This is a genomic window from Hydrogenophaga sp. PAMC20947 (assembly GCF_004795855.1).
Taxonomy (GTDB): Bacteria; Pseudomonadota; Gammaproteobacteria; order Burkholderiales; family Burkholderiaceae_C; genus Hydrogenophaga.
In genome coordinates, this window is the sequence record NZ_CP039252.1 from 4,633,821 (window position 1) to 4,744,731 (window position 110,911).

Here is a 110,911-nt window from a genome sequence, read left to right on the forward strand (position 1 = left end):
CTCGTTCAAGCTCGACAAGCCCGAGGGTGCACTGGTCTCCAGCGTGCAGCCCGGCGGCCCGGCGGAAAAAGCCGGCCTCAAGGTGGGTGATGTGATCCGCAGCGTGGAGGGCAAAGCCATTGTGAGCTCTGGGGACTTGCCTGCGCTGATCGGCCGCGCCACGCCTGGCGACACGGTGGCGATGTCGGTGTGGCGCCATGGGGAAAGCATGGACATCCGCGCGCGTCTGGGCGATGCCGCCGAAAAGGCGGTCAAAGCCGAGGAGAAAGCCAGCGCCGGTGAACAAGGCCGGCTGGGTCTGGCTCTGCGCCCGCTGCAACCCGATGAGAAGAGCCAGGCTGGCGTGGCTTCGGGTTTGCTGGTGCAAGGTGTTGAAGGCCCAGCGGCGCTGGCGGGCGTGCAACCGGGGGATGTGTTGCTGGCCGTCAATGGCTCACCGGTCAACGATGTGGAGCAGGTGCGCGCGGCGGTGAAAAAGGCCACCAAGTCGCTGGCCCTGTTGATCCAGCGAGGGGGTGATCAGATCTTTGTGCCGGTGCGCGTGGGCTGATCGGTGAGGTGCGTTGAACCATGAAAAACGGCTCCCAAGGGAGCCGTTTTTCGTTGGAGGCGGGTGGCGATCAGTCCACCTTGGCGCCGCTGATCTTGACCATGCGCTGGTATTTGTTGCGTTCGTTGGCCATGAAGGCGCCAAAGTTCTCAGGCGAGCTGGGTGCGGGCTCGGCCATCATCGTGGCGAAGCGGCTTTGCACCGCGGGCGACTTCAATGCGGCGGTGAAGGCGGCGTTGAGCTTGTTCACCGTCTCGGCCGGCGTGCCTGCAGGCACCACCAAGCCCCACCAGGTATCGATTTCGAAACCGGGCAGGGTGGCTGCCATGGTAGGCACGTCGGGCAACATGGCGCTGCGCTCGGCGGTGGTCACGGCCAGGGCCTTGAGCTTGCCGGAGCGGATGTTGGCCGATGCGGTGGCCAGGTTGTCAAAGTTGAAATCGACCTGGCCAGACAACAGGCCGAGCTGGGCCGGATTGCCCCCGTTGTAGGGGATGTGCACAGCGTGTATGCCCGCCTGGTGCTTGAAGAGCTCGCCCGCCAGGTGGCCGGCGCTGCCGTTGCCGCCGGAGCCGTAGTTGAGTTTGGCGGGGTTGGCCTTGGCGAACTTGATCAGATCAGCCAGGTTGGTGATGTTGTTGCGTTGGGCGGATTCGGCGTTGATCACCAGCACATTGGGCACGCGCAGCATCTGCGTCACGGGCAAGAAATCCTTGGTCGGCGAGTAGGGCAGTTTGCTGAAAAGCCAGGGGTTGATGCTGTGTGAGGCGGTGGTGGCGATACCCAGGGTGAGGCCGTCGGGGGCGGCCTTGGCCACAGCGCTCAAGCCGATGTTGCCGCCGGCGCCTGGTTTGTTGTCAACGATCACGGTGCCCAGACTGTCTTTCACCGCGTCGGCCAGAATGCGCGCCGTCACATCCACCGGGCCACCGGGCGCAAAGGGCACGATGATGCGGGTGGTGGTGCCCTGAGCCAGGGCTGTGCCTGCAAAAGCCAGGGCGGCAACGGTGAGCGCGTGTGCAAGCAGGTGGCGGCGATGGGTCATGTTGTGTCTCCAGAAAAAATCAAGTTGTAGGACCGCTTTGTAGCAGAACGCTGCGTGTCACTGCCTTTGGGTTGCGCGTGAAGGGGGGCAAGAGTGGGTGCGCCGGTCCCTTCGGATGCGGGCATCCCTTTCTCGCGCACCCTTCACAGCTTGTCCGCAGCGCTCGTGAACGAATCGGCAAAAAATGCTTCTGTGGGCAGCTGGGCCTGGGCCACGAAATCGCGCTTGGCCGATTCGACCACGATCGGAGCGCCGCAGGCATAGACCTCGTGGCCGGAGAGATCGGGGAAATCTTGCAGAACGGCCTGGTGCACGAAGCCCGTGCGCCCGCTCCAGTGGTCTTCTGGCAGGGCATTGGAGACCACCGGTACATAGGTCAGCTGGGGCATGGCCGCTGCCTGCGCCAGGATCCATTCCTGCTGGTACAGATCGTCGGGCCGGCGGCCACCCCAATAGAGGGTGACCGGGCGGGCAATGCCCTTGAACCGCATGTGCTCCAGAATGGCCTTGACGGGTGCGAAGCCGGTGCCCGATGCCAGCATGACGATGGGCTTGTCGCTGTCTTCTCGCAGGAAGAAGCTGCCGTAGGGGCCCTCGATGCGCAAGATGTCCTTTTCCTTCATGGAGCCAAAGACATGGTCGGTGAATTTTCCGCCGGGCATGTGGCGCAGGTGCAATTCAATTTGCGGTGCGGTGCTCTGTGTGTGGGGCGCATTGGCCATGGAGTAGCTGCGGCGGTCGCCGTCGCGCAACAGGAATTCCACGTATTGCCCGGCGTGGTACTGGAAGGTGTCAGCGGCCGGCAATTGCAGGCGCAAGACCATCACGTCGTGCGAGGCGCGCGCCAGGCTGCTCACGCGCACCGGCATTTTTTTGATCGGGAGTGCGCCGGCTTCGGTCACCTGACGCGATTCGATCACCACGTCGCTCTGGGCCACACCACAGCAGGTGAGCACATAGCCCGCAGCTTCTTCATCGGCACTCAGGGCCTTGCTCTGGTGGGGGCCGTGCACCACGGTGCCGCTCACCAGCCTGCATTTGCACGAGCCACAAGCGCCGTCCTTGCAGCCGTAGGGCAAACCGATGCCCTGGCGAATGCCCGCGACCAGCATGGCTTCGGAAGGGTCTGCGGTGAAGCTGCGCCCGCTGGGCTCGACGGTGATGTTGAATGTCATACTGGCGATCGTTGTTGGGGTGGGGCGCATCAAGCTTCTGGGCGCCTCCCACCGAATGTCAAACCAAGATTGTCGCAAATCCGGAATTCTCATGAGCCTACATGGCGCTTTGCCCGCACGGTTTCGCCGTGAACGGGTGCTTATCATCGGTTGTGGCGACGTTGGCCAGCGGGCCGCGCGCGCCCTGGGGCAGGGTCGGCGCGTGCGCCTGCTGGCCCTCACGTCCAGCGTTGAACGGGTCGCTGAATTGCGTGCCCAGGGCATCACGCCGCTGATCGGCAACCTCGACGAGCCGCGCAGCCTGCAGCGCCTGGCGGGGCTGGCCACGCGGGTCTTGCACCTGGCACCGCCGCCTTCAGCCGATGCGGGCGTTGCGCAGCGCGATCCCCGCACGCGTGCGCTTGTGAAAGCCTTGATGCAAAGGGCTGCACCACAGGCCCTGGTGTACGGCTCGACCAGCGGTGTTTACGGTAACCGCCAGGGGGCCTGGGTGAGCGAGACCGATGCCGTTTTGCCGAGCACGGCGCGAGCGCTGCGGCGGGTCGATGCCGAGGCCACCGTGTTCGGGTGGGGTCGAACGGTGGGGGTGTGCACCACGGTGCTGCGCATTCCCGGTATTTATGCCATTGACCGCGAGGGCGGTACGCCGCGGGGGCGGTTGCAGCGCGGAACGCCGGTGTTGAACGCCGAAGACGACGTGTACACCAACCACATCCATGCGGACGACCTGGCGCGAGCCTGTGTACTGGCCTTGTGGCGCGGCCGACCGCAGCGGTGTCTGAACGTGTCAGATGACACCCAGCTCAAAATGGGCGACTACGTTGACCATGCGGCCGATCTGTTCGGTTTGCCGCGCCCACCCCGTATTGGCCTCGATGTGGCCAAAGCCACGTTGCCCGCGGTGCTGCTGAGCTTCATGAACGAATCGCGGCGGTTGAGCAACCACCGCATGAAATCGGAGCTCGGCCTCTCGCTGCGCTACCCCACCATTGCGGAGGGTCTGCGCGGCGAACCGGTATGAGTCCCGCGTCGCAAGGATGGCCCTATACGGTTTTGCATTCAAGCGCAGAACAAGGCGAACCAGCGCAGTTGTGCGCTTGGAGGCGAAACCGTATTGAAGGTCAGGTGGCGCTGGCGGTCGACACCAGCAACCAGCCTGTGTAGACCACATACACCGTCAGCAGCACGCCCGCTTCCAGCCGGTTGACCCGACCTTGGCGGCCCCGAAAGCCCCAGCCCATGAGGAACAGCAGCAGGGTGAGGCCTGCCATCACTGGCCAGTCGCGGGTGATCACCTCAGGCGCCAGGCGCATGGGCGAAATCGCACCGGCGATGCCGACCACCGCCAGCGTGTTGAACAGGTTGGAGCCGAGCACATTGCCGAGCGCGATGTCGTGCTCCCCTTTGCGGGCGGCGGCCACACAGGAGGCCAGCTCGGGCAGCGACGTGCCCACGGCCAGCACGGTCAGGCCAATCACCAGATCGCTCACCCCCATCGCTTGCGCGATGGAGACTGCTCCCCACACCAGCAATTGCGAACTGCCCACCAGAGCGAGCAACCCGACCACCAACCAGATCACAGCCGATCGCAAGGGCATGGCGTTGGCGGTCATCTCGGCCTGGGTTTCGTCGCCCAGCGCATCGTGCTGGCCACGCATGCCCTCCATGATCGTCCAGCCCACGATCAGCGCAAACACGGCCAGGAGAATCCAGGCGTCCCAACGGCTGATCTCCTGGTCCCACACCAGGAAGCCAGCCAGCGCCATCACCGCGATCAGCAAAGGCAGCTCTTTGCGCAGGATCACGGAGCGCACCAGGATCGGACTGATCAGGGCGGTCACACCCAGAATGAAGGCGATGTTGACGATGTTCGATCCCCAGGCGTTGCCCAGTGCCAAAGCGGGGTTGCCCTGCGATGCTGCCAGGGTGGACACCACCATTTCAGGGGCCGAAGTGCCAAACCCCACGATCACCATGCCCACCAGCAAGGGCGGCATGGCGAAGTGGGTGGCTGTGGCGGATGCGCCATCGACAAATTTGTCCGCGCTCCAGACGAGCAAGCCCAGTCCGACCAGAAGCGCTAGCGCAGGCAACAGCAATGTCATGGGTTCGGATTCCCGTTGTAGGATGAAAGAATGGAACCGGTATTCTCTCAGGCCTGTCGGTTCTGCCCCAGGGCCATTTGTCACGGTACCAGGCATGGTGCCCTTAGCGGGTCCAATGGGGTGGTCTTCAACCTGCTGTGTTGTGTATGAGCTTGCTGCCCGATTCTGAGCCCGTTGCTACAGCGCCGTCGCGCTGGGAGCGCTTGCGCGAGCGTGCCTTGTCCAGCCGGGTTGGTCTGCCCTTGCTGGTCGCAGCCCTGATGATGCTGTTGTTGTGGTGGTGGCGGCCCTTGCTTTTGATACCGGGCACCCAGAACCTGGTGATGCAGGGGGGCGACCCCTATTTGCGCGCGCTCATGCGGACCATTTCCGCGAGCGAATCCAATGTTTTGCGCCCGTACCATGTGTTGCATGGCAGCAGTTTTGTCTGGTCGCTCGACAGCCATCCCAACCGCTGTGAATCCATCTCCCGTGGGCCTAACCGGGGCAATTGCTCCACGGCGGCCGGCCGTTACCAGTTGCTCAACTCCACCTGGACGGCGCTGTCGCTGCGCTACCACCCCGATCGCGTACCCGGGGAGACCGAAGACAGCAGCCTGAGCTTCCAGCCGGTGTACCAGGACATGGTGGTGTACGCCTGGCTGGCCGATCCACGCGAGTGGCGCACCGACTTCTCCAGCCAGCTGCGCCAGGGCAAGGTCCAGACGGTGCTGCGCCGGTTGTCTTCCACCTGGACCAGCCTCGGTTACGGGATTGAGTCCAACAGCATGAGTCGCGAGCTGCCCGGCATCTACAAGCGCGTGTTGCGCGAAGAGCTGGTGCTGGCCGGGGAGCCGCTCGAGGACTGAACGGCTCAGGCAGGATTCGGGCACAAAAAAAGCCGCACAACGGTTGGGTTGTGCGGCCTGATCTGTGGTGCCCGGGGCCGGAATCGAACCGGCACGCCATCTCTGGCGGGGGATTTTGAGTCCCCTGCGTCTACCAATTTCACCACCCGGGCAGAATTCGGGGAGATCGAAATTATGGCACAGTTGACGCATGATTTATCCGACCATCGAACAAGCTATTGGTAATACCCCCATCGTCGCCTTGCAACGCATGGATGCTGCGGCCAATGCCACGCGTGGCAATGTGATCCTGGGCAAGCTGGAGGGCAACAACCCGGCGGGGTCGGTCAAGGACCGGCCGGCGGTGTCCATGATCCGCCGAGCCGAAGAACGCGGTGAGATCCGGCCGGGCGACACCCTGATCGAGGCCACCTCGGGCAACACCGGTATTGCGCTGGCCATGGCCGCTGCGGTCAAGGGCTACCGCATGGTGCTGATCATGCCGGAAGACCTGTCCATCGAGCGGGCGCAAACCATGAAGGCGTTTGGCGCTGAACTCATCCTGACCCCCAAGAGCGGCGGCATGGAATACGCCCGCGACCTCGCAGAAAAAATGCAGGCCGAGGGCAAGGGGCGCGTGCTGGACCAGTTCGCCAACGCGGACAACCCCCGTATTCACTTTGAGACCACCGGGCCCGAAATCTGGGCGCAGACCGGTGGCCGCATCACCCATTTCGTCAGCGCCATGGGCACCACCGGCACCATCACCGGTGTATCCAAGTTCCTGAAATCGAAGAATCCCGCGGTGCGCATCATCGGCGCCCAACCCAGCGAGGGCTCCCGCATCCCGGGCATCCGCAAATGGCCTGAAGCGTACTTGCCCAAGATTTACGACCCCACCCACATCGATGAGATGGTTTATGTGAGCCAGGCAGATGCCGAAGAGACTTGCCGCCGCATGGCGCGGGAAGAGGGCATTTTTGGGGGCATTTCAGCCGCAGGCGCCTGCTGGGTCGCCATGCAGATCGCCCAACAGGTGGAAAACGCCACGGTGCTGTTCATCGTCTGTGACCGGGGTGACCGCTACCTGTCCACGGGCGTGTTCCCGGCATGACCTCGGCCCGCCTGAAGCGGCCAGCTGGGATGGCTTTCAAGGGCAGGCGCTTCGTTCCTCAGCAAGGGTTTTCGCATGAGCAGTGATTTTCGATTTTGTCCCCGATGCGCATCGCCGCTCGCTTTGCGCGAAGAAACCGAAGATGGTGGCCCGACCGAGCGGCTGCGTTGCACGGCCTGTGACTTCACCCACTGGAACAACCCCACGCCGGTGCTGGCGGCGATCGTGCAGGTGGGCGGGCAGATCTTGCTGGCCCGCAATGCGGCCTGGCAAAACCGCATGTTTGGCCTGATCACGGGTTTCATGGAAGCGGGCGAGACGCCCGAAGAAGGCATTCGACGCGAGATTCGGGAGGAAACGTCCCTCGAAGCCACCGAGCTGACGCTGGTGGGCGTGCACGATTTCCAGCGGATGAACCAGATCATCATCACTTACCATGCGGTCGCCACAGGTGAGGTCGTCCTTTCCCCCGAGTTGGCCGAGTACAAGCTCCTGGCCCCGGAGCGGGTGAAGTGCTGGCAAGCGGGCACCGGGCTGGCCCTGGCCGACTGGTTGCGCAGCTGCGGCATAGAGCCCGAGTTCATGCCGCTGCCCCCGCCGCAAACATTTCAGGTACAGCCAGCCGATGCGGTCTGAATCGAAGGGGGCCATGGCCCCTCAGCCGGGCTCCGCCGTGTGGTTGGGGGTTGGGTCTTGCAGGGCACCGGGCTGTCTTGCGGGGACGTGTCAGAACGCGAGCGGGGTCTTGTCTTAGAATGCGCTCTTCTGAGGAACACATTCATGCATGCCAATAAAGAACTCGATGCTCGCGGACTCAACTGTCCCTTGCCCATCCTGAAGGCCAAAAAGGCCTTGGCAGACATGACCAGCGGCGAAGTGCTGCGCGTGGTGTCGACCGACGCCGGTTCTGTGCGCGACTTCCAGGCTTTTGCGAAACAGACGGGCAACGAGCTGGTTGGGCAGGAGGCTGTGGGCACGGAGTTTTTCACCTTGCTCAAGCGCCGCTGAGCGGCCCAGGCCTTCGGTGACAGTGGCTCCAAGGTTCGGATAGCACGCGGTTGACATGGAGGTTTTGCTTGTTGACCCTTTGGTACCTGAAGCGCTGAACTGGCTGCAAGACCGCCACGAAGTGGTGTTTCAGCCCGATCTGGGCGATGATCCGGTCGCCTTGCGCAAGGCGGTCTACAAGACGCGTGCGATCGTGTTGCCGCCCCACGTGGTGGTGTCCCAGTCTTTTCTTGATTTTGCGCCCAAGCTGCAGGTCATAGCGCGCATGCAGATTTCCAGCGACAACACCGATCTCGACGCCTGCGCCAAGCGCGGTGTGCGGGTGGTTCAAGCCCGCAGCGCAACCGTGCGCTCCAATGCGGAATACATGCTTTACGGCCTGCTGATGCTGTACCGGCGCGGCATGGTCAGCGCGCTGCTGGGGCGCCCGATCACCCATGTGCGCATGGGGCGGGAATTGGCCGGCAGCACGGTGGGGCTCTTGGGGCTGGCCCCGGTGGCCCATGCCCTGGCACCCATGCTCAAGGTGATGGGCGCGCGCCTGGTGGGCTACGACCCCGCTGTGCACCATGCGGCGCCGATCTGGGCCAAGCTCGGGGTGGAGCCGGTGCCCGTGGACGAATTGCTCTCCCGGGCCGACGCTGTGGCCTTGCAGGTGGTCTATGCCTCGCGGTTCAAGGGCTGGATCAACGAGCGTTTGCTCAACCATTGCAAACCGGGGCAGCTGTGGGTGGGCGTGAGCCGAAGCTCGCTGTTTGACCCGGAAGCCCTGGCCCTGGCCCTCACCGATGGGCGCATCGACGCCTGTTTGCTCGACGGAGCTGGCGTGGGTTTTGCTGCAGAGGGCACGCCTTTGCATGGCGTTCCCAACCTGCACCTCACACCCCGTCTGGGCGCCCACACCCGCGAGGCGAAACTGCGGGCCAGCTGGTATGTGGTGCACCGCATTCACGAAACACTGTCACCGGCCGCCGCCCGTGCCGCTGCGGCTGCGGCCGCCAGTGATTTTTCACCGCTCGACAGCCTGCACGATCCGATGTCACCTTTTGCGGAGCCTTGACGTACTTGAGTGGGGCTTCCCCGGCCACCGCCAGGTTGCGGTCTGAGCTGACCCGCCTTTTGGGTTGGCCGGGCCGGCCGAGGCACTGAGGAGTGCCCCAGCCGCTTGTTCAGAGCCGCGCGAGTTGCTCGCGCATCTTCTCGACCGTGGCACCAAAATCGGCCATGCGCTTGCGCTCCTGATCGATCACCGCCGGCGGCGCCTTGGCCACAAAGGCCTCGTTGCCGAGCTTGGCGTTGGCTTTCACGAGCTCGCCCTCCAGGCGTGTGATTTCTTTGGTCAGGCGGGCTTTTTCGGCGGCCACGTCGATTTCCATGAACAGGCACAGGCGTGCTTCGCCCACCACGGCCACCGGTGCGGCCTCGGCCGCGGCGGCCCAACTGGCTTCGTCGGCAAACACCTTGACCTCACTGAGTTTGGCCAGTGCTTGCACCACGGGTGCAACGCTGGTCATGAAATCGGTGTCGCCCAAGACAAAGAGCGGCAGGCGTTTGTCGTTGGGGACCTTCAGTTCTGCCTTGAGCGTGCGGCAAGCATCGATCAGGCCTTTGAGCTTGACCACATGGGCCTCGGCGGCATCGTCGATGCGGTCGGGCTGGCTCACAGGGTAGGCGGCGATGGCGATCGACGGGCCTTCGCGACCGGCCACGGGTGCGACCTTTTGCCACAGTTCTTCGGTGATGAACGGGATGATGGGGTGGGCCAGGCGCAGGATGGTCTCCAGCGTGCGGATCAGGGTTCGGCGGGTGGCGCGCTGCTGCGCTTCATTGCCGGTGTTGATTTGCACCTTGGCGATTTCCAGATACCAGTCGCAGAACTCGTTCCACACGAAGTCGTAAATCGTGTTGGCCACGTTGTCCAGGCGGTACTCGGCGAAGCCCTTGGCCACCTCGGCTTCCACGCGCTGCAGGCTGGAGCTGATCCAGCGGTCGGCCTGGCTGAAGCTCATGTAGCCATCGGCCTTGCCACCCGTTGCGCAATCCGCCTTGGTGTGCTCCATCAAACCGCAGTCCTGGCCTTCGCAGTTCATCAGCGTGAAGCGCGTGGCGTTCCAGAGCTTGTTGCAGAAGTTGCGGTAGCCCTCGCAGCGCTTGCTGTCGAAGTTGATGCTGCGGCCCAGCGAGGCCAGGGCAGCAAAGGTGAAGCGCAGGGCGTCGGCGCCGTAGGCCGGAATGCCTTCGGGGAATTCCTTTTCGGTCTGCTTGCGCACCTTGGGCGCGGTCTCGGGCTTGCGCAGGCCGGTGGTGCGTTTGTCGAGCAAGGGCTCGAGGGAGATGCCGTCGATCAGGTCCACCGGGTCGAGCACGTTGCCTTCGCTCTTGCTCATCTTCTGGCCCTGGGCATCGCGCACCAGGCCGTGGATGTAGACGTGTTTGAAGGGCACGCGGCCGGTGAAGTGCGTGGTCATCATGATCATCCGGGCGACCCAGAAGAAGATGATGTCGTAGCCCGTGACCAGCACGCTGCTGGGCAGGTAGAGGTTGTAGTCGTCGGTGGCGGTGTCGCCTTGTTCGGGCCAGCCCATGGTGCTGAAGGGCACGAGCGCGCTGGAGTACCAGGTGTCGAGCACGTCGTCATCGCGTTTGAGCGTTTTGCCGGGGGCCTGGGCTTGCGCTTCGGCCTCGTTGCGCGCGACATAGACCATGCCTTGTTCGTCGTACCAGGCGGGAATCTGGTGGCCCCACCAGAGCTGGCGAGAAATGCACCAGTCCTGGATGTTGTTCATCCACTGGTCGTAGGTGTTGACCCAGTTTTCGGGCACGAACTTCACTTCACCCGATTTCACTGCATCGATCGCTTTTTGGGCGATCGAGCGCGTGTCGTTGCCTTGGACGGACCCGGCGCCGGGCCGCCCCAAGCCGGGGTCAGCCCCCTCGGGGAGCAGCGAACCTCGCGCAGCGGGGCGCGTGGGGGCCTTGTTCATGGCCACGAACCACTGGTCGGTGAGCATGGGCTCGATGACCTGGCCGGTGCGGGCGCAGCGCGGCACCATGAGCTTGTGTTTCTTGGTTTCCACCAGCAGGCCGGCCGCTTCCAGGTCGGCGACGACCGCCTTGCGGGCCACGAAGCGGTCCATGCCGCGGTACTTCTCGGGCGCGTGGTCGTTGATGGTGGCGTCGAGGGCCAGCACACCGATGATGGGCAGCTGGTGGCGCTGGCCCACGGCGTAGTCGTTGGCGTCGTGCGCGGGGGTGACCTTGACCACGCCGGTGCCGAAGGCGCGGTCCACGTAGTCGTCTGCGATCACGGGGATTTCACGGTCGCACAGCGGCAGCTTCACATACTGACCGATCAGCGCTGTGTAACGCTCGTCTTCGGGGTGGACCATCACGGCCACGTCGCCCAGCAGGGTTTCGGGGCGGGTGGTGGCCACCGTCAGCGAACCGCTGCCGTTGGCCAGCGGGTAGGCGATGTGCCACATGAAGCCGTCTTCTTCTTCGCTCTCGACCTCCAGGTCGGAGACCGCGCTCATCAGGATCGGGTCCCAGTTGACCAGGCGCTTGCCGCGGTAGATCAGACCTTGTTGATACAGTTGCACGAAGGTCTCGGTCACCACCGTGGACAGCTTGGGGTCCATGGTGAAGTACTCGCGGCTCCAGTCGACCGTGTCGCCCATGCGGCGCATCTGGTTGGTGATGGTGTTGCCGCTTTGCTCTTTCCATTCCCACACTTTGGACACGAAGTTTTTGCGTGCTTCGGCGGGTGTGGGTCCCATGTCGTGGCGGCTGATGCCCTGGGCCTGCAGTTGGCGCTCCACCACGATCTGGGTGGCGATGCCGGCGTGGTCGGTGCCGGGCACCCAGGCGGTGTTGAAGCCGCTCATGCGGTGGTAGCGCGTCAGCGAGTCCATGATGGTCTGGTTGAACGCGTGGCCCATGTGCAGCGTACCGGTCACATTGGGTGGCGGCAACTGGATCGCGAAGTTCTTGTCTTGTGCCGCAGCCTCTGCATCGGGTGCGCCCGTGCCGCGAAAGCCCGCCACGCCGTAGCCGCGCTGTTCCCACTCAGGACCCCATTGGGCTTCGAGTGCGGCGGGCTCAAAGGATTTCGAGAGGCTGTTGAGACCGGGTTGTTCGGGTTGGGTAGACATGCTGTGATCGGGTTGGAAAATCGGGCGCCTCGAGAAGCCTGCCGGACGCGGGTCCGGAGCGGGCGAATCCCTGATTTTACGGGGCCACACGCCCGACAGACAGGGCGTGTGCCCAGCAGGGACAATGTGCCAAACGAAAAGGGATTCCATCATGAGACGCTGGTTGTTCACGCTGTTGCCCATCGTGGGTGTGGTTGCTGCCTATTTGCTGGTCTGGCCGGTGCCCATTGAGGCGCGCGCCTGGACCGCGCAGCCGGACGCGGGTTACACCGGTGTGCACGCCACCAACACGGCCCTGGCCGGCTTGAAGACCCTGAATCTGGGGGGCGAAGAGGGGCCGGAGCATGTGCAGATCGGGCCCGATGGCTTGCTGTATGCGGCGGTGGCCAGTGGCCGCGTGCTGCGCATGGCGCCGGATGGTGAGGCGCGGGAGGTGTTTGCCGATACCCAGGGCCGGGTGCTGGGGTTCGATTTTGATGCCGCCGGCAACATGATCGCGGCCGATGCCCTGCGGGGTTTGTTGCGCATCGACCCCGAAGGTCAGGTCACGGTGATCGCCGATCACGTGGGCGGGGTGCCCATTCTGTATGCGGACGCGGTGGTGGTGAGCCGGGCGGCCAGCGCCCCCGAGCGCATTTTTGTGTCCGATGCCTCGATGCGGTTTGGCGCCAAGGCCTGGGGCGGCACCTTTGAGGCCAGTGTGCTGGACATCCTGGAGCAATCGGCCACCGGGCGCATCCTGGTGCACGACGCCGCCAGCGGCCAGACGGAAGAGGTGGTGCGTGGCCTGTCGTTTGCCAACGGCGTCACTTTATCGGCCGATGAGCAGACGTTGTTTGTGGCCGAGACCGGGCGTTACCGCATTTGGGCGATCCCCGCTTCGGCCCGCAACCTGGACCTGTCAAAAGGGCCGGCGGGCGGGGCGAGCATTCTGTTGGACAACCTGCCGGGTTATCCCGACAACCTCATGCGGGGCCTCAACGGTCGCATCTGGGTGGGCTTGACCAAACCGCGCAGCCCGGTGGTGGACCGGATGGCCGCACAACCCTTGTTGCGCGAAATGACGCTGCGCCTGCCGCGCGCGCTGTGGCCCATTCCCAAGGCCTACGGCCACGTTTTCGCCTTCACTGAAGACGGGCAGGTGGTGGCCGACTGGCAGGACCCGAGTGGGACTTACCCGGAAACCACCGCGATCACGGAAACACCTGATCGCCTGTATGTGCAGAGTTTGCACGCGCCGGCGCTGGGTTGGCTGCCACGGCCTGACGGGTTGCGCTGATCGGGTGCAGTGCTCAGCGCTGCGGCTGAACGACTGTTGCGGCAGCAATGCATTCCGACAACACGCGGGCATCACCGACCTGGTTGGCCAGTATCAGGATGAGGCGTGCATTGAACGCCTCAGAGGCTTCGCGGCTGAGCCCCTGGTGGGCATCAAGCAGCTGTTCGTAGAACGCATCGGCATCCTGGAAGTGGGGCGTTTGTTTCATGGCGTGTCTTCCTAGGATTTCAGCGCAGGCCGAGCGAGCGCTCAATGGCCTTGACCAGGTGGGCGTCAACCGATTCGCCGGTGGCGGCGAGGTAGCCGTCTGGGCGCACCAGGGCCCAGGCATGGCCAAACACATGGCAGGCGCCTTGCAGATGGCCTTTGGGATCGAGGACCTGCTCTACGGCTTGTGGGGTGGTGTCGGGTCCGAGCACCTGCACGCTGCGCAGCGGCGCGTCAAAACACAGCTGTCGCAGGCGCTTGAGGGCGGCCGCAGACAGGTCACCAAACACCAGCAGCAGCAAATCGCCGTGTGCCCAGTTGAGCAAGTCGTTGACCGTGCCGCGCTGGCCATCAGCCCAGTCGAAATGCACGTTTTGCACCGATTGGCCTGCCGCGCTGCCCGGGGGGTAGGTGCAGGCGCTGGACCGGGTGTAGGGGTTGGCCACGGCCATGCGGCCGGTGTTGACCAGCGTGCGCGCAAAAGGCTGCTGGCGCGCGAGCTGGATCACCGCATCCCGGAACAGGCGCTCGGCGCCATCGGCCGGCCGCAGAAAGCGGGCGGTGCGGTTGGTCACGCACACATTTTGCTGTGCAGCTTCCAGGCGCTCATCGCCGTAGCTGGTCAGCAGGGCCGCGTCTGCTTTGCCCTGCAGCACCGCAGCCAGTTTCCAGGCCAGGTTGTCGGCGTCGGCCACGCCGGTGTTGCCGCCGCGCGCACCAAAGGGGCTGACCACTTTGGCGGAGTCGCCCATGAGGTAGACGCGGCCATGGCGCAGGGCGTGTACACATTCGCTGCGGTAGGCGTAGGGCCCGACCCAGACGATTTCAACCTCTACATCGGGGCCAAACTGGCGCTTCAGCCGCGCGCGCACCACGTCTTCGCGGCTCACTTCGGCCGGGTCGGCGTTGGGCGCCATCTGGTAGTCCAGGCGCCACACGCCGTCGGCCATCAGGTGTTGCCACACCGCGCGGTTGTCGTTGAACGGGGCTTCGATCCAGGTGTGGCGCTCGGTGGGCGGCCGGGAAGTGAAGCGCACGTCGGCGATGCACCAGCGGTCGTCGCCGCGCTTGGAGTCAAACGGCACCTGCAGCCAGGTGCGCAACGGACTGCTGGCACCGGTGGCGTCGATCACATGTTCGGCCTCGATGGTGTAGCTGCCTTCAGGCGTTTCTACGTCGAGCGTGGCGAATTCGTCGGTTTGTGAAAAACCGACGAGCCGGTTTTGCCAGCGCAGCTCAACATGGCCCAGCGCCTGTATGCGGTCCACCAGAAAAGCTTCGATGTAGAACTGCTGGATGTTGATGAACGGCGGCTGCTCGGAGAGGTGGAAGCTGCCTTGCTGGCGCAGATCAAAGCTGTAGATCTCGTCTTCGCCGGCAAATGTACGGCCCACGCTCCACTGCACGCCTTTGGCGGCAATGGCACCGTAAATGCCCAGACGGTCAAAAATTTCCAGTGATTTTTGGGTGTAACAAATGCCCCGGGAAGACGCGCCCTTGACGCCCACCGTGTTGTCCTCGTCCAGCAGGATGGCTTGCACACCCAGGCGGGCCAGTGAGCAGGCCAGGGTGAGCCCGGTGATCCCGCCGCCCACGATCACCACCGGGTGGCGCACTGTGGCACCCCCCTGCAGTTCGGCAGGGGCCACAAAAGGGTATTCGGGCAACACATAGCCCGACCCTTGGGTGAACTCGTAAGCGTTGCTGTGTGCGGTGGCTTCGTAGGGGGCGTTCATGGGCGGGCCTTGTTGCGGTGGTTCAGTCGAGGGAACGGGCAACGACCTCGGGGCGGTCGTTTTGCTGGGGTTTCAGCGGATCCACTGCCTTGCCTTCGGCCCGCTCACGGCGCCACTGCTGCTTGCGCTCGGTCCATGCAGCCAGGCGGGCGTGGGCGGTTTTGCTCTCTTCCATCATGTGCACTTCATCCGCCAGCTGGGCGGTGAGCTCGAGCCGGATGCCGTTGGGATCGAAGAAATAAATGCTTTTGAAAATGTGGTGGTCGGTGACACCGAGCACCTCGATGCCGCCAGCCTGCAAGCGGGTTTTGGTGTCTTCGAGCTCCTGCACGGTGTTGACGCGGAAGCTGATGTGGTTGACCCACTTGGGTGTGTTGGGGCTGGGGAGCGCGGCCTCGTCGTCGCCCAGATCAAAGAAGGCAATGAACGAGCCGTCTTGCAAGCGAAAGAAGAAATGGGTGTAGGGGCAGTACTCGCCAGTGCTGGGCACGTGGTCGCTCTGGATGATGTGGAACAGCGGCAGGCCCAGCAGGTCTTCGTAGAAGTGGCGGGTTTCCTCAGCGTCCTTGGCCTTGTAGGCGAAATGGTGGAGCTGCTGAATGGGCGCTGGCGGCGGCAGGGTGGGGGTAGCGGTCATGTGTGTCTCCTGTGATTCACCATTGTGAAACTTATTTACCTATCCGACATTTTAAGCGCGCTTTCAGCCAAACTGAAAGGTGGGGCTTTGGCCGGTGTTCGCTGCCTTCTCCAGCCTGTTTCAAGTGGCAGTTTGAAGGTTTCCAGCGGGCTTGTCGATCAGGCTGAGAATGGTGATCAATTGAGTTTCCCCGATAGCCACAGGCAATGGACCACATAGCCCAGAACAATTAGACCGTCGCTTGTCGCCGGGTGTAAGGTGTTTCGGTCTTGAGAGCGGTTCGCTTGTTGAGTCGCGGCTTGAGCGTTTCTTCCATCCACGATCAGGAGAACCCCATGGCAGCTTTGAAAGGCTCGAAAACCGAGCAATGTCTGAAAGACGCCTTCGCTGGTGAGTCGCAGGCCAATCGCCGTTACCTCTATTTCGCGAACAAGGCCGACATCGAAGGCCAGAACGACGTGGCGGCGCTGTTCCGCTCCACGGCCGAAGGCGAAACCGGCCACGCGCACGGCCATCTGGAGTTTCTGGAGCAGTCGGGCGATCCGGCCACAGGCATGCCGATCGGCCCCACCCGGGACAACCTGGCCTCTGCCGTGGCGGGCGAAACACACGAGTACACCGACATGTACCCCGGCATGGCCAAGACCGCTCGTGAAGAGGGTTTTGACGAGGTCGCCGACTGGTTTGAGACGCTGGCCAAGGCTGAGCGCTCGCACGCCAACCGTTACCAGAAGGCACTCGCCGAATACGTTGAGTGATTGACCCACCCCCGCGCCGCGCCCGCGGCGCGTCACCCCCTCAAGGGGGCAATGCCTGCGGGCCGGGAGACCCGGACCCGCGGCATTCTCGACTGAGCCGCCTCAATGGCGGTGCTTTTGCAAGGGCTTGCTGAGTCTTTGCAAAAGATCAAGACAACAAATCTGAGACAGAGGAGCTCCCATGGCTACCGAAGGCAATCTCACAGCGCCGACCCGGCATGCGCTGGATTGGAAAAATCCCGATTTCTACGATGAGGCGAAGTGTTTCGATGAGCTGGAGCGCATCTTTGATATCTGCCATGGTTGCCGCCGTTGTGTGAGCCTGTGCGGCTCGTTCCCCACCCTGTTTGATCTGGTGGACGAGAGTTCCACGCTGGAGGTCGATGGTGTGGCCAAGGCCGACTACTGGAAGGTGGTGGACCAGTGCTACATGTGCGATCTCTGCTACATGACCAAGTGCCCTTACACGCCGCCGCACGCCTGGAATCTGGACTTCCCCCACACCATGCTGCGCGCCAAGGCGATCAAGTTCCAAAAGGGTGAAGTCGGGGTGGCGGAGCGGTTTCTTGCTTCGACCGATGTGCACGGGCAGTTCGCCGGCATTCCCATCGTGGTGCAGGTCGCCAATGCGGTGAACAAAACCGCCTTCGCCCGCGGGCTGATGGAGAAAGTGGCCGGGGTGGACAAAGACGCCTGGCTGCCCGAACTGGCCATCAAAAAATTCCGATCGGCTGCGCCCGAAGCCAAGGCCGCCAAGGTGGTGGATGGCGTCAAGACGCCAGGCAAAGTGGCGATCTTTTCCACCTGCTACATCAACTACAACGAGCCCGGCATCGGCATGGATCTGCTCAAGATCCTGGACCACAATGACATCCCCTACACCCTCGTGGAGAAAGAGAAATGCTGCGGCATGCCCAAGCTGGAGCTGGGCGACCTGGCGTCGGTGCAAACCAGCAAGGAGGCCAATATTCCGGTGCTGGCGAAATACGCACGCGATGGCTTTGCGATTCTGGCGGCGGTGCCCAGCTGTGCGCTGATGTTCAAGCAGGAAATCCCGCTGATGTTCCCCGATGACGCCGACACTCAGCTGGTGAAAGAACACATGTGGGACCCGTTTGAATACCTCATGGCGCGCAAGCGCGACGGCCTGCTGAAAACCGAGTTCCCCCAGAAGCTGGGCAATGTGAGCTACCAGATTCCGTGCCACGGGCGGGTGCAGAACATCGGCAAGAAGACCGAAGAGATGCTCAAGATGATCCCCGACACCACCATCAACACCATCGAACGCTGCTCGGGCCACGCCGGCACTTTCGGCGTCAAAAAGGCCCATCATCAGACCGCGATGAAGATCGGCAAGCCGGTGTTCAAAGCCATGGCTACGATGAAAGACGGCAGCCAACCCGACTACATCAGCTCAGACTGCCCGCTGGGTGGCCACCACATCGCCCAAGGCTTTGAAGTCAATGGCCTCGGCGCGCCAGAATTGCAGCACCCGCTGAGCCTGGTCGCCAGGGCATACGGTTTGAAATAGCCCCCACGCTCCGCCGCTGCTCGGGTCGCTGCCCCAAGACTGGGGTGGGACCCGGTCGAAGCCGGATTCTGGGGCGCGTTTTGCCTTGGGGCGGCCCGGCGGCAAAACCATTGTTGAATTGGAGATACACATGCAACTCACCGGCCACATCACCCCCGACAGCCTCATGAGCCTGGAGGCCTACACCAAGTGGCGCAAGGACCACAAGCCCGAGATCGTGGCCCACCGCAAGCTGCGCAGTGTGTTGCTCGGCGAGTACATCAACCTGCAGTTTGAGAGCGAGACCACCATTCGCTACCAGATCCAGGAAATGCTGCGCATCGAAAAGGTGTTCGAGGAAGAGGGCATTCAACAAGAGATCGACGCCTACGCCCCGCTGGTGCCCGATGGCAGCAATTGGAAGGGCACGATGATGCTCGAGTACACCGATGTCAACGAACGCAAGCGCGAGCTGGCGCGTCTGATCGGGGTGGAAGACCGCTTATTCGTTGAGGTCGAAGGCATGACGCGCGTGTATGCCATTGCCGACGAAGACATGGACCGTGAAAACGAAGAAAAAACCAGCGCGGTGCACTTCGTGCGCTTCGAATTCACCCCGCCCATGCGCGCCGCCATCCAGGCCGGCGCCGCCGTGAAATTGGGCTGCGACCACACCCACTACCCCGCCCATGTGCAGATTCCGCCGGAGACGCTGGCGAGTCTGGCGGGCGACCTCAGCTAGCGGGCAGGAATGATGCCTTGCACGGCCCAGTTGAGCCTTATCGACTCATAGGCTGATCCAGCAGGGGCTTTTTATGGAGTTCCCTCGTATGGCAGGTTGCGGCCATGAGCAGTCAGTGATCAATGGGGAAAAGCAGTCGCTCAACGTTGAAATTCAGCGGACGCCGCTTGCGGCGGTCCGATGGAATGATGGGTTAGGCGCCTGCATGCATGAACTTCTTTGACCTTGCCGCACGAATTGCCTTTCAGACTTGTTCGGGGACATAGCGGAGATGCACAAACTCTCGGGCAAGCTTGCGATTCAGGGCCTCTGCCAGTACAGACATGCCATCGCCTTCTAGCCGCAGCCCGGCGGAGTGACCTCTTGGAATGGACTGAATGCTATTCCTGAAGTGGAGAACCTCGGTGAGCCGAAGGCTGATTTTCGCTACCTCGCCGAGCTCAATAGTTACGAGGCCAGGCGACTCGCCTTCAACGCGAGTCTTCGCGATGGAGGAGAACACTGCTCCAAGAGGGATCTCTGCATAGCCATTGCTCCCAATGACGATGCCATCAGGCTCGATTCTCGAAACGAGGAAGCTTGGCTCAGACACTTGAGGCGCCTAACTTTGATGTAGTTCGTGTTTCACCAGATACCCACAGTAGCCACGAAATAACATGGGGCGGTCCCTTCAAAAATTGTGTTTGAATTCATGAACTTATGTCGACGTGCAAGAGTAGGACCAGGGATAACAGGTTTGACAAAGTTCGTGCACCTATTGCTGCCATTCCGCGGCGCGGGACGCTGGCTGGACCGAGTCGGCGAACTCATTTACTGTTTGCACTATAGCCCGCATACCGCGAGACACCCCTCCGATACCCACTGTTCGAGCCAAGAAAGACTGCTCTGGGACTCAGGAGTGAAGGACTGCAGTGGGTCGACTCGCGCCGGTGGTGACATGAGAAAGCGGGCGTTCGGTCCAGTCCTACTGCGGTCGTCGGCTTCCTGGAGCGGGCACGAACAGGTGGTTTCGGCCATGAGCAGCCGGTGGGCAAACGGGAAAGCTGTCGCTCAACGTTGCGTTCACCTGCGGATTGTAAGTAGCGCGTTGCGATAAACTTCGCGTAGCGATATTGCAAAAGCGCTACTTACAATACGTCAGGTGCAATGCCTTGTTAGCACTTACAATTGTTTTACCATGAAGTATTGGCAGCTAGTTTTTGGGTAACCTTCTTGAACCCACTGAACTTTGTAGCCATGCTTTTCATAAAACGGCATAGCTTGAAAACTTAGGGTCTCCAAAAAGCACTTTATACAGCCGCGAGATTTACCAGCCTCTTCTATTTTTGCCAAAATGTTACTACCAATATCTTGACCGCGTAACTCTTCAGAAACCCACAGTGTATCTAATAACAACCAGTCACCAAACGAACGAGCAGCCGCACCAGCAATAACTTCACCTGAATTATTTTTAATTTGAATTGCTAGAGGAATTCTTTCGCTTACCTCCCAATTGGCCCAATTAATATCGTAGATTTTTTTGCTTAGGTAATCTATTAGCTCTTGGGCTGGATTTTCCAATACTTCAATGTTCATTAAGGCTCCGTAGTTGCTTTGGTGCTAACGTAATGTATCCCGCAGATCCTGCGAGATATTCTGGACGGTGCGGGATATTCTGGTCACCTATTTCTCCAAAAAACTTCTTTATATCAATGACTTAGGCGCGTGAACGCATTGCTTGCACAGGTATAAAAGTGGCGCAAAACTCGGCACCTCTTTTGGCGCCCGGTCCTTGATCAGGCGTTGGGGGCTCAACCCATGCCTGCACTATATCTTTGTGCGGGAGCCAAGGCACCGTTTTCACATAGGCTTTGAACAAGGTCCTGGTGCATGGAGCGACTGGTTTGAGGTTTTGATCTGAATGACAGCAACGGGTCGATACGAGTCGGTCAACGTCCTTGTTCAGTCAGTCGCGTCTTTGACGTATGAGTCCCAGATCGCCCATTCAGGGCCAGGCTCGGCCGTGATGTTCAGGGCCTGCCCTGTCACCGGGTGTGAAAGTGCCAGCGTGCGGGCGTGCAGCCACATGCGCTGCACACCGATGAATGCCGCCACGGCCCGGTTGAGTGGGCCTTTGCCGTGGGTGGTGTCGCCGATGATGGGGTGAGAAATGTGCTTCAGGTGGCGGCGCAGCTGGTGGCGCCTGCCGGTCATTGGCTGGAGCTGCACCTTTGCAAAACGCGTGGCCGGGAATTCGTCATAAGGCAAGGCCAGCTCGCCCCGGGCCAGCGTCGTGAAGCGGGTTTGCGCAGCCTGGATCTCTTCGCGCTGGGTGCGCATGTCGTCGGGCATTCGCTTGAGCGCGTGGTCGATCAGGCCCTCGGGCTGCGGCCAGCCCCGCACGATGGCCTGGTACGTTTTCTGGATGCCGGTGCCTTGCTCGAAGGCCTGTCCGATCAGGCGGGCGGTGTCGCTGTCGAGGGCGAAGAGCAGCACACCGCTGGTGCCTTTGTCGAGTCGGTGGGCAGGCCAGACCATTTGCCCGATCTGGTCGCGCAGCAATTGCACGGCAAACCGGGTCTCGCCCGCGTCCAGGCCGGTGCGGTGCACCAGCAGGCCGGGTGGTTTGTGAATGGCGATCAGGTGATGGTCGTGGTGAAGAATGTGCAGCATGGAGACCCTATTGTCGGCCTTGGGTCGCAGGTACACTTTGCGCGGTGCGCAGGTTCAAGCGGCCTTCTGGAGGGGGTGTGCGTCCCGCCCGCCGAGCGCTGGCACCCGCATGTGACGATGCCGCAGTGGGTTGGCGCAACAACCCAGAAGGCCTGCTGGTTGCTTCGGCTTTCCCCGGCCCTCACAATGACTGGATAGGCGAGGGCAACCCGTGGACCAGCTAGCAGCAGCCTGAGCAAAGTTCAATGCGCCAATCGGCCCCTGCCACCGGGTGCCCTTGAGATAAACTAACCGATCGAATTGATGCTGTTTCTGATTTCCCCCGCCAAGGCGCTCGACTACGAGACAGCGCCGCAGACCAAGACCCACTCCCAGCCGCTGTTTGTGAAGCAGGCGAGCGAACTCATTGAGGTGATGCGCGAGAAGTCGCCGCAACAGATCGCTGAGCTGATGAGCCTGTCAGACACGTTGTCGGGCCTGAACGCGGCCCGCTACCAGGCCTGGGTGCCCAAGTTCACGGCCCGGAACAGCAAGCAGGCGGTGCTGGCGTTTGACGGCGATGTGTACGGCGGGCTGGACGCCAAATCCCTGGGCGAGGCCGAGCTGGACTGGTTGCAGCAGCACCTGTGCATCCTCAGCGGTCTTTACGGGGTGTTGCGCCCGCTGGACCTGATGCAAGCCTATCGACTGGAGATGGGCACCCGCCTGCTCACACCGCATGGCAAAAACCTGTACCAGTTCTGGGGTTCGCAGATTGCCGACTACCTGAACCAGCGCGCAGCAGCAGACAAGACACCGGTGGTGGTCAACCTGGCGAGTGAAGAGTATTTCAAGGCGGTGGACCGCCGCGCGCTCAAGCCGCGTGTGGTGAACTGTGTGTTTGAGGAGCGCAAGGCCGATGGCTACAAGATCGTGAGTTTCTATGCCAAGCGCGCGCGGGGGTTGATGGTGCGCTACGCGGTGGAGCACCGGTTGAGCCGCATTGAGCAACTGAAGGACTTCTCTGCCGAGGGCTATGTTTTTGCACCCCGCGAATCCGAGACCGATCGCCTGGTGTTCCGAAGAGACTCCCAGCCCTGACCATGGTTCAAGCCGTCACCCCCGCCCTTCGCGACTGGATCGTCGAACAGACGGTGGCCGGCTTTGCGCCCGAGGCGGTGCTCGCGGCCATGGTGGATGCTGGCTGGGAAACGGATCTGGCTGCGGTCGCGCTGGAGGACACGTTGCGCGAGCACCTGCGCCGCCGTGGACCTGTGGGGGCCACGCCCCCAGCGCCGGTTGCACAAACTGCAAATCGCCAGCCAATGGGCGCTGGGGCACTGGCCGGCCGCCTGCCCGAAATCGCCCGGGACGGCGCGCAGTCGCTGCTGGATCTGGGGGACCGCAGGGTGGCGGTGCTGGCCAGCCTGTCTTCACCTCGGGTGGTGGTGCTGGGAGGGCTGCTGAGCGCAGACGAGTGTGAGGCCCTGATCGAAGCTGCGCGGTCGCGCCTGGCCCGTTCGCTCACGGTGCAGACGCTCACCGGCGGCGAGGAACTCAACCCCGACCGCACCAGCAACGGCATGTTTTTCAACCGGGGCGAAAGCGATCTGATTCGCCGCATTGAGTCACGCATCGCCCGCCTGTTGAACTGGCCCGTGGAAAATGGTGAAGGCATGCAGGTCTTGAATTACCCGGTGGGGGCTGAGTACAAACCGCATTTTGACTATTTCGACCCCGCCGAGCCCGGCACGCCGACCATTCTCAAGCGCGGCGGTCAGCGGCTGGGTACACTGCTGATCTACCTCAATGAACCCGAGCGCGGCGGTGGCACCACGTTTCCAGACGTGGGCCTTGAGGTGGCGCCCCAGCGGGGCAATGCGGTCTTTTTCAGTTACGACAAACCCCACCCTTCCACCCGTACCTTGCACGGTGGCGCGCCAGTGCTGGCCGGGGAAAAGTGGGTGGCCACCAAATGGCTGCGAGAGCGTATTTTTGAGTAGCGGCCGGCTTTGCGCCATTTTTGCCTGAGTCCAACGGATGGACTGGCCTTGTTTTGTTTTCACGCTCCATGAACGTCACCAGCAACGGTTTGCAATTTGAAGTGGAGTCCACCGGCCCGGAAGATGCTCCGGCGGTGTTGTTGACCATGGGACTGGGCATGCAGCTGGTCGCCTGGCCCGAGGTGCTGATCCAGGCGCTGGTGAAAGCCGGCTTTCGGGTGGTGTGTTACGACAACCGGGATGTGGGTTTGTCCAGCCACCTGGACCACCTGGGGCAGCCACAGATGCTGTGGCACTTCCTCAAATCACGCGTCGGGCTGGCGTTGAAGGCACCCTACAGCCTTCAAGACATGGCCGTCGACGCCATCGGCATTCTGGACGCCCTGGATATCCGCCGGGCCCACCTGATCGGGGTGTCCATGGGCGGCATGATTTCGCAGCGCATGGCCGCCACGGCGCCCGCACGAACCCTGAGCCTCACCAGCATCATGAGCTCCAGCGGAGCCCCCGGGCTGCCTGGCCCAGGCAGCGAGGTGACCCGCGCCATGATGCAACGCCCACGCAGTGGGGTGCCACAAGACGTGGTCGACCACACCCTGGAGGTGTTCAAGCTGCTGGCCAGCCCCGCTTTTCCGCAAGATTTCCCGGCGTACCGCCAACACCTGATGGCGGGGGTACAGCGCAGCTACAACCCGCCCGGTGTCATGCGCCAGATGTTGGCGGTGGTGAGCGATACCTCCCGCCACGAGCTGCTGGCCCGCATCACCTGCCCAACCCTGGTCATCCATGGCACGGCCGATCCGCTGGTCCCGATCGAAGGCGGGCGCGATACCGCTCGCCGCATCGCGGGCGCCCGGTTTGAAGCCATCGAGGGCATGGGCCACGACTGGCCGCCCGGCGTGGCGCGACGCCTGGCCGATCTCAGCATTCCCCACCTCTTGTCTGTTTTGTCATGACCTCCCTGAACACCCCTGAGCTATCCCAGCTGGGCAAGGCTTCGGCCTACATCGACCAGTACGACGCTTCTTTGCTGTTTGCATTGCCGCGCGAGCCCAAGCGCACCGAAATCGGCATCAAAGGCCATGTGCCTTTTCTGGGGGCCGATCTCTGGACCGCGTTTGAGCTCTCGTGGCTCAACCCTCGCGGCAAGCCGCAAGTGGCCATCGCCCACATCACCGTCCCCTGCGAGAGCACCCACATCGTTGAGAGCAAGTCGTTCAAGCTCTACCTCAACAGCTTCAACAACAGCCGCTTCGAGAGCGCCGACCAGGTGCGCGAGCACATTCGAACCGATGTGAGCGCGGCCATCTGGCACGGCGGCAAGGTGCAGTCAACGGCTGGCGTGCGCCTGTTGTTGCCCGAGCTGTTTGACTGTGAGCCCATTCGCGAAATGGAAGGCCTGTCCATCGACCGGCTGGATGTGGAGTGCAGCGTGTACCAGCCGGCGCCCGAGCTCCTGAGCGCGGCGCTGGATGAGAAACCGGTGACCGAGATCCTCACCAGCGATCTGCTCAAAAGCAATTGCCTGGTCACGGGGCAGCCCGATTGGGGCAGCGTGCAGATCACTTACAGCGGTCCGCAGATCGATCAAGGGGGGTTGCTGCAGTACATCGTGAGTTTTCGCAACCACAATGAATTCCATGAGCAATGCGTGGAGCGGATCTACATGGACATCATGGCCCGCTGCAAGCCGGCCAAGCTCAGCGTGGTGGCGCGCTACACGCGCCGAGGGGGTTTGGACATCAACCCCTGGCGCAGCAGCCACCCCCAACTCCCGCCACCGAACGTGCGCAATGCGCGCCAGTGACCTTGATGATCTGAACGGCCCATGCTCGCTGATCAAGCCGCTTGGCTTGAAGGTTTTCGGGATCGGCGTGGGGGTCGGGCGCGAGAAACCCCGCAGACGAGCGACCCGGTGATCGGGTCGCCGCTCAGATCATCTTCTGGATCAGCGCGCCCTTGAACAACACCGGTCCGGTCGGCCCGGTCTCGCTGGGAACGCCGCCCTTGGGCTCCAGGCTGATGGCGAGTGTGGGCACTTCGCGCACATCGCCTTCGGCGGCGGCGAGCTTGAGCAGGCGATCCTGAGTCAGCACACCCAATGAGCGCGGCCCACCTGAGGGCGGCAAGGCCCAGAGCTGCAACGATTTGTCGGCCGACTCCTGGAAATCACCCACGCGCTGCAGGGTGAGCCGCTTGTTGTTGGGATCAAAGGTCACCAGCATGGACGGGCTGGCCTGATCGTCGTTCAACACGGCCACGTATTCCACCGCGGGCACGGTGGCGAGCTTGGCCTGCAATTCGCCAATCTGGGTGCCGAGGTTGTCTTGCAGGCCCACAGCTGTGACCACGGCCAGTACGGTGGCCAATGCGCCCGCAGCGGTGGTGCTGCGCCAGAGGGCCAGGCTGCGCAACCATCCCGTTGGGGCAGGCTTGGCTGCGGCCTGCCGGGCTGCGGCCATGGTGGCCTGCTCGCGCTCGGCTCGCACCAGGTTGTCGATGCGCGTCCACACGACCGCCGGGGGTGCGCTGGGGACTTGCAGTTCGTTCATGCTCGCGACGCGGCTTTGCCAGATCAGCGCGGCGGCGCGCACGGGCGCCTGCTCGCGTGCCAGGGTTTCAAAGCGGCGCCGGGCGCCGCCACGCAGTGTGCCGAGCGCATAGGCGCTGGCCAGCTGTTCCAGCAGTTCGGGGTGTTGGCTGAGGTTCATGGTCGTGTCTCTGCCTTCAAGCGAAATGCGCCATGCAGCCGCGCAACTGGTCCAGGCCCCGGCGTATCCAGGTCTTGACCGTGCCCAGCGGCAGCTTGAGCTGTGCGGCGAGTTCGCCATGGCTCAGGTCGCGCAGGTAGGCCAGACTCACCACTTCGCGTTGTTTGTTTTCCAGCTTGCCCAGGCACTGGTGCAAGGCCCAGGCCTGCTGGCTGGCCAGGCTGGTGTCCATGGGGTTGGGGGAATCCCCTTCAAGGGTTTCGGCCATGGCGCTGTCGTCGATGTCGTCGGTGAGGTGCTCACGCTCGGCCTTGCGCCGGCGCAGCAAGTCGAGCGACCGGCTGCGCACGATCAGGCCCAGCCACGCCATGGGTGGGCTGAGCGAGGCGCGGTAGTCGGGCGCGGTGCGCCAGATCTGCATGAAGGTGTCTTGCAGGGCATCTTCGGCCCACTCGCGGTTGCGCACCACCCGCAGCGACAAACCAAACAGCTTGCCCGAGACCAGCTCATACAAGGCTTTGAGTGCGGCTTCGTCGCGTGCGGCCACGCGATCGATCAGGGACATCAGCAGCGGGTCTGGGTGGTCAAACATGCCCGCATTGTGCGGCATGGCGCGCACGGGCGCTGACCGCCAGCTTTTCCAAGGGGCTTGCCATTCCATCACGACCTCCGGCGGCGGGGTGTGATGCGGGTGGGCACGTCCACGGCCGTGAGCGGCTTGATCGTGATCGGCATGGGGCTGGCTTCGATCAACTGCTCAGCGTGCCAGATGCGCACTTTGGCCGCTCCTTCTGGCAGGTTGGGCAGCATGGCCACACCCTGATCGTCGGTCTTCACCGCCCAGGGGCTGTCGGTCACATAGATGCTGCCGCGCATCGATCCATGGATGTGGCAGCCCAGTTGCAGCGGACCGGTTTGCGTCAGCACCACGCTGCCCGACTCGGCGGGTTTGCCTTCGATCTTGCCGCCCATGCGCAGCTCGAAGCCACTGCCGGGCGCCGCGTTCAGTCCCGCCAGGCCGCCGGGCAGCCCACGCACGTGGTGTTCCCAGCCGTCCAGGTTGGTGAAAATCACCTTGGAGCCCAACGGGATCACGCTCACGGCAGGCACAAACTGCATCTTTTGTTGGGCGATGTGTGTGTCGACCGCCGTTGGCGCGGGCGGGCGCTGCGCGGTGGCGTCGGGCTCCACGATCACCACGGCGTCGGGCAACGGTGTGCCGTCGCGCGCCAGTACGGTGACTTGCAGGGTGGCCGCAGCAGCGGCACTCGACAGCAGCCCGCAGGCCAGCGCCCAGCCGAGTGGGCGGGCGAATGGGCGAATGAAAGGGCGGCAGCGCGCGCTCATCGGGTGTTCACCACGTCGCGGTGCATGGGGGCGAGCAGCGCCAGCATCTGGTTTTGCCGTGTGAACGGAATGCCTCGCGCGTCCATGCTCTGTTGCAGCACCTCCACCAGCGCATTGAAATGGGCACGGGTCACGTCCATGTTGCTGTGGGCTGTTTTCATGTCAGGGCCCTTGTAGACGCAGGGGCCACCGGAGAGCTGGCACAACTGGTCACCCAACTGCTGGGCGAGGTTCGCCAGGTTGGTCTCTTTGAATTGATCGCCGATGCGGGCATCGGCGCGCAGGCGCTGCACGAAATCGGCCATGAGGGTGCGGATGCCGGCCTCTTCACCAAAGGCTTCGTACAGGCCGGCAGCGGGCGCGACCGGGTAGGCGCTGGCCGCGCTGGGTACCGGCATCTGGGGTGCTGCAGTCTGGGCCATGGCGATGGAGCTGGCTGTGCTCAAGAGCGCGGCGATGGACAAGGCGAGGGTATTGAGCGGGTATTTCATGGGGTGGTGCTTTGATGGGGTGCAGGGGTGAAAGAGGGCGGGGCTTGGGGTGCTGTTGGGGTTTGGGTTCGGGTTCGGAACGCCGCTCAGAACGCGAGCTGGGCCGAGACGTAAACGCCGGTCTGGCGTTTGCCTCCGGTGGTGGCGGGAACGATGCGGCCCAGGTCGACATAGGCGGCGGTCAGTGAGACGTTTTTGCTGGGCGCCCAGGCCACAAAGATGTCCTTCCAGTCGTCACCGCGCAGGCCATCGCCCAGGCCGGCTGCGGCGCCGGCTCGCTGGAGCTTGTTGGGCATGCCGCGGTATTCAAAACCGACGGCCAGGTTGTTGCGGATCAGGTAGGCCACCGAGATTTCGGGCTGGATCTCATAGCCGTTGTCGGCTCCGCCGAGCGTGGCGCCAAAGCCCAGCAGACCGTTCTGGTTGGCCTTGGTGGCGCGCAGCGTGCCGTTCACCACGATGCCTTGCGCAAGAAAGAGTTTGGTGGCGCTGACATAGACATCGGTGCCGGTGCGCTTGGCACCCAGCGCGTCAAGCGTGCCGTCCAGGCCGCTGGACTCCAGCTGTTTGGCCTGCACGCCCACGGCGATCTGCGGCATGAGGGTGTCGCTGTCAAGCACGGCATCGCCCGCCACGCGCAGCTTGGCGCCGATGATGTTCTGCCGCAAATGCAGGCCGGGCAGGCCCAGCAGCTGGCCGGTGATGCCGGTGTTGAAATCCTGGCGCGCCACCGAGAGCTCCACGCGGTTGTTGAAGGCCACCGCCGCACCGGCCACGGTCAGGCCGTAGTCCTGCGTTTTCGCATGGCTGACAAAGGCCGACACACCGGTCTCGCCTTCGGTGGCCTGGGTGCCGATCACCGCCCATGGCGACAGACCGCCACCCGCGGCGCCTTCGATGGTGCTCACACCACCGGTGAGCAAGAGTTTGCCGGTGTCGGCGTGGGCGGGAGACAAGCCTGCCATCAAGGCAGCAGCGGCGGCCAAAGGCAATAGGACGCTTGTGCGGTGGGTCTTGGCGTGGGTTGTGGTGGTGTGCGTCATGGTCTTTTGAAGGGGCGAAAGGGTCGTCGCGACCGGGAGGGTGGGGGCCGGTGCCTTCAGTGCGGGGCATTGATGAGGCTGGCCAACCCACTACGCAGCGCCATCGGTTATGGATTCACGGCCTGTCGATAACCCCAAAACATTTGTGGGATTTCTGAATCCGGGGGCCAGGGCCTTGCGTATCCGGGTGGTCGGTCCTGCTTTGCGGGGCTTCGGCTGTTTTGAGACCCATCACCACAACCCACAGGACTCCACCATGAACAAACTTGCTGCTTCCTCCCCTTCTTCCCACATTGCACGGCCGTCTTTGCGCCTGACCCGTTCCACACTCAACACCGCCTTGGCCACCACCGCCCTGATCGGCCTCACAGCTTGCGCCGGCAACATGGCCACCCAGCCCGACCAAATGGCTTCGGCCAGCATGGTGCCCGAGACCATGCAGGTTCCCCCAGGCCACAAGGTGGCCCTTGAAACCGTGGGCATGGGCCTGATCACCTACGAATGCCGCGTCAAGAAAGATATGGCCGGCGCATACGAATGGGCCTTCGCCGGCCCTGACGCCAAGCTGATGGACCGCAGCGGGAAGCAGGTGGGCAAGTACTACGGCCCGCCCGCCACCTGGGAAGCGGTGGACGGCTCCAGGATCACGGGCAAACAGATCGCCGTGGCCCCGGGCGGTGCGGGCAATATCCCGCTGCAGTTGGTGCAGGCCAACCCGGCCATGGGCCAGGGGGCGATGACGGGCGTGACCTACATCCAGCGCCTGAAGACCCAGGGCGGTGTCGCACCCACGGCCGATTGCGGCGCGCCCAATGTGGGCGCCAAGCTCACCGTGAACTACCAGGCCGACTACATCTTCTGGAAAGCGGTCTGACCCTTCAGCGGAGGCAGAATCCAGCCCGGGAGGCCTGGGTCTTCCGGGCTTTTTTGTGGTTTTGCGGGTTCAGTGTTCCGTGGCTCACGCCGCCATCTGGAAACCTTGCAGCAGGTTCACGGCGTTTGTGCCCACCTCGTTCACCGCGTAGCCGCCCTCAAAGGTGAACACGGTGGGCAGGTCGGCGTCGGCCAGCCGACGGCCGATGGTGGTGTAGTCACCGCTCTTGAGCGTGAAACCCGAAATCGGATCGCCTTCAAACGTATCGAGACCCATGGGGACCACCAATGCCTGGGCCTTGAACGTGTGCGCCGCGTCCAGGGCCTGGTCCAGTGCCTTGATCCAGGGCATGAAGCCGGTGCCGCGGGCCAATGGCAGGTTGAGGTTGAAGCCTTCGCCAAAATCGGCGCCCCGTTCGTCGGCATGGCCGAGGTAGAAGGGGTATTCGGTGAGGGGATCGCCGTGGATGGACACGGTGAGCACATCGGGGCGCTCATAAAAGATCGTCTGGGTGCCGTTGCCGTGGTGGTAGTCGATGTCGAGCACCGCCACCCGCTCGAAGCCCCGGCTGCGCAGGGCCTGCGCAGCGATGGCGGCGTTGTTGATGAAGCAGTAGCCACCAAAAAAATCGGGCCCTGCGTGGTGTCCGGGCGGACGGGTCAAAGCGAAAGCACTGCGGGCGCCAGCGGCCACGCTTTGGGCGGCCGCCAGCGCGCAGGCTGCGCCCATGCGGGCTGCGGCCCACGTGCCACGGGTCAGCGGGCTGCCAGAGTCAAAAGCAAATGCGCCGAGGCGGGCCGCGAAGTTCTCGGGCAGCACATCGGTGCGAAAACCGTGGCGATTGGGCATGGGCCAAATCGAAGGCAAGGCGTCGCGATCGGCATTGAAGGGGTCCATGGCCACCCACTCGGCCCAGGCGCCCTTCAGGAAATCCAGATACCGCCCGCTGTGCACGCTGGCGAGCGCTGCATCCAGGTCCGCGTCCAGCACCGCCGGCACGAGCCGATCGCCCAAAGGGCGTTGCTCCAGCGCCTGCATGACAAAGTCGAGCCGCGCCGGGACTTCGTGGCAGTCCACCATGCGGCCGCGGAACATTTCCTGTCGGCCCGCATGGAGCAGGTGGTCGGGGTTGTGAAAAGTCTTCATGACCGAATTTTCGCATCTGGGCCAGGAGCCTTCTGCCGTGCAGGCACAGGGGCGCTGATCCCGGGCGAGCAGATCCCTGGGGGCGCTGTGCAGCGCTGCCGGGCTGGGGTGTCCTCATATTCCAGGATGCCGTGCGGTAGTTCTCAACACCTTGGCTTGTGTTGGCGGGTTACAGTTTGAAACAAAATAGAATCACACTCACGGTCCGAAACGACCCGCAGAACCGCGCGGCGCTTGGGCCGGCGGAGGCAACAAGGTCAAGCAGTGGTGGAAGGGGGTATGTCGGTTGCTGAATTGGTGGTGTGGGCGGGCATGGCCGGCGCTGTGGGCGTGCTGTGTCTGGTGGCGCTCGGCGACTGGTTGGTGCAACGCACGGCAGATACCGCTCGTGGCCTGGCTTTTATCTCGATGATGGGCGGCGCTTCCGTGCTGATGTCGGGATTGCCCGAGCAGGTATGGCCCTTGCTGGATCCTCTGGCGCTGCTGTCCCTCAAGGCGACGCTGGGGCCCATGAGCGGGGCGTTGGCCTTGGGCTATCTGGGTGCCTGGCTGGAGGCTGGCCGCAGCGAGACCTGGATTCGGCGGGCACTGTGGCTGGGGAGTTTTCTGCTGGTGCTGGGGTCGGTCGGCCTGGCGATGGCGGCGGTTCTGACCGGTGGGCGCCATGCGTTTCAGGTGCTCGCCGTGTCGGGCGCCATGACGCTGCTCATGGTGGTTTTGGCGCTGGTGGTGAGTGTGCGGGGTGCCATGCTGGGTGACCGGTTGGCGCGCTGGATGGTGGTGGCTTGTGCCTGTCTCGGCGCGAGCGTGGTGGGTTTGTACGCCAAAGGCCTGGGGGTTTCCGGGCCGGGTGTCTTTCTCTGGTTCTGCACGGCGCTGTTCTCGGTGGCCTATTTCCTGATCGTGATCGCCTTGACCATTCAACGCAACCGGGAGGTGCGTCGCCTGCGTCACCTGGCGGCAGGCTTGTCGGCCCAGGACTATGCCATTCCGATGCCCCAGGGTTCCTTGTTGATTCCTCGGGTGGCCGAGGCGATGTGGCGCAGCCACCGGCTGGAGCGACCGTGCGTGGTGGCGGCTTTGGTGGTGCGCAACCTGTACGAGTTGGGCGATCAGGTCGAGCAGGGTTTTGAGGCCCAGATTCTCGCTGTGCTGGCCGCGCGTGTGCGCCGGCATGTGGGCTTTCGAAACGTGGTGGGTCTCTACCATCCGCGCTGTTTCATTCTGGCGGTGTCCTCCAGCCAGGATCCCCGGCGCGGCGAGCTATTGGTGGAAGCCTTGTTGCAATCGGTGTGCGAGCGCGTTAGGGTGGGCTCGACCGATCAGCATTTCAATTTCTGGCCCAACGTGGCGGTGGGGGTGGTCGATGTGACGCACTCGCCGGTGGACGCACTGGCTGCCATCGACCGCGCCGAGCAGCTGGCACTGGAAAGTCCGGCCTGGAAGGACCCAGACGGCAGGTGGGAAGACGCCGAGACCCGGCCTTCGGCCTTGTAAGTTCGTCAGACGGCACTGGCCTTTGGCCCCTCGGGGCTGGACACCAGTCCTCAGCCTGGTTTAAGTTTTGACGTGTTGAATGGATGGTCAGAACCGTTTCCATAGACTTGCCAACCACCGGAGTAACCCATGCAATCGACCACCTTGACCACCTTCCGTTTTCCCGAAGGCACCCACATTGCCCGGGCACAGCCCGCGGCAGGCCAACCGGTCACGCTGGAATCCCCTGCGCGTGCGGTGATGACCGATCTGACCCATGTGCGCGCGGCCACCATCAGCCCCGACACGCCCTTGGTGCAGGCACGCCAGACCATGATTCATCAAGGCGTTCGCCTGCTGTTTGTGGTGAGCCAGATGCCCGATGTGGAAGGCCTGATCACGAGCACCGATCTTGAGGGCGAGCGTCCGATGCAGGTGTTGTCTCGCCGCGGCGTGAAACACGGCGATCTGGTGGTGTCTGACGTCATGTCGCCACTGACCGCCCTGGACGCCATCGATCTGGCTGATCTGGCGCACGCCAATGTGGGCAAGGTTGTGGCCACGCTCCAGCACCTGGGTCGGCGCCACTTGCTCGTGATCGAAAAGGCGCGCGACCTGGAAGGCGCTCCGCGGGTTCGGGGCGTGATTTCGCTGGCGCAGGTGGAGCGGCAGCTGGGCCACCCCATTCCACTGGTGGAAATGGCTCACAACTTCGCCGAACTCAGCGCCTCGCTTTCAGCGGTCTGAGTTTTGCCGCTGCCAGCCGAGTGCCCCGCGTGAGGCGGGGCGGCTGGTGTCAGCCCATTTCCTTGAACGACGACAGCGAAGACAGCGCCGGGAATTGCGCTGCGCGCTTTTCTTTCATGGCGGTGATGGCCTCGATCACATGGCGGTTGCTCCAGATGCCCGCTTGCAGCCAGCCCATCTGGCGCAGGCTGTCTTCGGTGGAGTGGTCGCGGGTGTAGTCGATGGCCTGCTTGGTGCCCCAGATGGCGATGGGGGGCTTGCTGGCGATTTCCTTGGCGCACTGCAGCGCGGCAGCCACCATGGCTTCGGCGGTGTCAAACACCTCGTTGACCAGACCGTAGGCCAAGGCCTTGCTGGCGGGCAGGCGGCGCCCTGTGTAGGCCATCTCTTTCACCACGGCAATCGGGACCAGCTTGGGCAGGCGCTGCAGCGTGCCCACGTCGGCCACCATGCCGATGTTGATTTCCTGGATGCAGAAGAAGGCGTCGGCCGTGGCGTAGCGGATACACGCCGCCGTGACCATGTCCACGGCGCCGCCAATGCAGCCGCCCTGAATCGCGCAGATCACCGGAATGCGCAGGGTCTCAATCTTGGTGAACGTGGCTTGCATGTCGCCCAGCGTGTCAAAAATGGCCGCACGGCCTTCGGGGCTTTTGTCGTCCATCTGGATGGCGCCGGAGAAGGTTTCCAGGGCCATGCCGGCCGAGAAATGCTTGCCGGTGCTGCTGATCACCAGGGCGCGGGCCGTGCCCTCGCGGTGGATCTGCGTGAGGATTTCATCGAGCTCGCGCCAGAAGGTGGGGTGCATGGTGTTGAGCACCTCGGGGCGGTTCAACACGAGGTGGGCCACGTGGTCGTCAGTCGAGCTCAGGGAAAAGCAGGTCGGTGTAGTCATCGGAGGGTCTCTCTCTAGCGGTTCGGGCAGGGGTTGTTTCTTGTTCACTGTAGCCCGGCCCCTGGGCTTCTTCTGTCCCGGGTTTGACGAGTTTGCCCACACGCACGCCCAGCAGGCGGATGCGCCGTGTGAGGTCCACGCGCTTGAGGCACAGGCCGGCTTGGCGGCGGATCGTGGCGGCGTCGGCTGTGAAGCTGTCGATGGTGGTGTCGCGTGTCACGCTTTGGAAGTTGTCGTAGCGCAGCTTGATGCCAATGGTCTTGCCGGCGTAGCCCTTGCGTTGCAAATCGGCCGCCACCTGCTCGCACAACCGGGTGAAGACCGCGCCCAGCTCGGCGCGGTCGCGCACGGCGTGCAGATCGCGCTCGAAGGTCGTCTCGCGGCTCATGCTCACCGGCTCACTGCTGGTCACCACCGGGCGCTCGTCGCGGCCCCAGCTCACCTCGTGCAGCCACGCCCCGTAGCTTTTGCCGAAGGTGTTGATCAGCCATCCCCGCTCCCTGGCGGCCAGATCGCCAATGGTGTGAAGCCCGTGTTTTTGCAGCTTTTCGTCCGCCTTGGGCCCCACGCCATTGACCTTGCGGCAAGGCAGCGGCCAGATCAGGGTCTGCAGATCGTCCAGGGTGACGATGCTGATGCCGTTGGGTTTCTTGAATTCGCTGGCCATCTTGGCGATCAGCTTGTTGGGCGCCACGCCCAGGGAGCAGGTGAGGCCCGTGGCCTCAAAGATGCACTTCTGGATCAGCCGGGCCAGCACCCGCCCGCCTTCGCGCTGCCCGCCGGGCACATCGGTGAAATCGATGTAGACCTCATCAATGCCCCGGTCCTCCATCAAGGGAGCGATGTCGGTGATGGTGGCCTTGAACAGGCGCGAAATGCGCCGCACCTCGTCAAAGTCCACCGGCAGCAGAATCGCCTGGGGGCACAGCTTGGCGGCTTTCATGAGGCCCATGGCCGAACCCACGCCGAACTGCCTGGCCGCATAGGTCGCCGTGGTGGCCACGCCGCGGCCGGTGTAGCCCGCCAGGAGCGGGAAAAAGTCGACGGGAATGCGGTCGAGCGAACCGGGCCCCCAGTCCCGATCGGGATAGGCCTCGCGCAGCTGCGCCAATACATCGTCTTCCTTGCGCCGCCCGCCGCCAATCACCACCGGCAAGCCTTTGAGCTGCGGATAACGCAGCAGCTCCACCGACGCAAAAAAGGCGTCCATGTCCAGATGGGCGATGCGGCGGGGCCGCGATGACAGTGGGAGGGAGCTCACCCTGGAAAGCATAGCGCGCACGGCGCATCCGTGTCGCTTCAGGGGTGCACGCAGGATGCGGCGGTTGTTGGCCCGCTTTCGGGCGCTTCTGAAGCAGCAGGGGTGGTTTCTGAGGAAAACCCCAGAACATCGACCCAGTCCGGCCCCAGCGTTTCCTCAGGGTGTTGGGTGCGGTCCGAGCCATTGCCGCAGAGCATGTCGCCGGCTTTGCAATAGCGGTCACACCCCCAGCAGTTGCGCTCGGGATGGGACGGGTGGATGGGGAACCGTTTGCTCATGGTGTGAAGGGGCCAAAACCCATCACATCAGTTTGGCCCTTTTGTGAGGCTGCGCATTGATCTGCCTCAAAAACAGGGCCGTTGTGCGGGGCCTGCGCTCCCAGGTCGAGCGAACCTTACTGCGCCTTGCGCACCAGCCAGCCCTTGAACAACCAGGGCAGCCTGGGGCCATTGCTGGCCGACACGCCGCCCCTTTCTTCGGCGCTGATGCCCAGTTCGTTCACACCTTGCAGTGCTTCAGGCGCGATGGGCATTTCCAGGGTTTTGTATTTGCTGGTGATCACGCCCAGTGAGCGGGGTTCGGCGCCTTCTTTGAGGGCCCAGATCTGCATGCTGTCTTCACGGCCTTCTTTCACCTCGTTGAGGCGCTGGATCAGCATGCTGCCTTGCTGGGGCGTCACCGTGATCAGCATGGCCGGGCGCTGCTGTTCATCGAGCAGCACGGAAATATCGCGCACCTGCGGCACTTCGGTCAGGCGCGTTTGCAGGTGCTGGATCTGATCGCGCAGCTGAAACAGCATGCTGGTACCCGCCGCCAGGCCCAGCATCACGACGAGCGCGAGGAAGACGGCCAGGGCGCGCCACCAGGTGCTGACGCGCTTGAAAAATGGGGCGGATGCGTTCTCGGAAGTGCGGGTATCGGTGTCGGGCATGCGGGGTGAATGGCTGGTCAATGTGAGATCGCGTTATCGCGGGTAGGTACCGGGTAGGAGTATGCCTTTGTCGACATGCTGCAAGTTGGTGTGACCGCAAAACGCCATGGTCACGTCCAGCTCCTTGTGGATGATCTGCAGCGCTTTCAACACGCCTTCTTCGCCCATGGCGCCCAGGCCGTAGACCATGGCGCGGCCGATCATGGTGCCGCGAGCGCCCAGCGCCCAGGCCTTGAGCACATCTTGGCCGCTGCGGATGCCGCCGTCCATCCAGACTTCGATCTGATCGCCCACGGCCGCAACGATGGCGGGCAGTGCTTCGATGCTGGAGGGCGCGCCGTCGAGCTGGCGGCCACCGTGGTTGCTGACCACGATGGCATCCGCCCCGCTGGCCACGGCCAGCTTGGCATCTTCTACATCCATGATGCCTTTGAGGATGAGCTTGCCGCCCCATTGCTGCTTGACCCATTCAACATCGGCCCACGACAGGGTCGGGTCGAACTGTTCGTTGGTCCAGGAGGCGAGCGAACTCATGTCGCTGACGCCTTTCACGTGCCCCACGAGGTTGCGGAACGTGTGGCGCTTGGTGCCCATCATGCCCAGTACCCAGCGCGGTTTGGTCGCGATGTTGAGGATGTTGCCCAGGCTCGGAATGACCGAGGCGCGCATCTTGTTCTTCAGGTCCTTGTGGCGCTGGCCGATCACCTGCAGGTCGAGCGTGAGCACCAGGGCGCTGCATTTGGCGACCTTGCAACGGTTGATCATGCGGGCCATGGCTTCGCGGTCGCGCATCATGTAGAGCTGAAACCAGAAGGGTGCCGTGGTGTGGGCCGCGATGTCTTCGATGGAGCAGATGCTCATGGTGGACAGCGTGAACGGAATGCCAAAGGTCTCGGCGGCCTTGGCGGCTTTGATTTCGCCATCGGCGCTTTGCATGCCGGTCAACCCCACAGGGGCGATGCACACGGGCATCTTGACGTCCTGCCCCACCATTTTCGTCGCGGTCGAGCGGTTCTCCATGTTCACCGCCACGCGTTGGCGCAGCTTGATTTTCTGGAAGTCTTCCGAGTTGGCGCGGTAGGTGCTTTCGGTCCACGAGCCCGAGTCGGCGTAGTCGTAGAACATGCGTGGCACGCGCTTTTCGGCGAGTACACGCAGGTCTTCGATGGTGGTGATCACGGGCATGGGATGGTCTCCGGAAGTGGTTCTTTGTGGGCTCGATGGTAGCGAGCCCCCACCCAATTGGCTTGTGAAAGCAGCTTTTCGGGTTTGAAATTTCTTCGGTGCGGTGTCAGTTGAGCGTAGGCAAGCACGCTGCGCGCTCGGTTTCGGTCAACGGCTCCAGCCAGCCCAGCTGCTGTTCCAGTACGGCTACCGTGGCCTCGGAGGCGTCGTGGCCCTGCGCCTGCCGTGCCGTGATCCGCGCGCGCAGCACGTCAATCGGGGCGCTCGGCGCCAGGATGTGAAACGGGCATTGGGCGGCCTGGGCCAGGGCGGCAAAAGCCTGGCGCTCCGCGACGCGAAGAAAGGCAGCGTCGATCAGCACACTCCAGCCGTCATGGATCAGGTTGCGAGCGCGCGCGAGCAGTGAAGCATAGGTATCACCATGGGACTGGGCGCTGTAGAGGCCTGCGTTCATCTCCGATCCGGTGGGGGCGAGTGCGTTCATGCCATGCAGGCGTTTGCGTTCCACATCGGAGCGCAGGCGGATGGCGCGTCCGCTGGCCTCGGCTTGCAGCCAGCGGCCAGACGCCCAGGTTTTGCCGCTGCCCGAGAGGCCGTGGGTGATGATCAACTGCGGTGGGGGCGGGCGGCTGATGTCCCTCGCCAGTTCCAGGTAGCGCCGCGCTTGCACCAGGCTGGCGTCGGCCTCGGGCGACCGCCCCTCGCCGCCCAGCTGGCCCAGGCGAATCGCAGCGATCTTGGCGCGCACCCCCGCGCGGTAGCTGGCGAAAAAGCCCCACACAGCGGGCGCGGACACATCGCCACTGGCGTCCAGCCACTCACTCAAAAGCAGGTTGGCCAGGCCAGGTTGTTGTTGGTGGAGCAGGTCCATCCAGGCAAAGGCCATGTCGTTGGCCACATCGATCCAGCGCAGTTCGTCGTTGAACTCGATGCCGTCAAAAGGCAAGACTTCGCCATCGATCAACACCAGGTTGGCCAGATGCAGGTCGCCGTGGCCTTCGCGCACCCGGTCTTTTTGCCGTCGCCGGGACAGCAGGGGTTCGATGGAGCCAAAGCTTTCGTCGGTCCAGTCGCGCAGCTGGCGAACCAGGGCGGCATCGGTCTCGCTGGGGAGCGAGGCAGCGAGTGTCTGGAAATTGTCGCGTGGCCAGCGCATGGCCGCGGCCGGGTGCCCCCAGCGCTTGGCCGGGTCCGCCACCGCGGCCCTGGTCTGAAACGCCGCCATGCGCCGAGCCAGCGAACGGATGTGATCGGGTGTGAGCGCTCCGCGCTCACACAAGTGGTCCAGCCGCTGGGATTCGTCAAATCGCCGCATCTGCACCGCGAATTCGAAAGCCTGGTCTTCGCCTTCGCCCTGGGTGCCGAGGCTCCCCCAGCGCGGCTGATCGGGTGTGCCGAACAGGGGCAACACGCCAAGGTACAGCTGCGTGGCGGGGCGGTCGTGCGTCTGGAACCGCCGGTTGACCCGGACTTCGGTCTCGCAAGCGCGGCGCCGGGCGTTGAGCGTGCTGAAATCCATGAACGGAAAGTGCACTGGCTTTTTGATCTTGTAGGCGAATTCGCCGGCCAGCAGCACCCAGGCACCGTGGGTTTCAATCACCGAGACGTTGCCCACGGGGTGGGCGTACCGGTCAGCCGACAGCAGGGCCTGGATCAGGGGGGGCAAAGAATCGACCATGAGGCTCACTGTACGTGAGATGTGGGCGGGGGGTTGGCCCACACCTGCCGGATCGCTTGCCACGGCGCTCGGTTGACCGGCCCAGGCGGTGGGACGCACATTCAACTGCGGGCGGTGTCGGGCGGTGCCTTGCGCGTGTCCTGCACCGGCAAGGTGGCTTCGATGGTGGTGCCCTGGCCTGGCGCGCTCTTCAAGTTCAGGCGGCCACCGTGGGACTCCACGCGAACACGCATGCCGACAAGGCCGTGGCGGCCATGGGTTACTTGCTGCGGTTGAAAACCGCGTCCATCGTCGTGCACCCGCAGGGTCACCGACCCCCCGGCTTGTTTGAGCTGCACCTCGATCCGACTGCAATGGGCGTATTTGCCGGCGTTGGTCAGAGACTCCTGTGCGATGCGGTAGAGGGTGAGCTCGGCAGCATTTTCGACATTCACGGGTTGCAGATCGGCATGCACGGGTCTGCTCAGGGCCGCAGACATGTCGCGGCACAAGATATCCAGTGCCGGGACCAGTCCCAATTGCTCCAGCGACGACGGCCGCAAATTCTCGATGATGCGGCGTTTGAGGGCGATGCCTTCGTTGAGACGTGCTTCGATCGAGGCCATGCGCTCCGTGGCCTTGTCGGGCATGTCGGGCAGGCGGCGCAGGCGGGCGAAGTCGAGCTTCATGGCGGTGAGCAACCCGCCCATTTCATCGTGCAGTTCCCGAGCGATGTGGGCGCGTTCGTCTTCGCGGGCGTGCACCAGGTGGGTGGCCATCTCCGTCAGCTCGGCCGTGCGCTCCTTGACCCGGTCGGCCAGCAGCAACTGCTCTTTGGCCAGTTGCTCATCGCCCAGGCGCAACTGGCGCCGGAACATGAACATGCTCAACACGGCGGCGAGGGCCAGCAGGTGAACGGCAAAGCGGCTCATGGACAAGGCGTTGTAGAGCGAAAAGCGCGCACCCTGCTGGATGCCCGCTGCGCTCTCCAGTACGCTGGCGAACGCTTCGCGCAAGCGGTCCCGCCGTTCCCTGTTTGTGCTGCTCACGGCGGCCGTCAGCGCCGCTTCGGTATCGCCCCGGGCCACCAGCATCACCCATTCATCCGTGCTGCGAATGTGTTCATTGACCAGTTGTTCGACCGCCTCGACAGAGACCTGGCCCTGGGGGTCGACTTTGCTCACCAGGTCGAAGGCCTTTTGTTTCACTGCCTGCATGCGCTCCACCGTGGCGCGGTATTCCACGGCCTCGTCGGGTGAGCCCGAAAGGATGTATGAGCGGGCATACAAGCCGGCATCGGTGAGCAGTTGCAGGGTTTCGGCCGCCTGGACGCGGGCGTCGGTCAGGGCGATGCCTGTGTTGAGCGTGCCGAAGGAATGCTGGAAGGTGCTCTCGTTGACCGCCATGGTGGTCACCCCCAGCGCGAGCACCACCGGCATCAGGTAGCGGCCCCGGGCCACGGCTTCGAAGGAATGGCGAAAGGAGCTGCCTCGTTGAGAGGTGGGGAGCGTCATGGTGGGTCAGTCTGTCGTGGATGACAGCGGTACGCTGGCACGGATGGTCGTGCCTTGGCTGGCCGACGAGGACACGCTGAATTGGCCGCCGGCCAATTCCAGTCGGTATTGCAATTGCTTCAAGCCGTGGCCTTTGGGTGAATCGCCTGGCGCCGCACCGCTGCGCGCAGTCAGTTGCCGGGTGTCAAAGCCAATGCCATTGTCGTGGACTTCAATGCTGGCCTGGCCTTGACGCCCGCTCAGCCGGAGCGTGACCTGCGTGGCGCCGGAGTACTGCTCGATGTTGCGCAGGCTTTCCTGCACCACCCGGAACAGCGCGTTGCGCCCGGCTTCGTCTGCGTCGACCTGTTCGAAGTCGATCTGCACTTCGGCGGCGTGGCGCTCGCGAAAATCGGCGGCCAGAATTTCCAGCGCGGTGCGCAGGCCGAGGTTGTGCAGCGCAGGGGGCATCAACTCTTCCATCATGCGGCGTTTGATGCCGATGCCGGAATCGATTTCGGTCGCGAGGTGTTGCAAGCGTTCTTGCATCGCCGGGCTCAGGGGTTCGGCGGCGCGCCGCAGCCGGGTGACGTCAAGCTTGGCCGCTGTCAGGGTGGCGCCCAGCTCATCGTGCAATGACCGCGCAAGGCGACCGCGCTCGCCCTCGCGCAGCGTTTGCAGGTGCAGGTTGAGAGCCGCCAGCTCCTGGGTGCGCTGGGCCACGTTGTGCTCCAGGCGATCGTGTTCTTCGGCGATGGCGTCGGTGTGCTCTTCGTGCGCGCGCTGCAAGGCTGCACTCTTGCGCAGGAAAAAAACCAGCCAGAGCACCGCCATCAAGGTGGTGAAGTGAACGGCCAGGCGGCCCCATTGCAAGGATTGCTCGATGGTCTGCTGTTCCTGGTCGGCGGCTGTGGTGGCTTCCTCAATGAGCGTGCGCACCGAATGCCGCACCGACTGCATGCGTTCCCAGCCCAGGTCAGACATCAGCAGCCCGCGCCAGGCGGCTTCGTCGCCATCGCGGTACCAGCGCAATGAAAGCCTCAGCTCGGTCAACTTGGTCTCCGCACTGATGCCCACCGAAGCCACCAGTGCCTGAAAGGCAGGGCTCTCGGCGTACATCGCATTGAGCTGCTTCAAAGCGGTGTCCACATCGTGGTCGGCGTCTGTGAAGGGGCGCAGGTACGACTCACGCCCCGTGAGCAAAAAACCGCGCTGGGCGGTCTCTGCATCGATGAGGCGTCGCAGCAGGGTCTCCGCTGCGATCCGCGCCGTATCGCGCTTTTGCATGGTCGACAGCGAACTGCTGGCGCGTTGGTAGGACCACTCCAGGGAAACCACCAGGGTGAGGGCCAAGGCCACCGAGAGCAAGGCCACAAGAAAAGGGCGCCAGGCGAGCAGCAGCGCCGGTGAGGGGGGCGACTTGGCCCTGCTTGGCGGCGGCTCGATCAGCTGCGCCTGATCCGATTCAAGGGTGTGCATGCGGTCAGGCCTTGGCCAGTTTGTCGCAGTATTCAATCAACTCTTCCAGCTCACTGGACTTGTCAAAGACCTGGTCGGCGCCCAGCTCCGTGCAGCGGCGACGCATGTCAGGCGTGGCGTAGTTGGTGAGCACCACGCGCCGGGCCGGCATGTCCAGGTCGCGCGCATATTTCAAGACGCCGAGCCCGCTGCCGGAGGTGAGGAAAATGTCAATGATCACGAGGTCCAGTTCGGGCGCGCGGGTGATCAGCTCCTGAATCGCCTCTTTTTCGTTGCCCACCGCACTCACCACGCGCAAATCCGACAGCTCTTCCAGAGTGGCGATGAGGTTGTTGAGGATCACAGGGTTGTCCTCGACGATGAGCGCGCGCAGGGTGGTCATGGGCAGTGCGGCCGAGGGGGTTGTCCGCAGATACAAAAGGTACAGGCGCGTGCGCCGGCTAGGGGTTGCTTGAGCAAGGGGGTGGGCCCGCTGGGCCTGACCACCTTCCGATGGTGAACGATAAGCGGGTTTGAGCGCCCGTTGTGTAGGACACCGCTGACAGCGCGCCCGTGAACCGCAACAGAACGACCGGCATCAAGGGTGTGTTACGGGCGAACCACGATGTCGTTGACCACGTCTTTCACGCCCGAGACGCGTCGGGCAATGATCTCGGCGCTGTCGCGTTCATCGGCGGACTTGGCAAAACCGGCGAGTTGCACCACGCCCTTGAGGGTCTCCACCTTGATGGACAAGGCGCTGACGTTGGGGTTGTCGGCAAAGCGCGCTTTGACCTGGGTGGTGATGGTTGAGTCGTCGATGAAAGAGCCCACCGTTTGTTGGTCGCGGGCGACGGCGCAGCCGGTCAGGTAGGCGGTGCCAATGGCCAGGGTGAAGATGAGGGCAAAGCGGTTGTTCATGGGGTTTTCCTTTTGGAGGTCGGAGGTGTGTGGGGAAAGAGGCTGGTGGCCGGGGTTTGATGCTTCGGCGAAACCCCGCAGCCGCCTCAGGTGGCCAGCCAGTCCGAAAGCTCGTCGGCGTGCTCTTCTTCGTCGGCCAGGATGTCTTCCAGCAGGCGACGGGTCGTGGAATCCTTGCTGCCAATGAGATCGATCATCTGGCGGTAGCTCTCCACGGCCACCCGTTCGGCCACGAGGTTGGCCTTGATCATGGCTTTGAGATCGGTGGAGTCGTCGTATTCGGCGTGGCTGCGCTTGGCCAGTCCGGAGGGGTTGAAATCGGGCTTGCCACCCAGTTGCACGATGCGTTCGGCCAGCCGGTCGGCATGGGCCAGCTCTTCGTTGGCGTGCACCAGAAACTCTTCTGCGATCTTGGGTGAAGCCAGGCCCTTGGCGGTGAAGTGGTGGCGCCGGTAGCGCAGCACACAGGTGAGTTCGGTGGCGAGCGCATCGTTGAGCAGCTGCACCATGTCGTCACGCCAAGCGCCGTAGGCGGGGGTGTGAGCGCCGTCGTCGAGGTTTTTGCGCGCGGCGGCCAGGCCGCGTGGGTCCAGTTTCATGGTGCGAGGCGCCGGCTGGGCCGATGCCTTTTTCGATGGGGTAGGGGATGCCTTTTTCGTCATGGGGTCCTTCGGGCCGGGGTGGGTCGGTTGCGTTTCAGATGCTTCGGTTGTTTTTTTGGATCGTTGGGCTGCGGGAATCAGCTCTTGCCGGCCACGGTGAGCATGTTTTTCACCTCGCTCACTCCGCTGACAGCCTTGGCCAACACCGTGGCCCGCTCGGCAGCTTCCACCGTTGGGGCGGGGCCGTGCAGCGAAACCACGGCGTTGAGGGTGTCGACATTGATGCCCACGGCACTCAGCTGGTCGTCGGCCGCCAGAGCCGCCTTGACCTTGGCGGTGATGGCCAGGTCGATGGCGCTGTCGGACACGGAGTCCATGGCTGCTTCGCCTTCGCGCTTCATTTCGGTCGCGGCGACCTGCAGGTCTGCCTGGGTGCTGGCGGCGGCTTGCTGTGTTTGTTCGATGGCGCCGTCCAGTTTCTGACCGACGGTGGTGTCTTCCTTGGCTCCGCAGGCGGCAAGTGCGAAAGCGGCGGCGCTGGTGGCGATAACGATTTGGGTGCGACGGATCATGTTCATGTTGTGTGCTCCAGAATAGGATTTTTCTGACCTCGCGTGAGGACCACGTGACGTGTGGTGTTCACGATAGGGGTTGGGTGGCGGTCAAGACATCGGCCTGCATCCCGCCTGCGTGTCGGACAAAACCGACAAAAATGGGGGAGGAAACTGTGGGGGTGGGCTTTTTGCCGTTGGCCCCTGACCCCTGCCGGGGCCGCCCATGGATGCGTTCGAAGCGGTGGTCACCTGTTTGGCATCTTTGGCGGGCGGTCCGGCGAAGGGGCAGGGAAATCGGCTCGGCCGGTCAGGGCTTGAACCAGTCGTCGGTGGCGCTGCGTTCCCAGGCAGAGACCTGCTTTTCGGCTTCGTCTTTGGCGATGCCGTAGCGCTCTTGAATTTTGCCGGTCAGCTGTTCGCGGCGGCCAGCGACCACGTCCAGATCGTCGTCGGTGAGTTTGCCCCACTGCTCAACGGTTTTGCCCTTGAGTTGTTTCCAGTTGCCTTCAATGCGTTCCCAGTTCATATGTGTATTCCTTCTTCAGATGGGTTAAGCCGGCTCAGTGAGCCGGGGTGGTCAACAGCCGCGCAGTGTGTTGTGCTGCTGTGACTCCACTGTAGAAAACACCGAGGGGCTTGCCTGTCGGCGTGCGGCTTGAGGGTTTGTAGGACGGCGCCTCATGGCTTGCTCGGGTGGTTCATGGGTGGTGAAATACCGGCAAGTGGTCAGGTCTTGCAGCGGCACCACACTGGGCCGCGAAGCGTGGCGTAGGATTCGTCCGACGTCGCCTGGACGTGGTCGCCGCTAAAGTGGCTGCACGCGCCCGTCGGGCGCCATTCTGAAAGAAAGAAACATCAAATGATCAGAGTTGGCATTGTTGACGACCACGCTGTGGTGCGGGCCGGCCTCAAGCAGTTTTTGTCGGACCACGTGGACTTGCGTGTGACCGGCGAGGCCGCCAGCGGCGCTGAGGCACTGGAGCTCGCCAGAGCCGGCGATGTCGATGTTTTGGTGATGGACATCTCCATGCCGGATCAGAACGGCGTTGAAGCGCTGAAGTCCATCAAGGCCCGCTTCCCGGACTTGGCGGTTCTCATCCTCAGCGGCTTTCCAGAGGCCCACTACGCCACCAATTTGTTGCGGCAGGGGGCCAGTGGCTACCTCAACAAAGAGTGCGACCCCGAAGAGATCGTGAACGCGATCCGCACCGTGTCGATGGGGCGCAAGTACATCAGCCAGGCCGTGGCTGCCTTGCTGGCCGAAGGTGTGGCCGGGGGGCTGGACCGCCCACCGCACGAGCTGTTGTCCGAGCGCGAGCTGCAGGTGTTCTTGCGTTTGGCCAAAGGCGAAACGATCGGCAGCATGGCCGAGGCGATGTTTCTGAGCGTGAAGACGGTGAGCACCTACCGCACCCGTGTGCTGGAGAAGCTCAAGCTCGCCAGCAACAGCGATCTCACTTATTACGCCATGACCAACGGCCTGATCCAGTGAGACGCCCGGTGGCATGTTGAGTGCTTCTTACGCTGGGGTGGCGCTGGCCGCCGTGGTGGTCACGGTGCTCATTACCCTGCTGGTGATCAACCTGATCGGTGGCGAAAAACGCATCGAAAAAACCCTGCCCCGCTTGTACGAGACGGACGACGCCGCGTTCAGGCGTTCGCTGGGTTCGCTGCTCGGGCCCCAGTTGCTGGAAGGCAATCGCATCGAGGCGCTGCTCAATGGCGACCGCATTTTTCCCGCCATGCTCCAGGCCATTGCGGGTGCCAGAGCCACCATCACGTTTGAGACCTTCATTTACTGGGGCGGTGAGGTGGGGGAGGCGTTTGTCACCGCGTTGTGCGATCGGGCCAGGGCAGGCGTGAAAGTGCATGTGCTGCTCGACTGGGTGGGCAGCCTGAAGATGGATGATTCCATGGTGGAACGCCTGGAGTCGAGCGGCGCAGTGGTCAAACGCTTCCACAAACCCCACTGGATCAACTGGGCCCGCATGAACAACCGCACCCACCGCAAGCTGATGGTGGTCGATGGGTTGCTGGGTTTTACCGGGGGCGTGGGTATTGCCGACCAGTGGCTGGGCGATGCGCGTTCGCCAGAGGAATGGCGGGATTCGCACTTTCGCGTCGAGGGGCCGGTGGTGGCGCAGATGCAGGCGGTGTTTCTCGACAACTGGATGCGTGCAACCGGACAGGTGCTGCACGGCGAAGCGTATTTCCCTGTTTTGAAGCCCGCTGGTGACCAGGCCGCGCAGATGTTCAGCAGCTCACCTTCGGGCGGCAGCGAGAGCATGCACCTGATGTTTTTGCTGGCGCTCACCGCTGCGCGGGAATACATCGATCTATCGGCCTCTTATTTCGTACCCGATTCGCTCACCATCCGAACGCTCACGGCAGCCGCAGAACGGGGTGTTGTGGTGCGGGTGTTGCTGCCCTGCGGGCACATCGATTCGATCTTTGTCCGCAAGGCTTCCCGGGCCAGTTGGGGGCCCTTGCTGCGTGCGGGTGTGCAGATCGCCGAGTACCAGCCAACGATGTTCCACAACAAGGGGCTGGTGGTGGACGGACACTTCGTGTCGGTGGGCTCCACCAATTTTGACAACCGCTCATTCCTGCTCAACGACGAAGCCAACCTCAACGTATTGGACCCGGCGTTTGCTGCGCGCATGCATGCGGTTTTTGAAGCGGACTGGGCGCAGGGCAGACGCATCACGCTCGCCATGTGGCGCAGCCGACCCTGGCACCAGAAAATGCAGGAGCAGGGCGCTCGCCTGCTGCGCAGCCAGCTGTGATCCCTTGCCATTCCCAGGGCCATGCGCGGTTGTCTGACACCGGCCGTTGCCGTGTGGGTTTAGCCTTGACGCTTCTACAACACGCTTTGACCGTTTCGGCGACCGGTGCTTCAGGCCACAGCCCGTCGCCACCCGCTGAATGAGTCTCTCAGGAATCACCACCATGTCTGTTGTCGAAAAAGCAAGCCACCCGGACGTGGCACCTTCGCCCATCACCTCGGGCGACAGCCTGCGCGGCGCGTTGCTCTGGTTCGCGCTGACCCTGGGCGCCGCGGCGCTGGGTGGCTTGGCCTCATCGCAAGCGCCTGAGGTGTACGCCCAACTGGTGCAACCCGACTGGGCGCCGCCGCCGAGCGTGTTCGGCCCGGTGTGGTCGCTGTTGTATGGCTTGATGGCCTTGGCCGCCTGGCAGGTCTGGCGGTACCGGCGCACCGTGTCCGGCGCAACAGGCCTGGCGTTGTACGCCGTGGCGCTGGTGCCCAATGCCCTGTGGTCCTGGTTGTTCTTCAACCAGCGCCTGGGTGCCTGGGCCTTGGTGGACCTGGTGGTGTTGTGGGCGCTGATCGCGTTCACCGTGCGGTCCTTCTGGCGGGTGCGGCCCTTGTTTGGCGCGCTGCTGTTGCCCTTGTGGGCCTGGGTGTCGTTTGCCGGCGTGTTGAACGCCATGCTCTGGCTGGCCAACCCCGTGGTGCTGGGCTAGGGAGGGTGTTCAAAACGCCCGCGCAGGCCGTGCGTTTTGAACACCCTCCCTGGGGCGCTTTTGCTGCCTTGCGGGGGCAGCCAGCCGGGCGATTGTCCTACGGGCAGGGACTGTGATGTCTGACCTGCGGGCACGTTGCGCGCTCGCACCATGGGTCACCATGAAATCCCCTTTTGCTGCACACCCGCCGGCTGGCGGCGCCACGCCGCTTTCTCCGTCCCGTCCTGGTCGCAGCTGGTGGGCCATGGGCAAGGCCACGGCGCAAGGCTGGGTCGATGACCGTGCCGCCAGCATGGGCGCCGCGCTCTCGTACTACACCTTCTTTTCCATGGCGCCCCTGTTGCTGATCGTGATTTCGGTGGCTGGCTTGCTGCTGGGTCGCGAGGCGGCTCAGGGCCACCTCATGGACGAACTGGTGGGGTTGTTTGGACAGCAGGCGGCGGCGTCCATCCAGGCGATGGTGGCCAGCGCCAGTGAACCGGCGGAAAGCTGGTGGGGCACGGTGGTGGGGCTGGGCGCCATGCTGGTGGGCGCGACCACCGTGTTTGCCGAGTTGCAAGGCGCACTCGACCGCATCTGGGAGGCGCCCGATCGACCGGGCGGGACAGGCCTCTGGGGGTTGTTGCGCGCGCGCGTGCTGTCCTTTGGTCTGATCCTGGGACTGGCCTTCCTGCTGATGGTGTCTCTGGTGGTGGGCGCTGTGGTCACCGCACTGGGGCGCTGGTGGAGCAGTGCGCTGGGGCCGTGGGAATGGATCGCGCAGGGTTTGAACTTTGGGGTCAGTTTTCTGCTCACCTCGGCGATCTTCGCCATGATTTACAAGCTCATGCCGCGCGCCCATGTGCAGTGGAAAGACGTGTGGGTGGGCTCGGTGGTGACGTCGCTGCTGTTCAGCGTGGGCAAATTTCTGATCAGCCTTTACCTCGGTGCCAGCGGTGTGGCGTCGGCCTATGGTGCCGCGGGTTCGCTGGTGGTGGTGTTGCTGTGGGTGTATTACTCGGCCCAGATTTTCCTGATGGGCGCGGAGTTCACCTGGGTGTATGCGCAGGCCCGAGGGTCTCGCAGCCGGTCGCCCGCCTGAGGCACTGTCCTACAAGCGTCGGCGCTGTGGGCTGACATGGCGTTACAAGTCCTGCCTCGAAGATGGGTTCAACGTCAATCACATTGAGAGAACCCCATGAACATGTCGAATGAAACCAGCCCCTGGCTGCACGCGCTGATCTGGTTGATGCTGGCAGTCGCTGGCCTGTTGCTGACTGCGTTTGTCGTGGTGGTCAATACGGCTACCGACCGTGGTGAACTGCGCCGGCAACACCAGAATCTGTCCGGCTCCAGCTTGTTGCCGGACGAAGTGAACCGCGAAGGCATCGCCTTGGGCGCAACGGTGATGGTGCCCACAGAGCTGGTGGCCAGGGTCGAAGCGCAATAAGCCATCCCGGTCGGTCATATTTTTTCTGCAAAACAATGCCGGCGCTTGGGCCGGCATTGTTTTGCGTGGGACCTACCGGGTGCGATCACCGGTGTCCCGGTGTTCATGCCCCCGTTTTCAAGGTTCCAAGGGGGCGGTCACGGCCATGACGCCAGGCGACGAAGCGGGCCGCGCGTCCGCCGCCGAGGCAGAGGGTGGCGATTCGGGCGCAGGCTTTGTGGTGGTCGCATCGGCTTCGGGCGCCGGCGGCGGGTCAGGCCGCTCTGGGGGCTTGCTCTGCCGAGGGCTGGCGCTCGCGCTGCTGATCCAGGCGGCCAAGGCGCCTGCCAGGGCCATTTGAACCGGCGCCTGGGTCAGTTGCCCCCAGACCAGGCTGCCCACCTGGCTGCGCCAGGGCGCCATGCGGTGTTGCACCGGTTGCCAGCCCCAGGGTCGCAGAGCCGCCAAAGCCGCGCCGGCCGCCGCAGCAGCGCCCAGACAGGCCCAGGGGTGGCGGCGAACGAAGGGTTGCGCCTCGTGGACCAGTGTGGTGCCCACAAGCTCGGCCGAGGCGTACCAGGGTTGTTTGTTTAACCAGTCGGTCGCAGCGCCGGTCAAGGCCTGCCATGTGCCCTTGCCCAGGCCTTGCTGCCCCATGTGTGCTGCCAGCGAGGCGGCGAAGGGCGCGCCTGGAGATGCGTTGTTGGCGCTGCCCGCCTGGCCCGGCTGTGCCTTTTGCTTCGACCGTCTGGGCCCAGTGGGTGCGAGGGTGAGGATGAGCTGGGTGCGCGACGCTTCGATGCGTTGCAGAGCGAGGGCAGTGCGCTGCTCGGCTGTGGTGGTTGCTGGGGTGGAGGTTGAGTGGGTCATTCTTCGTCCAGAATTTTGAGTGTGGCGATGTCTTGTGCGACTTGCTGGCGCAGCGTGCCGAAGGCAGCGTGCGACTTGAGCTGGCGCAAGCGCAAGGCCAGTGCGGCGCTCAGCAGCAAGGGGCACAAGGGAATGGCCCAGAGCAGCCACGGCTGGGGCATGGCCGCCAGCGGCAGCGCTGCCGCGAGCAGCCCCGCTGCGCCGGCCAACCCCAGACCCAGCAGGGCCAGAAGACCGGTGGCCACGGACAACACCGTGCGGTGCTTCAGGCCACCAGCCAAGGTGTCAACCTCGGCCGAGGCCAGATCGGCATAGGCGCTGGCGTGCTCCAGAAAGAGGCCGGGGTTCTTGGCCATCGTGATGAAGATGGGGTGGATCACGGCGGGCACTCCTCAGTGAATCGGGCAAGAGAAAAAGGCGCATCGCCCGGCAATAAGCCGGCCGCTGCGCCTGGTCGGAAACAAGGGTGCAGGCGCTGACGGGCTCCAGCCCTAGCGCCTGCCTGCATGGACATCAATAGCGCGTGGAGATGCGGCGTTCGCGGGTGGCCCAGCCGATCAGCAGGGTGGCGGCTGCGCCTGCGGCTGCGGCAATCAGCAGGGCTTTGGTGGGCTCCCGGCGCACATAGCTCACTGTGCTGTCGCCCACGCGGTGGGCTTGTTGTGCCATCTGTTCGCCGGCGGCGCGCGCTTTGTGAATTCCAGCGCGGGCCAGGTCTTCGGCCTGGGTCGAGGCGCGCGCCAGGGTAGCTGGCACGGCTTCGCGCAAGGTCTCCAGGCCTTCCTTGATGGTTTTTTCGCTGCCTGCGGCTGCGTTCTGGGTTTTGTTGATCAGGTCGTTGGCGCTGTCGGCGGCCTGGCTCACGGCGCTGTGCACAGCGTCGGCGCCTTGGTCGGTGAGTTCGTGGGCGGTTCGAGCGATGGTGGAAGTGGATGTGGTCATGAAAATCTCCTGTGCATGAGAAGGGAAAAGAGGGAAAAGGAAAAAAAAGGGAGGGCCTGAAGAAGCGCAAGAGGCGGGCGTGGAATGCCCCGCCCGCTCCCGTTCAGGTTAGCTCTATTTGCGCTTCAAGCCAAACAGAAACGACACCACGGCCATGATCAGAAACACAACAAACAAGATTTTGGCGATGCCTGCTGCGCCAGCGGCGATACCGCCAAAACCCAACACAGCGGCGATCAATGCCACCACAAAAAATACAACGGCGTAATGCAACATGGTCGACTCCTTGAAGGAGGCTCTCGGCAAGCTGCTCGAGGCCTGGGGGGTGAATACGGCGCAGCAGGTGTTGCTGCGATGGATTCAGTTTAGGAAGCCTGGAGCCTGCAAGGTGTCGGCCGAAGGCACAGACTGGGGTAGGACTGGGCCCACACGCAGGCCAGGTCCGCCAGGCTGGGGGCTCAGGCCGGTGTGCAGGCTTCTCCCGGGCCTGACCACGCCGCTGGGGTGGGTCCTTGTTGTTCGTCGGGGGCCGTGGTGTTTTCCAGGGCACCGATCAAGGCCATGGCCTCGGCGCCCATGTCCGACGCCAGCTGAGCCAGCAAACTGCTTTCGGCCGTGTCCAGGGTGTTTCCAACCGGTGCGTGCAGCGCCAGCACGCCCACCACGCGCCCGGCTGCATCCCGCACCGGTGCACCCGCAAAGAAACCCCGGTGCCGGTACATCGCATGCGATGCGCCGAGGTGTCGGGGGTCGCTGTGCAGGTCGCTCAAGCGCAGCGTGCCCTCCCCCGAGAGCACACGACCCACCGGAGACATGGGCGCGGGCATGGCCTCGGTGCGCCAGCCCGTGTGCTCAGGCATGCCGGCCATCACGCAGCGCACACCGGGGCCTGGGGTCTTCAGCGTCAGGCTGGCCACCGCCACGCCAAACACATCCGCAGCGCGCTGGACGGCGCGGGCGAGCCCGGCCAGCTGGGGTGGTTCCGGCTGCGGTGGGTCGCTGGTCGGGCTGGCGGTTTCCGCTGGCCTGCGAGCACCTGTGTTGTTGGCGGGCCCATCGTCTTCGGGCGGATGGTTTGCAGCCACCTGTTTGGGTGTCTGATCCACCAGCGCCTGCAGCTGGGTAGACACCGCGTCCACGCCCATGGCCTGGGCCTGGTCGGGTGTGGTCAACGCTTCGGGTACGCACCAGCCCACCAGGTGAAGCTGCGCCTGTGGCCACAGCCGGCGCAGGCGGCGGCATTGCTGGCGCGCCTGGGTCTGGGGCGTGGCGCTGAGCGTGCAGAGGTGGATGGTCTGGACCTTGGACCAGGCCGGTCGGCTCGACGCGCCTTCCATGAGATCTGCCATCGGCACGGCCAACGCGGCGCGACCTTGCTGAACGAACGCATGGGCCAGCATGTCGGCCGACAAGGCATCCATTTCGCTGCGCAAGCCCACGCACAACAGGGTCGGTTCGGAGGCGAGGCCCGCTGCGGCTGTGCCGTCGTCGGCGCGCAGCTCTTCGACCATGCGCGCTGTGCCCGCCAGCAGGCGGTGGCGGTGGGCGGCGGTGGCGCCCTGGGCATTCTGGCGGTGGGCCAGGGCGAGCATGGGCAACGCGGTGTCGTTGTAAAAACCCATGAGCGAACCGTGTTTCACGCGCTCAAATGCCAGGTCTTCGGCTTCGTCGAAGTCGCCCGAAATCAGCCGGTGGTAGAGCTGGGTGGGTTCGTCAAACACCGGCTCACTGCTCAGCAACACATCCAGAAATCGCAACGGCGCCAGGTGCCGCCCGATCACCACCAGGCACACGGTCAACGGCGTGGCCAGCACCAGGCCCATGGGGCCCCAGAGCGAGGCCCAGAAAGCCGCCGAGATCAACACGGCAAGTGGCGATACGCCGGTGCTGCCGCCATAGGCCAGTGGCTCCACGATGTTGTTGCTGATCAGCTCCAGTGTGGCGATCAGACCCACGGTCCAGAACACCATGGACCAGCCCGGGTCCACGGCAAACGCCATGACCAAGGGGAAAATCGCACCCACCGCCGGCCCCAGGTAAGGCACAAACCGCAGCACCGCCGCCAGGCCGCCCCAAAGCCATGCGCCTGGCACACCGATCCACCACAGGCCGAGTGCCATGGGCAGGCCATAGCCCAGATTCACCATGACCTGGACCAGCAGATACCGGCTCACCCGTGCGGCCGATTCCGTCAGGGCATCGGCCATCAGGTGCAGGTCACCTCCCATCAACCGCAACAAGCGGTCGCGCAGCTCGCGCCGTTGCAGCAACATGAACACCAGCAAGATCACCACCAGCGCGGCGGTGCCCAGCTGCACCCCCAGCGAGGTGAGCAGAGCCCAGGTGATCGGACCCTGTTTTTCGGGTTCCACCGCCACACGCGTGACCCGTGCGGTGGGTTTCTTGTCGCCCAGCTGGAGCACTTCCTTGGCCGCGTCGAATTCGCCTTCGACCATGCCCATCAGGCGCGCGACCTCCCGCGTGGCGCCCGAGGGCACCAGCGCCGGGCGCAGATCGCGCAGTTTTTTCTGGATGTTCTGCCGGTGGGTGGGCAGCTCGCGGCCGAGCTCACCCACCTGCTGCGCCGTCATGACGCCGGCGCCCGCGATCAGCGCCAGGGTGACCGTGATCACCGCGCCCACCGCCACACCGCGCGGCACAGACCAGCGGCGCAACCACGTCACCAGGGGGTCCAGCACAAATGCCAGCAAAGCCGCCAGCGCCAGCGGAATCAACAACGATTGCCCCGCATACAGCCCCAGAATGCCGAGCGCAATGGCCGCACCCGACAGCACAAAGCGCTGCACGCCCGGCATCACCGGCTGAGCACCCTCGCTGGTGAAGGGGGTGTGGATGGTATGAGCGGCGTAGGTGGGCCGGCGGGGTGACGCCGACCGGTCTGAATCCGATCGGTCTGAAGTTTGGGCGTTGTCTGTGGTGTGCGGTGGAACCGCGGGAGTCTGGTTATTGCTCATGAATTTTTCTGGGGGGCCGGGGAGGTGGCTTTTTCGGACGCTGCAGCCGGCGCGGGTGCGCAGGGCGCGGGATCGTCGTTGTTGCCTACGTCGATGAACGCCAGCAGGGCTGCGGGCGGAGCCAGGCTGCCCAGCGCCAGGGCACCGGCCGCGCGGGCCAGCAAGCCGCCCGCTTCAATGCCCACCTGAGGTGTTTTGAGTTGCCCGCTGACCGTCACTGGCGAGCGCAGCGACAGCGGAGAAAAGTCTTTGGGTTCTGACACCAAACGCAGCTGGATGGCCTCGCTCTTGAAGCTCAGGCCCCCCTGCAGGCGTAAGGTGCTGTCGTCGTTGTCGAGCACCGCGTGGCGCGACTTCACCACGCCGTTTTGCACCACCGCATCCACCAGGGCGCAGTTGAGCTTCAGTGGCTCGTCGCCCTTGATCAACATGCCCAGCGCCTGAGCCGCGTCCAGCCCCGCGGCTTCTGTGACCAGCTGTGACAGCTGGCCATGGGTGACCCGCAGCTTGAACTGACCGTTGGCCGATCCCAGGATCTCGGCCACGCTGCGGCCCTGGCCCTTGAGCTGTGCCGTGGCATCCAGCGTGCCGCTCATGTAGGAGCGCGCATCGGGCTGGCCGCCTTTGGCATCTTTCGCATCGCCTTTGCTCAGGCCCCGGATCCAGCTGTCCAGATCCACCTCGGAAAAACGCAAAGCCGCGTCCCATTGCGGGAGGTCCCCTTTCACCTCAAACGCGGTGTCTCCCGACAACGTGCCCCCAGCCACCCGCGCGCTCAGGGCCGAGAGCACCAATCGGCTGTTGGCGAGTTGCAGGTGGAGCTTGAGGTCTTGCACCGGCGCGAGAGCGGGTGTGCCGAAATCCAGCTGGCGCAGTTTCACCTGCACATCGGCGTCCATCTGGCCCAGGCTGGGCACATCGAAGCGTTCGTCGGGCAAGACCCGGTCTGAGCGGCGGGGTGGTTTGTCTGCGCCCACGGCGGGCGCCAGGTCGGCCAGGGCGAGCCGGGCGCCGCCCAGTTCGCCGGTCAGCCGCGGGGGGTGTGCATCGGTCTGGAATTTCAGGTTGGCTGTGAGCGAACTGCTGCCCACCGTGGCCTCGTCGCTCACCACCGACCAGGTGGCCCCTTGGCGCACCACCCGGGCGTTGAGCTGGTAGGGCGGCGTGTCGGGCAAGGTCACCCCCAGCGGCCGGGCGCTGGCTTGCAGCGAATCGCCGCTGATTTTCAGCTGGCCTTCCACCCCCTGGCCGGCCCAGAGCGCGCCCGCCGCACCATCGAAAGCCAGTTGGGTGCTGCCGATGCGCCCGCTGAGCTGGAGCGGCAGGAGGGGCGCGTCGGCGTCGGTTTGCAGCAGCAGCGGCAGGTCGGCGCTGGCTTTGGCCTGCAGCTTGATGGGCGCCCCTCGGTAGCTGCCCTCGGCCGTGGCTTGCCAGGGCATGGTGCCGCCCGCTTCGCGGCTGTGCTCGATGGTGGCGTTGAGTTCAATGTCCAGCGTCTCGTCCCGAAACGCGACCTGGCCCTCGCGCAACACCAGCCGCTCGATCTCAGGCAGAGGCGCGGGCTCGGTCTGGGGTGGGGCGTCGGTGTTGCGCGGAACGATGTCCCAGCTCGCCGCACCGCTCTTGAGGCGCACCGCGTGCGCGTCGATGCGGTCGGCCTGCAACGACTTCACCCGCAGCGCCGCGCCCTGGCGGGCGCGCCAGAGATCGCCCCAGCGCCACTGCACCACCAGGTTGTTGGCCTTCAGCAGGTGGGGCACGTCCACCCCGCCGCCCGCGCCCAGGGTGATCTGCTCCACGCTCATCATGGGACTCACCAGCAGCCGGGTGCGAAAGCGCCCATCGAGTTGAATGTCCACGCCCGTGCGGTTGTGGATCTGTTGCTCCAGCGGCTCCCGCAGGAAGGGCCAACCCGTCAGCTCTCCCAGCGCCACCACCCCCACCAAAGCGCCTCCCGCGATCAGCGCCTTGCGGCCGGCCGAACGTGGGCGCTTCGTTGCCCGCGTGGCCTTGGTCGAAGCGGTGGCTTGGGATGGCGGGGGGGGTTGGGGGCGGTGTGGCGGCGTGTGGGGGGACTGGTCTGGCATGGGGTCTCCTGTGGCGTCCCTGAGGCCGCAGCGGAGCGGGGTGGGGCGAACTATTCCCGCGGGCGCGGGATACAGCACCATGGTCGCGGGCCAGCGCCTGCGCCGCTGTCAGCCCGGTGCGCGCACCCTTGTAGGACAACGCCCACTTGGGCGGCGCCCGCGTGCGGTCAACCATGGAAAAATGGGGTACACGGGTCAGGTATCCGCGAAGCCCGTAAACCCCGCCCAACCCCGGAGATCTCCCCCATGAATCTGGCCCATTTGCTGCAGAAACAAGCTCTGTGCCACCCGAACCGCCCCGCGATCTTCAGTGGGGGTGTGTGTGTGGCCACCCATGGCGCGTGGGCAGAGCGTGCAGCCCGGGTGGGTGCTCGCCTGGCGGCCCGGGGCTTGGTGCCTGGTGACCGCGTGGTGCTGTTCATGCACAACCACCCGCGCTATCTGGAGCTGCTGTTCGGCGCCTGGTGGGCTGGGCTCGTGGTGGTGCCGGTCAATGCCAAGCTGCACACCCGGGAAGTGCAGTGGATCGTGGACAACGCCGAAGCCCGCTGGGCGTTTGTGACGCCAGATGTGGTGCCCGACCCGGCCGCCCTGACCGGGCTCGACGGCGTGATGGATGTGGACGGGGCCGAGTGCGACGCCTGGATGAATGAAACCTTCACCACCCAGCAGGTTGAACCTGTCGGCGCTATTGCCGAACGCACCCCCGACGACACCGCCTGGTTGTTCTACACCAGCGGCACCACCGGTCGTCCCAAGGGCGTGATGATCACGCACCGCAACTTGCTGACCATGGGCCTCACCTACTTCAACGATGTGGATGCGGTGCACGCCCACGACGCCATCGCTTACGCCGCGCCCATGTCACACGGCGCTGGTTTGTACGCCATTCCCCACCTCATGGCCGGCGCGCGCCATGTGGTGCCCGCCTCGGGCGGCTTCGATGCCGCCGAGCTGTTCGCGCTGGGGCGCGAACTGGGGCCGCTCTCGCTGTTTGCTGCGCCCACCATCGTCAAGCGCATCGTGGACGAAGCCGAGGCCCAAGGGCTCACACCCGATCAATGCGGCCAAAGTATCAAGACCATCGTCTACGGCGGCGCCCCCATGTATGCCGCCGATATCCAGCGTGCCCTGCGCACCATGGGGCCGCGTTTTGTTCAGATCTACGGCCAGGGCGAAAGCCCCATGACCGGCACTGCGCTGTGCCGCGCCGATCTCGCCGACACCACCCACCCGCGCCACGCAGGGCGCATCGCGTCTGTGGGCCTGGCACAAAGCCCCGTGTGCATCCGCGTGGCCGGGGCCGACGGCCAGCCGCTGCCACCCGGGGAAGTGGGCGAGGTGCTGATTCGAGGCGACAGCGTCATGGCAGGCTATTGGCGCAACCCCGAAGCGACCGCCGCGGCCATTCGCCAAGGCTGGCTCTGGACCGGCGACATGGGCACGCTGGACGATGAGGGTTTCCTCACCCTCAAAGACCGCAGCAAAGACCTCATCATCAGTGGCGGCAGCAACATCTATCCGCGCGAAGTGGAAGAGGTGCTGCTCACCGCACCCGGCGTGGCCGAGGTGGCTGTGGTGGGGGCGCCCGACCCCGAGTGGGGCGAAATCGTGGTGGCGTTTGTGGTGGCGCAACCCGATGCGGTGCTGGACTCCGCCGCGCTCGATGCCTTCTGCCTGGACCACATCGCCCGATTCAAACGCCCCAAACGCTATGAGATCGTGGAGTCGCTGCCGAAGAACAACTACGGCAAGGTGTTGAAGATAGTGCTGAGAGAGCGGGGCTGATGCGATGGGATCCCGGTTTCATCAAGCGGCCTGGGCTCCCATCGCCTTGAGGTGCTTCACCCAGCGCTGCACCTGCTCGGGTTTGGCTTCGCTGGCGGGTCCCAGGTGGGTCAGCTTTGTGGGCTTGAGACCGACGAACTCCAGGATCTGCCGGCGCAACTGCCAGATCATGGCGTTCTTGTAGGCCAGTCGCATGAACCAGCCGGGGGTGTCGGAGGTGATGACCACACGCGCCGAGCGCCCACTCAGCAGCGGCAACGGCAGACCGATTCGGTTCTTGTTCCGGGTGTCGAAGGCCCGCCCTGGCAGCAAGGCCCGGTCAAACAGGCCTTTGAGCTTGGCGGGCAGTCCTCCCCACCACATGGGCGTGGACATCATGAAGTGCTCACTCCACGACAGGTCTTGCAGAAACTGCTCCAGCGCAGGTTCAAGGGGTTTGGGTTGCTGGAAGTCCACCCATCCGAAATCGGTATCGAAAGTCAGGTCGTGCAGGTGGGTGATGCGAACCTCGTGCCCGGCCTCGCGAGCCTGCTCGGCATAGGCTTCCACCAGGGTGCGGGAAAGCGAGCGTTCGGCTGGGTGACCGTTGAGAATGAAGATGCGTTTCACTGGGGTACTCCTATAAAATTGACCGAAGTCAAATTTATAAGTTAAAAAATGACCGTGGTCAATATAAATTGACTGCGGTCAAATTATTGCAATCTACGCACCCATGCGAAAAGCCGTCCAGCAGAGAACCCTCGACACGCGCGCGCGCCTGACCTCGGTGGCGCATGAACTCGTCGCAGAAAAAGGCTTCGAGGCCTTGCGCATCGAAGAGATCGTGTTGCGCGCCGGTGTGGCCAAAGGCACCTTCTTCGCGCACTTCAAAGACAAAGACGAATTGATGGACCTGCTCATTGGCGAGCGCATCGACACCTTGCTCGATCGCATGGTGACCGGTTCATCGCCCCACGACGCAGACCAATTGGCCAAACGCTTGATGCCCCTGGTGGAGCTGATGTCGTCCGAGCGCTATGTGTTTGACGTCATCATGCGCCGTTCGGGTGCCATGGCCTTGGAGGAGATTGGCCCCATTGCGCTCACCTTCGGACGGCTGGGCGAATTGGTGGGCCAGTGGTTGGCGCAGGGAGCATTCCGCAAGGACGTGGAGCCCGAGATCCTGGTCGAAGGCGTGGAGGCTTTTCTGATGCAGACCATGGCACTGAACTTCTGCGCCCTGCACAGAGACAAGGCCATGCAGGCCCGGCTGCAGCCTTACCTGCGCGCATGGCTGGCGCCTGCGGCAACATGATCTGACTCCATCGAACCCGGTCCCAAGCCCTGCCCATGCATCGTGTTCGCTGAAACACGGAAAGGTCAGACTGCAATGGGCATGGTCGTCTCGCCGTGTGGGCAGGGCAGGGTGGTGCTGTTGCGTGACCAAAGGGGCAGACCTCACCTGATTCAAATCGATCAACACAGTGCTCCATGGGCCCGAGGATCGATCCATCTGAAACCTGAAACCTGAAACCAGGAGCTTCCCGATGCAACAAGTCCATGTGATCAATACCATCACCGTGCCCGAAGGCATGGCCGCACAAGCCGAGTCGGTTCGTGCGCAATACGTGGCGTATTTCCAGAAACAAGACGGTTTTGCGGGCGCCACTTTCTACAAGTCCCTTGATCGGGAATCCAATGGATCCATCAAGTATGTGAATGTGGTGGTCTGGGCCACCTACGCGCATTTTGAGCGCGTGGTCAACAAGGGGTTTCAAGACGCCCAGGGCGAAAACAGCGATGGCATGCGGGTGTTGGGCGAGGGGTTTCCTGAACCCATCGTGGTGTCGCCAGGGCGGTACCAGATGATTGAGCAAACCGGCGCGTAGCAGCCGATCGCATCGGGGCGGTTCATTACCGGACCCGGGGTGCTTTTGAAGGGGGCATCAGTAGCCGAAGCAGCTGCTGACGTCGATGCCCGACCCTGGTCCCTCCAGGCGGGGTGACACGCCACCGGTTTGACACAAGTCAAACGACCGTGGCACAACCCTGCCCCATACTCAAAGCAAGTTCACGGTGCGACGTTGGACACAACGGTGGGCGGGGTCCGCACATCAAACCCAGTCGCAACACAGGGAGATTCAATGGACTTGAAACGCATACCCGCGGGCGCGGCTTTGGCTTCCGGTCTGGTCATCTGGTTCCTGGTGCCCGTGCCTGAGGGCGTCACCGCCAACGCCTGGCATTTGCTGGCTTTGTTTGTCGGCACCATCGTCGGCATCATCGGCAAGGCGTTGCCGATCGGGGCCATGGCGCTGGTGGCGATCACGCTGGTGGCGGCCACGGGTGTCACCAACGACAAACCGGGTGGGGCCATTGCGGATGCACTGAGCGGTTTCTCCAATTCCCTGATCTGGCTGATCGGTGTGTCGATCATGATTTCGCGCGGGCTCATCAAGACCGGTCTGGGGGCAAGGATCGGCTACTTTTTCATTTCTCTGTTTGGTAAAAAGACCTTGGGCATCGGCTACGCGCTGGCCCTGTCTGAACTCATCATCGCGCCGGTGACGCCCAGCAACACCGCGCGCGGCGGCGGCATCATCCACCCCATCATGCGGGCGATCGCCGGCAGCTACGGCTCCGATCCCGAGCACGCCACCGAGGGCCGAATCGGCCGGTACCTGGCGCTGGTCAACTACCACGCCAACCCGATCACTTCGGCCATGTTCATCACCGCCACGGCGCCCAACCCGCTGGTGGTCAAACTGGTGGCCGAAGCCACCGGCGCCGAAATCAACCTGACCTGGGGCACCTGGGCCCTGGCGATGGCGCTGCCTGGTCTGGTCGCCTTGGTCTTGATGCCCCTGGCCCTGTACCTGATGTACCCGCCCGAGATCAAAAGCACGCCCGACGCGGCCGCATTTGCCAAAGGAAAAATGGCGGAACTCGGCCAGGTCAAGCCTGGCGAGAAGATCATGTTGGGCGTGTTTGCGTTGTTGCTGGTGTTGTGGGCCGGCATACCGGCCATGGTGCTCGGGCCTTCGGTCGCGCTTGACGCAACCTCGGTGGCTTTCATTGGCCTCGCCGTTTTGCTGGTCACTGGCGTGCTCGACTGGGACGATGTACTCAAGGAAAAGGGCGCATGGGACACGGTCGTGTGGTTCAGCGCCCTGGTGATGATGGCCACCTTTCTGAACAAGCTGGGCTTGATCGCGTGGTTCTCCAGCAGCATTGAAACCGGCATTGGCGGACTGGGCCTGGGCTGGCTGCCGGCCAGCGCATTGCTCGTGCTGATCTACCTCTATGCACACTACCTGTTCGCCAGCACCACCGCCCACATCACCGCGATGTTTGCCGCCTTCTACGGCGCCGGTTTGGCGCTGGGCGCGCCCGCCTTGCCGCTGGCGCTGATCATGGCTGCCGCTTCCAGCATCATGATGACTTTGACCCACTACGCCACCGGCACCTCGCCGATCATCTTCGGCTCCGGCTACACCACGCTCGGTCAGTGGTGGAAGGCCGGCTTTGCCATGAGCCTGTTGCTGATTGTCATCTGGGTCACGGTGGGTGGCTTGTGGTGGAAGCTGCTGGGCTACTGGTAAGCCGCCTCAACGGCGTTGGGGCCTGGGTACCAAGGTCGTTTGCTGCCTTGGCGCCTTGATTTCCTGGCGCCACCAGCGCAGGGACTCGATTGCCTTGCCGGGTGGTCGCGGGGTGCTCGGTACACTGGCCCATCCCATGTGATCGCGCTCCACCGGGCGTGGCCGCCCGTCCCTTTGTCCCAGACCTGACCCCGCCATGACACACCACTTTGATCGCCGATTTCGCCCGACCCTGACCGTGCTCGGCGCCGCCTTGCTGGTGGCCGGCCCGGTGGCATGGGCCCAAAGCCCGGGCGCCGCGACCGCCTCTTCCAGCATCGCGTTGGTCACGCTCTACCCCGGCAGCGCCAAGGTTGAAAGGGTTGCCAAGGTCTCTGCCGGCGCTCGCACGCTCACTTTTTCGTGTTTGCCTGCGGCGCTGGATGTGGCCAGCCTGGCGGTATCGGCCGATGCGCCGGCCCGCTTGGGCGAGGTGGCGGTCTTGACCGAAGCGCGTGAAGCGGTGCCCGCCTGTTCGGGCACGCCGCTCGATGGCCGCATCCGTTTGCTGGAAGACAAAAAGGCCGTGTTGGGCGCCGAAGACGAGGCCATCAAACTGGCCACGGGCTACCTCAAAGGTGTGACCACGGGGGGCGACGGCGCCGGCGGCGTGCGTCAGGCCGCCGACCCCAAAACCGTGGCCGCCATGGTTGATACCGTTCGGCGCACCGGGCAAGAAGCGCTGCTGCGTCAACACCAGATTGACCGCGCCCAAGAAGCCCTCGACCGCGAACTCAATCCCCTGTTGGCCGAGCGCAGCCGTGTGCTGGCCGGGCGCGGGCGGGTGACCACGGTGAGCATCACGCTCGATGCACCGCAGGCCGCCGAAGTGCGTCTGGTCTACCAGATCAACGGCCCTGGCTGGGCCCCCACCTACCGCGCTTTGCTCGATACGCAAACCGGCGCCCTCAAGCTGGAGCGCCAGGCCCAGGTGGCCCAGGCCACCGGCGAAGACTGGACGGGCGTGCCCATGCGCCTGTCGACCGGCCAGCCGCGCCGCGGCACAGCGGGCCCGTTGCCCCGCCCATGGCGCATCGACATTGCGCAGCCGCGCCCCGAAGTGGAAGCCAGGAAGTCGGCCATGGCCGGAGCCCCTGCGCCGGTGATGGCCATGGCCGAGCGCGAATCTGCTGCAGGCGATGCAAGCCCAAGCCCCTCGTTTGACGTGAGCGTGTTTGACAACGCCTACGCCACCGAATTTGTGGTGCCCCAGCGCATCGACGTGCCGTCCAGCGGCGAGCGTGTCACGCTCGCTTTGGGCTCGCAAGCGCTCACCGCCAAGCTCGTCACCCGCACCACCCCCGCTTCAGGCGCCAGCGCATGGCTGGTCGCCGAGGTGGCCCAACCCGAAGGGGTGTGGCCGCAAGGGACGTTGCAGCTCTACCGCGATGGCGCCTACGTGGGGTCCGACAACCTGCGCACTGGCGGAAAAGGCGTTTTGAGCCTGCCCTTCGGGCTGGACGAACTCACCGTGGTGCGCGTGGAGCCGGAGCAAGACCAGCGCGGCAGCGCCGGCTTTGTGGGCTCCCGCGTGGAGCGCACCGTGGCCCGCGCCTACACGGTTGAAAACCGCCACCGCAGCCCCATTCAGTTGCAGGTGCTGGAATCTGCGCCGGTGTCGGTGGACGAAAAGGTGGAGGTGGGCACCCGCTTCGAGCCTCAACCAGAAACCACCACCTGGCATGAGCAACCCGGCGTGGCCCTCTGGAGCCAGCCGCTCGCGGCCGGACAGACCGCGCGCTTTACAGCCAACTACACCATCAGCTACCCCAAAGATGCCAACTTGCAGGAGCGCCGCTGAGCGCCTGGGGGGCCCTGACTTGAACCAAAAAGCGCCTGGTTTGGGCCGTTTTGCCAGCCTTTCGAATCGGGCTCAAAGGCTTCATTGCATTCCAGCGCCAAGAGCGCACAGATCATGTGGCCCAACGGCAAGCCCAGCGGATCCACCACGACCTTGGCGCATCGGTCGGCCCGATCGCCCCTGAGACCCTCGCACCCTTGAAATGGCCTTTGCCCTGCGCGCACGCCCTACAGACTGAGAGTTGACCGGCGTGGCGGCATGGCTGCACTGCTGGTGGGGCTGTTTGCTAAACTTTTGTTTCGTCGAACCCCCTGCAGAGGCAGACCACCCGTCTTGCCTTGGCCATCCCTTGTGAACATCTTTCTATTTGCGATCTTGCTGGCCGCCTTTCTTTTCGGCGGGCACTCAGCGCTTCACTGGGGGAGCATTCTCATCGCCCGCCGTGCACTGCTGCGGCGCGCATGCCATGCCCCTGAACACGTGGAGCGAGCTTGGGTCGAGAGCCTGGAAGATGACGGGCCTCCTGAACTGCGGCTTCAGTTCACCGGGGAGCCTCCCCAGACGGCCGCCCAAGGAAGCACGGGCTGCGCCAAAGCGGTCGCACGCTTGAGAGCAGCCGGCATCACGGTCTAAGCCAGCGCCCTTCAGCAGCACGGACTCCAGACCTGCAAGTCAAGGGGACGGCCGGGGGCCAGGCCGGTTCTGGCGAATCCATGGATTTCAGCCCTTCGGCTTGACCCCCTGCTTTCCCACCAGCGTGCCGTGAAGCAGACGGGGTGGATGTGCCACTTTTGGGGCCAGATCTTGACCCCCAAGTCCCCGCTCCACCCCCCTCAGCGCTCAGCGCTCATCGATGCAATGCTGCGAGACCGCCGATGTGCCGGGGCTTTGTGCGCACCCCTGCGCAAAGGAAGCAAGGGCCCCAGCGGCGCGCCGGTCAATATCGCCGCCGCCCCGCACGAGGCCGTGGGCAAGCCGGCCAGACTGGTCATCGCAACCTGCGGGTTGACCGGAGTGGGAGAGAGCCTGTGCAACCCGTTGGTCAGTTGGGTAAAATATAGGGTTTACCCGAACCATGCGCGGCAGACCACGCATCGACCCTGACCATTTTTTGTGAACAACCTTCAATTTGCCATCTTGCTGGCCACCCTTCTTTTCGGGGGACATTTGGCGCTTCACCGGTGGGACATCCGTCAGACCCGCCGTTCCCTGTTGCTGCGCGCTTGCAAGGCCCCTGAACACGTGGCGCGGGCTTGGGTCGAGGGCCAGGAAAGTGGCAAGGCGCCGAAGCTGTGGCTTCAGTTTACGGGGGGCCAGCCCCAAACCGTAGCGCAAGGCAACACGGGCTGCGCAGCGGTGTCCACTCGCTTGAGGGCCGCTGGCGTCACGGTCGATGCCAGCGCCATTCAGCAGCAGGTACCCCACACCTGAACGTCAAGGGGGCTGCCTGGCCAGCCCGGTTCTGGCGAATCTGCGTATTCAGGCCCCTTGGCTTGACCCCCAAGTCCCCGCTCCAACCCCTCAGCGCTCTGCGATGTAGTGCTGCAACACCACCGAAGTGCCGGGTTGCAGGAAGGTCAGGAGCTGGGTTTCCAGCTCCTTGTCGGCCATGGTCGTGCGGGCGCGCTGGTGCAGATAGTCGGCCCAGCTGGACACAATGAACCGCTCGACATAGCGGGAGGGGTCACCCAGGTCGTGGTAAATGCGCCAGAAGGTGGCGCCGTCCCGCCGCCTGGGGGCTTTCAGCAAAGACAGCGCGTTCATAAAATGGGTGGATTGGCCCGCCACGATGCGGTAGCTCAGCTCCACGGCGATCGGTCCAGCGTTGGGCTGGGGCGTGTCGGCCACCAGCAAATCTTCAAAAGGCACCACCTGGGTCACGTCCTTGTGCTCACCCATGCGCAAAGGAAACAAGGGCCCCAGCAGCGCGCCGATCAACACCGCCGCCGCCGCCACGCACAGGGCCGTGGGCAGACTCGCCAAACTGGCCATCGCACCCCACAAGGCCGATCCGAGCGCAAACGAGCCCAGGGCCGACAACACGTGCAACGCCGAAGCGCGCGAACGCACCCAGGGTGGCGCGCTGCCTTGCGTGGCCGTGTTGTAAGTGGTCATCACCACCATCCAGCAGGCGCCGCCGAGCACCAGCGCCGCATACACCAGCGCGCGGGTGTGAGACAACGCGGTCACCAGCATCACCATCGAGAACAGCACACCACTGCCCACCACCAGCTTTTCCAGCCCGAATCGCTGGCGCAGCGCCCCGAAGAACACCCCAACACCCACGGCACCCGCTCCCAGGCAGGCCATCAGCAATCCAAAACCCTCAGCGCCCAGGCCCAGACGCTGCTGACCGATCACCGGCAACAGCGCCCACAGCGCCGAACCGGTGCCACCAAACGCGGCTGTTCGCAGCAGTTGCGCCAGCATGGGTGTGGAATGGCGGGCGTAGCGCAAAGCCGCCAGCGTGCCCCCCCAGACCCGTTCGGCAGGCAAACGGCTCAAAGGGTGGGGCTTGGGTGGCCAACGCCGCACCGCCCACCACAGCCCGATGATCCCGCCAGAAGCGAGCACAAACACCCAGGCCGATCCCAGCCAGGCAAACAACAGGCCCGCCAGCGCCGGCCCCAGCGCCCGCGCGCCGTTGTAGGCCATGCTCATCGACAGAATCACATGCGGCAACTCTTCGCGTGGCCGCATCTCGCCCACCATCGAGTTCCATGCCGGCGACAACACGGCGGTGCAACAGCCAAACAACAGCGTGAAGAACAACACCGTGGCCGTGCCCGCCACACCGCCCAGCAAAGCCATCGACAACACCGCCACGCCCAGCGCCTGCACCACAAGGGTGGTCAGCAGCAAATGCCGTCGATCGGTCGTATCGGCCACCACACCCGCGGGCAAAGCCAACACAAACATGGGCAGGAAGACCGCCGTTTGCACCAGCGCCACCACAAACGCAGACGCCTGCAGCTCGACCATCATCCAGGCGGCCGCCATGGCCATCATGCCGTTGGCCGTGAAGTACCCGAAGCTCGCGCCCCACATGCCGCGAAACGGCTTGTCCTGGAGCACCGTCCAGATGCTGGCGGGCGGGTGCACTGAACTCATGGCGGCAGATCTCCTGGGTGTTTGGGCGTTGCGCGGGCCGAGCGCCGCTGCAATCAGAGTGTCGACCTTAACAACACCCTGCAGCGCGTGCCCGCCTGGGCACGGAATCTGTGCAAACTCTTTCCCGCCGCCGTCGCTTCCAACGCTCATGCTCCGGCCCCCAACGCCGTGACGCTGGCCTGGGGGCATGCCTTCAATGCGCTTGGGATCGGCTTGCTCTGTCGGTGCTTTGCCAGCCGTGTGCATGGGGCTCAAATGCTTCGTTGTAGTCCAGCTCCAGCAGTGCACACACAATGCGGCCCAACGACAGGCCCAGGTGATCTTGGGCGGCCTTGGCGCCGCCGTCGACCAGATCGGCCGCATTGACGAAGCCTGCAAAACGGGGCCAGTCGGCGGCGAACTGGGTGGTCAAGATGCGGCCCAAGTCGTAGGAAAGTGCATTGCCTTCGTCGGTGCGCGCGAACGAGTCGCCCGACCAGAATTGCTGGATCTCGGGGGCCCCCCAAAACTGCTGGTGGCGCCGGTGCTGGTGTCTGGCGTCGTGGCCGCCGTTGGCTTGGGGGTAAAAGCGTTGCTCGATATTGACGGCCAGCCCTTCATTGAGCCAGGCCGGTATGGGCAGGTGGCTCAGGCAGGCGTGGGTGATCTCGTGAACGATGGTGGGCTCGATGGCCAGCAGCTCGTCTTTGACCACGATGAAGTGGCCGCAGCCGGCGTTGAGGTACATGCCGCTGCTGAAGGCGAACTCACCCTCGTCGGGGTAGTGGTTGCCGGCATAGCGGTAGTAGGTGTCGTGGTCATCCAGCACCACCAGAATGTCCACCCCCCATTCCGCCACCTCGGCCACGCCTTTGAGCGTGTGCAGCACCCGCTGCCGGGATCGGCTCACGTGGGCCAAGGTGGCCCGGGCCGCTGCATCGTCGAGCGAAGACAGCAGCACCACATTGTCTGCCAGGCGCATGGTGTACCCCGCGCCCAGTGCAGCCTGCAGGCGCTGCACCCAGGCGAGCTCCAGCCGCATCCATGCGTGTGCCTGATCGGCTTCGGCGGGAATCGATGCGACCCATTTCAAGAGGGCATCCCAATCGGGCATCGGGAAGCCCGCCTCCTCGGGCATGTGGGCCGGCACATCGATCGCGTCGGTGCCAGGCGCTTCCAGCCGGTCGGGTTGCCTTTCAATTGCTGGCGCTGGCGCTGGCGGGTGCGTTGTGCCCCCTGCGCCGGGGCTCTTTGGCGACGTGCTCAAGAGCTGGTGAAAAAATTTGAACATCTGGGCGTTAATGTCCTTGATTGCTGTCCCGCGAAGGATCAGGCCTCTGATGCCCCATTGTCCTTGCGGTGGACGGGATTGTTTGATGCAAGGCAAAAGGCAGGACCTGAACCCGATGCCCGTGCCCCCGATGAACACGGCGGCGAAAACGGTTTGCCCAACCCGGTCGACGGCGGTCGGGTGGTGATCGTGCAGCGGCCTGCCGTCAACCCCGAGATGTGTTGCCGCTGTTGCCATACCGAGGGTTTCCGGCGCGGCGGTGCATGAGCAGAAATGCAGGACGCTTGCTGTTCAATGGGTAGCGAGATATTGAACACAGACAGGGGACCGCAGCAGGCGCACCCCGATCACCTTCATATGCTCCCCGGCACGGTGAGCGGGAGTGGGCGACTTCACACGGCGATACCGGGCTTGGGTGGAAGGGGACATGCGGCCGCCAGCCGCACGATCAGTTCAATGGTCGGGCCATCCCGGCGCGCAGGCCAGCCCCACGCGGCGGCCCATGGCCATGGGCTTGGTGAGTGAGCGCACGACCGCGTTGCGCGCCGTCTCTGTATGGGTGGCGGGCAGGTCGTCTTGCCGGCAAAGGGTGAGCGGAGCGGAAGCTGCGGCGCGAAAGTCTTGCCCCCCGGCGCGGGAATTGGCCAGCAGGTTGCTCGCACGAGGGTACGGCCGTGTGCCCCCGGCTGTCGGCACCGGCCGGTACGGGTGTGCTCAAACAAGGGTGTACCCAGGTCGTTCCAGCCCCTTGATGGCCGTCCTGATGGACGGCTGGGCAATGAAGCCGCGCTGGGCCGCCGCCGTGATTGAACGCCCTGCGTCGGTGGCCACAAAGCAGCCCAATGGGCGCAGATTCCTAGACCAGCTTGCGGGCCACAATGAAGACCCGAAAATCCTTGCCCCGCGTGCCATGCCGTTCGACCGACACGATCTCCATGCCTTGCCGGGCGATGGCAGACTGCAGTTGCTCCGCCTTGAAGCACAGCACGTGTGGTGCCTTGCCGATGGCCCGCATCAGTGGCAGCGCCAGCTTGGGTATCAAGGGATTCATCTCGGCGATACAGGGCGTTTTGGAAATCAGCAACCCGCCCGGCCTCAATGCCTGCACCGCAAGCGCCAGCGCACAATCGAGATCGCCCACGAGGTGCAGCAAGTTGAACGCCAGCACCGCGTCGTATGCGCCTGCTCCGAACCCGGGGGTGTCGGCGTCGGCCACCGAGAAGCCCAACTGCGGCACCGGTTGCGCAGCCAACTTTTCGCGGGCGATGGCGATCATTTCTGCCGAAACATCCGTTGCGTGCATGCGCCCGACCGAAGGCGCCAGGCGCAGAGCCGTGGTGCCCGTGCCGCAGCCCATCTCCAGCACATTCTGATCGGCGGTCAACAGGCTTTGCACGTGGCGCAGGGTGGCCTCGTAGCCCGCCATGTCCGAGATCGGATCGGCCGCGTATTTCCGCGCAATGCGGTTCCAGAAAACAGCCTTGCTGGCGGCCGAGGCATTGGCCGCAGGCAGGGGAGTGGCGTCTGAGCGCGAGTCGGTGGTTGAGGGTGGCATATTGGGTGAAGACAGAAGTCGTTTGAGCGGCGATGGCTGAATGCTATCCATGCAAGGTTGCCAAGGGAATAGCGATCATTTGCAGTGGAGATATACATTTGCGTATGGAAAGAACCGACTGGAACCAGCTCAGAGCCTTTCTGGAGACCGCCGAAACCGGCTCGCTGTCGGCGGCGGCTCGCAAACTGGGGTTGACCCAACCCACCCTGAGCCGTCAAGTGGCCGCCATAGAGCAGCGCATGGGCGTGACCCTGTTCGAACGGGTGGGCAAACGCATGGCGCTGACCCCCACCGGGCTGGATTTGCTGGAACACGCCCGCGCCATGGGCGCGGCCGCCCAGGCCCTCAGCCTGGCGGCCACCGGCCGCTCCGAGGCGGTCGAGGGCGTGGTCTCGATCTCGGCCAGCGACGCCGTGGCAGCCCACCTGCTTCCCCCGCTGGTGCGGCAACTGCGCGAGAAAGAACCCGGCATTGCCATCGAGGTGATTTCATCCAATGCGCTGAGCGACCTGCTCAGGCGCGAGGCCGACATCGCCATTCGCCACGTCAAACCCGAGCAGCCCGACTTGATCGCCCGGCTGATCCGCGAAGCCACGGCCTGTTTCTACGCGTCTGAAGAGTGGGTGAGAACCCATGGCCACCCTCGCAGCGCCGAAGCAGCCGCCCACTTGCCCTTTGTGGGCTCTGATCGCTCTGGGCTGTTCCTCACTTACCTTCGCCAGCACGGCCTTCCTGTCACTGAAGCGAACTTCAGTTGTTACGCCGAACACTCCATTGCGCACTGGGCCCTGGTGCGCCAAGGCATGGGCATTGGCGTCATGATGGACGAAATTGCCCGCGATACCACTGGTATCGTCCGCGTCCTCGACGACGTGCCGCCCGTGCGCTTCCCGATCTGGCTGGTCACCCACCGCGAACTGCGCACTTCGCGGCGGATACGGGTGGTGTTCGAGGCACTGGCTCAGGGGTTGATCTGAGGCCCATGTGGATGCCGGCAAGGGCTTTGGAGCCAAGCCTTGGCCTTTGCCTTTTCTGGATGCGGCGAGGCAAAAGGCCCGAGGGTATCTGACCCCCAAGGCCCTCGCGTTGCTTTCAAATTCTGTCGCATGGTGTATGTTTCAAAGCCATCGGAGTCTGGCCTTGGCCATTAAGCACCCTCAAAGAAAGAAGTCACCCCCATGCCCCTGATCTTGTATCACTGCGTCAGCGCCCGATCGTTCCGCCCCCTGTGGATGCTGGAAGAGCTGGGTCTGCCTTACACGCTGAAGATGCTGCCTTTTCCGCCCCGCGCGCTGGCACGCGACTACCTGCAAGAAAACCCCTTGGGCACCGTACCCCTACTGGTCGACGGCAGTACCCGCATGACCGAGTCGGCTGCCATTTGCGAATACCTGGCGCGACGACACAGCCCGGGTCATCTGGATGTGGCCGTGGACGAACCCGGCTATGGCAGCTACCTGAACTGGCTGCACATGAGCGATGCCACGCTGACCTTCCCGCAAACCCTGGTGCTGCGGTACGCGCACTTTGAGCCCACCGAGCGCAAGCAGCCCCAAGTGGTTGAAGACTACAGCCGCTGGTTCCTGGCCCGGCTGCGCGCCGCGGATGCCTCCTTGCAACAACAACAGGGTCAGCACGACCACCTGTGCGCCGGCCGTTTCACCGCCGTCGATGTGGCGGTGGGTTACGCCCTCCTGGTGGCCAGCCACCTGGGCTTGAGCACACAGTTCACCCCACCCGTTGCCGCCTACTGGGCCCGCCTGCAACAGCGACCAGCGTTTCAGCGCGCCCTGGCCATCCAGCACCAGGCCGCGCTGGATCAAGGCGTGCCCACCACGCCGGCACCTGATGTGCGGCCTTGAGAATTAGCGGAAGCGGGGCTTACCCTGTCTTCTTGCCTGTTCCTGGCCCTCAGGCTGTCGGGGGCAAGACTGGGTGCTATGCCTTTGCAGCGTCTGGCGAGGCAAAAGACAAGATCTGCCCCTCAACTTCGTGACCCTCAACTTCGCTATCTTGCTTGTCTCTTGGAGCCTTCGCTCAAGGACACATCGGAGAGGGAGCCGACGCTGGCGGTATCCGTGCCGGCAACAGGTTGGTCACGGGTTGCCGGCGCAGCCTCGTGCTGCCGCCGAAGATGCTTGTGAAGAAAATCCAGCAACACAATGGTCTGGGTATTGCTGAAACATTTCCGGTAAGCATTCGCGTGGCTCGATGCGAAGAGTGGGATTTCACAGGCCACGCCGGCTATGGACTTGTCGGGCATACGCAGGAGCGTCGTACCCTTGATCCGGGAGAGAAATCCCAGATCCCTGGGTGTGTTGTAGGCGTCGTTATCGAAGGAAAAAACAAGCGCTGGAATCTGGTCAGCAGATCCAATTTCAGCGGCTTGCTCATTGTGGCGCTGCTGCCAGACATCGGGTCTCCACCGCTTTTTACCGGCAAACGCAGGGGCAAAAGCAATGACAGAGTTGACGCTTCCGGGGTAACGCTTTTCGTGCAGCAGCGCTGCCCATCCCCCAGCCGAGTGCCCCACCAGTACGATTCGCGATGGATCGACCCCCGCGCGGCCAAGTTCCGCCAGCGTCTTTTCAATCGCGGCGACCCGCTGGTCAATTTTGAGCGGTTCCCCCAGCGCCGTCGCCTTGCCATCGCAGGGCGCATAAACGACGACCTCCAGTCCCGCAATTTCGGCTCCGGCCAATTGCCTCACGACCTCGGGCACGGAAAAGCCCGGAGCCTGTCCATTGGGGTCACATGCGTCGTCCAGCTTTTCGATGAACGAGCCGTGCAAGAACACGACCACCGCTTTCGACGAGGGATTGGGGATCGTGAAGCCTTGAGGACTTTTCCAGTTTTCTTTCTTCGGAACGAATTCTCCCGGGACATTCGCTTTGGCGTGCATGCAAAGAGTGATCAGAAAAACGACCCGACTCGTCTTGACCAAGTGGCGCAGTGTGCTGTGCATCAGCAGCTTCGATGATGGGGCCTGTGGTGATGCGGTCACGCTCAGTGGATGCGCCGCACACCGGTGAAGGCTAACGCATGGACGCACACGCAGCACACGTTTGAGCTGTTTCCCGGCGACACGGGGAAATCCACCGAAAACTGATTTCAACATGGCCAGTCCCAGACAGGAGATAGCGAATCGATAGGCGTATTTTCTGCCTGTTTCGAGTCTGTGTCTCTGGAAAAGCCCCAGGCAGCAACCATCTTTTTTTTTTTTGGCGGAACCTACCGCTTGACGGTCACCCGGGGTCCGGCCCAAAAGTCTGTCTCCCTTCCGCCAATAAAAAATCAAGCATGGCCGCGACCCGCCCCGGCACAAATTTGCGTGTCGGGAGGGCGGCATAAATAGTCAGGCCGCCGGCTTGCCATTCGGGCAGCACACGCACCAGTGCGCCTTCCCTGACGTACGGTCGGGCAAGGTGCTTTGACACAAGGCACAGACCTGCGCCAGCCAAAGCTGCACGCAGCAACACATCAAAACTGAGCGACTGCAACACCACTTTCATTTCCACATCGACGGGTGCTGTGCCAAGCATGTCATGGGTCAGCCTCAGTCGATGTCCGCTGCTGTGCCCCGGTGATTTTTTCCACGGAAACTCCAGGTAGTCATGCTCCCGCAGTTCGCACGGACAGGCGAGCGTTCCTGCGCGAAGCAGGTAGCCCGGTGAGGCACACAGGATGCGTTCAGTTCTGCCCAATGCGCGCGCCACGATGTCACCGTCGTAATCGTCTCCGACAGCCATGAGCGTCAGGTCAAACTCCTCAACCCGCAGGTGCGAAAAAGGGTCAACGCTGACATCAAGCATCACCTCCGGATGTCGTTCGCGCCAGCGCGCAGCCAGTGGTGCAAAAAAATACGACGCCAGCATGGGCGTCGTGAGTATGTGCAAGGTACCCATCAGCACGCTAGAACTGTTTTGGGCGGCGATATCCGCATCGTTGATTTGTTGCAAAACGCTTTGGGTCATCTGCAGGTAGACGATCCCGGATTCGGTCAGCGCGAGCTTGCGTGTCGTGCGCTGAATCAGGCGGGTACCCAAATGATCTTCCAGATCACTGACCAGGCGGGAAACAGCGGTCGGAGACAGGTCGAGTGCGCGAGCAGCGGAAGAAAAACCACCTTCCGAGACCACTCTCGAAAACACCTGCAAAGACAAAAGTCTGTCCATGGCGTTGACCCCCGCTGAAGGCTAGACGATAGTCCTAAACGCTTGCCTTCACAACCCTCCGCATCGGGTTCTGAATCCGACCCCACACCGGCTCATACAGGTACCAGTATTGGTGTTTTGTCTTCACGTGGATCGTCCGTGACCTGTGGACGATTGGGTCGGAATTGGCAACGGTGTATGGCGTTTGGATGACTCGACGGCCGGTATCGCCTTGGTCACACTGATCATGCGGTGAAAAAAACATCACTGGATGGTTCACCGATAAGTGACGGACAAGAAGACACAAAGCCGTCCTGTCCGGAGGGTCATTTTCGACAAGGAGATCATCATGAACGTTTCGATCGTCAAACCACTTGCCTTGGCTGGCAGCCTTGCTTGCATGGCTGCCTTTCAGGTTTTTCCCGCTGCTGCACAGGAGATCTACCCGCAGGTAGACGAACCATCGCAGCACAGCACAAAAACACGCGCGGAAGTGCGTTCCGAGTATCTGCAGTCTCTCAAAGAAGGGTCAATCCCCAGCAATTCCGAATTTGATGAAGGTCCTTTTGGCCATGTGATGTCGGCCAAGGCTCCGGCCCCCAGTTCACTGACCCGAGAACAAGTGCAGGCCGACGCCATGGAATGGATGAGACTCAACAGCGGAGATTTGGACATGGGCAGCCGGTGACCCAGGAACGGGGGCTGATTGAGTCTGCACAGACAGCGTCCTTGAAGGTCAGTCGTTGAGAGTCAGGTCTAACCTTTTGCCCTTGAAATAAGTTTTGGAGAAAAGGCTAGGTGTAGGTCCTCAAAACATCCCGAGATGTGACTCGCCTGTCTACCGCTAGACATCCATCACGTCATTCAACGTGTCCGTACAGGCTGCAGGGGCCTCATCGACCATGAGGCGGGACCGCAAACGGCCTTCAGGCAATCAACATGGCAACGAACCAGCCAACTGCTGCGGCAACAACGGCATTTGTTCTTTGCGGCGAACGCAGCACGACGCAGAGCAGAGAGGCGTTTAAGGGAAGTGGCAAGAAATGCAAGGCAATGGCCCCTCCAGCATGGTCTTGCTGGGCGAGAACCATCAAGGCGGCAAAGCTGGCCAGCATGTTCACAACCGTACCAAAAACCAGCATGTCGCGCCAGAAGACGGTGCGCATGGGCACCTCGCCCCGCCATCGCTTGGTGATGAATGTGTTTGCGAATGGGCGCGTCATCGGAAGGTCTGCAAGAACAGGTAGAGCGCGCCTTTGATCACCGCAAGAACAATGCCGTAAACCACGGTGCCCGCAACAGCAGCACACACCAAACCTGCCATGGCCCACCAGCCATCGCGCTCCAGCACGCCCAGCGCGAGCACGCTGATCGCTAGAGCCGGCAGCATATTTCCCAGCGGGATGGGCAGCACCAGCACGCAGGCCAGCAGCAAGCAGACAAAACCGATCACATTCTCAATTGGAGGTGCAACGAGTAGGGCGGCGCGCGGTTGGAGCAGCTTCTCGGCCCGGGCGAGCCAGGGCACCACCCGGCGCATCAAGATGGCGAAATCCTTTCGCGCGAAAGAGCGCTTGGTGACGATCGTGGGCAGCCACGGCTTGAGCCCCAACATCAACTGCGCCGACAAGAAGATCAGCGGTGTGCCCAAGACGGCTGACACGCCTGGCGGCACGGGCAACACGTTGGGCACTGCGAAAATGAACATCAAAGCACCTATTGCCCGATCTCCCAGTGCCGTGAGCAGGTCACCAATGGATACGCGCTCGCGCTCGGTGTCGTGTGCGAGCTTGAAGAGCACAATCGAAAGTGGGCCTTCTTTGTGAATGTCCACTTGCGCCAGTTCAGAGTCCTTGTCAGCGCTCATACTCCGGATCTGGTCGGTTTGCCACAGAGGGCAGACATTTCATGAGTCAAGCTCAGGTCTTGCCCTTTTTCCTCAAGCGACTTCTGCATGCAACTGTACCCCCAACGCTTTGGCCACTTTGAGCACGGTTGCCAAGCTCGGATTGCCGTTTTCGCTCAACGCTTTGTAAAGGCTTTCGCGGCTCAGGCCGGCATCGCGGGCGACCTGGGTCATGCCTTTGGCACGGGCGATATCACCCAGTGCGCGGGCGATGCCGGCGGTGTCGTCGGGCGCGTCGGTGAGCCAAGCATCAAGGTAGGCGGCCATTTCTTTGGGCGTGTGCAGCTGTTCGGCCATGTCGAAGGCCGTGGTTTTTTTCGGGGCTGTGGGTGCAGCAGTTTTACTCATGGTGTTGTGTCAAGTGCCGTATCAGTGGCATTTCGCTGGCTCGGATCGCGGTGCGTGAGTCAGTCTGCCCGCACTTGAAGGCGGGCTCGGATGGTTCGGTCATTTGGTGCGCTGGGCCAGCCAAGAAAGACCGCTGTTACCAGAGCAGGCTCGGGTGAAGTGTAGCTCATAGGATACGCTTTATGCAGTCAAAAAGGGCCTGCTACTGCAGATCAAGTGAGGGACTGCATCGGTATCAACCGGCTGAACGGATCGACTCGGTCATCCCCAAACGGCCCAACCTTCACAATTCCAAAGCACTGGTACTTCGCCACCGCCAGCTCATACCCGAGCGTGGTTCGGGTCTCCAATCTCATCCGTCCATCGCCGCACCGCCGTGCGATGTGGAGCACTCCGGTCAAAACAGCTTGACCAGCTCCCTGGCGCATGTAGCGCGCTGCGGGGCGAATGGGCTTGATTTCACCGTGGTGTGGGTCGAGTTCATTGATGGCGCCGCAAGGCCATCTATGGATCGTCTGTTTGCTCGGAGCCGTTCTGACGCCACGCGGTGAGGAAGGGGATCTTGGATTGGTGCGGGGCGCCCAAGTTGAGCGCGCATACCTTTTCTGGCAGTGACTCGGCGTGCATGCCGGCGAGGTGTTCGCGCAGCAAATCAATCACCCGGGGGCGGGTGAAGTCGCGGTCAACCCGGATCTGAATCGGCGCAGTTCTCTGGCTTTGGTTTTGACCGTGGCTTGGATCTTGAAACAAGTTTGTCCCGCCCTGTCGCCATGGCCGCGTCTTTTGATCGCGCGGTTGTTGTTCTGTAGCGTTTGGATACATTCTGCCGCCCTTGGTGTGATGCGAGGTGCTCTCACTGTCAATCTTGCCAAACGCGGTGAGGCCAACGCAACTTGGGCCCAACGCTGACTTCCTTGGGGTCTTGGCCAGCACCGTGGGCGCTTGGGGTGCGGCCTTGGGCGTCGGTGGCGCCAGCGATGCAGAACAACCAAACAGGGAAGCAAGCCGCCACTTTCTGGCTTGTGTCAAGCAAATTGGAACGCAATCCCGATTCTTTATGACCCGTGAATCTGTGAATCTGGTGGGCAGCGCTGTCGCCCTGACGAACGTCAACCTGCACCCGACAGTCGGCACGCCTGTGACGGCCAATACCACTAAGGTGACGCACAGCGCCGTCGGGGTAACCAAATGTGCGTCTTTGCAGCACTGCGACCAGCAGCGGTAGCGGGGCTAGCCAACTAAAAACAACAGGAGACATCCATGACTTGCAATCTCATTCGGCGCGCTTTCGGAACGCTGCGCGCCACGTTCGCCCTGGCGCTCAGCCTGTTCCTGGCGTTGACGCACATCCAGGCGACTGCCGCCGAAATCGTCATCGGGCAGGTGGCGCCACTCACGGGCGTGTTGGCCAGCACCGGTGAGCAAATGGTGCTCGGCGGCAAAATCTACTTCGAGTCCATCAACGCCCAAGGGGGCATCAACGGCGCAGCGATTCGCCAGGTGGTGCTCGATGATGGTTACGAGGTGGACAAAACGGTGGCGCGTACCCGGGAGCTTCTCGCCAAGCCGGAGGTGGTTGCCCTGTTTGGCTTCGCCGGCACCGCCAACATCACGCAGCTGCTCAAAGACGGGGTGCTCGCCGCCGGCGGTGCAGCACTGGTCGCACCCTACAGCGGTGGCGAATCGCTGCGCTCGCCGTTCAATCCCTGGATCTTTCATGTGCGCGCCGGCTATGCGGATGAGGCGGAGCACATGGTGCAGCAGCTGACCACGCTCAGCATGAACCGCATCGCCGTGATGTACCAGGATGATGGCTTTGGCAAGTCGGGGCTGGAGGGCGTGGAATCAGCGCTGGAGCGTCGCAAACTCAAAGTGGTGGCAGCGGCAGGCTACCCGCGCAACACCGACGACGTCGCCGAAGCCGTGAAGACGATCGCAGCGGCCAAACCGCAAGCGGTGATCATGATCGCGATCAACAAGCCCGCCGCGGCGTTCATCAAGCAGTACCGCGAAACGGGCGGCGCCGCGCAGCTCTACAACATTTCGGTGGTGAACCCGGCCGAGATTGTTCGCCTGGCGGGTCTTGAGTTTGCCCATGGCCTGGGCATCAGCCAGGTGGTGCCGTATCCCTACCAGGCCAAGCTGCCGGTGGTGCGCGAATACCAGCAATTGCTGAAGAAATACGCGCCCGGTGCGGAAGTGAACTACACCAGTTTTGAAGAATTTCTGGGTGCCAAGGTGCTTGTTGAAGCCCTGCGCCGTGCGGGGCCAGCGCCCACGCGTGAACGCGTGGTCAAGGCGCTGGAGTCGCTCCAGAAGTTCGACCTGGGCGGCCTGGTGGTCAACTATTCGCCCACCAACCGCATTGGTTCGCGCACAGTGGAAGTGACCGTCATCGGCAGCTCCGGCCGGTTGATGAAATAGTCACACCAAGGGCTTTGTGCCTTTTCTGGATGGGGCACATCGTCAGTACCCGAGGGTGCTCCAGCTGGATCCCCGGTCAGGGCGGGGCGCTTACCAGCTCACTTCCCGGTCTGGCGTGGCGCTGATGCGGTGGGTGGTGAGGTCGGCGCCGTCGTATTCTTCTTCTTGCGTCAGGCGGATGCCGATCGTGGTCCTGAGCACGCCGTAAACCACAAAGCCGCCCAGCAAAGCCCAGCCCACGCCCATGGCGGTGCCGATGAGTTGGGCCATGAAGCTCACACCGCCCAGGCCGCCCAGGGCATGTTGCCCAAAGATGCCCGCTGCGATGCCGCCCCAGGTGCCGCACAGGCCGTGCAGCGGCCAGACGCCCAACACATCGTCGATCTTCCAGCGGTTTTGCGTGAGCGTGAACATCCACACAAACAGGCCGCCGGCGATGGCGCCCACGCCCAGGGCCCCAATCGGGTGCATCACATCGGAGCCGGCACACACGGCCACCAGGCCCGCCAGCGGGCCGTTGTGCACGAAGCCGGGGTCGTTCTTGCCGGCGAGCAGGGCCGCCAGCGTGCCGCCCACCATGGCCATGAGCGAGTTCACGGCGACCAGGCCCGAGATCTTGTCCAGCGTCTGGGCGCTCATCACGTTGAAGCCAAACCAGCCAATGCACAGAATCCACGCGCCCAGCGCCAGAAAAGGAATGCTCGAAGGCGGGTGGGCCGACATGCCGCCGTCTTTGCGGTAGCGGTTGGAGCGTGCGCCCAGCAAGATCACGGCGGGCAGGGCGATCCAGCCACCCACGGCATGCACGACCACCGAGCCGGCGAAATCGTGGAAGCTGGCGCCCGTGGTGGCCTCGATCCAGGCCTGTATGCCGAAGTGGCCGTTCCAGGCGATGCCTTCAAAGAAGGGATACACAAGGCCCACGATCACGGCGGTGGCGATCAGTTGGGGCCAGAATTTGGCGCGTTCGGCGATGCCGCCCGAGATGATGGCGGGAATGGCGGCGGCGAAGGTGAGCAAGAAGAAAAACTTCACCAGCTCGTAGCCGTTTTTCTCAGCCAGCTGCTCGGCGCCAACAAAAAAGTGGGTGCCGTAGGCCACGCCGTAGCCCACCAGAAAGTAGACGATGGTCGAGACCGAGAAGTCCACCAGGATCTTGATCAGGGCGTTGACCTGGTTTTTCTTGCGAACCGTGCCCAGTTCCAGAAAGGCAAAGCCGGCGTGCATGGCCAGCACCATGATGCCGCCCAACAGAATGAAGAGAGCGTTTGCGCCCTGTTGTAGTGCGTCCATAAGAAGTCTCCGTGCGGAATGATCTATTTTGGTGTGAAAAAAGCGCCAAAACAGGGTCTGAGTGACGCATTGCACCAGAAGCAAGCAAAAAACGCACCAGCTTGGAGGGTTGCGCTGCCTGATGGTGCAAAGCCGGGTCCAGGGCAGACGCCTGGGCAACGCGGTTCAACGACGGGCTTATTCGTAGGTCTGGCCGTTGTGCTTCAGCCAGCCCCCTTCGTGGCGGCCGGCCGGGTCGTGGTGGGTCCAGTGGATGACACCACCTTGGGCGTTCCACTCGTAGACGCCGTTGAAGGACACGGTGTCACCGGTGTTGAGCTGATTCAGGCGCGGCGCGAGATCGATGTTGTGGGCCACGAGCAGGGTCGCACCGCCGGGCAGCTCGATCAGAAAGCGCTGGTGCCGGCTGCCTTTGTAGTCGTCTTTCAGCAGTTTGAACACCGTGCCCTGGCCGACCACCTGCACGCCACTGCGTTTCTCGGCGATGGCGTTGTGAAGGACGCTCTGGCGGGCGCTGCTGCTGGCAGCGGGTGGTGTTTCTGGAGGGGGCGCGAAACGCTGACCCAGCCCGAAGTACACCGCGGCCGCAACAGCAATGGTTACAAATAGTTTTTTGTTCACCGCCTGTTTATACGGTCGAACGGCCCTTGCTGGCGGGGTGCATGCACAAAAACAACCACCCCGCGCTGGGGTGGTTTACAGCATGGCGCTGGCGTGGTTGGCCTGATGGGCGTGGCTGGTGTCAGCTGCAGCTGACGCTGCCGCAGCCCGACATGGAAGCGGGGCGCACCTTGGCCGGATCGGCCAGGGTTTCGGTACGCGAATCGAAACCCACGTTTTTCAGGTGCTGGGCCAGACCGGCGTCCATGCTGGCGGCGTGTTGTGGAAACCACTCCACCAGGGCCTCGGCCAGGCGGGTGATGATTTCCGGGTCGTCGTTCTGAAAATGGGGGATCACCGCGCGCATGGTCTCCAGAATGGTGGCGTGGTGCGATGCGTGGCAGTTGTCGGGCTCGAAGCCTGTGGCCAGCATCCAGCGCTCTTCCTGGGCAAAGTGGTCGATCGTGTGTTCGAGGAACTCTTGATACAGCGGCAGTTGCTGGTCTTGCGGCGTGGCCAGCAGCTGGTTGAGCTGGATCGTGAACTCTTCGTGGGTGTCGTCCATGCGGGCGTCACCGGTCTCAAGCTTTGGGTTCCAGACGAGCCCGTCGCTCAGGTTGGCCTTCGTTGGGGAGGTGGGTGCGTGTTCCATGGGCGTCAACTGTAGCGTGAAGTGGGGGCGTGGCTTTGATCGGGGTCAAGGTGCTGCGCCGCATGCCGTGTCACATACCGTGGCCTATGATTCGTCGTTTTTTCAAATTAAGGGAGTGGTGATGACTTTTGTGGACGCGATCAAGAGCGGTTTTTCCAACTACGTGGGTTTCTCAGGTCGGGCGGCTCGGTCGGAGTACTGGTACTGGCTGCTGTTTGTGGTGCTGGCATCGATCGGTTTGTCGATCGTGAGTGAGCAACTGAGTGGCATCTTTTCTCTGGCGGTGCTGTTGCCCGGCATTGCAGTCGGTACCCGCCGCCTGCACGACGTGGGTCGAAGCGGGTGGTGGCAATTGCTGAGCCTGACCGGTATCGGCATCTTGGTGCTGATTTACTGGGCCGTGCAACCCAGCGAAGGCCAAAACGACTTCGGCGCAGCGCCCTGAGACGCTGCGCCGTTGAACCCTTGCGACACCGCCAACGGCGGCTCATGGGGTTTCCCGCTTCCCGGCGCACGCTGCGATCAGGGTGAGCGCCGCAGCCTCCGGTCTATCATGCCGTTGCAGGCTTGGAACCGCTCCGGCGCTTGATGCACAGGGGGCGGGGCGCAAGGGTTTCGAGAACCCGCACAACAACGGAACGAGAGAGCACATGAAGCAACAAATCAAGCGGCTGTCACCGCATCAAAACGGCAAGGTGTTTGGCGTCATCTGCGCGTTGGGCTCACTGCTCTTCGTCATCCCGATGTCGATTGCCTTCAGCGCCATGCCCATGGGGCAGAGCAATGGAATGCCCACATGGCTGCTGCTGTTCTTTCCCGTCATCTACCTGGTGATGGGTTACCTCAGCGTGGCCATTGGCTGCCTGGTCTACAACGTTGCGTTTTCGTTCCTCGGGGGTATCGAATACGAAACCATAGAGGTCGACGAATAGGCGGGTTGGACCAGGGCCCGTTCAGGGCCTGGGGCGTGCTCAGGACCTGTCCAGGCATTTTTCAGGCCGTTTTGGCCGCTCCGCCCATCATTTGCGCCAGGGCTTCCTGCACTTCGGCCGAAGCCAAGGCGGCGGGCAGCTGGCGCAGCATCGGGTTGCGCAGGTGTTGATTGAGGTAGAAGGTGTCGGGGCCCACATCCAGGAAGGGGTCGTAGCCCTGGAGCGTGGTCATTTGGCCTGTGGCCAGCCGCTCGCCGAGGCGGGCACACAGGTAACACAGGGCCAGGCGGGGTGATTCGGCCGTGGGCTCTGCGCTGGGCGGCGTGACCAGCACGCGGTCAATGGCGCGCACGTGGTTTACCAGCGCTTCCGGCAAACCCCAGGCCTGCATCAGCAGGCTGCCCACCTCGCCTGCGCTCAGGCTCATGGCGACTTGTTCGCGTTGGGCGCGCTCCAGTCGGCCGAGCTCCAGCCAGTCGTTCAGGGCCTTGGGCGGCAGCAGCGATGCGGCCGACAGGTGACCCACAAAGCCCAGCACTACCTGGGTCGACAGGGCGCCTTGATCGGGCAGGTTGAGCGCTTTGCTCAGGCGCACACACAGCTCACTGGCAATGGCGCTGGCGCGCCAGATGCCCTCAAACGCGCGCTGCGAAGTGGCCAGACGGGGCTTGAAGGCCTCGGCCAGCATGTATTGCACACAGATGTTGCGCACCGTGTTCATGCCCAGGAACGTGACGGAATGGCCAATGCCGGTCACGGGCTTGTGCAGCCCATAGAAAGGTGCGTTGACGGTGGACAGCACCTTGGCGGCGATGATGGGCTCGCCCATCACCAGCTCGCTCAACTCGGCCGAGCCGGCGCGGGCCACGAATTCGGGCGAGAGCAGTTTTTGAAGCGACTGGGGTGGACGCGGAATGCCTTTGATGGCCTCCAGCAAGGTTTCGCGCTGTGCCCCTTCGAGGTCTTGGACCTGGCGCCACTCAAAGGCGGCCAGGGCTGGCGGGGGTACGGCAACCGGGGCAGCGGCAACGGCTGGGGTGGCAGAACCGCTGGCCGGGGTCGGCGTTGCGGACGACCGCTCCACCGCGCTGCGCTGCGCGGGCGCGGAACGCTTGGGCGCGACTTGGGCGCGCGCGCGATTGCGGAAGATGGCCCACCCGGCCAGGGCAACAGCCAATACCCCGGCGATCGAAATCATCATGACAGACACGGTGAGCACTCCATTCAAAGGTGATGACCCGGAAACCCCGTGGTCTTTGTTTCACCTATGAATCGGCGTTTTTGCGCTCGCCTTGAGTGGTTTCTGATGCGCGGCTGAAGGGGTTTTCACCCATGGAAACCGCCCCTCAGGGCTTCAACCCAGGCGGCTGCGGTGGCGTGCGATCTGGATCACCACCTGCGCGGGTGCGGTGCCCCCCACGGTGTTGCGCGCATTGAGGCTGCCACGCAGGCTCAGGCATTCGTACACGTCTTTTTCGATCGAGGCATTGAAGCCTTGCAACACGTTGAGCGGCAGCTCCGAGAGGTCGCAGTTGTGGGTGGTGGCGGCTTTCACCGCGTGGGCCACGGTTTCGTGGGCATCGCGGAAAGGCAGGCCCTTTTTCACCAGGTAATCGGCCAGGTCGGTGGCGGTGGCGTAGCCCTTTTTGGCTGCGTCTTCCATGGCCTGGGCATTGACGGTGATGCCGCCTTCTTTCTGGCCGGTTTGGGGGTTGAGCTGGCCGCCGACCATCTCGGCAAAGATGCGCAGCGTGTCCTTCAAGGTGTCCACGGTGTCAAACAGCGGCTCTTTGTCTTCCTGGTTGTCCTTGTTGTAGGCCAGTGGCTGGCCCTTCATCAAGGTGATCAGCGCCACCAGGTGGCCAACCACGCGGCCGGTCTTGCCGCGCGCCAGCTCGGGCACGTCGGGGTTTTTCTTCTGCGGCATGATCGACGAGCCGGTGGTGAAGCGGTCGGCGATCTTCAAAAAATTGAAGTTCTGGCTCATCCACAGGATCAGCTCTTCGCTCAGGCGGCTGATGTGCACCATGCACAGCGAGGCGGCGGCGGTGAATTCGATGGCGAAGTCGCGGTCGCTCACGCCGTCGAGGCTGTTTTGGCTCACTTGCGGCTCGCCGTTGGCGTTGACCATGCCCAGGGAGCGGGCCACGCGCTCGCGGTCCAGCGGGTAGGTGGTGCCGGCCAGGGCGGCGCTGCCCAGAGGCAGGCGGTTGGTGCGGCGGCGCACATCGTCCATGCGCTCGACATCGCGGGCAAACATTTCCACATAGGCCAGCAGGTGGTGGGCAAAGCTCACGGGCTGGGCCACCTGCAGGTGGGTGAAGCCGGGCATGATGGTTTCCACATTTTTCTCAGCCACATCGACCAGTGCCGTCTGCAGTTCGCCCAGCAGGTCGCTGATGAGGTCGATTTCGTCGCGCAGCCACAGGCGCACATCGGTGGCGACCTGGTCGTTGCGGCTGCGGCCGGTGTGCAGGCGCTTGCCGGCGTCGCCCGCCAGCTGGGTCAGGCGCGCTTCGATGTTGAGGTGCACGTCTTCCAGATCGAGCTGCCAATCAAAGGTGCCGGCTTCGATCTCGCTGCTGACCTGCGCCAGGCCACGCTCGATGGCGGCGCGGTCGTCGGCGCTGATGATGCCCTGGGCGGCGAGCATTTCGGCGTGGGCCCGGCTGCCAGTGACATCGGCCTGCCAGAGGCGCTTGTCAAAGAACACGCTGGCGGTGTAGCGCTTGACCAGCTCGCTCATCGGCTCCGAGAAGAGGGCAGACCAGGCTTCGGATTTTTTGTCGAGTTGGTTGGATGACATGCTGTGAGCCAATGGCTTTGTAAGGGGTTGCGAAGGGTGGCGCCCAGGCCAGGCGGGGGCACCGACGGGCGGGCTGGCAGGGCGCCCAGGGCCGGGCAAAAGGGGCACGGGCCTTGGCGCAAGGCTGGCGCTGTCGATATAGTGCGAGCCATGCAAGACTCCCGAATTTTATCGAGCTTCCAGGATCTGGCCCCAGCATCGGGTTCAAAGCCGCTGCAAAAGATGCCCGATCCGGGGCGTGGGCGCGGTCGCGGCCTGGTGTTTGACACCTGCCAGGTGGGGGTGGTTTTGCGGGCGGTGCTGTTTGTTGAAGCGATCGTGTGGGTGGCAGCCTTGTTCGGGGCCTCTCACCTGTGGTCGTGGATGGGGCAGATGGCGATGCTCACGGGCGCGGGCCTGCCGGCGGTGCTGTTGTGGTTGCTGGCTGTGTGTGCGGCCAAGCGCTGGCTGGCCCGATTGCACATGGCCTGGCAGTGGGCTGCGGGTGTTTCCCTGGGGGCGCTGGCCGCGCTCTATGGCTGCGGCATGCTGGCCTGGGGTGGGCTGATCTCCCCGGCGCCCTGGCTGGCCAGCGCCGCTTCTGGCGCGCTGATCTCGGCGGTGTTGATTGCCGGGTTGATCTGGCGCGCACGGGCCCGCACCCCCGCCAGCACGACAGCGCGCCTGGCCGAGCTGCAGGCGCGTATTCGGCCCCATTTTTTGTTCAACACCCTCAACAGTGCCATTGCGCTGGTGCGGGCCGAGCCGGCCAAGGCCGAGCGATTGCTGGAAGACCTGAGCGAGCTGTTTCGCTACGCGCTGGTCGATTCCAACGAGGCTGTACCGCTGAGCCAGGAGTTGGACCTGGCCCGGCATTACCTGGCCATTGAATCGGTGCGGTTTGGGGCTCGCCTGCGCATTGAGTGGAGCATTGACCCGACGGCCGCCGAAGCTCGCCTGCCGCCGCTGATCCTGCAGCCGCTGGTGGAAAACGCAGTGAAGCACGGTGTGGAGCCCAGCGAGACTGGGGCTGTGGTGCGCATCAGCACCCACCGCCGGGGCTCGGTGGTGGTGATCAAGGTGACCAACACGGTCCCAGCAGGCACCGGCGCGCCCGGGCACGGCCTGGCGCTGGACAATGTGCGCCAGCGCCTCAACCTGCTGCACGACGTGGAGGGGCGCTTTCAAAGTGTCCTGGTGGACGGTATTTTTCAGGTTCGACTTGAAATACCGGTATAAGCTGGAGTCTGGGCCACCGGCCTGGGCCGGCAACCGAGGGAATGACGCATGGGACTGAAGGTTTTGATCGTTGACGACGAAACACTGGCACGTTCGAGGCTGCGCACCCTGCTGGGCGATTGCAGCGACCCGCGCGTGGAAACCATTGGGGAAGCGGCCAATGCGGTGCAGGCGATGGAACACATCCAGCGCACCGACTTTGATCTGGTGCTGCTCGACATCCACATGCCCGGCGTTGACGGCATGGCCCTGGCCGCCACCTTGCAGGAAATGGCCGCGCCGCCCCAGATCGTTTTTGTGACGGCCCACGCCGAGCATGCCGTTCAGGCTTTTGAACTCGAAGCGGTCGACTACCTCACCAAGCCTGTGCGGCTGGAGCGGCTGCAGCAGGCTTTGCAAAAGGTGCAGCGCCAGCTCGCTGCCAATGGCGTGTCGATCAACGACACCTCCAACCTGTCCGAGTGCCTGGTGATCCAGGAGCGCGGACGCAGCGAGCGTGTGCCGCTGGCCGATGTGGTCTACCTCAAGGCCGAGCTCAAGTACATCACCGTGCGCACGGTCGACAAAGAACACATTTACGACGGCTCGCTCAGCGATCTCGAGCAAAAGTACGAACACCTGTTTGTGCGGGTGCACCGCAATGCGCTGGTGGCGCGCCGCCGCGTGCGCGCGGTGGAGAAACACAACGACCCGATGGACGGCGAAGGCTGGGCCGTGCGCCTGGACGGCATTGAAGACCGCCTGGCGGTGTCGCGCCGGCAGCTCTCGGCGGTGCGCGAAGCGTTGATGGGCTGAGGCCCCTTTTCTCCCGCGCCGAGCATGCTCCGCGTCCTGCAACACTCTGCGCTTTCTGGGTTTCACTACCAGGCCCTGGATGCCAGCGGCTGTTTTCTGGCCGACCTGGTCTGGCCCAACTTCGCGCAGGCGAAAAACGCACGGCTGCGCTGGCACCCGCCCGATTCGCCCGACGCCGATGTGCAGATCCACATGCCACATGGCCTGTACCGCATTGGCTTTGAATTCCTGAGCCGGGGCGTTGTGAATGAGACCCGCTACACCTTGCACCAGGGTGCCGAGGTATTGGCGGTGGCCGACGTGCTCTCGCCCAGACAAGGCTGGCAGCGCCAGCAGGTTCACTTGCGCCTGCCATTGGCGGCCGAGCTGAAGCCTGTCCGGCAATGGGGGCGCGTTTGCTACCGGCTGGAGCGGCCAGGCCAGTGCCTGGGCACGATCGAAGAGCCTCGCTGGTTCAGCGTGAAGCGCGAGCTGGTGGTGGTCCTGCCGCCGTCCCTGGAGCTGCCCACCCAGTTGTTCATCGCCTTCATGGTGATCAACGCAGCGTTTCGGTAGGATGGTGGTGTTGCACCCTGTGAACTTGCCATGACCATCGAACTCACCCAAGAAGACCGCCAGCAAGCCATCGCGTCCATCGAACGGTATTTCCGTGAAGAGCGCGATGAAAAGATTGGCAACCTGACCGCAGGCGCCATGCTGGGCTTCTTCCTGGAAGAGATCGGCCCCAGTATTTACAACCGGGGTGTGCTCGACGCACAGGAAAAGATCCAGGCCCGTGTGGCCGAGGTGGACTTTGAAGTGCACGAAGCCGAGTTTGGCTACTGGAAGAAGTTTGAGCGGGCGGCAAAAGGCAAGCGGTGATGTTGCCCGCCTCGCCGCGCCAATCACCCGGCGGCGCGAGGTGCTTCAACCCAGGCCGCCAGCATCGCCCCCTTGAGGGGGTGACGCCGCAGGCGGCGCGGGGGTGGTCTATATCTCTGCAGCCTCAACGAGGAAACGCACCCGCCGCTGCCCTTGCCATTCGTCCGCATCGAGGCGGAACGCCAGCTTGACGCGCTCGGGCAGCGGCTCGGTGTGGCCAAACCAGATGCCGTCGACCGGATCGCCCTGGTGCTTCATTTTCAGCGCCAGGTGTTTCTCACCCACCAGCCGCTGGCTCACGATCTGCACTTCTTCGCAGAACACGGGCGGCGCGAAGCCCTGGCCCCAGACCTCCTTGTGCAGGGTGTCGACCAGATCGATGCGGCGGTATTGTTTGTCCAGCGCGCCGTCGGCTTCCGTGCGGCGTTCGAGCGTGGCGGCATCAAGCCATTCGTGGGCCACGAGCTGCAAGGCGGCTTCGAAGGTTTCCAGGTGTTCTTCTTCAATGGTGCAGCCGGCGGCCATGGCGTGGCCACCGAAGCGCATCAACACACCGGGGTGGCGCTTGGCCACCAGGTCGAGCGCATCGCGCAGGTGGAAACCAGGGATGGAGCGGCCCGAGCCTTTGAGCTCGTGTTCCTTGCCCTCGGCGCCGCTGGCGGCAAAAACGAAAGTGGGGCGGTGCAGCTTGTCTTTGAGGCGCGAGGCCACGATGCCGACCACACCTTCGTGGAAGTCGGGATCGAACACGATCATCGCGGGCGGCGGCTCTTCAGATGCGTCGAACATCTCTTCGACCATGGCCAAGGCCTGGTCGCGCATGTCGCCTTCGATGGCTTTGCGCTCGCGGTTGATGCCATCGAGCGTGCGCGCGAGTTCGTCGGCGCGCAGGGCGTCGTCGGTGTTCAGGCATTCAATGCCCAATGTCATGTCGGCCAGGCGGCCGGCCGCGTTGAGGCGCGGGCCCAGGGCAAAACCAAAATCGAAGCTGGTGGCCACCGGGTATTTCCGCGCGGCCACGTTGAACAAGGCGGTCATGCCGGGCGGCATGGCACCAGCGCGCACCCGCTTCAAACCCTGGGCGACCAGGCGGCGGTTGTTGGCATCGAGCTTGACCACGTCGGCCACGGTGCCGAGCGCGACCAACGGCAACAGCGCATCGATTTTGGGCTGCGTCTTCGCATCAAAAACCCCGCGGTTGCGCAGCTCGGCGCGCAGCGCCAGCGACACGTAAAACATCACCCCGACGCCTGCGATCGACTTGCTCTCGAAGGTGCAGCCGGGCTGGTTGGGGTTGACGATGATGCAGTCGGCGGGCAAGACGATCTCGCCGTCTTTCAAGGCGGGCAAGTGGTGGTCGGTCACGATCACCTGCAGGCCCAGCTCGCGGGCGGCGCGCACGCCGTCGATGCTGGCGATGCCGTTGTCCACCGTGACCAGCACATCGGCGCCCGATGCTTTCACCCGCTGGGCGATCGAGGGCGTGAGGCCATAGCCGTCGGTCACGCGGTCGGGCACGAGGTAGCTGACGGCATCAAAACCCATGGGTGCGCCCAGCAGGCGCAGGCCCCGCAGGCCCACGGCGCAGGCGGTAGCGCCATCGCAGTCGTAGTCGGCCACGATGCAGATGCGCTGGCCGGCGGCCATGGCATCGGCCAGGGCGCGGGCGGCTGCGTCCGCACCCAGCATGTGGGTGGGAGGGATCAGGCGGCCGAGCGAGTCGTCGAGCTCTTCGGTGCTGGTGATGCCGCGCGCTGCAAACAGTCGGGCCAGCAGCGGGTGCAGGCCACCTTGTTCGAGCGCCCAGGCGGCGCGAGGGGGGACGTCGCGGGTGGTGATTTTCATAAGAGTTCGAGGTGTTTCCAGGCAGGGGTGGGGCCGCGCAGGCCGCTCAGGAACTGGCCTGCCCGCGCCAGCGCGCCGCGTGCCCGGGTGTTGTGCCAGGTCTGGGCGTTGCGCTCACCGCACAGCGTGAGGCTGACAGATTTGCCCTGCCGGGCGCGTTGCAAAAGGGGTTGAAAGTGGCTGGTGTCGAGCAGGTCCCAGGCCTGTTGCCAGGCGGCCCAGTCGGCGCGCAGGGCGGCCAGGCGCAGGCCTTGGGGCATGGCGGGGGCGGGTGCGGTTGCGTGGAACCCTTTGGGCAGCGCCCCGGCGCCGTGGACCCAAAAACCGTTGACGATGGGCTCGCGCGCGGCCTCGCGCTGGTCGTTCACCGGGTGGGTGTAGAAGAGCATCTGTGCTTCGCTTTGCAGCCGCTTGAGCAGTTGGGCGTCGCTGTCTTCGGGCGCATTGCCGGGCGTCCAGTCGGCCACGGAGCGGCCGCTGACGCGGTCGAGGCTGGCGCAGCGCAGCCGGCGCAGGGGCTCTCCCTGGGCACGCCAGCGGGCAGGGCTCATATAGCTCAGGGTGATGCCGTCTTCGGCGCAGAAAGGGGCCAGTGCGTCGAACAGCGGGCGGGAATGGTCTTCGCCCAACGCCAGCTGGTCGGCGGTTTGCAGGGTGACCTGGTCCGTGCCGATCTGGAAGTGGCAGGGGGTGAACCACGCCTGGGGCAGGCTGGGGTCATCGCTGTCGAGCGCGGCCCAGGGAAGGGTGCCGTCGACCGGATCGGCTGAACCCGGGTTCAGGCCCATGGCCCTCGCCAGTGCTCGCTCATGGGGCGGTGAGAGGTCGTGGTCGTCGCCTCTGTCGGTGGCACCCGGATTGAGCCGGGCCAGCAGCGCGCTCAGGTGGGGCAGGCGCAGGCTGGGCAGCAGCGCACGGCATTCTGGCGCGCTGGCGGCGGCAAAGGGAACCAGCAGGTGGGAGGACGACTCCATCGTCGGGCTTGGGGCAGACATGGTGCGATTGTCAGGGATGCCACAATCGCCCGAGGTATTTCACAGGTTTTATGCAAACCCCTTACGAACTTATTCTGGGCTGGCGCTACACACGCGCCGGCCGAGCGACCCGCCGCAACGGCTTTATCTCTTTCATCTCAGGCGTGTCCATGCTGGGCATTGCGCTGGGCGTGGCCGCGCTCATCATCGTGTTGTCGGTGATGAACGGGTTCCAGAAAGAGGTGCGCGACCGCATGCTCAGCGTGCTCGCCCACGTGGAGGTGTTTGAACCCAGTGGTCAGGCTTTGCCGGATCTGCCGCGCACGCTGGCGACCATTGAGCGCAACCCGGAGGTGATCGCCGCAGCGCCTTTTGTGGGCGCCCAGGCCCTGATCGCCCATGGCGACGACATGCGGGGGGCGCTGGTGCGCGGCATTGACCCGGCGCTGGAGCCCCGGGTCACCGATCTGGCGGCTGCGCTGAGCAAAACGGTGCTGCCCAAGCTGGTGCCGGGTGCGTACGGTGTGGTGCTGGGGGGAGAACTGGCACGCAGCCTGGGTGTGATCACGGGCGACTCGGTTACCTTGATTGCCCCGAGCGGGCAGGTGACGCCGGCCGGTGTGGTGCCACGCATCCGGCAGATGACGGTGGTGGGCACGTTTGATTCGGGCCACTACGAATACGACGCGTCGCTGGCGTTGTTGCACATGGACGATGCGGCGCGCATCTTCCGGGTCGAAGGCGCCACAGGCGTGCGCGTGAAAATCCGCGACCTGCACGCGGCGCGTGAAGTGGCAGTGTCGATTGCGTCCAGTCTGGACCCGGGCTTGTCGGTGACCGACTGGACGCGCCAGAACCGCACCTGGTTTGCCGCCGTGCAGCTGGAAAAACGCATGATGTTCATCATCCTGACGCTGATCGTGGCGGTGGCGGCATTCAACCTGGTGTCCACGCTGGTGATGACGGTGACCGACAAGCGCGCAGACATCGCCATTTTGCGCACGCTGGGCGCCAGTCCGCGCAGCATCATGGGGATCTTCATGGTGCAGGGGGCGATGGTGGGGGTGATCGGCACACTGGCGGGCCTGTTGTTCGGCCTGGGCGTGGCGTTCAACATCGACACTCTGGTGCCGGCCATCGAGCGGGCGCTGGGCGCCAGTTTTCTGCCCAAAGACATTTACCTGATCAGCAGCATGCCCAGCGATCCGCAGCAGGGCGATATCGTGCCGATCGCGGTGATTTCCCTGGTGCTGGCCTTTGTGGCCACGATTTACCCCAGCTGGCGCGCGAGCCGCGTGAACCCGGCGGAAGCCCTGCGCTATGAATGAGCGTGTTCAATTCGCTCATCTGCAGGAGATGACCGCATGAAGCGACCGCGTTTTCTGCCCCGCGAATGGCCCTATGAATGGCGGGTGGGCTGGCGCTACACGCGGGCCGGTCGGGCCACGCGCAGCAACGGGTTCATTTCCTTCATCTCGGGCGTGTCCATGCTGGGCATCGCCTTGGGCGTGGCGGCGCTGATCGTGGTCTTGTCGGTGATGAACGGCTTCCAGAAAGAGGTGCAAAAGCGCATGTTGAGCGCCGTGGCCCACATCGAGGTGCTGGAAGACCGGGGCCAGGCTTTGCCGCAACTGCCGATGCTGGAAACGGCGATTTTCAACCAGATCGACGTGGTGGCCGTGGCCCCGTTTGTGCGCGAGCAGGCCATGCTGGCGCGGGGTGAAGACATGCGGGGGGTGCAGGTGCGGGGTGTCGACCCGGCGCGCGAGGCCGCCGTGACCGCGCTGGCCGCCGACTTGTTGCCGCGCCTGGCCGCGGGACGCTTTGGGGTGCTGGTCGGCACGGCGCTGGCTGACACATTGGGTGTGGAAGTGGGCGACGCCCTCAGCCTGCTGGTGCCTCGCCGCTCGGGCATGTCGGGCAGCGCCTCGGCCATGGGAGCACCCCGGGTGCGCCCATTGACCGTGGTGGGTATCTTTGACAGTGGGCACTACGAGTACGACTCCTCGCTGGCCTTGATGAACTTGGCTGATGCCCAGCAGCTGTTTGAGCTCGCCGGCCCCAATGGCCTGCGCCTGCGGCTGGACGACCCCGACCGTGCGCCCGCTGTGGTGCAGGCGCTGGCCAAGCACATGCCCCGGGGCACCTGGCTGACCGACTGGACCCGCCAGAACGCCACCTGGTTTTCCGCGCTGGGCCACCAGAAGCGGTTGCTGTTTCTGATTCTGGTGCTGATCGTGGCGGTGGCGGCGTTCAATCTCGTGTCCATGCTGATGATGTCGGTGGTGGACAAACGCGCCGATATCGCCATTTTGCGCACCCTGGGTGCCGCCCCGCGCAGCATCATGTTGGTGTTCATGGTGCAGGGCGCGATGGTGGGTATTCTGGGCACTGGCTTGGGCCTGGCGCTGGGTCTGGTGGTGGCGCTGAACCTGCCCGAATGGATTCCCGCGCTGGAGCAGGCGCTGGGCGTGCACTTCCTGCCCAAGGACATTTACCTCATTGACCACATGCCCAGCGATCCCCAGATGGGCGACATCGCCCCGATCGTGCTGGTGTCGCTGCTGCTATCGTTGCTGGCCACGCTCTACCCGAGCTGGCGCGCCAGCCAGATGAACCCGGCCGAAGCGCTGAAATACGAATGAACGATACATGCCCCCACGCTCCGCCGCTGCGCGGGTCGCTGCCCCCCGAGGGGGCTGACCTGGCTTGGGGCGGCCCGGCGCTGCGGTCGATTGGTCCCCACGCTCCGCCGCTGCGCGGGTCGCTGCCCTTGCAGGCCGCGGCGTTGTCAGAGTCAACGCCTCTTCGGGCTGTCCAGGCCTGCGCAGGCAGGCCTGGAGCCGCAGCCCTCAGCCCCTCGGGGGCTGATGACCTTGCTTGGGGCGGCCCGGCGCTGTGGTCACTGAGTCCCATGCTGTGCCGTTCAGCGAACATATTTTTATGACCCATACCGTACTGCAGGCCACAGGCCTGACCAAACGATTCACCGAAGGCCGGCTGGATGTGACTGTTCTGCAGGGGGTGGACCTCGAGGTGCGCGCCGGCGAGACGGTGGCGATTGTGGGCGCCTCGGGCTCGGGCAAAAGCACGCTGCTGCACCTGCTCGGCGGGCTGGACGCGCCCACCAGCGGGCGGGTGACCCTCAAAGGCCAGGCCATGGCCGGGCTGAGCGCCGCCCAACAAGGCGAGTTGCGCAACCGCCACCTGGGCTTTGTGTACCAGTTTCACCATTTGCTGCCCGAATTCAGCGCGCAAGACAACGTGGCCATGCCCCTGTGGATCCGGCGCATGCCCCGCGAAGCGGCGGGTGAACGCGCGGCGGCCGTGTTGCAACAGGTGGGGCTGGGCGACCGCCTGCACCACCGCCCGGCCGAGCTGTCGGGTGGTGAGCGTCAGCGGGTGGCGATCGCACGCGCGCTGGTCACGCAGCCGGCCTGTGTGCTGGCCGACGAACCCACGGGCAATCTTGACCGCAGCACCGCCGATGGCGTGTTTGAACTCATGATGCAGCTGGCCCGCGATCAGGGCACGGCGTTTGTGGTGGTGACCCACGACGAAACGCTGGCCGCGCGGTGTGGGCGCATGCTGCGGTTGACCAAAGGTGTGTTGACCGAGGGCTGAACCCCAGACCCTGAGACCCTCACGCGACCGGCGCGGTCGCCAGAGGGCAGAGGGTCTCTCTGCCTCAGGGGGCGTTGAGGGCCAGACGCAAGGGCTGCTCCGTGCCTTGCACGTAGATCAACAAGGTGTCGCCCTCGCGTTCAAAACGCTCGGCTTTTCCCAGCGCTGCCAGGTATTTCGACTCCTGCGCCGAAGCGCTGTCCTTGCAGGCCATCTTGGTGCTGCCGATGGCGCTGAACTGCATGCGGTCGCGCTCGATGCTCACGCGGCCGAAGAACTGGTTGCACGAGCCGTTGCCACCCACACGCCCCGTCTCGGGAAAAGCCAGCGTGGCGGTGGAGTTGGCCATGACGGCCTGGTCGCCCAGCGACTGCAGGCGCCATTCTGTGCCCCACAGGGCTGCCGGGGCGGCATTGGCGTTCATGGCCAAGGGCGTGCAGGCCTGCAGGCCCAGCCACAGTGGGGCGATGAGCCACAGCAAGGCGCGGCGGCTCGGGCGGGCAGGGCGGTTGAGGGACTGGGCATGCATGGGTTTCTCCTGAGGGATGCTGTTTTGGCACTGTTGGCGCACCTTTCGCTCTTGGGAAAATGGTGTGAACAGGCCCAAGGTCGTGGGGCTGCTCGCAACCCCCGGCACAATGGCGTTATACCGCCATGTGGATCGATACCCATTGTCACCTTGATGCCCCCGAATTTGGTCTCGACCACGCGGGGGCTGTTTTGGCGCGCGCGCGCGCATCGGCGCTGGGGGTGGAGCGCTGTGTCATCCCGGCGGTGGCCCAGCCGCATTTTGACGGTGCGCGCCAGCTGGCGCACCGCCTGGGCGATGCCTATGCCCTGGGCATACACCCCTTGTTTGTGCCGCAGGCCCGCGATGAAGATCTGGCGGCGCTGGACGCTGCGCTGACCGAGCACCGCGATGACCCCCGGCTGGTGGCGGTGGGGGAAATCGGGTTGGATTTTTTTGTGCCTGCGCTGTGCGAGCCTGCCATGCGGGCGCGCCAGATTCATTTTTACCAGGCGCAGCTCAAGCTGGCGCGCCAGCATGGGCTGCCGGTGATCCTGCACGTGCGTCGCAGCGCCGACGTGTTGCTGAAATACCTGCGGACCATCCCGGTGGTGGGCGGGATCGCCCACGCCTTCAATGGCAGCGAGCAGCAAGCCGGGCATTTTCTCAAGCTGGGGTTCAAGCTGGGTTTCGGCGGCGCCTGCACTTTCGAGCCTGCCCGCCAGCTGCGGTCCCTGGCCGCGAGGCTGCCCTTGACGGCGCTGGTGCTGGAGACCGACGCACCCGACATCCCCCCGCAATGGCTTTACACGCCGGCGGCGCAACGCGCGGCAGGGCAAGCGCAGGGGCTCAACACCCCCGCCGAGCTGCCCCGCATTGGCGCGGTGGTGGCTGAGCTGCGGGGCATTGCCCCTGAAACCCTGGCCCAGGCCACGCGCGCGAATGCGTTGGCCGCCTTGCCCCGGCTGGCGGGTCTGGCATGAGCCGTTTGCTGGGTTTGTCACCGGTGGCCAATGACCAGACGCGGCTGCTGATTCTGGGCAGCTTTCCGGGTGTCGCTTCCTTGCGCGCGCAGCAGTACTACGGCCACCCGCAAAACCATTTCTGGAGAATACTGGGGGCCCTGTGGAACCTGCCGCTGCTCCAGATGCCTTATGCGGATCGCATCGCAGCCTTGCTGGCCCATGGCCTGGGGTTGTGGGATGTGTACGGTGCCTGCGAGCGCGAAGGCAGCCTGGATGCGGACATCCGCCAGGGCGAACTCAACGATCTGGCCTCGCTGAACCGGCGTTGCCCGGCGTTGCAGGCGGTGGCGCACAACGGCGGTGAAAGCTTCAAACATGCGAAACACACACAGCGCCTGGGCCTGCCGGTGTTCAAGCTGCCGTCCAGCAGTGCGGCCAATGCCAGCTGGAGCTTTGAGCGCAAGCGTGCTGCCTGGGCCGAGGTGGTGCTGCTGTACGGCAAGGGCCCAGGCCAGGGGCCTTCGGACGAGGTTCTCCACAATGCCTGCTTATACTGATTTTTCGACACAACTTTCTATGCCAACAACGTTCTGCTTTCTCTCCCCTGATTCGCCGATGGGTGTGTCTTTGCCTCGGGCCGCTGTGCCAGCGATCCGGTCAGGACGCGTCGCATGAAGGCCGGTTCCAACGCCGCCGCACGCCGCCGCACCGGGACACAAACCTTGCCCGAAGTCACCCTGTCGGAAATCGGGGAGGTGCGCTTTTTGCACCTGGGTACCGAATGGGTACAGGGCTCGATGATCATCGACGAGCCGTTCGTCATCGAGCTGGATTACGTGCAGCGCATGATGGCCTGGCTGCTGTTCGTGGATCCCGACACCGTGACCAAACGCAGAGCCATGCAACTGGGGTTGGGCTCGGCTGCCTTGACCAAGTTCTGCTTCAAGGTGTGCCGCATGCACACCACGGCGGTGGAGATCAACCCCCAGGTCGTGACGGCCTGCCGGGTCTGGTTCAAGCTGCCACCCGAAGGCCCCCGCTTGCAGGTGTTGCTGGCCGATGCAGGGCAGGAAATCCGCAACCCCGATCACACCGGCCAGATCGATGCGTTGCATGTGGATCTTTACGACCACGAAGCCGCCGCTCCCGTGCTGGACAGCCCCGATTTTTATGCCGACTGCCGCTCGGTGCTGACCGATGACGGGGCCTTGACGGTCAACCTGTTTGGTCGCGATGTGAGTTACGAGCGCTCGCTGCAAAGCATTTGTGCCGCCTTTGGTGAGGACGCCGTGTGGGCCTTCAAACCCACGCGCGAAGGCAACACCGTGGTGCTCGCGCAGCGCACCGCCGACCGCCCCACCCGCATGGAACTGCTGGCCCGCGCCGAGGCCATCCAGGCGCGCTGGGGCCTCCCGGCGGTGAAGTGGCTGCGCATTTTCAAACCCGTGAATTGATCATTGATTATTGTCCCGTGCCATGAAAACTTCGACCAAAACCCAGCCCGCCAAGTTGATCGCCATCGCGCCCGACGAGGGCCCGCTGGATTGGCGACCGCTGGTTGAATGGTTGCACCAGGACGGGTTGATCACGACCGAAGAGGCACAGCGCACCATTGCGCGCTGCGCATCGGCGCACAGCGCCCAGCACCCCTTGCAGCGCCTCGCGGTGGTGGGCATGGCCCGGGCTTCTGACGGCCATGTGCTGGACGCCGAAATGCTCACGCAGTGGCTGGCGGCCCGCACGGGGCTGGCCTATTTCCGCATCGATCCGCTGAAGGTCGATGTGGGCAAGGTCTCCGACGTGATGAGTGCCGCTTATGCCGAGCGCCACAAGGTGTTGCCGGTGCAGGTGACGCCCGGCGAAGTCGTGGTGGCCACGGCCGAGCCGTTCATCCGCGACTGGGTTACCGAGGTGGAGCGCCAGACGCGCAAGAGTGTGCGCATGGTCCTGGCCAGTCCGCAGGCGATCACGCGTTACACAGCCGAATTTTTCGCTTTGGCGAAATCGGTGCGGGCCGCCAACAAACTGGGCGGCGGTCAGGCGGGTTTTGGCAGTTTTGAGCAACTGGTGGAGCTGGGCAAGACCAACAAACAGCTCGACGCCAACGACCAGCACGTGGTCCAGGTGGTCGACTGGCTGTGGCAATACGCCTTCGACCAGCGCGCCAGCGACATCCACCTGGAGCCACGCCGTGAACAGGGCGTGATCCGGTTCCGCATCGACGGTGTGCTGCACCCGGTGTACCAGATGCCGATTGGTGTGATGAACGCCATGACCGCCCGCATCAAATTGCTGGGCCGCATGGACGTGGTGGAGCGCCGCCGTCCGCAAGACGGCCGCATCAAGACGTTGCGCCCCGGTGTCGGCACCGCGCGTGGCGATGAAGTCGAGATGCGTTTGTCCACCTTGCCCACGGCCTTCGGCGAAAAAATGGTGATGCGAATTTTTGATCCCGACACCACGGTCAAGGATCTCAGCGCCCTGGGCTTTTCCAGCCACGACGCCTTGCGCTGGGAGGGCCTGACCAAGCGGCCGCACGGCATCGTGCTGGTCACGGGCCCGACGGGCTCGGGCAAAACCACCACCCTCTACGCCACGCTCAAACGCCTGGCCACCGAAGAAGTCAACGTGAGCACGGTGGAAGACCCGATCGAAATGATCGAGCCAGCCTTTAACCAGACCCAGGTGCAGACCCATCTGGACCTGGACTTCGCACAGGGCCTGCGCGCCTTGATGCGGCAAGACCCGGACATCATCATGGTGGGCGAGGTTCGCGATCTGCCCACCGCCGAGATGGCCGTGCAGGCTGCGCTCACTGGCCACCTGGTCTTCACCACCCTGCACACCAACGACGCACCCAGCGCCATCATGCGGCTGATGGAACTGGGCATCCCGCCTTATCTGATCAACGCCACGGTGCTGGGCGTGCTGGCCCAGCGGCTGGTGCGCACGCTGTGTCCGGACTGCCGCGTGCGCGAGGACGAAACCGAAGCGGCCATTTCGCGCGAAGCCCTGACCGATCTGGTCAAGCCCTGGCAGGTGAGCGGGCAATACCGGCCGTTCAAGCCGGTGGGCTGTGTCGACTGCCGCATGACCGGCTACCGCGGCCGCACCGGCCTGTACGAGCTGCTGACCGTGTCCGAAGCCTTCAAGGACAAGATCACGCGCGAACCCAAGATCGAGGTCTTGCGCCGCCAGGCGGTCACCGATGGCATGCGCCCTTTGCGCCTGGCCGGGGCCGCGCGGGTGGCCGAAGGGCTGACGACCATGGACGAAGTGCTGGCCAGCACACCGACTTTGGGCTGATTCGTGCCCGGTTCGCCGGGGGCACGGAGGGGTTTTCAGCGAAGGCTTATATTGGGGTGTCGGGCCTTGGTGGCCCTTTTTCTGGAAACCGTGTTTCACCCTTTCCCACAAGTCGCCTTGTGTGAATGGGGATTTGACCCGCACTCACCGCATGATCCCCATCAAAACCGAATCGGCCTGGCGCGGAACTTCGGATTGCCGCAGTTGCGGTATCCGGGATATGGTGCTTTTCGCCGACCTGCGGGAAGAAGACTTCAACCTGATCCACGCGCCCATCGACGACCTGGAGCTCGCCATCCACCAGCCCTTGGTGCGCATGGGTGAGACCGCCACTTCGCTCTACACCGTGCGGGCCGGCATGGTCAAGCTGGTGCGCAATACCGTCGACGGGCGCCAGCGCATCGTGCGCGTGCTGCGCTCGGGCGATGTCGTGGGCCTGGAGGCCTTGATGGGGCCCACCTACGACTCCGACGCCATCGCGCTCACCCCCATCAAGGTCTGCCGCCTTCCCCTGCAGGTGATTCAACGGCTCAACAACGAGACGCCTCGGCTGCACCAGCGCCTGCTGGAAAAATGGCACCGCAGTCTGAAAGAGGCAGACGACTGGCTGGCCGATCTGAATTTTGGCAACGCACGCCAGCGCGTGGCTGGCCTCATCCTGAAGATGCGGTCATCGGGCGATGCGTCGGTGGTGACGCTGTTTTCCCGTGAAGACATGGGCGCCATGCTGGATCTCAAGCTCGAAACCGTGAGCCGCACCCTGAACGCGTTTGTCCGCGAAGAGCTGATCGAGCCGCTGGACAAGGTGGGCCGGTTGTACCGGGTGGTGGATCCGGAGCGGCTCTCCGCTCCCAAGGACTGATACCGAATCGCATTCCAAGCGATCACTGCGTTTGGTGCACTGCCTGCGGCCTCTCGCCTTGTTCTCACTTTGAGTGCAAAACGGCATGAGGCTCTGGCGAGTCGCGGTGGTACAGCGCGGCCGGGGGCTGCCATCGATAATGAGGTCAATGTCTTCTTCCGCTCAGCCTGCTCTGGCGCCGTCTCCTTCCCTCGCTTCTGGCTTGTTGCTCGCCGCGGCCGGTTCGATCGGTTTCAGCGGCAAGGCCATCATCGTCAAGCTTGCTTACCGCTACGGCGTGGACGCGATCACCCTCATCATGCTGCGCATGTTGTTTGCGCTGCCGCTGTTCCTGGCGCTGGCCTGGTGGGCCAGCCGGGGCAAGCCGCCGCTGTCGCGCCACGACTGGCTCGGTGTGCTGGGGCTGGGGCTGACCGGTTATTACCTGGCGAGCTACCTCGATTTCTGGGGTCTGGAGTACATCAGCGCCAGCCTGGAGCGCCTGGTGTTGTACCTCAATCCCACACTCGTGCTGGCGCTGGCCTGGGTGATTTACAAGCGGCGCATATCGTCCTTGCAGGCCTGGGCCATGGCGGTGAGCTACGCGGGTGTGCTGGTGGTGTTTGGCCACGAAGTGGGCCTTCAGGGGCCTGACGCCGCGCTGGGAACCCTGCTGGTTTTCCTGAGCGCGGTGAGTTACGCGGTCTACCTGCTCTACAGCGGTGAGATGGTCAAACGCCTGGGCTCGCTGCGCCTGGTCGGGCTGGCCACCAGCGCGGCCTGCGGTTTTGTGCTGCTGCAGTTTGCACTGACACGCCCGCTGAACCTGGCGTTTGCCGTGGCGCCCGAAGTGATCCAGCTGTCGCTGCTCAATGCGGTGCTGTGCACCTTTGCGCCAGTGCTCATGGTGATGATGGCCATTGAGCGCATCGGCGCTGGCCTGGCCGCTCAAACCGGCATGATCGGGCCCATGTCCACCATTCTGATGGGCGTGGTGATTCTGGGTGAGCCATTCAATGGCTGGATCGTGGTCGGCACGGTGCTGGTCATGGTCGGCGTGTTTCTGGTGACGCGCTTCGGGCGTGCGCCAGCCAAATGACCAACAAACGAGGAGATTGAAGATGGATCTGGGTATCAAGGGCAAGTGGGCACTGGTGTGCGGTGCGAGCAAAGGGCTGGGGCTGGGTTGTGCTCAGGCGCTCAGCGCCGAAGGCGCCAACGTGGTGATCGTCGCGCGCGGCATCGGTGAGCTCGAACGCACGGCCGAGGCCTTGCGCGCGGCATCGCCCGGTGTGCAGGTCATTGCTGTGGCCGCAGACATCACCACGCCCGAGGGCAGGGCCCTGGCGCTGTCGGCGCCCGGAGGCCCGGGCACCGCCTTCGACATTGTGGTGACCAATGCGGGCGGGCCGCCACCGGGCGATTTCCGCGCCTGGGACCGCGATGCCTGGCTCAAGGCGCTGGACGCCAACATGATCACCCCCATCGAGCTGATCAAGGCCACGGTGGACGGCATGGCTCAGCGGGGCTTTGGCCGCATCGTCAACATCACCAGCAGTGCGGTCAAGGCGCCGATCGACATCCTTGGCTTGTCCAACGGCGCGCGCAGCGGCCTCACAGGCTTTGTCGCCGGTGTTTCACGCAGCGGCCTGGCCGCCCAGGGCGTGACCATCAACAACCTGCTGCCTGGCGCCTTCGAGACCGATCGCCTCAAGACCACCATGGAAGGGGCGGCCAGCAAGACCGGTCAGCCGGTGGACGCCATCATGGAGGCCCGGCGCAAGACCATTCCAGCCCGCCGCTTTGGCCAGCCCGCCGAGTTCGGCGCCATCTGTGCGTTCCTGTGCAGCCTGCAAGCGGGCTACATGACGGGGCAAAACGTGCTGGCCGATGGTGGGGCGTATCCAGGGGCGTACTGACCCCACGGATCGAGCCCGGGTGTCGTTCAGCGCCGGGTGCTCACCAGAATCCCGCTGACGATCAGGGCGAAGCCTGCGGCATGGAACAGCTGCGGCATTTCGCCCAGCAGCGTGGCCGACATCACGGCGGCAAACAGCGGCGTGAGGTTGGAGAAAAAGCCCGCGATGGTCGGGCCGACCCGGCTCACGCCCGCCCCCCAGCAGCGGTAGGCCAGCAGCGATGGGCCCACCGCCACATAAACCAGCGCGGCGGCCAGTGGCCAGCCCCAGGTGATGTGGCTGGCGGTCTCACCGGGCTGACTGCCCAACCAGAGCCATTCGCCGGTGGTCATGGTCCCGGACCACACCAGCCCGAACACCATCTGTGCCAGCAGGAAAGCGGCCCAGTCGGCCTTGATGGCCGCCGGCTCTGCGCCGGGTTTGGGGCGTGCCAGCAACCAGCTGTAGGTCGCCCAGATGAACGAAGCGGCCAGCATCCAGGCGTCTCCGGGCACGAGCCGCACGCTCAACAGTTGCGTGATGTCTCCCCGCGCAAGCACCGTCGCGACGCCCGACAGCGACAGCGCAGCGCCCACGGCGGCTTGGCGCGAAACCCGCACGCCAAAGAACAATCGACCCAGCAGCAGCATCCAGATCGGTGTGGCCGCCGAGACCAGGGTGACGTTGATGGGGGTGGAGGTCTTCAGGGCCATGTACTGCAAGGCGTTGTACAGGCCCACACCCAGCAAGCCCAGGAGGGCAAAGCGCTTCCAGTGGGGCCACAGCTCACTGCCCGGGCGCAATACCCAGCCCGCCACAGGCAGCAGAATCAGCAAAGCCAGCCCCCAACGCAGGAAATTCAGCGTGATGGGCGGCACCACGCCCTGCATCATGCGGCCCACCACGGCGTTGCCGGCCCACATCAGTGGTGGGATGATCAGCAGCGCGATGGTGCTGGGTGTGAGGCGTTGGCCGGCATCTGTGGACATGGCGTGGACTGTAACAATGCGGGTCCGACCTTGTGCTGCAGTGGGTCGGCTGGGGTGTCGCGCAGGCATCCTCGGGTTATCGTGGCAGCATGTGGGCTGGCCGCCGCAGGCGTGCGGCACGCAGGCGGGCAACGAGCCCCTGCCCAAGAACCATCAACGAGGAGATTGTTTCCATGTCCCAAGCTTTGACCGCTACCAGCCGCGCCGTGCGCATCCACGCCCATGGCGGCCCGGACCAGCTGGTGATCGACACCGTTTCCGTGGGCGAGCCCGGGCCGGGTGAAGTGCGCATTCGCCACCACGCCATTGGGTTGAACTTCATCGATGTGTACCAGCGCACGGGCCTGTATCCGAATGCCATGCCGCTGGCACTGGGCATGGAAGGCGCTGGCGTGATCGAAGCGGTGGGCGCCGGTGTGGCCCACCTGCGGGCAGGGGATCGGGCCGCCTACGCAGCCAACCCGCCTGGCAGTTATTGCGATGCCCGGGTCATGCCGGCCATGAACGTCTGTCGCCTGCCCGATGGCATCGCCTTTGAGACCGGTGCAGCGATGATGCTGAAGGGACTGACCGCACAGTACCTGTTGAAGAAGTGCCGCCCAGTCGAAGGTTTGGACGCGGGCGATTTTGTGCTGTTCCACGCGGCCGCTGGTGGCGTGGGCCTCATCGCCTGCCAATGGGCCAAGGCGCTGGGCTTGCGCCTCATCGCCACGGCTGGCTCGGCCGAAAAATGCGAGCTGGCGCTGGCCCATGGTGCCGAGTTCGCCATCAATTACCGGTCAGAGGATTTTGCGGCCCGGGTGAAGGAGATCACCGACGGCCGGGGCGTGAAGGTGGTGTACGACTCCGTGGGCAAAGACACCTTCGACAAATCGCTCGATTGCCTGATGCCCTTTGGCCTGATGGTCAGCTTCGGCAACGCCAGCGGCCCTGTGGCGCCTTTTGCCCCCGGCATCCTGGGCCCGAAGGGCTCACTGTATGTGACGCGCCAGACCCTGTTCAGCCACATCACGAGCCGTGAACGCACCCAGGCCATGGCCGACGACCTGTTTGCCGTTGTGCAAAACGGCCAGGTCAAGATCCGCATCGATCAGCGTTTTGCCCTGACCGAGGTGAAAGCCGCGCACGAAAGCCTGGAAGCCCGCAAGACCACAGGCTGCACGGTGCTGATGCCCTGAAACGGTGTCGCCTTCGGCCATGAACGAAATATGGGATTCAAGAAAACGCCCTTGAAGAAACACGTCAGGACAGGGCGCCGCGATTGGCCCGCTGAAAGCAGCAAACCGGCCTGAGCCGGTTTGTGATGCTTCCTGACCACCTCCCTGGTCAGGTTCATTCAGGCCCTAAAAGCCAAAATGAAATGGGGAAAGTGCAATGCTTAAAAATTCACTTTATGCACGGGGGGGAAACGGGGTTGCTTGTGCACCGGCTCAGGCCGTCTCAGCCACTGGCGCCACCTGAGCGAGCGCCGTTTCCAGGCGCTGCAGGGTAGCGGGCACGTCGTGCCATTTGTCCAGCCCGAACAGGCCCAGGCGGAAAGACTGGAAGTCTGCTGGCTCGTCACATTGCAGCGGCACCCCGGCCGCTGCTTGAAGGCCCGCCGCGAGAAATTTTTTGCTGGACTGGATCTCAGGGTCGGTGGTGTAGCTGACCACCACACCAGGGGCCTGGAAACCGGGCGCCGACACGCTTGGGAATCCGTGGCGCTCGACCATCGCACGCACGCCTTTGCCGAGCTCGATCTGTTCTTCCCGCACCCGGGCGAAGCCGTAGGCTTCGGTTTCTTTCATCGTGTCGCGCAGACGCACCAAGGCATCTGTCGGCAGGGTGGTGTGGTACGCGTGTCCACCGCCTTCGTAGGTCTCCATGATCTGGAGCCACTTCTTCAGGTCCATGGCAAAGGTGGTGCTCTGGGTGGCGTCAATGGCCTTGCGAGCGCGCTCGCTCAGCATCACCATGGCACAGCAGGGTGAGCTGCTCCAGCCTTTCTGAGGCGCGGAAATCAAGATGTCGACCCCGGTGGCCGCCATGTCCACCCACATCGCGCCTGAAGCGATGCAGTCGAGCACAAACAATCCGCCCACGGCATGCACCGCGTCGGCCACGGCGCGGAGGTAGTCGTCGGGCAGCATCATGCCGGACGCAGTTTCGACATGGGGTGCGAAGACCAGGGCCGGCTTTTCCTGGGCGATAGCGGCTTTGACCTCTTCGATCGGGGCGGGGGCCCAGGGTGCCTGGGTGCCTTCGCTGGTGCGTCGGGCTTTCAGGACGGTGTGGCTTGCGGGAATCGAGCCCATGTCAAAGATCTGCGTCCAGCGGTAGCTGAACCAACCATTGCGGATCACCATCACGTGTTTGCCATGGGCAAACTGGCGGGCCACCGATTCCATACCGAAGGTGCCACTGCCCGGCACCAGTACCGCAGAATGGGCGCCGTAGACCTGTTTGAGCATGGTCGATATGTCGGTCATCACGCCCTGGAAGCGCTTGGACATGTGGTTCAGCGCGCGGTCTGTGTAGACCACCGAAAATTCGAGCAGACCGTCGGGGTCAATGTTGGGCAGCAATCCGGGCATGGGTGTCTCCTGTGAATACCAAGAACAAGGGCCAGTTCTGTCAAGGGTGGCCGGGTATGAAGGCGTCGCCCGGGCCTTCAGTGCAAGGCATCAACCGGTGCGACAGCGATCAGCGATCGGGAAGCAGGTTGACCCTGCCATGGGCGCGGGGCAACGGAATCCCTGGTCATCCAGTGGCAGAACCGCGCACCAAGGGTGGCGGGTTGATCAGGTTAGCACAGCGGATTGATCAGCTGCGCTCCATGGGCTGTGACTCCCGCAACCGGCTGGGCGCCAGCACGCCCGCTGAATCTAGGATCGGGTAGGCGATCGAGCAAATGTGGGAGTTGATGCGCTTGAGGTCGCTGATCAGATCCAGGTGCAGGGAGCTGCTTTCGATGCTTTGGGTGTACTGGGCCGACAGGCGCTCCAGGTGGCTGCTGGCGTATTCACGCTCCAGGTCCCGGAACCGCACTTTTTCTTCCAGCAGGCGCTGCGCGCTGCGCACATCACCGTCGAGAAACACGCTCATGCTCAGGCGCAGGTTGTCCAGCAGCCGGGCATGCATGGCTGTGATCTCCGCCATGCCTGCCTCCGAGAAGCCGCGCCCTTTTCGAATCTTCTTGTCTTCGATGCTCAGCAGCACGCGCTCCACCGTGTCTCCAATTTGCTCCATGTTGATGGTGAAGCTGATGATGTCGGTCCAGCGCCGGGCCTCGGCATCGCTGAGTTGCTGTCGGGTCAGCTTGGTCAGGTAGTACTTGATGGCTGAATAGAGGCTGTCGACCGTGTCGTCGAGCTTGCGCAGGTTTTGCGCCAGTTGCGCGTCGTTGGTCTGGATGACCGTCAACAAGCCGCGAAGCATGGTTTCCACCACATCGGCCTGGTGCAGGGCTTCGCGGGCCGCGCACGATATGGCCAGGGAGGGTGTGGCCAGGGCCGAGGGGTCGAGGTGGTTCGGACGGTCCAGGGCCGCCTCGATGCCCCTGAGCGGCAGCAGCTTTTCTACCCAGTGGGCCACGGGTTGGGTCAGGCCGATGAACATCAGGCCCACCATCAGGTTGAAGCTCAGGTGGAACAACACGGTGAGGGTCGCCGGGTCAGCGATGTAAGGCCTCACGGTGCTCAACCAGAGCGGAATCAACCAGGGGGCAATGGCCACCCCCATCACTTTGAACATCAGGTTGCCCAGCGGCACCTGGCGCGTGGCGCGGGTGGCGCCGGCGGTGGTGAACACCGCGAGCAAGCCGCTGCCCAGGTTGGCCCCCAGGACCAGACCCAGCGCCACATCCACGCCCACCACCTGCACCGACAGCATGGCCGTCAGCAGCACCACCGCCAGACTCGAATAGGCGAGCACAGCCAGCGTGGCGCCCAGCAGGATTTCCAGCATGCGGTCGCTGGTGAGCGATTCCAGCATGAGTTGAACCGCAGGGCTGCGCGTGAGCACGGCGGTGCTTTCCCCCACCAGCTGCAGAGCCAGCAACATGAGGCCCAGACCGATCAGGACCCGGCCGATGTCGCCGATCTGTGTGCCTTGGCGGGTGGTGAACATCGTGACCCCCGCAAAAATGCACAGGGGTGAGAGCCACGACAGGTCAAAGGAAAACACCACGGCCATCACGCTGGTGCCGATGTCGGCGCCCAGCATGACCGCGAGCGCCGCCGGGAGTGCGATCAGGCCCCGGTCAACAAAAGAGGCGGTGATGAGGGCGGTGGCGGTGCTCGACTGAACCAGCGCCGTGACGCCCAGACCCGACAGGGCCGCAGTGATGCGGTTGCCCATGCTCACGGACAGGATGCGACGCAGGTTGCTGCCGAAAACGCGCAGCACGCCGGTGCGCACGAGGTGGGTACCCCAAACCAGCAGCGAAATCGCCGCCAGCATATTCAACAAATGCTTCATATTTGGCGTTGACTATACGCCGCGTTAGTGCGCAGCGTTGTCGCTCCTGGGAGCGGTCAACGGCTTTTGCGAACCCGAAGAATCTCATCGAGGATCAGGCAGATCGCACCGATCGAAATACCCACGTCCGCGATGTTGAACGAGGGGAAGTGTCCCCCGTGAAAGAACCCTGAGAGGAAGCCGAAGTGAAAGTCGAGCCAGTCCACCACATAGCCATGGACCACGCGGTCGATCACGTTGCCAACGGCGCCGCCCAGAATGCAGGCGAGCGCAAAGGAAAACAGCTTTTGCCCACTGTGGGAGCGCAGCATCCAGGTGATGAAGATGGCCGCAGCGATACCGATGGCCGTGAAGAACCAGCGCTGCCAGCCGCCCGCACCCGCGAGAAAGGAAAATGCGGCGCCGCTGTTGTGCACCCGCACCACGTTGAAGAAGCTGGTGATGGTGGTGCTGTCACCCAGGCGGTAATAGCCCAGGATCAACACCTTGGTGAACAGGTCAATGAGCAGGATCAAAGCCGCCAGACCCAGCCAGGGCCATACGCTGGCGTTGCGCGACTTGGCCATCAGGCAACCTTCCGGATCTCGCCGGCGCCCGTGCCCGCGGCTTCGGCCAGGTTGCTCACGCAGCGGCCACAGATCGTGGGGTGTGCGGGCTCGCTGCCCACGTCGTCGGTGTAGTGCCAGCAGCGCTCGCATTTGGCCGCCGTGGCAGGGGTGACCGCTACGCTCAGCTCGGGGCCGTCGATCACGCTGACAGCCGAGGTGATGGTGACGAAACGCAGGTCTTCCCCCAGCGAACGCAACAAGGCGGCGTCGTCCGGGCCTGCCGTGATGTTCAGTGTTGCTTGCAACGAGGCGCCCACGTTGCCGGTGGTGCGCACGTCTTCAATGGCCTTGTTGGCCAGATCGCGGACCGCGCGGATGCGCGACCATTTGGCCAGCAGTGCTTCGTTGGGCGAGGGCAGGGCGGCAAACGTCTCAAAGAAGATGGAGCCCTTGTTGTCGCCTTTGGCCAGAACTGGCCAGGCTTCCTCGGCGGTGAAGCTGAGGAACGGCGCCATCCAGCGCAGCATCGCATGGGTGATCTGGTGCAAGGCCGTCTGGGCGCTTCGGCGCGCCAGGCTCTTGGGCGCGGTGGTATAGAGCCGGTCTTTGAGCACGTCCAGGTAAAACGCACCCAGATCTTCCGAGCAGTACACCTGCAGCTTGTTCACCACGGGGTGGAATTCGTACACGTCAAAGTGCTTGAGCACCTCGGCCTGAAACTCGGCCGCGCGCGCCAGGGCGTAGCGGTCTATTTCCAGCATCTGCTCCACAGGCACGGCATCGGTGGCGGGGTCAAAATCGCTCACGTTGGCCATCAGGAAGCGCAGCGTATTGCGGATGCGGCGGTACCCGTCAACCACGCGGGCCAGGATCTTGTCGTCGATGTTCAGGTCGCCCGAGTAGTCGGTGCTGGCCACCCACAGGCGCACGATCTCGGCGCCCATCTTGTCGCTCACGCTTTGGGGCTCCACCGTGTTGCCCAGGCTCTTGCTCATCTTGCGGCCCTGGCCGTCGGTGGCGAAGCCATGGGTCAGCAGGCCTTTGTAGGGTGCACGGCCTTCGATCGCACAACCCAGCAGCAGCGAGCTGTGGAACCAGCCGCGGTGCTGGTCGTGGCCCTCAAGGTAGAGGTCGGCCTCGGGGCCTTCGGCGTGCGAAGCACCGTTCGGATAAGCGTGGGCATGGCTGCCGCGCAGCACATGCCAGAAGGTGGAGCCCGAGTCGAACCAGACCTCGAGAATGTCGGTGCTCTTGGTGTAGTGCGGCGCGTCCTCTGCGCCCAGGATGTCTTCGGCGGTCACGCGGCTCCAGGCTTCGATGCCGCCTTTTTCCACGATGTCGGCCGCTTGGTCGAGGATGTCCATGGTGCGCGGGTGCAGCTCGCCCGAATCCTTGTGGAGGAAAAACGGCACGGGCACGCCCCAGTTGCGCTGGCGGCTGATGCACCAGTCGGGCCGGTTGGCGATCATGTCGCGCAGGCGGGTTTTGCCGTTTTCCGGGTAGAAGCTGGTGTGGTCAATGGCGTCCAGCGCGAGCTGGCGCAGGGATTTGGGCGCCTTGTCTTTCGTGAAGACACCCTCGCCTTCGTCCATGCGCACAAACCACTGTGCCGCCGCACGGTAGATCACCGGCGTCTTGTGGCGCCAGCAGTGGGGATAGCTGTGGGTAATGGGCTCGGTCGCCATCAGGCGCCCGGCGGTTTTCAGCGTTTCCAGGATGACGGGCACAGCCTTCCAGATGTGCAGGCCGCCGAACAGCGGGAACTCGGGCGCGTAGGCGCCGTTGCCTTGCACCGGGTTCAGGATGTCGTCGTAGGCCAGGCCGTTGGTGATGCAGGAGTTGAAGTCATCCACGCCATAGGCTGGCGCCGAGTGCACGAGGCCGGTGCCGTCGGTGTCGCTCACGTAGTCGGCCAGGTACACCGGCGAGAGGCGCTGGTAGCCGGCGTCCACGTCGTACAAGGGGTGGCGGAAATTCAGGCCACCGAGCTGGTCGCCCGTGGTCGTGGCGAGCACCGTGCCTTCAAGGCCAAAGCGCTCCAGACATTTTTCGACCAGGGTTTCGGCCAGCACCAGGCAGCCCATGGACGTTTCCACCAGCGCGTAGTTGAACTCGGGGTGCGCATTGAGCGCCTGGTTGGCGGGGATGGTCCAGGCGGTGGTGGTCCAGATCACGGCGAAGGCGCTTTTGCCTGTGGGCAAATTGGCCAGACCAAAAGCCGCAGCCAGCTGGCCAGCGTCGTCGGTCTCAAACGCCACGTCCAGTGTGTCACTTTTTTTATCGGCGTATTCGATCTCGAATTCGGCCAGCGAAGAGCCGCAATCAAAACACCAGTACACGGGCTTCAGGCCGCGGTACACAAAGCCACGCTCGATCACGCGCTTGAACGCGCGGAGTTCACCGGCCTCGTTGGCGAAGTCCATGGTGCGGTAGGGGCGCTCCCAATCGCCCAGCACACCCAGGCGCTTGAAGTCTTCGCGCTGCTGCTCAATTTGCTCGGTGGCAAAGGCGCGGCTCTTGGCCTGCATGTCATCGCGGCCAAGGTTGCGGCCATACAGCTTCTCGATCGCATTTTCGATCGGCAGGCCGTGGCAGTCCCAGCCGGGGATGTACTGCGCATCGAAACCAGCGAGCTGTTTCGATTTCACGATCATGTCTTTCAGCACCTTGTTCAGCGCGTGGCCGATGTGCAGCTTGCCGTTGGCGTAGGGTGGGCCATCGTGCAATACGAACATCGGCGCGCCCTGGCGGGCATCGCGCAGGCGCTTGTAGAGGCCACCCTCGTTCCAGTCGGCCACCCAGGCTGGCTCGCGCTTGGGCAGATCACCGCGCATGGGAAACGGGGTGTCGGGCATGTTGAGCGTGGCGCGGTAAGCGCTCGCGCTTTCGGTTTTGCCACTGACCTTGGGGGCGGGTGCGGAATTTTTTGCGTCAGACATGAGAACAGCTTGTGGAGGGCAGCGACTGGCTCAGCCCGAACGGGGAGGGGAATCTGCTAAGGGGGGAACCGGATGCCCTGAGCCAGTCGTGGGGCGGCAAGCGGCGAGCGTCAGAGCTCTAAATTCGATCGCGCGTGGTCTGGCGGTGGGTTTGTCCGTATGCCTGCTCAGGCAGGGTCGCAAAAAAAGCGCGAGCGTCATCGCAGTCCTGGGCGATGCCTTGGGTCAGGGCGTCCAGACTGTCGTATTTCAATTCGTCGTGCAGTTTGTGCAAAAGGTCCACGCGGATGATTTTACCGTAGGCCTCGCCTGTGGGCAGGGATTGCGCCAGCGCTTCGGGCCATTGCAGGCAGTGGGTTTCCAGCAACACGCGCCCGCCGTTGATGTCGCTGGGGTCCAGCGAGGGGCGCACACCCAGGTTGGCGACCCCGGTGAGCGCGCTGCCATCGGGCATCAGGCCTGTGACCTGCACGGCAAAAATACCGCTGGCGGCTGGCTTCCAGTGTGAAAAGCGCAGGTTGAGGGTGCGAAAGCCATCGCCCGCGCCCGAGCGGCTTTCTGCCAGCTGGCGACCGAGTTTGCGCCCGTGCACCACGTGGCCACTGATGCTGTAAGGCCGGCCCAGCAGGGCGGCGACATCGGCCATGCGGCCTTCGCTCAGGGCGTCGCGCACGGCAGAGCTCGATACCCGCAGGCCATGGACTTCATAGCTTTGCATGCGCGCCACATCAAAGCCCAGCCGGCTACCGGCTGCATCGAGCATGGCGTAGTCGCCCGCCCGTTTGGCACCAAACTTAAAATCGTCGCCCACCAGCAGGTAGTGCACCCCCAGTGTGTCCAC

General features: G+C 63.8%; 109 protein-coding genes and 1 tRNA gene (2 of these 110 only partly in view). 50 read left to right on the forward strand and 60 right to left on the reverse strand.

The features are described from left to right. Nucleotides 1-550, forward strand: partial view of a DegQ family serine endoprotease gene (locus E5678_RS21135; RefSeq protein ID WP_136180356.1) — the 3' portion only. It extends 950 nt beyond the left edge of the window; the window shows 550 of its 1,500 coding nt (coding positions 951-1,500); its start codon lies beyond the left edge, outside the window; the stop codon is at nt 548-550. Nucleotides 551-620: 70 nt separating this feature from the next. Here the strand turns inward: E5678_RS21135 and E5678_RS21140 are convergent, their stop codons facing one another. Both E5678_RS21140 and E5678_RS21145 read right to left on the reverse strand, forming a co-directional pair. Further along, nucleotides 621-1,595, reverse strand: a complete 975-nt coding sequence (locus E5678_RS21140; RefSeq protein WP_136180357.1) for a tripartite tricarboxylate transporter substrate binding protein — start codon at nt 1,593-1,595, stop codon at nt 621-623. Nucleotides 1,596-1,738: 143 nt separating this feature from the next. After that, entirely contained in the window at nt 1,739-2,770 is a 1,032-nt protein-coding gene (locus E5678_RS21145; protein ID WP_136180358.1) for a CDP-6-deoxy-delta-3,4-glucoseen reductase, read from the reverse strand. 91 nt (nt 2,771-2,861) lie between these two features. Between E5678_RS21145 and E5678_RS21150 the strand changes: the two genes are divergently transcribed. Further along, the gene (locus E5678_RS21150) at nt 2,862-3,791 is read left to right on the forward strand and encodes an SDR family oxidoreductase (RefSeq protein WP_136180359.1); all 930 of its coding nucleotides are present in this window, start codon (nt 2,862-2,864) and stop codon (nt 3,789-3,791) included. 100 nt (nt 3,792-3,891) lie between these two features. On the opposite strand, the gene E5678_RS21155 is transcribed toward E5678_RS21150, so the two are convergent. After that, complete coding sequence (locus tag E5678_RS21155) at nt 3,892-4,875, reverse strand: calcium/sodium antiporter (RefSeq protein WP_247596856.1); 984 nt, start codon at nt 4,873-4,875, stop codon at nt 3,892-3,894. Nucleotides 4,876-5,021: 146 nt separating this feature from the next. Between E5678_RS21155 and E5678_RS21160 the strand changes: the two genes are divergently transcribed. Then, a complete protein-coding gene (locus tag E5678_RS21160; RefSeq protein ID WP_210731958.1) occupies nt 5,022-5,723 on the forward strand; it encodes a glycoside hydrolase family protein in 702 nt (233 codons plus the stop codon). 65 nt (nt 5,724-5,788) lie between these two features. Here the strand turns inward: E5678_RS21160 and E5678_RS21165 are convergent. Further along, nucleotides 5,789-5,875, reverse strand: a tRNA-Leu gene (locus E5678_RS21165). A 38-nt stretch (nt 5,876-5,913) separates the two neighbouring features. Here E5678_RS21165 and cysM point away from each other — a divergent pair. From cysM to E5678_RS21185, 4 genes are all read left to right on the forward strand, one after another. Next, nucleotides 5,914-6,816 (forward strand): cysteine synthase CysM, encoded by a 903-nt coding sequence (gene cysM / locus E5678_RS21170; RefSeq protein WP_136180360.1) that lies wholly within the window; start codon nt 5,914-5,916, stop codon nt 6,814-6,816. A gap of 75 nt (nt 6,817-6,891) precedes the next feature. Then, nucleotides 6,892-7,452: an NUDIX domain-containing protein gene (locus E5678_RS21175; RefSeq protein WP_136180361.1), complete on the forward strand. Its 561-nt coding sequence runs from the start codon at nt 6,892-6,894 to the stop codon at nt 7,450-7,452. A 144-nt stretch (nt 7,453-7,596) separates the two neighbouring features. After that, entirely contained in the window at nt 7,597-7,824 is a 228-nt protein-coding gene (locus tag E5678_RS21180) for a sulfurtransferase TusA family protein (protein ID WP_136180362.1), read from the forward strand. A gap of 55 nt (nt 7,825-7,879) precedes the next feature. Beyond that, entirely contained in the window at nt 7,880-8,884 is a 1,005-nt protein-coding gene (locus E5678_RS21185) for an NAD(P)-dependent oxidoreductase (protein ID WP_136180363.1), read from the forward strand. 109 nt (nt 8,885-8,993) lie between these two features. Here E5678_RS21185 and E5678_RS21190 read toward each other — a convergent pair whose 3' ends face one another. After that, a complete protein-coding gene (locus tag E5678_RS21190) occupies nt 8,994-11,975 on the reverse strand; it encodes a valine--tRNA ligase (RefSeq protein WP_136180364.1) in 2,982 nt (993 codons plus the stop codon). Nucleotides 11,976-12,126: 151 nt separating this feature from the next. Between E5678_RS21190 and E5678_RS21195 the strand changes: the two genes are divergently transcribed. Then, nucleotides 12,127-13,254, forward strand: coding sequence for an SMP-30/gluconolactonase/LRE family protein (locus E5678_RS21195; RefSeq protein ID WP_136180365.1), 1,128 nt, complete (start codon nt 12,127-12,129; stop codon nt 13,252-13,254). A gap of 13 nt (nt 13,255-13,267) precedes the next feature. On the opposite strand, the gene E5678_RS21200 is transcribed toward E5678_RS21195, so the two are convergent. Genes E5678_RS21200 through E5678_RS21210 form a run of 3 tightly spaced genes read right to left on the reverse strand, consistent with a single transcriptional unit; the run spans nt 13,268 to nt 15,834 of the window. Beyond that, nucleotides 13,268-13,462, reverse strand: coding sequence for a DUF2783 domain-containing protein (locus E5678_RS21200; protein ID WP_136180366.1), 195 nt, complete (start codon nt 13,460-13,462; stop codon nt 13,268-13,270). A gap of 19 nt (nt 13,463-13,481) precedes the next feature. Further along, complete coding sequence (locus E5678_RS21205; protein ID WP_136180367.1) at nt 13,482-15,197, reverse strand: FAD-dependent oxidoreductase; 1,716 nt, start codon at nt 15,195-15,197, stop codon at nt 13,482-13,484. Between the two features lie 22 nt (nt 15,198-15,219). After that, nucleotides 15,220-15,834: a VOC family protein gene (locus E5678_RS21210; protein ID WP_136180368.1), complete on the reverse strand. Its 615-nt coding sequence runs from the start codon at nt 15,832-15,834 to the stop codon at nt 15,220-15,222. A 335-nt stretch (nt 15,835-16,169) separates the two neighbouring features. Between E5678_RS21210 and E5678_RS21215 the strand changes: the two genes are divergently transcribed. The 3 genes from E5678_RS21215 (at nt 16,170) to E5678_RS21225 (ending at nt 18,844) form a co-directional block, all read left to right on the forward strand. Next, nucleotides 16,170-16,592, forward strand: a complete 423-nt coding sequence (locus tag E5678_RS21215) for a rubrerythrin family protein (protein WP_136180369.1) — start codon at nt 16,170-16,172, stop codon at nt 16,590-16,592. 181 nt (nt 16,593-16,773) lie between these two features. Next, nucleotides 16,774-18,123, forward strand: a complete 1,350-nt coding sequence (locus tag E5678_RS21220; protein ID WP_136180370.1) for a heterodisulfide reductase-related iron-sulfur binding cluster — start codon at nt 16,774-16,776, stop codon at nt 18,121-18,123. Nucleotides 18,124-18,253: 130 nt separating this feature from the next. Then, nucleotides 18,254-18,844 (forward strand): DUF3501 family protein, encoded by a 591-nt coding sequence (locus E5678_RS21225; RefSeq protein WP_136180371.1) that lies wholly within the window; start codon nt 18,254-18,256, stop codon nt 18,842-18,844. 1,161 nt (nt 18,845-20,005) lie between these two features. Here E5678_RS21225 and E5678_RS21230 read toward each other — a convergent pair. Both E5678_RS21230 and E5678_RS21235 read right to left on the reverse strand, forming a co-directional pair. After that, on the reverse strand, nt 20,006-20,419 hold the full coding sequence (locus tag E5678_RS21230) for a GNAT family N-acetyltransferase (RefSeq protein WP_136180372.1): 414 nt from the start codon (nt 20,417-20,419) through the stop codon (nt 20,006-20,008). 366 nt (nt 20,420-20,785) lie between these two features. Further along, nucleotides 20,786-21,496, reverse strand: coding sequence for a pseudouridine synthase (locus E5678_RS21235; protein WP_136180373.1), 711 nt, complete (start codon nt 21,494-21,496; stop codon nt 20,786-20,788). Nucleotides 21,497-21,799: 303 nt separating this feature from the next. Here E5678_RS21235 and yaaA point away from each other — a divergent pair, with 303 nt between their 5' ends. The 4 genes from yaaA (at nt 21,800) to queF (ending at nt 25,285) form a co-directional block, all read left to right on the forward strand. After that, nucleotides 21,800-22,576, forward strand: a complete 777-nt coding sequence (yaaA, locus tag E5678_RS21240) for a peroxide stress protein YaaA (protein ID WP_136180374.1) — start codon at nt 21,800-21,802, stop codon at nt 22,574-22,576. A 2-nt stretch (nt 22,577-22,578) separates the two neighbouring features. Continuing rightward, nucleotides 22,579-23,478, forward strand: a complete 900-nt coding sequence (locus E5678_RS21245; RefSeq protein WP_136180375.1) for a 2OG-Fe(II) oxygenase — start codon at nt 22,579-22,581, stop codon at nt 23,476-23,478. Between the two features lie 68 nt (nt 23,479-23,546). Beyond that, complete coding sequence (locus E5678_RS21250) at nt 23,547-24,434, forward strand: alpha/beta hydrolase (protein ID WP_136180376.1); 888 nt, start codon at nt 23,547-23,549, stop codon at nt 24,432-24,434. Between the two features lie 5 nt (nt 24,435-24,439). After that, nucleotides 24,440-25,285: an NADPH-dependent 7-cyano-7-deazaguanine reductase QueF gene (gene queF / locus E5678_RS21255; RefSeq protein ID WP_136180909.1), complete on the forward strand. Its 846-nt coding sequence runs from the start codon at nt 24,440-24,442 to the stop codon at nt 25,283-25,285. Nucleotides 25,286-25,409: 124 nt separating this feature from the next. Here queF and E5678_RS21260 read toward each other — a convergent pair whose 3' ends face one another. From E5678_RS21260 to E5678_RS21280, 5 genes are all read right to left on the reverse strand, one after another. Next, nucleotides 25,410-26,189, reverse strand: a complete 780-nt coding sequence (locus E5678_RS21260) for an anti-sigma factor (protein ID WP_136180377.1) — start codon at nt 26,187-26,189, stop codon at nt 25,410-25,412. 16 nt (nt 26,190-26,205) lie between these two features. After that, entirely contained in the window at nt 26,206-26,799 is a 594-nt protein-coding gene (locus E5678_RS21265) for a sigma-70 family RNA polymerase sigma factor (RefSeq protein WP_247597059.1), read from the reverse strand. Nucleotides 26,800-26,849: 50 nt separating this feature from the next. Beyond that, a complete protein-coding gene (locus E5678_RS21270) occupies nt 26,850-27,536 on the reverse strand; it encodes a plastocyanin (RefSeq protein ID WP_247596857.1) in 687 nt (228 codons plus the stop codon). Then, nucleotides 27,533-28,027, reverse strand: a complete 495-nt coding sequence (locus tag E5678_RS21275; RefSeq protein ID WP_136180378.1) for a group 1 truncated hemoglobin — start codon at nt 28,025-28,027, stop codon at nt 27,533-27,535. Before E5678_RS21275 ends, E5678_RS21270 begins: the two co-directional genes overlap by 4 nt. Nucleotides 28,028-28,113: 86 nt before the next feature. Next, nucleotides 28,114-29,070, reverse strand: a complete 957-nt coding sequence (locus E5678_RS21280) for a DUF3034 family protein (RefSeq protein ID WP_136180379.1) — start codon at nt 29,068-29,070, stop codon at nt 28,114-28,116. Between the two features lie 385 nt (nt 29,071-29,455). Here E5678_RS21280 and E5678_RS21285 point away from each other — a divergent pair, with 385 nt between their 5' ends. Next, nucleotides 29,456-29,944: a DUF3455 domain-containing protein gene (locus E5678_RS21285; RefSeq protein ID WP_247597060.1), complete on the forward strand. Its 489-nt coding sequence runs from the start codon at nt 29,456-29,458 to the stop codon at nt 29,942-29,944. A gap of 84 nt (nt 29,945-30,028) precedes the next feature. Here E5678_RS21285 and E5678_RS21290 read toward each other — a convergent pair whose 3' ends face one another. Next, entirely contained in the window at nt 30,029-31,090 is a 1,062-nt protein-coding gene (locus E5678_RS21290) for a histone deacetylase family protein (protein WP_136180381.1), read from the reverse strand. Between the two features lie 279 nt (nt 31,091-31,369). Here E5678_RS21290 and E5678_RS21295 point away from each other — a divergent pair, with 279 nt between their 5' ends. Further along, nucleotides 31,370-32,587, forward strand: a complete 1,218-nt coding sequence (locus E5678_RS21295; RefSeq protein WP_136180382.1) for a hypothetical protein — start codon at nt 31,370-31,372, stop codon at nt 32,585-32,587. A 129-nt stretch (nt 32,588-32,716) separates the two neighbouring features. Beyond that, nucleotides 32,717-33,313, forward strand: a complete 597-nt coding sequence (locus E5678_RS21300; protein ID WP_136180383.1) for a CBS domain-containing protein — start codon at nt 32,717-32,719, stop codon at nt 33,311-33,313. Nucleotides 33,314-33,362: 49 nt separating this feature from the next. Here E5678_RS21300 and E5678_RS21305 read toward each other — a convergent pair whose 3' ends face one another. From E5678_RS21305 to E5678_RS21365, 13 genes are all read right to left on the reverse strand, one after another. Next, the gene (locus E5678_RS21305) at nt 33,363-34,208 is read right to left on the reverse strand and encodes an enoyl-CoA hydratase-related protein (protein ID WP_136180384.1); all 846 of its coding nucleotides are present in this window, start codon (nt 34,206-34,208) and stop codon (nt 33,363-33,365) included. Continuing rightward, nucleotides 34,171-35,481 (reverse strand): DNA polymerase IV, encoded by a 1,311-nt coding sequence (locus E5678_RS21310; RefSeq protein ID WP_136180912.1) that lies wholly within the window; start codon nt 35,479-35,481, stop codon nt 34,171-34,173. The genes E5678_RS21305 and E5678_RS21310 overlap by 38 nt, the downstream gene beginning before the upstream one ends. 26 nt (nt 35,482-35,507) lie before the next feature. After that, complete coding sequence (locus tag E5678_RS21315; protein WP_136180385.1) at nt 35,508-35,747, reverse strand: DUF3079 domain-containing protein; 240 nt, start codon at nt 35,745-35,747, stop codon at nt 35,508-35,510. A gap of 116 nt (nt 35,748-35,863) precedes the next feature. Beyond that, nucleotides 35,864-36,400, reverse strand: a complete 537-nt coding sequence (locus tag E5678_RS21320) for an anti-sigma factor (RefSeq protein WP_136180386.1) — start codon at nt 36,398-36,400, stop codon at nt 35,864-35,866. 33 nt (nt 36,401-36,433) lie between these two features. Further along, complete coding sequence (locus E5678_RS21325) at nt 36,434-37,585, reverse strand: alpha-hydroxy acid oxidase (protein WP_136180387.1); 1,152 nt, start codon at nt 37,583-37,585, stop codon at nt 36,434-36,436. Nucleotides 37,586-37,691: 106 nt separating this feature from the next. Beyond that, nucleotides 37,692-39,263 carry a bifunctional aminoglycoside phosphotransferase/ATP-binding protein gene (locus E5678_RS21330; protein WP_136180388.1) on the reverse strand — a complete coding sequence of 524 codons (1,572 nt, stop codon included), beginning with the start codon at nt 39,261-39,263 and terminating at the stop codon, nt 37,692-37,694. Between the two features lie 101 nt (nt 39,264-39,364). Continuing rightward, nucleotides 39,365-40,756 (reverse strand): ATP-binding protein, encoded by a 1,392-nt coding sequence (locus E5678_RS21335; RefSeq protein ID WP_136180389.1) that lies wholly within the window; start codon nt 40,754-40,756, stop codon nt 39,365-39,367. Nucleotides 40,757-40,762: 6 nt separating this feature from the next. Then, nucleotides 40,763-42,214 carry a CHASE3 domain-containing protein gene (locus tag E5678_RS21340; RefSeq protein ID WP_136180390.1) on the reverse strand — a complete coding sequence of 484 codons (1,452 nt, stop codon included), beginning with the start codon at nt 42,212-42,214 and terminating at the stop codon, nt 40,763-40,765. Between the two features lie 4 nt (nt 42,215-42,218). After that, complete coding sequence (locus E5678_RS21345) at nt 42,219-42,596, reverse strand: response regulator (protein ID WP_136180391.1); 378 nt, start codon at nt 42,594-42,596, stop codon at nt 42,219-42,221. A 206-nt stretch (nt 42,597-42,802) separates the two neighbouring features. Then, nucleotides 42,803-43,114 carry a BON domain-containing protein gene (locus tag E5678_RS21350; protein WP_136180392.1) on the reverse strand — a complete coding sequence of 104 codons (312 nt, stop codon included), beginning with the start codon at nt 43,112-43,114 and terminating at the stop codon, nt 42,803-42,805. An 86-nt stretch (nt 43,115-43,200) separates the two neighbouring features. Further along, nucleotides 43,201-43,713 carry a ferritin-like domain-containing protein gene (locus tag E5678_RS21355; protein WP_247596858.1) on the reverse strand — a complete coding sequence of 171 codons (513 nt, stop codon included), beginning with the start codon at nt 43,711-43,713 and terminating at the stop codon, nt 43,201-43,203. A 140-nt stretch (nt 43,714-43,853) separates the two neighbouring features. Continuing rightward, nucleotides 43,854-44,294 carry a BON domain-containing protein gene (locus tag E5678_RS21360; RefSeq protein WP_136180394.1) on the reverse strand — a complete coding sequence of 147 codons (441 nt, stop codon included), beginning with the start codon at nt 44,292-44,294 and terminating at the stop codon, nt 43,854-43,856. A gap of 283 nt (nt 44,295-44,577) precedes the next feature. After that, nucleotides 44,578-44,796, reverse strand: coding sequence for a CsbD family protein (locus E5678_RS21365; protein WP_136180395.1), 219 nt, complete (start codon nt 44,794-44,796; stop codon nt 44,578-44,580). 333 nt (nt 44,797-45,129) lie between these two features. Here E5678_RS21365 and E5678_RS21370 point away from each other — a divergent pair, with 333 nt between their 5' ends. The 5 genes from E5678_RS21370 (at nt 45,130) to E5678_RS21390 (ending at nt 49,185) form a co-directional block, all read left to right on the forward strand. Continuing rightward, nucleotides 45,130-45,762, forward strand: coding sequence for a response regulator transcription factor (locus E5678_RS21370; protein ID WP_136180396.1), 633 nt, complete (start codon nt 45,130-45,132; stop codon nt 45,760-45,762). A 13-nt stretch (nt 45,763-45,775) separates the two neighbouring features. Further along, nucleotides 45,776-47,056 carry a phospholipase D-like domain-containing protein gene (locus E5678_RS21375; protein WP_210731959.1) on the forward strand — a complete coding sequence of 427 codons (1,281 nt, stop codon included), beginning with the start codon at nt 45,776-45,778 and terminating at the stop codon, nt 47,054-47,056. 163 nt (nt 47,057-47,219) lie between these two features. Then, nucleotides 47,220-47,756, forward strand: a complete 537-nt coding sequence (locus E5678_RS21380; protein WP_136180397.1) for a TspO/MBR family protein — start codon at nt 47,220-47,222, stop codon at nt 47,754-47,756. Nucleotides 47,757-47,916: 160 nt separating this feature from the next. Then, nucleotides 47,917-48,837 carry a YihY/virulence factor BrkB family protein gene (locus tag E5678_RS21385; protein ID WP_348770357.1) on the forward strand — a complete coding sequence of 307 codons (921 nt, stop codon included), beginning with the start codon at nt 47,917-47,919 and terminating at the stop codon, nt 48,835-48,837. Between the two features lie 96 nt (nt 48,838-48,933). Beyond that, the gene (locus E5678_RS21390; protein ID WP_136180398.1) at nt 48,934-49,185 is read left to right on the forward strand and encodes a hypothetical protein; all 252 of its coding nucleotides are present in this window, start codon (nt 48,934-48,936) and stop codon (nt 49,183-49,185) included. A gap of 117 nt (nt 49,186-49,302) precedes the next feature. Here the strand turns inward: E5678_RS21390 and E5678_RS21395 are convergent, their stop codons facing one another. From E5678_RS21395 to E5678_RS21420, 6 genes are all read right to left on the reverse strand, one after another. Beyond that, on the reverse strand, nt 49,303-50,034 hold the full coding sequence (locus E5678_RS21395; protein WP_136180399.1) for a hypothetical protein: 732 nt from the start codon (nt 50,032-50,034) through the stop codon (nt 49,303-49,305). After that, nucleotides 50,031-50,414 (reverse strand): hypothetical protein, encoded by a 384-nt coding sequence (locus E5678_RS21400; protein ID WP_136180400.1) that lies wholly within the window; start codon nt 50,412-50,414, stop codon nt 50,031-50,033. Before E5678_RS21400 ends, E5678_RS21395 begins: the two co-directional genes overlap by 4 nt. A gap of 133 nt (nt 50,415-50,547) precedes the next feature. Further along, nucleotides 50,548-50,976 (reverse strand): hypothetical protein, encoded by a 429-nt coding sequence (locus tag E5678_RS21405; RefSeq protein ID WP_136180401.1) that lies wholly within the window; start codon nt 50,974-50,976, stop codon nt 50,548-50,550. A 114-nt stretch (nt 50,977-51,090) separates the two neighbouring features. After that, the gene (locus E5678_RS21410; protein ID WP_136180402.1) at nt 51,091-51,252 is read right to left on the reverse strand and encodes a DUF1328 domain-containing protein; all 162 of its coding nucleotides are present in this window, start codon (nt 51,250-51,252) and stop codon (nt 51,091-51,093) included. A 182-nt stretch (nt 51,253-51,434) separates the two neighbouring features. Continuing rightward, entirely contained in the window at nt 51,435-53,951 is a 2,517-nt protein-coding gene (locus E5678_RS21415; protein WP_136180403.1) for an AI-2E family transporter, read from the reverse strand. After that, nucleotides 53,948-56,038: an AsmA family protein gene (locus tag E5678_RS21420; RefSeq protein WP_168708632.1), complete on the reverse strand. Its 2,091-nt coding sequence runs from the start codon at nt 56,036-56,038 to the stop codon at nt 53,948-53,950. The genes E5678_RS21415 and E5678_RS21420 overlap by 4 nt, the downstream gene beginning before the upstream one ends. A gap of 246 nt (nt 56,039-56,284) precedes the next feature. Between E5678_RS21420 and E5678_RS21425 the strand changes: the two genes are divergently transcribed. Continuing rightward, nucleotides 56,285-57,826 carry an AMP-binding protein gene (locus E5678_RS21425; protein WP_136180405.1) on the forward strand — a complete coding sequence of 514 codons (1,542 nt, stop codon included), beginning with the start codon at nt 56,285-56,287 and terminating at the stop codon, nt 57,824-57,826. A gap of 21 nt (nt 57,827-57,847) precedes the next feature. Here the strand turns inward: E5678_RS21425 and E5678_RS21430 are convergent, their stop codons facing one another. Continuing rightward, the gene (locus tag E5678_RS21430) at nt 57,848-58,435 is read right to left on the reverse strand and encodes an NAD(P)H-dependent oxidoreductase (protein ID WP_136180406.1); all 588 of its coding nucleotides are present in this window, start codon (nt 58,433-58,435) and stop codon (nt 57,848-57,850) included. Between the two features lie 103 nt (nt 58,436-58,538). Between E5678_RS21430 and E5678_RS21435 the strand changes: the two genes are divergently transcribed. From E5678_RS21435 to E5678_RS21455, 5 genes are all read left to right on the forward strand, one after another. Further along, entirely contained in the window at nt 58,539-59,120 is a 582-nt protein-coding gene (locus tag E5678_RS21435) for a TetR/AcrR family transcriptional regulator (protein WP_136180407.1), read from the forward strand. A 232-nt stretch (nt 59,121-59,352) separates the two neighbouring features. Beyond that, a complete protein-coding gene (locus E5678_RS21440; RefSeq protein ID WP_136180408.1) occupies nt 59,353-59,694 on the forward strand; it encodes an antibiotic biosynthesis monooxygenase in 342 nt (113 codons plus the stop codon). Nucleotides 59,695-59,949: 255 nt separating this feature from the next. Continuing rightward, nucleotides 59,950-61,407, forward strand: a complete 1,458-nt coding sequence (locus E5678_RS21445; protein WP_136180409.1) for a DASS family sodium-coupled anion symporter — start codon at nt 59,950-59,952, stop codon at nt 61,405-61,407. Nucleotides 61,408-61,603: 196 nt separating this feature from the next. Further along, nucleotides 61,604-63,247 (forward strand): DUF4139 domain-containing protein, encoded by a 1,644-nt coding sequence (locus tag E5678_RS21450; protein ID WP_136180410.1) that lies wholly within the window; start codon nt 61,604-61,606, stop codon nt 63,245-63,247. Between the two features lie 1,113 nt (nt 63,248-64,360). Further along, complete coding sequence (locus tag E5678_RS21455; RefSeq protein ID WP_136180411.1) at nt 64,361-64,678, forward strand: hypothetical protein; 318 nt, start codon at nt 64,361-64,363, stop codon at nt 64,676-64,678. 90 nt (nt 64,679-64,768) lie between these two features. Here E5678_RS21455 and E5678_RS21460 read toward each other — a convergent pair whose 3' ends face one another. The 4 genes from E5678_RS21460 to E5678_RS21475 all read right to left on the reverse strand — a co-directional run bounded on the left by E5678_RS21460 (nt 64,769) and on the right by E5678_RS21475 (nt 69,183). After that, complete coding sequence (locus E5678_RS21460; RefSeq protein WP_136180412.1) at nt 64,769-66,358, reverse strand: MFS transporter; 1,590 nt, start codon at nt 66,356-66,358, stop codon at nt 64,769-64,771. Nucleotides 66,359-66,551: 193 nt separating this feature from the next. Then, nucleotides 66,552-67,604, reverse strand: coding sequence for a hypothetical protein (locus tag E5678_RS21465; RefSeq protein ID WP_136180413.1), 1,053 nt, complete (start codon nt 67,602-67,604; stop codon nt 66,552-66,554). Nucleotides 67,605-68,081: 477 nt separating this feature from the next. Next, nucleotides 68,082-68,324 (reverse strand): hypothetical protein, encoded by a 243-nt coding sequence (locus E5678_RS21470; protein ID WP_136180414.1) that lies wholly within the window; start codon nt 68,322-68,324, stop codon nt 68,082-68,084. Nucleotides 68,325-68,484: 160 nt separating this feature from the next. Next, entirely contained in the window at nt 68,485-69,183 is a 699-nt protein-coding gene (locus E5678_RS21475; RefSeq protein WP_136180415.1) for a class I SAM-dependent methyltransferase, read from the reverse strand. A 104-nt stretch (nt 69,184-69,287) separates the two neighbouring features. On the opposite strand from E5678_RS21475, the gene E5678_RS21480 reads away from it, so the two are divergent. Both E5678_RS21480 and E5678_RS21485 read left to right on the forward strand, forming a co-directional pair. Then, the gene (locus E5678_RS21480) at nt 69,288-70,160 is read left to right on the forward strand and encodes a LysR family transcriptional regulator (RefSeq protein ID WP_136180416.1); all 873 of its coding nucleotides are present in this window, start codon (nt 69,288-69,290) and stop codon (nt 70,158-70,160) included. 201 nt (nt 70,161-70,361) lie between these two features. After that, entirely contained in the window at nt 70,362-71,045 is a 684-nt protein-coding gene (locus tag E5678_RS21485; protein WP_136180417.1) for a glutathione S-transferase family protein, read from the forward strand. 146 nt (nt 71,046-71,191) lie between these two features. On the opposite strand, the gene E5678_RS21490 is transcribed toward E5678_RS21485, so the two are convergent. Both E5678_RS21490 and E5678_RS21495 read right to left on the reverse strand, forming a co-directional pair. Next, nucleotides 71,192-72,301, reverse strand: a complete 1,110-nt coding sequence (locus E5678_RS21490) for an alpha/beta hydrolase (protein WP_168708634.1) — start codon at nt 72,299-72,301, stop codon at nt 71,192-71,194. Nucleotides 72,302-72,428: 127 nt separating this feature from the next. Continuing rightward, nucleotides 72,429-73,358: a LysR family transcriptional regulator gene (locus E5678_RS21495; protein WP_136180419.1), complete on the reverse strand. Its 930-nt coding sequence runs from the start codon at nt 73,356-73,358 to the stop codon at nt 72,429-72,431. Nucleotides 73,359-73,686: 328 nt separating this feature from the next. On the opposite strand from E5678_RS21495, the gene E5678_RS21500 reads away from it, so the two are divergent. After that, nucleotides 73,687-74,025: a DUF4148 domain-containing protein gene (locus tag E5678_RS21500; RefSeq protein ID WP_136180420.1), complete on the forward strand. Its 339-nt coding sequence runs from the start codon at nt 73,687-73,689 to the stop codon at nt 74,023-74,025. Nucleotides 74,026-74,263: 238 nt separating this feature from the next. Here the strand turns inward: E5678_RS21500 and E5678_RS21505 are convergent, their stop codons facing one another. The 4 genes from E5678_RS21505 to E5678_RS22510 all read right to left on the reverse strand — a co-directional run bounded on the left by E5678_RS21505 (nt 74,264) and on the right by E5678_RS22510 (nt 76,524). After that, complete coding sequence (locus E5678_RS21505) at nt 74,264-74,503, reverse strand: hypothetical protein (protein ID WP_136180421.1); 240 nt, start codon at nt 74,501-74,503, stop codon at nt 74,264-74,266. A gap of 53 nt (nt 74,504-74,556) precedes the next feature. Further along, entirely contained in the window at nt 74,557-75,204 is a 648-nt protein-coding gene (locus E5678_RS21510; protein ID WP_136180422.1) for an exopolysaccharide biosynthesis protein, read from the reverse strand. Between the two features lie 72 nt (nt 75,205-75,276). Further along, on the reverse strand, nt 75,277-75,591 hold the full coding sequence (locus tag E5678_RS21515; protein ID WP_136180423.1) for an addiction module antidote protein: 315 nt from the start codon (nt 75,589-75,591) through the stop codon (nt 75,277-75,279). A 504-nt stretch (nt 75,592-76,095) separates the two neighbouring features. Beyond that, nucleotides 76,096-76,524 (reverse strand): hypothetical protein, encoded by a 429-nt coding sequence (locus E5678_RS22510; protein ID WP_210731960.1) that lies wholly within the window; start codon nt 76,522-76,524, stop codon nt 76,096-76,098. A 327-nt stretch (nt 76,525-76,851) separates the two neighbouring features. Here E5678_RS22510 and E5678_RS21520 point away from each other — a divergent pair, with 327 nt between their 5' ends. Beyond that, nucleotides 76,852-78,015, forward strand: a complete 1,164-nt coding sequence (locus tag E5678_RS21520) for an ABC transporter substrate-binding protein (RefSeq protein WP_136180424.1) — start codon at nt 76,852-76,854, stop codon at nt 78,013-78,015. 90 nt (nt 78,016-78,105) lie between these two features. On the opposite strand, the gene E5678_RS21525 is transcribed toward E5678_RS21520, so the two are convergent. From E5678_RS21525 to E5678_RS21535, 3 genes are all read right to left on the reverse strand, one after another. Beyond that, entirely contained in the window at nt 78,106-79,308 is a 1,203-nt protein-coding gene (locus tag E5678_RS21525) for an ammonium transporter (protein WP_136180425.1), read from the reverse strand. Between the two features lie 177 nt (nt 79,309-79,485). Further along, complete coding sequence (locus E5678_RS21530) at nt 79,486-79,929, reverse strand: DUF3465 domain-containing protein (RefSeq protein WP_136180426.1); 444 nt, start codon at nt 79,927-79,929, stop codon at nt 79,486-79,488. A gap of 121 nt (nt 79,930-80,050) precedes the next feature. Beyond that, complete coding sequence (locus E5678_RS21535; RefSeq protein WP_136180427.1) at nt 80,051-80,560, reverse strand: hemerythrin domain-containing protein; 510 nt, start codon at nt 80,558-80,560, stop codon at nt 80,051-80,053. A gap of 121 nt (nt 80,561-80,681) precedes the next feature. Between E5678_RS21535 and E5678_RS21540 the strand changes: the two genes are divergently transcribed. After that, a complete protein-coding gene (locus tag E5678_RS21540) occupies nt 80,682-81,005 on the forward strand; it encodes a DUF805 domain-containing protein (RefSeq protein WP_136180428.1) in 324 nt (107 codons plus the stop codon). A gap of 205 nt (nt 81,006-81,210) precedes the next feature. Beyond that, on the forward strand, nt 81,211-81,492 hold the full coding sequence (locus E5678_RS21545; protein WP_136180429.1) for a hypothetical protein: 282 nt from the start codon (nt 81,211-81,213) through the stop codon (nt 81,490-81,492). Nucleotides 81,493-81,553: 61 nt separating this feature from the next. Here E5678_RS21545 and E5678_RS21550 read toward each other — a convergent pair whose 3' ends face one another. Further along, nucleotides 81,554-82,693 (reverse strand): HDOD domain-containing protein, encoded by a 1,140-nt coding sequence (locus tag E5678_RS21550; RefSeq protein ID WP_247597061.1) that lies wholly within the window; start codon nt 82,691-82,693, stop codon nt 81,554-81,556. A 153-nt stretch (nt 82,694-82,846) separates the two neighbouring features. Next, nucleotides 82,847-84,298, reverse strand: coding sequence for an argininosuccinate lyase (gene argH / locus E5678_RS21555; protein WP_136180431.1), 1,452 nt, complete (start codon nt 84,296-84,298; stop codon nt 82,847-82,849). 150 nt (nt 84,299-84,448) lie between these two features. Between argH and E5678_RS21560 the strand changes: the two genes are divergently transcribed. From E5678_RS21560 to E5678_RS21575, 4 genes are read left to right on the forward strand one after another with little or no spacing between them, the layout of a single operon-like run. Beyond that, nucleotides 84,449-85,516: a histidine kinase gene (locus tag E5678_RS21560; protein ID WP_136180432.1), complete on the forward strand. Its 1,068-nt coding sequence runs from the start codon at nt 84,449-84,451 to the stop codon at nt 85,514-85,516. A 48-nt stretch (nt 85,517-85,564) separates the two neighbouring features. Further along, on the forward strand, nt 85,565-86,311 hold the full coding sequence (locus tag E5678_RS21565; RefSeq protein WP_136180433.1) for a LytTR family DNA-binding domain-containing protein: 747 nt from the start codon (nt 85,565-85,567) through the stop codon (nt 86,309-86,311). Between the two features lie 24 nt (nt 86,312-86,335). Beyond that, complete coding sequence (locus tag E5678_RS21570) at nt 86,336-86,866, forward strand: hypothetical protein (RefSeq protein WP_136180434.1); 531 nt, start codon at nt 86,336-86,338, stop codon at nt 86,864-86,866. Nucleotides 86,867-86,896: 30 nt separating this feature from the next. After that, nucleotides 86,897-87,172 (forward strand): DUF2164 domain-containing protein, encoded by a 276-nt coding sequence (locus E5678_RS21575; protein ID WP_136180435.1) that lies wholly within the window; start codon nt 86,897-86,899, stop codon nt 87,170-87,172. Nucleotides 87,173-87,280: 108 nt separating this feature from the next. Here the strand turns inward: E5678_RS21575 and recJ are convergent, their stop codons facing one another. Both recJ and E5678_RS21585 read right to left on the reverse strand, forming a co-directional pair. Next, a complete protein-coding gene (gene recJ, locus E5678_RS21580; RefSeq protein WP_136180436.1) occupies nt 87,281-89,017 on the reverse strand; it encodes a single-stranded-DNA-specific exonuclease RecJ in 1,737 nt (578 codons plus the stop codon). Then, nucleotides 89,014-90,012 carry a phosphoglycerate mutase gene (locus E5678_RS21585; protein ID WP_136180437.1) on the reverse strand — a complete coding sequence of 333 codons (999 nt, stop codon included), beginning with the start codon at nt 90,010-90,012 and terminating at the stop codon, nt 89,014-89,016. The genes recJ and E5678_RS21585 overlap by 4 nt, the downstream gene beginning before the upstream one ends. 50 nt (nt 90,013-90,062) lie before the next feature. Between E5678_RS21585 and E5678_RS21590 the strand changes: the two genes are divergently transcribed. From E5678_RS21590 to lolD, 3 genes are all read left to right on the forward strand, one after another. Beyond that, nucleotides 90,063-91,319, forward strand: a complete 1,257-nt coding sequence (locus tag E5678_RS21590; RefSeq protein WP_136180438.1) for a lipoprotein-releasing ABC transporter permease subunit — start codon at nt 90,063-90,065, stop codon at nt 91,317-91,319. Nucleotides 91,320-91,355: 36 nt separating this feature from the next. Continuing rightward, complete coding sequence (locus E5678_RS21595; protein ID WP_136180439.1) at nt 91,356-92,636, forward strand: lipoprotein-releasing ABC transporter permease subunit; 1,281 nt, start codon at nt 91,356-91,358, stop codon at nt 92,634-92,636. Nucleotides 92,637-92,934: 298 nt separating this feature from the next. Beyond that, nucleotides 92,935-93,615, forward strand: coding sequence for a lipoprotein-releasing ABC transporter ATP-binding protein LolD (gene lolD / locus E5678_RS21605; protein WP_136180440.1), 681 nt, complete (start codon nt 92,935-92,937; stop codon nt 93,613-93,615). 64 nt (nt 93,616-93,679) lie between these two features. On the opposite strand, the gene E5678_RS21610 is transcribed toward lolD, so the two are convergent. Beyond that, nucleotides 93,680-94,144, reverse strand: a complete 465-nt coding sequence (locus tag E5678_RS21610) for an META domain-containing protein (protein WP_168708635.1) — start codon at nt 94,142-94,144, stop codon at nt 93,680-93,682. Between the two features lie 125 nt (nt 94,145-94,269). Here E5678_RS21610 and E5678_RS21615 point away from each other — a divergent pair, with 125 nt between their 5' ends. The 7 genes from E5678_RS21615 (at nt 94,270) to E5678_RS21645 (ending at nt 101,154) form a co-directional block, all read left to right on the forward strand. Continuing rightward, nucleotides 94,270-95,106, forward strand: coding sequence for a TatD family hydrolase (locus tag E5678_RS21615; protein ID WP_136180442.1), 837 nt, complete (start codon nt 94,270-94,272; stop codon nt 95,104-95,106). Beyond that, nucleotides 95,103-95,645, forward strand: a complete 543-nt coding sequence (locus tag E5678_RS21620; RefSeq protein WP_136180443.1) for a DNA-deoxyinosine glycosylase — start codon at nt 95,103-95,105, stop codon at nt 95,643-95,645. Before E5678_RS21615 ends, E5678_RS21620 begins: the two co-directional genes overlap by 4 nt. A gap of 114 nt (nt 95,646-95,759) precedes the next feature. Continuing rightward, a complete protein-coding gene (locus E5678_RS21625; protein WP_136180444.1) occupies nt 95,760-96,542 on the forward strand; it encodes a spermidine synthase in 783 nt (260 codons plus the stop codon). A 22-nt stretch (nt 96,543-96,564) separates the two neighbouring features. Beyond that, nucleotides 96,565-98,394, forward strand: a complete 1,830-nt coding sequence (locus tag E5678_RS21630) for a GspE/PulE family protein (protein ID WP_136180445.1) — start codon at nt 96,565-96,567, stop codon at nt 98,392-98,394. A 151-nt stretch (nt 98,395-98,545) separates the two neighbouring features. Further along, on the forward strand, nt 98,546-99,256 hold the full coding sequence (locus E5678_RS21635) for a Crp/Fnr family transcriptional regulator (protein ID WP_136180446.1): 711 nt from the start codon (nt 98,546-98,548) through the stop codon (nt 99,254-99,256). Between the two features lie 139 nt (nt 99,257-99,395). Next, the gene (locus tag E5678_RS21640) at nt 99,396-100,334 is read left to right on the forward strand and encodes a DMT family transporter (protein ID WP_136180447.1); all 939 of its coding nucleotides are present in this window, start codon (nt 99,396-99,398) and stop codon (nt 100,332-100,334) included. A gap of 22 nt (nt 100,335-100,356) precedes the next feature. Continuing rightward, entirely contained in the window at nt 100,357-101,154 is a 798-nt protein-coding gene (locus tag E5678_RS21645; protein WP_136180448.1) for an SDR family oxidoreductase, read from the forward strand. A 26-nt stretch (nt 101,155-101,180) separates the two neighbouring features. Here E5678_RS21645 and E5678_RS21650 read toward each other — a convergent pair whose 3' ends face one another. Beyond that, nucleotides 101,181-102,122, reverse strand: a complete 942-nt coding sequence (locus E5678_RS21650) for a DMT family transporter (RefSeq protein ID WP_136180449.1) — start codon at nt 102,120-102,122, stop codon at nt 101,181-101,183. Between the two features lie 173 nt (nt 102,123-102,295). On the opposite strand from E5678_RS21650, the gene E5678_RS21655 reads away from it, so the two are divergent. Continuing rightward, nucleotides 102,296-103,300, forward strand: a complete 1,005-nt coding sequence (locus E5678_RS21655) for a quinone oxidoreductase (protein ID WP_136180450.1) — start codon at nt 102,296-102,298, stop codon at nt 103,298-103,300. Between the two features lie 252 nt (nt 103,301-103,552). Here E5678_RS21655 and E5678_RS21660 read toward each other — a convergent pair whose 3' ends face one another. The 5 genes from E5678_RS21660 to E5678_RS21680 all read right to left on the reverse strand — a co-directional run. After that, complete coding sequence (locus E5678_RS21660) at nt 103,553-104,698, reverse strand: aminotransferase class V-fold PLP-dependent enzyme (RefSeq protein WP_136180451.1); 1,146 nt, start codon at nt 104,696-104,698, stop codon at nt 103,553-103,555. Between the two features lie 229 nt (nt 104,699-104,927). Next, on the reverse strand, nt 104,928-106,583 hold the full coding sequence (locus tag E5678_RS21665) for a Na/Pi cotransporter family protein (RefSeq protein ID WP_136180452.1): 1,656 nt from the start codon (nt 106,581-106,583) through the stop codon (nt 104,928-104,930). 56 nt (nt 106,584-106,639) lie between these two features. Further along, nucleotides 106,640-107,149, reverse strand: a complete 510-nt coding sequence (gene lspA, locus E5678_RS21670) for a signal peptidase II (protein ID WP_136180453.1) — start codon at nt 107,147-107,149, stop codon at nt 106,640-106,642. Then, the gene (ileS, locus tag E5678_RS21675) at nt 107,149-109,986 is read right to left on the reverse strand and encodes an isoleucine--tRNA ligase (protein WP_247597062.1); all 2,838 of its coding nucleotides are present in this window, start codon (nt 109,984-109,986) and stop codon (nt 107,149-107,151) included. The genes lspA and ileS overlap by 1 nt, the downstream gene beginning before the upstream one ends. Before the next feature lie 202 nt (nt 109,987-110,188). Continuing rightward, nucleotides 110,189-110,911, reverse strand: the 3' portion of a protein-coding gene (locus E5678_RS21680) for a bifunctional riboflavin kinase/FAD synthetase (RefSeq protein ID WP_136180455.1). It continues 369 nt past the right edge of the window; the window shows 723 of its 1,092 coding nt (coding positions 370-1,092); its start codon lies off the right edge, out of view; it ends in the stop codon at nt 110,189-110,191.

What these genes read in the sequence shown, in the direction of transcription:
- E5678_RS21140 (WP_136180357.1), bottom strand. Translation starts at nt 1,595, where the DNA reads ATGACCCATCGCCGCCACCTGCTTGCACACGCGCTCACCGTTGCCGCC.
- E5678_RS21145 (WP_136180358.1), bottom strand. Translation starts at nt 2,770, where the DNA reads ATGACATTCAACATCACCGTCGAGCCCAGCGGGCGCAGCTTCACCGCA.
- E5678_RS21150 (WP_136180359.1), top strand. Translation starts at nt 2,862, where the DNA reads ATGAGCCTACATGGCGCTTTGCCCGCACGGTTTCGCCGTGAACGGGTG.
- E5678_RS21155 (WP_247596856.1), bottom strand. Translation starts at nt 4,875, where the DNA reads ATGACATTGCTGTTGCCTGCGCTAGCGCTTCTGGTCGGACTGGGCTTG.
- E5678_RS21160 (WP_210731958.1), top strand. Translation starts at nt 5,022, where the DNA reads ATGAGCTTGCTGCCCGATTCTGAGCCCGTTGCTACAGCGCCGTCGCGC.
- cysM (WP_136180360.1), top strand. Translation starts at nt 5,914, where the DNA reads ATGATTTATCCGACCATCGAACAAGCTATTGGTAATACCCCCATCGTC.
- E5678_RS21175 (WP_136180361.1), top strand. Translation starts at nt 6,892, where the DNA reads ATGAGCAGTGATTTTCGATTTTGTCCCCGATGCGCATCGCCGCTCGCT.
- E5678_RS21180 (WP_136180362.1), top strand. Translation starts at nt 7,597, where the DNA reads ATGCATGCCAATAAAGAACTCGATGCTCGCGGACTCAACTGTCCCTTG.
- E5678_RS21185 (WP_136180363.1), top strand. Translation starts at nt 7,880, where the DNA reads ATGGAGGTTTTGCTTGTTGACCCTTTGGTACCTGAAGCGCTGAACTGG.
- E5678_RS21190 (WP_136180364.1), bottom strand. Translation starts at nt 11,975, where the DNA reads ATGTCTACCCAACCCGAACAACCCGGTCTCAACAGCCTCTCGAAATCC.
- E5678_RS21195 (WP_136180365.1), top strand. Translation starts at nt 12,127, where the DNA reads ATGAGACGCTGGTTGTTCACGCTGTTGCCCATCGTGGGTGTGGTTGCT.
- E5678_RS21200 (WP_136180366.1), bottom strand. Translation starts at nt 13,462, where the DNA reads ATGAAACAAACGCCCCACTTCCAGGATGCCGATGCGTTCTACGAACAG.
- E5678_RS21205 (WP_136180367.1), bottom strand. Translation starts at nt 15,197, where the DNA reads ATGAACGCCCCCTACGAAGCCACCGCACACAGCAACGCTTACGAGTTC.
- E5678_RS21210 (WP_136180368.1), bottom strand. Translation starts at nt 15,834, where the DNA reads ATGACCGCTACCCCCACCCTGCCGCCGCCAGCGCCCATTCAGCAGCTC.
- E5678_RS21215 (WP_136180369.1), top strand. Translation starts at nt 16,170, where the DNA reads ATGGCAGCTTTGAAAGGCTCGAAAACCGAGCAATGTCTGAAAGACGCC.
- E5678_RS21220 (WP_136180370.1), top strand. Translation starts at nt 16,774, where the DNA reads ATGGCTACCGAAGGCAATCTCACAGCGCCGACCCGGCATGCGCTGGAT.
- E5678_RS21225 (WP_136180371.1), top strand. Translation starts at nt 18,254, where the DNA reads ATGCAACTCACCGGCCACATCACCCCCGACAGCCTCATGAGCCTGGAG.
- E5678_RS21230 (WP_136180372.1), bottom strand. Translation starts at nt 20,419, where the DNA reads ATGAACATTGAAGTATTGGAAAATCCAGCCCAAGAGCTAATAGATTAC.
- E5678_RS21235 (WP_136180373.1), bottom strand. Translation starts at nt 21,496, where the DNA reads ATGCTGCACATTCTTCACCACGACCATCACCTGATCGCCATTCACAAA.
- yaaA (WP_136180374.1), top strand. Translation starts at nt 21,800, where the DNA reads ATGCTGTTTCTGATTTCCCCCGCCAAGGCGCTCGACTACGAGACAGCG.
- E5678_RS21245 (WP_136180375.1), top strand. Translation starts at nt 22,579, where the DNA reads ATGGTTCAAGCCGTCACCCCCGCCCTTCGCGACTGGATCGTCGAACAG.
- E5678_RS21250 (WP_136180376.1), top strand. Translation starts at nt 23,547, where the DNA reads ATGAACGTCACCAGCAACGGTTTGCAATTTGAAGTGGAGTCCACCGGC.
- E5678_RS21260 (WP_136180377.1), bottom strand. Translation starts at nt 26,189, where the DNA reads ATGAACCTCAGCCAACACCCCGAACTGCTGGAACAGCTGGCCAGCGCC.
- E5678_RS21265 (WP_247597059.1), bottom strand. Translation starts at nt 26,799, where the DNA reads ATGCCGCACAATGCGGGCATGTTTGACCACCCAGACCCGCTGCTGATG.
- E5678_RS21270 (WP_247596857.1), bottom strand. Translation starts at nt 27,536, where the DNA reads ATGAGCGCGCGCTGCCGCCCTTTCATTCGCCCATTCGCCCGCCCACTC.
- E5678_RS21275 (WP_136180378.1), bottom strand. Translation starts at nt 28,027, where the DNA reads ATGAAATACCCGCTCAATACCCTCGCCTTGTCCATCGCCGCGCTCTTG.
- E5678_RS21280 (WP_136180379.1), bottom strand. Translation starts at nt 29,070, where the DNA reads ATGACGCACACCACCACAACCCACGCCAAGACCCACCGCACAAGCGTC.
- E5678_RS21285 (WP_247597060.1), top strand. Translation starts at nt 29,456, where the DNA reads ATGGCCACCCAGCCCGACCAAATGGCTTCGGCCAGCATGGTGCCCGAG.
- E5678_RS21290 (WP_136180381.1), bottom strand. Translation starts at nt 31,090, where the DNA reads ATGAAGACTTTTCACAACCCCGACCACCTGCTCCATGCGGGCCGACAG.
- E5678_RS21295 (WP_136180382.1), top strand. Translation starts at nt 31,370, where the DNA reads ATGTCGGTTGCTGAATTGGTGGTGTGGGCGGGCATGGCCGGCGCTGTG.
- E5678_RS21300 (WP_136180383.1), top strand. Translation starts at nt 32,717, where the DNA reads ATGCAATCGACCACCTTGACCACCTTCCGTTTTCCCGAAGGCACCCAC.
- E5678_RS21305 (WP_136180384.1), bottom strand. Translation starts at nt 34,208, where the DNA reads ATGACTACACCGACCTGCTTTTCCCTGAGCTCGACTGACGACCACGTG.
- E5678_RS21310 (WP_136180912.1), bottom strand. Translation starts at nt 35,481, where the DNA reads ATGCTTTCCAGGGTGAGCTCCCTCCCACTGTCATCGCGGCCCCGCCGC.
- E5678_RS21315 (WP_136180385.1), bottom strand. Translation starts at nt 35,747, where the DNA reads ATGAGCAAACGGTTCCCCATCCACCCGTCCCATCCCGAGCGCAACTGC.
- E5678_RS21320 (WP_136180386.1), bottom strand. Translation starts at nt 36,400, where the DNA reads ATGCCCGACACCGATACCCGCACTTCCGAGAACGCATCCGCCCCATTT.
- E5678_RS21325 (WP_136180387.1), bottom strand. Translation starts at nt 37,585, where the DNA reads ATGCCCGTGATCACCACCATCGAAGACCTGCGTGTACTCGCCGAAAAG.
- E5678_RS21330 (WP_136180388.1), bottom strand. Translation starts at nt 39,263, where the DNA reads ATGGTCGATTCTTTGCCCCCCCTGATCCAGGCCCTGCTGTCGGCTGAC.
- E5678_RS21335 (WP_136180389.1), bottom strand. Translation starts at nt 40,756, where the DNA reads ATGACGCTCCCCACCTCTCAACGAGGCAGCTCCTTTCGCCATTCCTTC.
- E5678_RS21340 (WP_136180390.1), bottom strand. Translation starts at nt 42,214, where the DNA reads ATGCACACCCTTGAATCGGATCAGGCGCAGCTGATCGAGCCGCCGCCA.
- E5678_RS21345 (WP_136180391.1), bottom strand. Translation starts at nt 42,596, where the DNA reads ATGACCACCCTGCGCGCGCTCATCGTCGAGGACAACCCTGTGATCCTC.
- E5678_RS21350 (WP_136180392.1), bottom strand. Translation starts at nt 43,114, where the DNA reads ATGAACAACCGCTTTGCCCTCATCTTCACCCTGGCCATTGGCACCGCC.
- E5678_RS21355 (WP_247596858.1), bottom strand. Translation starts at nt 43,713, where the DNA reads ATGAAACTGGACCCACGCGGCCTGGCCGCCGCGCGCAAAAACCTCGAC.
- E5678_RS21360 (WP_136180394.1), bottom strand. Translation starts at nt 44,294, where the DNA reads ATGAACATGATCCGTCGCACCCAAATCGTTATCGCCACCAGCGCCGCC.
- E5678_RS21365 (WP_136180395.1), bottom strand. Translation starts at nt 44,796, where the DNA reads ATGAACTGGGAACGCATTGAAGGCAACTGGAAACAACTCAAGGGCAAA.
- E5678_RS21370 (WP_136180396.1), top strand. Translation starts at nt 45,130, where the DNA reads ATGATCAGAGTTGGCATTGTTGACGACCACGCTGTGGTGCGGGCCGGC.
- E5678_RS21375 (WP_210731959.1), top strand. Translation starts at nt 45,776, where the DNA reads ATGTTGAGTGCTTCTTACGCTGGGGTGGCGCTGGCCGCCGTGGTGGTC.
- E5678_RS21380 (WP_136180397.1), top strand. Translation starts at nt 47,220, where the DNA reads ATGTCTGTTGTCGAAAAAGCAAGCCACCCGGACGTGGCACCTTCGCCC.
- E5678_RS21385 (WP_348770357.1), top strand. Translation starts at nt 47,917, where the DNA reads ATGAAATCCCCTTTTGCTGCACACCCGCCGGCTGGCGGCGCCACGCCG.
- E5678_RS21390 (WP_136180398.1), top strand. Translation starts at nt 48,934, where the DNA reads ATGAACATGTCGAATGAAACCAGCCCCTGGCTGCACGCGCTGATCTGG.
- E5678_RS21395 (WP_136180399.1), bottom strand. Translation starts at nt 50,034, where the DNA reads ATGACCCACTCAACCTCCACCCCAGCAACCACCACAGCCGAGCAGCGC.
- E5678_RS21405 (WP_136180401.1), bottom strand. Translation starts at nt 50,976, where the DNA reads ATGACCACATCCACTTCCACCATCGCTCGAACCGCCCACGAACTCACC.
- E5678_RS21410 (WP_136180402.1), bottom strand. Translation starts at nt 51,252, where the DNA reads ATGTTGCATTACGCCGTTGTATTTTTTGTGGTGGCATTGATCGCCGCT.
- E5678_RS21415 (WP_136180403.1), bottom strand. Translation starts at nt 53,951, where the DNA reads ATGAGCAATAACCAGACTCCCGCGGTTCCACCGCACACCACAGACAAC.
- E5678_RS21420 (WP_168708632.1), bottom strand. Translation starts at nt 56,038, where the DNA reads ATGCCAGACCAGTCCCCCCACACGCCGCCACACCGCCCCCAACCCCCC.
- E5678_RS21425 (WP_136180405.1), top strand. Translation starts at nt 56,285, where the DNA reads ATGAATCTGGCCCATTTGCTGCAGAAACAAGCTCTGTGCCACCCGAAC.
- E5678_RS21435 (WP_136180407.1), top strand. Translation starts at nt 58,539, where the DNA reads ATGCGAAAAGCCGTCCAGCAGAGAACCCTCGACACGCGCGCGCGCCTG.
- E5678_RS21440 (WP_136180408.1), top strand. Translation starts at nt 59,353, where the DNA reads ATGCAACAAGTCCATGTGATCAATACCATCACCGTGCCCGAAGGCATG.
- E5678_RS21445 (WP_136180409.1), top strand. Translation starts at nt 59,950, where the DNA reads ATGGACTTGAAACGCATACCCGCGGGCGCGGCTTTGGCTTCCGGTCTG.
- E5678_RS21450 (WP_136180410.1), top strand. Translation starts at nt 61,604, where the DNA reads ATGACACACCACTTTGATCGCCGATTTCGCCCGACCCTGACCGTGCTC.
- E5678_RS21460 (WP_136180412.1), bottom strand. Translation starts at nt 66,358, where the DNA reads ATGAGTTCAGTGCACCCGCCCGCCAGCATCTGGACGGTGCTCCAGGAC.
- E5678_RS21475 (WP_136180415.1), bottom strand. Translation starts at nt 69,183, where the DNA reads ATGCCACCCTCAACCACCGACTCGCGCTCAGACGCCACTCCCCTGCCT.
- E5678_RS21480 (WP_136180416.1), top strand. Translation starts at nt 69,288, where the DNA reads ATGGAAAGAACCGACTGGAACCAGCTCAGAGCCTTTCTGGAGACCGCC.
- E5678_RS21485 (WP_136180417.1), top strand. Translation starts at nt 70,362, where the DNA reads ATGCCCCTGATCTTGTATCACTGCGTCAGCGCCCGATCGTTCCGCCCC.
- E5678_RS21490 (WP_168708634.1), bottom strand. Translation starts at nt 72,301, where the DNA reads ATGTTGAAATCAGTTTTCGGTGGATTTCCCCGTGTCGCCGGGAAACAG.
- E5678_RS21495 (WP_136180419.1), bottom strand. Translation starts at nt 73,358, where the DNA reads ATGGACAGACTTTTGTCTTTGCAGGTGTTTTCGAGAGTGGTCTCGGAA.
- E5678_RS21500 (WP_136180420.1), top strand. Translation starts at nt 73,687, where the DNA reads ATGAACGTTTCGATCGTCAAACCACTTGCCTTGGCTGGCAGCCTTGCT.
- E5678_RS21505 (WP_136180421.1), bottom strand. Translation starts at nt 74,503, where the DNA reads ATGCGCACCGTCTTCTGGCGCGACATGCTGGTTTTTGGTACGGTTGTG.
- E5678_RS21510 (WP_136180422.1), bottom strand. Translation starts at nt 75,204, where the DNA reads ATGAGCGCTGACAAGGACTCTGAACTGGCGCAAGTGGACATTCACAAA.
- E5678_RS21515 (WP_136180423.1), bottom strand. Translation starts at nt 75,591, where the DNA reads ATGAGTAAAACTGCTGCACCCACAGCCCCGAAAAAAACCACGGCCTTC.
- E5678_RS21520 (WP_136180424.1), top strand. Translation starts at nt 76,852, where the DNA reads ATGACTTGCAATCTCATTCGGCGCGCTTTCGGAACGCTGCGCGCCACG.
- E5678_RS21525 (WP_136180425.1), bottom strand. Translation starts at nt 79,308, where the DNA reads ATGGACGCACTACAACAGGGCGCAAACGCTCTCTTCATTCTGTTGGGC.
- E5678_RS21535 (WP_136180427.1), bottom strand. Translation starts at nt 80,560, where the DNA reads ATGGAACACGCACCCACCTCCCCAACGAAGGCCAACCTGAGCGACGGG.
- E5678_RS21540 (WP_136180428.1), top strand. Translation starts at nt 80,682, where the DNA reads ATGACTTTTGTGGACGCGATCAAGAGCGGTTTTTCCAACTACGTGGGT.
- E5678_RS21545 (WP_136180429.1), top strand. Translation starts at nt 81,211, where the DNA reads ATGAAGCAACAAATCAAGCGGCTGTCACCGCATCAAAACGGCAAGGTG.
- E5678_RS21550 (WP_247597061.1), bottom strand. Translation starts at nt 82,693, where the DNA reads ATGATGATTTCGATCGCCGGGGTATTGGCTGTTGCCCTGGCCGGGTGG.
- argH (WP_136180431.1), bottom strand. Translation starts at nt 84,298, where the DNA reads ATGTCATCCAACCAACTCGACAAAAAATCCGAAGCCTGGTCTGCCCTC.
- E5678_RS21560 (WP_136180432.1), top strand. Translation starts at nt 84,449, where the DNA reads ATGCAAGACTCCCGAATTTTATCGAGCTTCCAGGATCTGGCCCCAGCA.
- E5678_RS21565 (WP_136180433.1), top strand. Translation starts at nt 85,565, where the DNA reads ATGGGACTGAAGGTTTTGATCGTTGACGACGAAACACTGGCACGTTCG.
- E5678_RS21570 (WP_136180434.1), top strand. Translation starts at nt 86,336, where the DNA reads ATGCTCCGCGTCCTGCAACACTCTGCGCTTTCTGGGTTTCACTACCAG.
- E5678_RS21575 (WP_136180435.1), top strand. Translation starts at nt 86,897, where the DNA reads ATGACCATCGAACTCACCCAAGAAGACCGCCAGCAAGCCATCGCGTCC.
- recJ (WP_136180436.1), bottom strand. Translation starts at nt 89,017, where the DNA reads ATGAAAATCACCACCCGCGACGTCCCCCCTCGCGCCGCCTGGGCGCTC.
- E5678_RS21585 (WP_136180437.1), bottom strand. Translation starts at nt 90,012, where the DNA reads ATGTCTGCCCCAAGCCCGACGATGGAGTCGTCCTCCCACCTGCTGGTT.
- E5678_RS21590 (WP_136180438.1), top strand. Translation starts at nt 90,063, where the DNA reads ATGCAAACCCCTTACGAACTTATTCTGGGCTGGCGCTACACACGCGCC.
- E5678_RS21595 (WP_136180439.1), top strand. Translation starts at nt 91,356, where the DNA reads ATGAAGCGACCGCGTTTTCTGCCCCGCGAATGGCCCTATGAATGGCGG.
- lolD (WP_136180440.1), top strand. Translation starts at nt 92,935, where the DNA reads ATGACCCATACCGTACTGCAGGCCACAGGCCTGACCAAACGATTCACC.
- E5678_RS21610 (WP_168708635.1), bottom strand. Translation starts at nt 94,144, where the DNA reads ATGCATGCCCAGTCCCTCAACCGCCCTGCCCGCCCGAGCCGCCGCGCC.
- E5678_RS21615 (WP_136180442.1), top strand. Translation starts at nt 94,270, where the DNA reads ATGTGGATCGATACCCATTGTCACCTTGATGCCCCCGAATTTGGTCTC.
- E5678_RS21620 (WP_136180443.1), top strand. Translation starts at nt 95,103, where the DNA reads ATGAGCCGTTTGCTGGGTTTGTCACCGGTGGCCAATGACCAGACGCGG.
- E5678_RS21625 (WP_136180444.1), top strand. Translation starts at nt 95,760, where the DNA reads ATGAAGGCCGGTTCCAACGCCGCCGCACGCCGCCGCACCGGGACACAA.
- E5678_RS21630 (WP_136180445.1), top strand. Translation starts at nt 96,565, where the DNA reads ATGAAAACTTCGACCAAAACCCAGCCCGCCAAGTTGATCGCCATCGCG.
- E5678_RS21635 (WP_136180446.1), top strand. Translation starts at nt 98,546, where the DNA reads ATGATCCCCATCAAAACCGAATCGGCCTGGCGCGGAACTTCGGATTGC.
- E5678_RS21640 (WP_136180447.1), top strand. Translation starts at nt 99,396, where the DNA reads ATGAGGTCAATGTCTTCTTCCGCTCAGCCTGCTCTGGCGCCGTCTCCT.
- E5678_RS21645 (WP_136180448.1), top strand. Translation starts at nt 100,357, where the DNA reads ATGGATCTGGGTATCAAGGGCAAGTGGGCACTGGTGTGCGGTGCGAGC.
- E5678_RS21650 (WP_136180449.1), bottom strand. Translation starts at nt 102,122, where the DNA reads ATGTCCACAGATGCCGGCCAACGCCTCACACCCAGCACCATCGCGCTG.
- E5678_RS21655 (WP_136180450.1), top strand. Translation starts at nt 102,296, where the DNA reads ATGTCCCAAGCTTTGACCGCTACCAGCCGCGCCGTGCGCATCCACGCC.
- E5678_RS21660 (WP_136180451.1), bottom strand. Translation starts at nt 104,698, where the DNA reads ATGCCCGGATTGCTGCCCAACATTGACCCCGACGGTCTGCTCGAATTT.
- E5678_RS21665 (WP_136180452.1), bottom strand. Translation starts at nt 106,583, where the DNA reads ATGAAGCATTTGTTGAATATGCTGGCGGCGATTTCGCTGCTGGTTTGG.
- lspA (WP_136180453.1), bottom strand. Translation starts at nt 107,149, where the DNA reads ATGGCCAAGTCGCGCAACGCCAGCGTATGGCCCTGGCTGGGTCTGGCG.
- ileS (WP_247597062.1), bottom strand. Translation starts at nt 109,986, where the DNA reads ATGCCCGACACCCCGTTTCCCATGCGCGGTGATCTGCCCAAGCGCGAG.